Source organism: Microbacterium sp. CIAB417 (assembly GCF_022788845.1).
Genome location: NZ_JAHZUT010000003.1, coordinates 115146 through 227543, shown reverse-complemented (window position 1 = coordinate 227543; position 112398 = coordinate 115146). Strand labels below are relative to the sequence as shown.

Here is a 112398-nt window from a genome sequence, read left to right as displayed (position 1 = left end):
CGCTCCATGCCCTCGCCCGCGCCCTGCGCTCACCGCACCGCGAGACTGCGTCCTCATCACGAGATCACGGGTAAACCCAGTGATCTCGTGCGGGAGATGCAGTCTCGCGGTTCAAGAGGAGGGTGTGGGGCGGCGGGTCAGGCGAAGGCCTCCGGGGGCGGGCAGGCGCACACGAGGTTGCGATCGCCATAGGCGTTGTCGATACGACGCACGGGCGGCCAGTACTTTGTGCGCACGAGAGCCGGAACAGGATAGACCGCCTCCTCGCGCGAGTACGGATGCGTCCACTCGCCGCCGATGACCGACTGCGCGGTGTGCGGTGCATTGACGAGCGGGTTGTCCGCCGCCGGCCAGTGCCCGGCGCCGACCTGCTCCGCTTCGGCGGCGATCCGGATCATCGCCTCGATGAAGCGCTCGATCTCGCCGAGGTCCTCGGACTCCGTGGGCTCCACCATGAGGGTGCCCGCAACGGGGAACGACATCGTCGGGGCGTGGAAGCCGTAGTCGATCAGCCGCTTGGCGACGTCGTCGACCGTGATCCCGGTCCGCTCGCGCAGGGGACGCAGATCCAGGATGCACTCGTGCGCCACCAGCCCCGCCTCGCCGGTGTACAGCACCGGGAAGTGCGCCTTCAGGCGGTGGGCGATGTAGTTCGCCGAGAGCACGGCTGCTCCGGTCGCCTCGCCCAGGCCCGCCGCGCCCATCATCCGCACGTAGGCCCACGAGATGGGAAGGATGGACGCCGAGCCGTACGGCGCGGCCGAGACCGGACCGCCCTCGAACACGAAGCCGCCCGCGTGGTCGGCGCGCTGCGCCAGCGGGTGCGACGGGAGGTAGGGCGCGAGGTGCGCCTTGGCGGCGACGGGGCCCACGCCCGGGCCTCCCCCGCCGTGCGGGATGGCGAACGTCTTGTGCAGGTTGAGGTGCGAGACATCGCCACCGAGGTCGCCGAAGCGGGCGAAACCGAGGAGCGCGTTGAGGTTCGCGCCGTCGATGTACACCTGCCCGCCGGCGTCGTGCACCGCCTGCGTGATGGCGAGCACCTCGTGCTCGTACACGCCGTGCGTGGACGGGTAGGTGATCATGAGAGCGCCCAGCTCGTCCGCGTGCTGGGCGATCTTGGCGTGCAGGTCGTCGAGATCAACGTTTCCCGCCTCGTCGCACGCGACCACCACCACCCGCATCCCGGCGAGCACAGCGGATGCGGCGTTCGTGCCGTGCGCGGACGACGGGATGAGGCACACGGTGCGCTGTGCGTCGTCGTTCGCGAGGTGGTAGCCCCGGATCGCGAGCAGCCCCGCCAGCTCCCCCTGTGAGCCGGCGTTGGGCTGCAGCGAGACCGCGTCGTAGCCGGTGACCTCGGCGAGCCAGGTCTCCAGCTGCTCGATGAGCGCGAGGGTCCCTCGCACATCCGCCTCCGGCGCGAAGGGGTGCACACGCGAGAACTCGGGCCACGAGACCGCGGCCATCTCTGTGGCAGCGTTCAACTTCATGGTGCACGAGCCGAGAGGGATCATCCCGCGATCGAGCGCGTAGTCGCGGTCGGCCAGGGTCTTCAGGTAGCGCATCATCGCCGTCTCCGAGCGGTGCGCGTGGAAGACCGGATGCGTGAGGAACTCGTCGCGGCGGTGGAGATCGGCCGCGACGCCGGCCAGGGGCGCTGTGCCCTCGACGTCGATCGTCGTCTCGTCGGGCAGTCCGAAGGCGGCCGCCACCGCGGCGAGGTCAGCGGGCGTGGTCGTCTCGTCGACCGAGATCCCCACCGTCGCCTCATCCGCGAAGAAGAGCTGGTAGCCCCGGCGCCGTGCGCGCTCGATCACGCGCTCGGCGGTGCCGGGAACGACCACGCGCACCGTGTCGAAGAACGCGTCGTGCACGACGTCGAGCCCGCCGGCGCGCAGCGTCTCGGCGAGCGCCTGTGCCTTGCGGGCCACAGCCGTCGCGATCGCGCGCAGGCCTTCGGGACCGTGGTAGACCGCGTACATCGCCGCCATGACAGCCAGCAGCACCTGGGCGGTGCAGATGTTGGATGTGGCCTTCTCTCGGCGGATGTGCTGCTCGCGCGTCTGCAGCGCGAGGCGGTAGGCGGGGTGTCCCGCCGCATCCTGGGAGACTCCGACGAGGCGTCCGGGAAGCTGACGCTCGAGTCCCGCACGCACGGCGAGGTACCCGGCGTGAGGTCCGCCGAAGCCGAGCGGGACGCCGAAGCGCTGCGTGGTCCCGGCGGCGATGTCGGCACCGAATGAGCCGGGCGAGCGCAGGAGGGTGAGCGCGAGCAGGTCGGCGGCGACCACCACGAGCCCGCCCTGCGCCTGGACGGCCGCGACGAGCTCGGTGGGATCCCACACGCGGCCACTCGCCGCCGGGTACTGCACGAACGCTCCGAACACGGCGTCGGACGCGGTGCCCGGCTCCCAGGTGCGGGTGTCGATCTCGCGGATCCGAATGCCGACCGCGGCGGCGCGGTGGTGCAGCAGCGCCTTGGTCTGCGGGAGGGCGTCCGCGTCGACCAGGAAGACGTCGGACGCGGACTTCGAGGCGCGGCGGGCGACCAGCATCCCTTCGACGACGGCCGTCGCCTCGTCCAGCATCGAGGCGCCCGCGGTCGCCAGGCCCGTGAGGTCGGTCACCATCGTCTGGAAGTTGATGAGCGCCTCGAGTCGGCCCTGCGAGATCTCGGGCTGGTAGGGCGTGTAGGCGGTGTACCAGGACGGGTTCTCGAAGACGTTGCGGGCGATCACGGCGGGCGTGAACGTGTCGTAGTACCCCAGGCCGATCATCGGCCGTGCCGGACGGTTCGCGTCGGCGAGCGCGCGCAGCTCCGCCAGCGCCTCCGCCTCGGTGGCGGCGTCCGGGATGCTGCTCGTGGCCCGCGTGGCCGCATGGATGGATGCGGGGACCGCGGTGCGCACGAGCTCGTCGACGCTCGCGTACCCCAGCGTGTCGAGCATGTGCCGCTGCGCGGCCGCATCCGTGCCGATGTGACGCTCGGTGAACGGAACGCTCACGCGGCGCCCTCGATGAGCGCCTCGTACCCGGCGCGGTCGAGCAGGGGCGCGCTCTCGCCGTCGAGCTCGATGCGCACGAGCCACGCGCCGTACGGGTCGGCGTTCACGAGCGAGGGGTCGGCGTCGACCTCCCCGTTGACCTGGATGACGCGTCCGCTGAGCGGGGCGTAGAGCTCGCCCACCGACTTCGTCGACTCGATCTCGCCGCACACCTGCCCGGCGACGACCGGGGCGTCGATTGCGGGAAGGTCGACGAACACGACGTCGCCGAGCTGTTCGGCGGCGTAGTCCGTGATGCCGAAGGTGGCGACGCCGCCCTCGATGAGCACCCACTCGTGCTCGGCGGTGTAGGACAGCGTGGTCGGATCGACGGTCATTTCTTCCTCCGGTAGAAGGGCGGTTCGGTCACGGTCGCGGGGATTCGCGAGCCGCGTACATCGATGAACAGGTCTGTGCCGATCGGGCTTCGGTCACCGTCGACGTAGGCGAGCGCGATCGGATGTCCGAGGGTGGGGCTGAGCGCACCGCTCGTGATCTCGCCGACCACGGTGCCCTCGGCGTCGAGGACGGCATAGCCCGCACGCCCTGCACGCTTGCCCTCCGAGACAAGGGCGACCAGAACGCGCGCATCGGACGCGGGCTCGGTCGCCCCCTTGCCGATGAAGGCGTCCTTGTCGTCGGCGACCACGCGTGCGAGCCCGGCCTGCGCGGGCCGCACGTCGCGGTTCAGCTCGTGCCCGTACAGCGGCATGCCCGCCTCGAGGCGCAGGGTGTCGCGCGCCGCGAGGCCCGCGGGGACGAGGCCGAAAGGCTCCCCCACCGCCAGGAGGGCGTCCCACAGCTCAGCTGCCGCATCCGGTCGCACGAGAATCTCGACGCCATCCTCCCCCGTGTACCCGGTGCGCAGGATCAGCACCGACTGCCCGGCGAAGTCCGCGGCGCGCACACTGTAGTAGCCGAGGTCGTCGAAGCTCCACGGCGTCGGGGCATCGCCCTGACGACGCGCGGGTTCTGCGAGTTCCAGACCGGGCAACGCCTCGAGCACCGCGATCGCCGCCGGGCCCTGCAGGGCCAGCAGCGCCGAGTCGTCGGACACATCCTCGACCGTGACGTGGACCCCGGCGATGAATCCGAACGATCCGTCCGCGCTCACGGCGGGAGCGGGCGGCGTGAACGATGCGCGCGCGTCGGCGAGCGCCTCCGCCACCGCATCGTGGTTGCCCGCGTTGGCGATGACGATGAACCAGTCGTCGGCCAGGCGGTAGACGATGACGTCGTCGACGATGCCGCCGTCGGGGGCGAGCACGAGAGAGTACTTCGCTTTGCCGAGCCGCATGCCCGAGTGGCGGGCGGCGAGCGCGTAGTCGAGGAAGGCTCCCGCGTGCGCGCCCGTCACGAGGAACTCCGCCATGTGCGAGATGTCGAAGAGCCCTGCGGCCTCGCGCACGGCACGGTGCTCGGCGAGATCGGACCCGTAGCGCACGGGCATGAGCCATCCGCCGAAGTCGGTGAAGGCGGCTCCGGCCGCCTCGTGGCGGTCTCGGAGCGGGGTGGAGCGTGGATCGGTCATGAGTTCTCCCGGGTGGATGCGGGTAGGCGAGGGCCTGAGAACTCCCCCTCTGTCATGGGCCTGAGAGTTTCGAACACGCGGGGCGCGATCTTTCACCGTCGGCGGATCCGCGAGGATCGCTTTTCAGAGTCGCCCGACCGGGGCGGTACGCGTACCTGAGAGATTGGCGGGGAGGCTTGCTCCTTCGGTGCTCGGACAAGATCTCCGAGACTCTCCCGCACCGGTCGTGGGGCCGATATTCACGTTGTCGGGCCAGCATAGCCCGCCGCACCCGCGCGGGCGATCAGGGCACGCAGGCGCCGGAGCCGACGGCATCCGTCAGGGTGGGCGCTGCCTCAACGACCGGGGCGAGCTCGGTCGCGGTCGACGCGTACCCGATCTCGGAGCCGTCGTCGGCGCGCGCGAACACGATGCCCACGGCCTCCCCTGCGGCGTTCAGCACCGGGCCACCCGAGTTACCGGGGCGGACCGTGGCCGCCAGCGCGTAGACGTCGCGCTGATCGCGTCCCTGGTCATAGATGTCGGGCACCGAGACCACCCCGACGGTCTGCACCGTGGCGCTGCCCATCGTGAACGGTCCGCCGTAGGGGTAGCCCTGCACGACGGCGGCGGCGCCGGGGCCGAGATCGGCACCGATCGGCAACGCGGCCGCATCCAGATCGTCCACCGCGATCAGGGCGAGATCCGCCGTGGCATCGACGTACACGACGCGTCCCTCGCGCGCGGCGCGCCCCGGCAGTTCCACCATCGGACGCTCGACGCCCGCGATCACGTGGGCGTTGGTCACGACGCGATCGGGAGCCACCACGAAGCCGCTCCCGGTGAGGTTGCGTCCGCAGGAGTACGCCGTTCCGGCGATGCGCGCCACCGACTGTGCCGCGGTGCTGAGGGCGGAATCGTCGAGGTCCACGGGCGGCGCCACGTCGGTGGGTGCGGTCAGTTCTCCGAACAGCGCACCCAGCTGCGGCAGCCCGTCGTCGAGAACGGCCGAGCGCACCTGCACCAACGCCTCGTCGACGGGCCGCGGCGTGACCGTGTCGATCGTGCGCAGGACGGCGGAGGATGCGAGGGCGGAGGACACGAAGGGGATGCCGAGGGCGGCGACGCTCTGCCCGACCAGCGAGAGCACGAGGGCCGCGACGACCGTCATGGCCCCGGCTCCCAGCACCCGATCGATTCCTCGCAGGCGGATGCGCGTCGCTCCCCGGCGCAGCGCCCGACCGAGGGCTCCGCCGAGCGAGGCACCCAGCACGAGCAGCCCCACCGCAACGGCCAGCGCCGCCCAGCCGCGCCAGGCGGGATCGGGGACCCAGCGGGACACCACCGGCACGAGCCACCACGCGGCGACCGCCCCGACCACGAGTCCGGCGATCGTCCCGACGCTCGCCAGCAGGCCCCGCCGCCATCCCTGGATCAGCACGATCACCAGCACCACGACCAGCAGGATGTCGATCACGATCGGCGGCATGCGGTCAGCGTAGGCGGCCGCGCTGACAGGGCGCCGCGAGACGCCTGAGCCGGCGACGGATTTTGCTTCTGGTCGCGATGACACTAAGATCGTCTCGAGTTAAGGTCACCATGACACGAACTAACCCCTCTCCTGACACCGCCGACGCCGAGTCCACCGAGACGCGCGTGGCGGTCTCGACTGTGATCTTCAGCCTGCGGCGTGACGGCGACGAGGATCCGCGGCTCGTCCTCCCCCTCGTCAAACGCACCCGCGATCCGTACGAGGGGCTGTGGGCCTTGCCCGGCGGCTGGCTGGACGCCTCGGAGAACCTCGATGAGGCGGCCTCGCGCACGCTCGCCGAGACGACCGGTCTCAGCGCGAGCTACCTCGAGCAGCTCTACGCGTTCGGCGACATCGGCCGCTCGCCCAGCCGCGTCGTCTCGATCGTGTACTGGGCGCTGCTGCGCTCCGACGAGGTCGATGCGCAGAGCGCCGCGCACGCCGCGGCGGGAGACGCGCCCGAGAACGTCGACTGGTTCACGGCGACCGATCTTCCGGGCCTCGCCTTCGACCACAACGCGATCGTCGATTACGCCCTGTGGCGACTGCGCAACAAGGTCGGCTACAGCCGCATCGCCCATGGCCTGCTTCCGGACGCCTTCACGCTCGCGGACCTGCGAGAGGTCAACGAGGCGATCCTGGACCGCAAGCTCGACCCGGCCAACTTCCGCCGGCAGGTCGAGAACAGCAACACCCTGATCCCCACCGAGTCGTTCCGCACCGGGAGTCACCGGCCGGCACGGCTGTACCGCTACAACCAGGACGTCGAGCTGGCCGATCGCGGCCCCCTCGGCCGCCCGCGAAGTCACGAATCGAGCACGACATGAGCACGACGCTGACCATCCAGCCGCGTCCCATCGATCCGTCCGTCGATCACGAGATCCAGGCGATCGTCTCGGGCGCCGGGTCGGGGTCCACCTGCAACACCGACCTCGCGGCGGGCCCGTGGGACTTCGATACGCGTCCCGGATACGGGCCGGGCGCCTCGATGGGCGATGTGATCCCCACCGGTTCCCCGCGCCAGGGCATGCTCCCTCAGGCCTACCGCGACGCGAGCGACGACGAGCTCGACGCCCGCATCCGCCGCGCGAAGGAGACCCTGGGCGACCGCGTGGTCGTGCTCGGGCACTTCTACCAGCGCGAGGAGGTCGTGCGTCACGCCGACTACGTGGGCGACTCGTTCCAGCTCGCCAACGCCGCGCTCGAGCACCCGGATGCCGAGGCGATCGTCTTCTGCGGCGTGCACTTCATGGCCGAGACCGCCGACCTCCTCTCGCAGCCCGATCAGGCCGTCATCCTGCCGAACCTCGCCGCCGGATGTTCCATGGCCGACATGGCCGACATCGACCAGGTCGAGGAATGCTGGGAGCAGCTGGAGGAGCTCTACGGCGACATGGACACCCCCGACGCCGATGGCCTCGTGCCGGTCGTGCCGGTGACCTACATGAACTCGTCCGCGGCGATCAAGGGCTTCGTCGGACGCCACGGCGGCATCGTCTGCACTTCCTCGAACGCGCGCACGGTGCTCGAGTGGGCGTTCGCGCGGGGCCGTCGGGTGCTGTTCTTCCCCGACCAGCACCTCGGGCGCAACACCGCGAAGGCCATGGGCGTGCCGCTCGAGCAGATGCCGATGTGGAACCCGACGAAGCCGCTCGGCGGCAGCGACGAGCAGACGCTCGCCGACGCCCGCGTTATCCTCTGGCACGGCTTCTGCTCGGTGCACCGCCGGTTCACGGTCGACCAGATCGACAAGGCGCGCGCCGAGCACCCCGGTGTCCGGGTGATCGTGCACCCGGAGTGCCCGATGGTCGTCGTGGACGCCGCCGACGAGGCGGGCTCCACCGACTACATCCGCAAGGCGATCGCCGCGGCCACCGAGCCCACGACCTTCGCGATCGGCACCGAGATCAACCTGGTGCAGCGCCTCGCCGCGCAGTACCCGCAGCACGAGATCTTCTGCCTCGACCCCGTGGTCTGCCCGTGCTCGACGATGTACCGCATCCACCCCGGCTACCTCGCCTGGGTGCTGGAGGGCCTCGTCGCGGGTGAGACGCTCAACCGCATCACCGTGCCCGCCTCCGTCGCCGACCCGGCGCGTGTCGCCCTCGAGCGGATGCTGGCGGCCAAGCCCTCGGGCAGCGCGGCATGAGAGCGGTCGTCGTCGGCAGCGGCATCGCCGGGCTCACGGCGGCGCTCGCGGCGGCCGAGGGCGGGGCCGAGGTCACGCTCGTGACGAAGGCGGCGGCGGATGCGGGCAGCACCGCGCACGCGCAGGGAGGGATCGCCGCCGTCACCGCAACCAGCGACTCCCCCGACGCCCACTTCGACGACACCCTGACCGCCGGCGCGGGTCTCAACGACCCCGCGGCGGTGCGGGTGCTCGTCGATGCCGGTGGCGAGACGATCCGCGCACTGGTGGCGGCGGGCGTCCCGTTCGACCGCGACGACGCGGGTGAGCTGCGCCGAGGGCTGGAGGCCGCGCACTCGGCTCCCCGCGTGCTGCACGCGGGCGGCGATGCGACGGGCGCGGCCATCGAAGCCGCACTGCTCGCCCGCCTCGCCGACAGTGACGTGATCGTCCGTGAGCACACGTTCCTCGCCGATCTCGTCGCGCGGGAGGGACGGGTGACGGGCGTCGACGTCGTCGACGCGTCGGGGCGCCGCGAGCGGATCGACGCGGACGCCGTCGTCCTGGCTACCGGCGGCGCGGGCCAGCTCTACGCCCACACCACGAACCCCTCGGTCGCGACCGGCGACGGCATCGCCGCCGCGATCCGTGCGGGCGCCGCGGTCGCCGACCTGGAGTTCGTGCAGTTCCACCCCACGGCGTTCGACGGCGAGGACCCGTTCCTCGTCTCCGAGGCCGTCCGGGGCGAGGGCGCAGTGCTGCGGGACGCGTCCGGGAGACGCTTCGCCTTCGACGCGCACCCCGACGGCGAGCTCGCTCCCCGCGACGTCGTGGCGCGCGCGATCGCCCGGCAGTCCGCCGTCCAGCCCGGCATCCCCGTCGTGCTGGATGCGACGGGCCTCGGCGGCGCCGAGGCTCTCGCCGCCCGCTTCCCCACGATCGACCGTGCGCTGCGTGCGCGCGGCATCGACTGGTCGACCGCCCCCGTGCCGGTCACCCCCGCCGCCCACTACCTGATGGGCGGGGTCCTCACCGATCTCGACGGACGCACCAGCGTCCCCGGCCTGTTCGCGGTCGGCGAGACGGCGCGCACCGGCGTGCACGGTGCGAACCGCCTGGCCTCCAACTCCCTGCTGGAGGGAGCCGTCTTCGGGGCGCGCGCGGCGGCGGCGCTGCTCTCCGAACCGGCGCGAGCGGCCACGTTCCCGGTCTCCGTGCGTTCCACGCCTGCCGCACCCGCGAGCGATGCACCCGCGTTCAGCCGGACGCGACTGCAGCAGTTGCTCTGGGATCACGCGGGGCTGGAGCGCGACGAGGCGGGCCTGGCGCACGCCGCATCCGTCATCGCGGCCTGGCGCCGCGCCGCGCCCGTCGCGCAGAGCGTGCCCGAGCAGAGCATCGCCGCGCAGGAGGACGCCAACCTGCTACTGGTCGCCGAGCATCTCGTGGCTGCCGCCCGGCGGCGCACGGTCTCGGTCGGTGCCCACTTCCGTCGCGACGGCGCACCGGTCGCCGCCGCCATCGCCCAGGAGGCCGAGGCATGCTGACATCCGCCACCATCGACCGGGTCGTCGCCGCGGCCCTCGAGGAGGACGCCCCCTGGGGCGATGTGACGAGCGAGACGCTGATCCCCGCGGATGCGGTCGCCACCGCATCCCTCGCCGCCCGCGAAGCCGGCGTGTTCTCGGGCGGCGCGGTGTTCGCCGCCGCCTTCCGGCTGGTCGATCCCAGAACGCGGGTCGAGCTGCTCCTCGCCGACGGTGAGGAGTTCGAGGCCGGCGCGGCGCTGGCCACTGTCACGGGCCCGGCGCGTTCCGTGCTAACAGCGGAACGCGTGGGGCTCAACTTCGTCCAGCGGATGTCGGGCATCGCGACGCTCACGGCGGCGTACGTCGCCGAGGTCGCACACACCGGTGCGCGGATCGCCGACACGCGCAAGACCACGCCGGGGCTTCGCGCGTTCGAACGCCACGCGGTCGTCAGCGGCGGCGGCCACAACCACCGCTTCAGCCTGTCGGACGCGGTCATGGCCAAGGACAACCACCTCGCCGTGCTGGCCGCCTCCGGCGTCCCCGTCACGCAGGCGCTGCAGGAGGCACTGGCACGCCTCCCGCACACGACACACGTCGAGGTCGAGGTCGACCGTCTGGACCAGATCGACGACGTCCTCGCCGCGGGCGTGGGCACCATCATGCTCGACAACTTCTCGATCGACGACCTCCGGCGAGGTGTCGAGCACATCGCCGGTCGCGCGATCGTGGACGCCTCCGGCGGCGTCACGCTCACCACCGTGCGCCAGATCGCGGAGACGGGCGTCGACGTGATCTCCGTCGGTGCGCTGACGCACGCGGCCCGCGGGCTCGACCTCGGCCTCGACATCGACCTGCGTCTGGCCGACCCGGTGTGAGCGGCCCGATGTACCTCGACAACGCCGCGACGACGCCCGTGCGTCCCGAGGTGCTCGAGGCGATGATGCCGTTCTGGCGCGGCACGTTCGGCAACCCGTCCAGCCACCACGAGGTCGGCGAGCAGGCGGCGTCCGCCCTCGCCGACGCGCGGGCGCGCGTGGCAGCGGTGCTGGGCGTGCGCACGGGCGACGTGGTCTTCACCTCCGGCGGCACGGAGGGCAACAACCTCGCCGTCAAGGGGATCGCTCTGGGCGCCATGCTCGCCCGAGGCCGTCGCCACGTCGTGACGACGGCTGTCGAGCACGAGTCGATCCTCGAATCGGTCGCCGCCCTCGAACGCCTCCACGGTTTCGAGGCGACGGTCCTGGAGGTCGACGACGCCGGCCGGGTGTCTCCGGATGCGGTCGCCGCAGCGCTCCGGGGGGAGACCGCGCTCGTCACCCTCGGCTACGCGAACAACGAGACCGGCACCGTGCAGGATGTGAAGGCCATCGCCGCCGTCACGACCGCGGCCCGGGTGCCGTTGCACCTCGATGCGGTGCAGGCGGCGGGCTGGCTGGCGCTCTCCGGCACGGGGGCCGACGCGATCACCGTCGCCGGCCACAAGCTCGGCGCCCCGAAGGGCATCGGTGCCGCGGCGATCCGCGGCCGCATCCCGGTCGAGCCGATCCTCCACGGCGGCGGACAGGAACGCGGCAGACGCAGCGGCACCGAGGACGTCGCCGGCGCGGTGGGGCTGGCGAGAGCGCTCGAGCTCGCCGAGGCGGAACGCGCCGCATCCGCCGCCCGCGTCGGTGCCGCACGCGACGCGTTCGTCGCGCGCGTGCTCGCCGCGGTTCCGTCGGCTGCGCTGACGGGACACCCCACCGAGCGCCTCCCCGCGACGGCGAGCTTCACGTTCGCGGGCACCAGCGGCGAAGCGGTGCTGCTGGAGCTCGAACGGCGCGGCATCGTCTCCTCCAGCGGATCGGCGTGCGCCGCCGGCAGCGATGAGCCCTCGCACGTGCTCGTGGCGATGGGCATCACGCCGGAGGTGGCGCAGACCGCCGTGCGCTTCACCTTCCCCCACGATCTGACGGTCGATCTCGGCCCCGTCGCCGAGGCGGTCGCCGCATCGGTGGCGGCGGTACGATCGGCGACGTGAGTCAGCGCCCCCTCGTCACGGTCGTCGTCCCCGGCTACCAGGTCGAGCCGTGGGCGCAGGCGGCCCTCGATTCTCTGCGCGCGCAGACGCTTCCCGACTGGACGGCGGTGCTCGTCGACGACGCGTCCTCCGATCGCACCGGCGATCTGTTCGAGGCGGCCGCCGCATCCGATCCGCGCTTCCGCGTGCGCCGCCTGTCGCAGCGCGGCGGCCTCGGCGCGGCGCGCAACATCGCGCTGCACGAGGTCGACACTCCGTACCTCGGATTCCTCGACGCTGACGACGTCATGCTGCCCGCCACTCTCGAGCGCTTCGTCACCACCCTGGATCAGAGCGGGAGCGATTTCGCAGTGGGCGCGTATGTGCGCCTGCGTCCGGACGGGTCGGGCGGCTACGCGGCCGGCGACGTGCAGCCGTGGGTGAGCCGCGCGACGGCACCCGCGCGGACGGCGACGACCCTCGAGGAGCACCCCGAGGTGACGGCGAACGTCGTCGCGTGGTCGAAGCTGAGCCGCACCGAGTTCTGGCAGCGCACCGGCCTGCGATTCCCCGAGGGACGGCTGTACGAGGACCAAGTCGTCGCCCAGCAGATGTATGCGAGGGCGCGCCGGTTCGACGTGTTGCCGGAGGTGGTCGTGCACTGGCGGGAGCGCGCCGACGGCTCCTCCATCACGCAGCACGAGGAACGGCTGGATGTGCTGCGCGACTGTCTCGACGCGATGAGCGAGGGGATGCGGGTGCTCGATGGCACCGGGCACACGGCCGCGGCACGGGCCCGCGCGGGGCAGCTGCTGCGCATGGACATCCCGCGGCTCGCACGTGTGGCGGCGGCGCACCCCGACGACGAGTACCGCCGGCTGGTCGGCGCGTTCGCCCGATCGGTCGCCGAGCGACAGGATGCGGCGGCCGTCGCCCTCCCGGAGGATGCGCAGCCGCTGATCTCCGCCGCCCTGCTCTGGTGAGCCCCGCTCAGACGGTGAGCTGCTCGGCGGCGAGCGTGGCGTAGAGCCCCTGCGCCGCCACGAGCTCGGCGTGCGTGCCGCGCTCGACGATGCGGCCGTCGTCGACGACGAGGATCACGTCGGCGGCGACCACGGTCGACAGCCGGTGCGCCACGGTGATCGTGGTGCGGCCACGGGCCGCCGTGTCCAGCGCCTGCTGTACGACGCGCTCGCTGCGCGTATCGAGCGCCGAGGTGGCCTCGTCGAGGAGGAGCACGGGCGGGTCCTTCAACAGCACGCGCGCGATCGCGATGCGCTGCTTCTCCCCGCCGGAGAGCCGGTAGCCGCGCTCGCCCACGACGGTGTCGTAGCCCTTCTCGAAGCCGGTGATGACGTGGTGCACGTTGGCGGCCTCGCAGGCGGCGGCGAGCTCCTCGTCGGTCGCGTCGGGCTTCGCGTACCGCAGGTTCTCGGCGATCGTCGCGTGGAACAGGTACGTCTCCTGCGAGACGATCCCGATGCGGTCGATGATGGATGCGGCAGTCAGCGAGCGCACATCGGCGCCCGCGAACAGCACCGCGCCCCCGTCCACGTCGTAGAAGCGCGGGATGAGCGAGAGCACGGTGGACTTCCCCGCGCCGCTCGGCCCGACCAGCGCGACGTGCTGCCCGGGTTCGGCGACGAAGGACACCTCGTCCAACAGCGGGCGTGAGGAAGCGGCCGACTCCGGGTATCGGAAGGTGACGTCGCGCAGTTCGACGCGCCCGACCGGGCCCGGCGCATCGGACACGTCGATCGCATCGGGTGCGTCACGGACGGCGGGTCGCAGGTCGAGGTACTCGAAGATGCGGGCGAACACGGCAGCGGAGGTCTGCACGTCGAGGGCCACGCGCATCAGGCCCATGAGCGGCTGCAGCAGGCGCGCCTGCACGGTCGTGAACGCCACGATCGTGCCGGCCGAGATCCCGGCGTCCGCGCCGCCCGACATGAACAGGCCCGCCACCAGATAGATCACGGCAGGAACGCTCGCCATGATGACGCCCACGAGCGCGAAGAAGCCCTGGCCGCTCATGGCCTGACGCACCTGCAGCCGGATCTGGATGCGGTTCTGCGCGCCGTAGCGCTCCGACTCGCTGCCCTGCCGGTTGAACGACTTCGCCAGCAGGATGCCCGACACGCTCAGGCTCTCCTGCGTGATGGCCGACAGCTCGGAGAGGGACTCCTGCGTCTGTCCCGCGATGCGGGCGCGCACCTGTCCGACGCGACGCTGGATCAGTGCCAGGATCGGCATCAGGAAGACGGCGATGAGGGTCAGCCGCACATCGATCAGCACCATGGCGACGAGCGAGGCGACGACGGTGACCGTGTTGCCCAGCACGCTCGTCACGGTGTTGGTCAGAACGCCCGACACGGCGCCCACGTCGTTCTGCAGCCGCGACTGGATCACCCCGGTCTTGGTGCGCGTGAAGAAGCCGAGTTCCATGGACTGCAGGTGATCGAACAGGCGCACGCGCAGATCGCCCGTGACGTTGTTGCCGACCGTCGAGGTGAACCAGGTCTGCGCGACCTGAAGGCCCCCCGAGGCGAGGAAGAGCGCCACCATGATCGCCACCAGGCGCACGAGAAGCCCCATGTCCACCCCCGACCCGTCGGCGGGGAAGAGCGCGTCGTCGAAGACCCGCTCGACGATGAGCGCCGGCACGACCGCGACGGCGGCACCGGCGACGACGAGCAGGGCCGTGATGGTCAGGCGCGCACGGTACGGGCGAAACAGCGCGGCGATCCGGCGTCCGAGGTGAGGGATGCGGGGAGCCTCGGCGTTGCGCAGGCGCTGGGCGGCCGCATCCACTCCGCGAAACCCCGGCGGATGCGACGGGCCGGCCATACTCATGCGCTCAGCCTAGATCTCCCCCGCGTGCCCGGATCCGACCCGGTAGTCTTGTCCGACGCGCATCGGTGCCGGTCTCGGGCGACGACCAGGCCCGACCGGATTCCGCCGTCTCGGGAATGCGCCACCCGCTCGCCGCGTTGTCTGATTCGCTCGCCACTTCCGGCGGCCGTCCCCATCCCTTTTCGATTCCGAGGAGACGACCATGCACGCCGAATCCGTCCAGACCGGTTCCGTGGCCACCACCACCGACTCCGCCCCCGCAGTCCGCTCCGGCGAGAACCGCATCATCTGGCTGCTGCTCGTGGCGGCCTTCGTCGCGATCCTCAACGAGACGACGATGGGTGTGGCGATCAAGCACCTCATCACCGATCTCGACATCACCGCCGTGCTCGCGCAGTGGCTGACGACCGCCTTCATGCTGACCATGGCCGTCGTGATCCCGATCACCGGCTTCCTGCTGCAGCGGCTGACGACCCGCGCGGTCTTCCTGCTGGCGATGTCGCTGTTCTCGTTCGGAACGCTCATCGCCATGCTCGCCCCGGGGTTCGAGGTGCTGCTCGTCGCGCGCGTCGTGCAGGCGTCCGGTACGGCCATCATGATGCCGCTGCTCATGACGACCCTCATGACCGTGGTCGCGCCCGCCGCGCGCGGGCGGATGATGGGCCGCGTCAGCATCGTGATGGCACTCGCCCCCGCGATCGGCCCGACGATGTCGGGCTTCGTGCTGCAGTACTTCGGCTGGCGATGGATCTTCGCGATCGTGCTCCCGATCGCCCTCGTGTCCCTCGCCATCGGCGCGCGATGGATCACCAACGTCGGCACGCAGACGCACTCCCGCATCGACGTGCTCTCGGTCGTGCTGTCGGCGTTCGGGTTCGGCGGCGTCGTGTTCGGCCTCAGCCAGATCGGCGGCGGCTCGCATGACGGCACGACGGATGCGGCGGCCACCGCGTCGTCGATGACGCTCATCGTCTCGCTGGTCGTCGGCGTCGTGGCGCTCTCGTTGTTCGTGTGGCGACAGTTCATCCTGCAGCGCGAGGATCGCGCGCTCCTGGACCTGCGCGTCTTCCGGTTCACGAACTTCACGATCTCGGTCGTGCACTTCGCGGTGCTCTCTCTCGCCTTCTTCGGCACCATCACGGTTCTGCCGCTGTTCGCGCAGAGCGCGCTGAATCTCGACCCGCTCACGACCGGCCTGATCGTGCTGCCCGGCTCTCTCGCGATGGGCCTCGCCGGTCCCTTCATCGGCCGCATCTACGACCGCTGGGGCACGCGCGTGCTCCTCATCCCCGGCTCGATCCTCACGGTGTCGCTGCTGTGGGTGTTCACGACGCTGTCGGAGACGACGCCCGTCTGGGAGCTGGTCGTGACGCAGACGCTGCTCTCGATCGGCCTGGCGATGTCGTTCACGCCGCTGTTCACCGCGTCGCTCGGCTCGCTCGCACCCCGCTTCTACTCCTACGGCAGCGCGATCGTGAGCACCGTCCAGCAGGTGGCGGGAGCTGCCGGCGTGGCCGTCATGATCACGATCATGAACGCGGGCTTCGTCGCCAACCAGGCGTCGGGCGATGCGGCCGCCTGGGCGGCGGGTGCGCGCAACGCCTTCCTGTTCGCCGCGATCGTGGCGATCCCGACCGTCGTCGGGGCACTCCTCATCCGCAAGCCCGCCGATTCGATCGGCGCTGTGCCCGCGGGTCACTGACGCCGAAGCGCCCGGGAGGGGTCAGTCGATGCTGCAGGAGCCTCCGCCGCAGCAGCCGAAGGACTCCTCCGGGCTCGGCTGGGCGTTCTCGTCCTCGACGGGACGGACGTTCAGCAGCTGGATCGGCGAGGGCTTCGTGGACATGACGACCATGCTACGTCCGCTCAGCACGCCTGTCGCCCCCGTGATGCCGTGAACACCGCGCTCGCATCGTGGTGCCTCAGCCGCCACCGGGGCGCCGTCTGCACGAGACCCCGAGGCCACGCCGGTCTGCACAATCGGTCCGGCACGTCGCGGATGTGGTCGGATCGGGAAGCGGACGCACCGTTGTGTCCCGGCTCGGGGGCGCCCGCCACACCCGCACCGCGGCTGGCCGACGACGGGTTTCCGCACGGAGCGGCGCTCTGCGAGATCTGTTGGGGCTTCGTCCCGCTCGACGACGGCCTGCTCGCGCCGCACGACGCCTTCCGCGGCGCCGCGGATGCGGCCGAGGCCCACCGGCGCAGCGCGTGGTTCAACGCCCACGGCTGGTGACCGGCTCTCGACTCGGCGGCCATAGGCTCGAGCGTATGAGCGAGACGGGTCGGATGCGGATCGTCGTCATGGGCGTCTCGGGCGCGGGAAAGTCGACGGTCGCGCTCGCGCTCGCCGCGCGCCTCGGCGGCGTCTATCTCGACGCCGACGACCTTCACGACGATGCGGCACGGGCCAAGATGGCCGCCGGCGTGCCGCTGACCGACGAGGATCGCGCGCCGTGGCTCGGTCGCGTCGGGCTCGCCTTCACGACGGCGGGCGAGGCGGGCCCCGTCGTCATCGCCTGCTCGGCGCTGCGCCGCCGGTATCGCGATCTCATCCGCGCCGAGGCCACAGAGCCGATCTTCTTCGCGGCGCTCGAACTCGACGAGGCCACCCTCGCAAGGCGGATGGCGGCACGCACCGACCACTTCATGCCGGTGGCTCTGCTCGCCTCGCAGCTCGACACGCTCGAGCCGCTCGAGGCCGACGAGTGGGGTGTGACGGTCTCGACGCGCGACAGCGTGACCGAGGTGGTCGCGCGGATCGTCGAGGCGCTGCCCGCTCAGGGAACGATCGAGTCCACGTAACCGCCGTCGACGCGGACCGCCGCCCCCGTCGTCGCCGACGCGAGGGGCGAGGCGAGGTAGACGACCATGTTGGCGATCTCGTTCGGCTCGATGAGGCGCCCCAGCAGCGACTGCGGCCTAGCCGTGCGCATGAACTCACGCTGCGCCTCGTCCCACGGCAGATCTCGACCGACGACCTGCGCCACGAACTGCTCCACGCCGGGGGTGTGCGTGGGCCCGGCGATCACGGAGTTCACCGTGACGCCCGTCCCCGCGGCAGCCTTCGCGAACCCGCGCGAGGCTCCGAGCACCGCGGTCTTCGAGGTGCCGTAGTGGATCATCTCGGCGGGGATGACGACGGCCGAATCGCTCGCGATGTTCAGCACGCGACCCCAGCCCCGCTGGATCATCTGCGGCAGCAGCTCGCGCGTGAGACGCACGCCGGAGAGCACATTCGTCTCGAAGAAGCGCCGCCAGGCGGCGTCGTCGATCTCCAGAGCCTCGGCGGCCTCGAAGATCCCCAGGTTGTTCACGAGCACGTCGACGCGTCCCGTCTCCGCCACCAGCGTCGCCGCCCCGGCTTCATCGGCCGCGTCGGCCACGATGCCGCGCGCCGCGTCTTCGACCTGCGCGTTGATCTCGGCGACGGCGCGCGCGACGGACTCTTCGCTGCGACCGTTCACGATGACCTCGGCTCCCGCCTCCGCCAGGCGCAGCGCGATCGCGAAGCCGATGCCCGCCGACGACGCCGTCACCAGGGCCGTCTTACCCGTCAGGTCGATGGACACCATTCCGGTTCGTTCGAGTCGCATGCTCTCTCCCTCGTTTCGGCCGTCGTTCGGCGTCGGATGCGTGCGACGCTACCGGCCGCATCCGACGCCTGTCCCCCGACAGGAGTCGAGGGCTCGTCAGACGGCCGACGGGGTGGAGACCGATCCTCCGGCGGCGCGCACTTCGATGCGGCCGTCACGGCGGAGGATCGTCGCGAACGTGCGCGTGCAGCCGCGACAGCGCACGATGGCTGCCGCCGCATCCATCTCCACGGACCACTCGGCGAGGGCGGCACTGCGGCCGCAGTGACCGCACGTGAGCAGGAGAAGGGCCGGGTCGAGGCCTGCGAAGGCGTCCAGCATGCCGGCGAGCGCATTGCCGTCGACGCGTTGGGCGACGCGGCGCGGGTCGGGTCGGACGTGCGGCGTGCTGTCCATCAGGCTCCTCCGAACCTCTCGGTCTTCACGCGAGCGGGATCGTGTCCCGCCGCGACCATCGCATCGGCGGCGGCCTCGACGAAGCTCGTCGGGCCGCAGATGAAGGTCAGCGGATGCTGCGCCGGCATCCACGTGGCCTGCGCGATGTGCTCGGCATCGAGCCGTCCCACGCGTCCGGGCCATCCGGTGGGCGCCTGGCGGGTGTAGGCCCAGGTCACATCCAGCCCGGCTGCTCCCAGCCGTTCGACCTCGTCCCGGTACAGCGCATCGGCCGCCGTGCGCACCGAGTACAGCAGCCGGAACGGCGCGCCGGTGCCCGCCGCGGCACGTGCGCGCGCCATCGCGAGCAGCGGCACGATGCCGGAGCCGCCCGCGATCAGCTGCACGGGCGACGGGTCGGCGGCGTCCCAGACGAAGTAGGCGCCGAGCGGGCCCTTGACCTCGAGCGCGTCGCCCGGCTCCGCGACGCGGACCAGGTAGGGCGACACCTCCCCCTCGGGAATCTCGTCGACGGCGATCTCGACGCTCTCCCCTGGGCCGGACGAGGCGATGGAGTACGACCGTTCGGCCTGGTAACCGTCGGGTGCCGTGAGGCGGATGTCGAGATGCTGTCCGGGAGCGTTGCCCGGCCATCCGGGTACGGCGAGGGTCAGCACGCGACCGTGGGCGGTGTCGGGGACGGCGGCGGCGACGCGCGCGGCGAGCCAGTCGCTGGTTCTCACCAGTAGCGTTCCTCTGTCCACGGGTCGCCGTGCAGGTTGTAGCCGTTCTGCTCCCAGAATCCCGGGTCGTCGTGCTTCTGCATGCTCAGCCCGCGCACCCATTTGGCGCTCTTCCAGAAGTACAGGTGCGGCACGAGCAGACGCGCCGGGCCGCCGTGCTCGGGATCGAGAGGCTTTCCGTCGAACGCGTAGGCGATCCACGCCTTCCCTCCGCGCAGGTCCGCCATGGGCACGTTGGTCGTGTAGCCGCCGTACGAGTGCGCCATGGCGTACTCGTACGAGGTGTCGATGCCGGCGAACAGCGTGTCGACGGAGACGCCGCGCCACGTGGTGTCGAGCTTGGACCAGCGCGTCACGCAGTGGATGTCGGTGTGGACGTCCTCGGAGGGAAGGGCGAGGAACTCGGACCAGCTCCACGAGGTGACCTGGCCCGACTCGGCGCGGATCGAGAACGACCACTCGCTCTCCGGGATGCGCGGGGTGGGTCCGGCCGACAGGACGGGAAAGTCCGCTGTGAGGTATTGACCGGGTGGGAGTCTCGGGTCGGACTCCCGTCGCCGCCCGCCGAATCCGCGTGTGAACTCCGCCATGACCGTCTCCGTCTCGTCGTTGGCTCAGGGTAGCGCCGCCGCCGGCGGCGCAGAACCCTCTGCTCCCATCGAAGTCTGCCGCGTTGCGCCGAGGGCGCACGGCACCCGTGTCGAGGCGATGCTCGACACGAGTCGCACCCCGCGCCCGCGCCCGGCTCTAGCCTGTGAGGGATGTGGCCGTGCAGACGGACGGCCGGGGAGGCGGAGCATGTCGCAGGTGCGCAGCAGCAGTCGTAAGGTGTCCCACGGGGCGGGATTCTGGGTCGTCGCGATCGCTTTCCTGCTGGTGATGGCGTACTCGACGGTGCCGACCCCGCTGTATCCGCTGTACCAGGAGCTCGATCACTTCCCCGTGTCGATCGTGACGGTGATCTTCGCGGCGTATGCGGTGGGTGTCGTCTTCAGCCTGTTCTTCCTCGGTCACATCAGCGACTGGACCGGGCGGCGACGGATGCTCGTGATCGCCGTGCTCGTATCCGCCGTCTCCGCGGTCATGTTCCTCGCCGTGATGAGCGTGCCTGGGCTGATCGCCGCGCGGCTGGTCAACGGCGTGAGCGTCGGGATCCTGACCGCTACGGCGACGGCGCACCTCGGTGAGCTTCGTCAGGCGGCGCGGCCCGACGAGAACGCGATCGTGGCGGCATCCGTCGCGGGAGCGGCGAACATCGGGGGCCTCGCTCTGGGTCCGCTCATCGGCGGGTTGTTCGCCGAGTTCCTGCCCGATCCGCTCGTGCTCCCCCACGCGGTCTTCCTCGTCGTGCTGCTGCTCGCGGCGGTCGCACTGCTGGCCGTCCCCGAGACCGTGGCGACGCCGGAGCCGCGCCCCGCGTATCGTCCGCAGCGCCTGGCGGCGCCGCCCGCATCCCGCCGGATCTTCATCGCCGCGGGCTTCGGCGCCTTCGCCGGCTTCGCTCTGTTCGGCCTGTTCACCTCTCTCGCCCCGACCTTCCTCGCCGGCACCTTCGACCAGCACGATCATCTCGTGGCCGGCGCGACGACGTTCTCCGTCTTCGGCGCGGCGGCCGCGGCGCAGGTGCTGCTCGCACGGGTGCCCGTGCGCGTGCAGCTGGGCATCGCCCGACTCGCGTGCGCCGTAGGACTCGTTCTCGTCGCCGCGGGCGCCGTTCTGCCGAACCTCGCACTCTTCCTCGTCGGCGGCGTGGTGTCGGGCGTGGGCGTCGGGCTGCTGTTCAAGGCCTCGATCGCGACGGCGTCGGCCCTGGCGGACCCGGCGCGGCGCGGCGAGACGCTCGCGCTCATCTTCCTGATCGCCTACTGCGGGCTGGCGCTCCCGGTTCTCGCCGTCGGCGTCTTCTTGACCTTCGTCGACCAGACGGTGGTCCTTCTGATCTTCGCAGCGCTGGTGTTCATCGCTACGGTGGTGGCCGCCACGATGATGCGAGCGAGAAAGGCACAGGCATGAACGATTCGGCTCAGATCAGAACGGATGTGCCGCCCAGCGGCACCGGATGCGTCGAGTGCGAGCAGACCGGCAGCTGGTGGCTGCATCTGCGCCGCTGTGCCGCCTGCGGCCATGTCGGGTGCTGCGACGATTCGCTCGGCAAACACGCGACAGCCCACTGGCGCACCACCGGGCATCGCATCATGCAGAGCTTCGAGCCCGGCGAGGACTGGTTCTGGGACTACGAGTCCGAGACGATGGCCTCGGGTCCCGAGCTGGCACCGGCCCACTCTCACCCCGTGTCGCAGCCCGCGCCCGGTCCCGCCGATCGGGTCCCCGCCGACTGGCAGTCTCTGCTGCGGGACTGACAGGCCCGCGCGCTGCGTTCAGGCGAGGGTCGCTGCCACACGCACGATGAGCGCCGCGACCTCGGCCGGGTGGGTGTGCATCAGCAGGTGCGGACCGTCCAGTTCGAGGATCTGGCGGGCTCCGGCGCGCTCGTAAGCCCACCGCAGGGCATCGGGATTCACGACGCGGTCGGCGAGGCCGATCACACCCCACGCGGGTGTCGTCCGCCACGCCGCCGCCTGAGCCGGCTCGCTGAGGACCGCGGCATCGAGCGGGCGCTGGGTCACGGCGAGCACGTCGGCTTCGTCGTCGGGCAGGCCGGCGGCGGCGAGGAAGGCGAACTCCCGCTCGTCCACCGAGATGTCACGGCGCGTGCCGTCGCCGAGTTCCGGGTAGGCGACCTCTCGGAAGAACTCGACCGCGGGCGCCGCGGCAAACCGCGCGTGGATCTCCGCCGCGCTCTCGCCCTCGTCCAGCACGTACCCGCTCACGAAGACCACGGCGGCGACGTTTTCACGGCGACCGGCGACTCCGACCACGGTTGCACCGTAGGAGTGGCCGACGAGGACGACGGGACCAGGGATGCGGGAGACGAACGCGCTGACGTAGTCGGCGTCGGCGGCGAGGCTCCGGTTGGAGATGGCGGGCACCCTCACCTCGAAACCGGCGCCCTGGAGCCGCAACGCGACGGGCGACCAGCTCGCCCCGTCCGCGAATGCACCGTGCACCAGCACGATCGTCGGCATCTCGGCCACCACGATCACCTCGTCTCGCATCTGATCGCTTCGACGCTAGACGTGTGCGGGCCGCGGAAGCTGCGACCGGGTGTCCCCTCTTGTCTCGACGCCTGTCGAAGCGTCGCGCGCCACACCGCACAGGAATGCGTCCACGAGAGCGTTGAAGGCGTCCGTCGCCTCGAGGAACGGGAAGTGCGACGACGCCGCATCCCGCCCGAACACGTGCACGAGGGCGCCCGGGATGCGCGCGGCCAGCTCGCGTTGCGAACGGACGTCGACATGGCTTCCCTCGCAGCCGATGACGAGCACCGGGACATCGATACGTCCGAGCACGTCGGTCCAGTCCTGCGCGGCGTGATCGACCAGCAGCGGGAGGGCGGCGTGCACGGGCGTGTGCCGGATCTGCTCCGACACCACGCGCCAGACACCCTCATCGACCGGTTCGCTGAACATGGACCTGACGAAGCGCTGCACGACGTCACCGTTCTCATCCACGGCGATGGATGCGGCGAGCCGGGTCAGCCCGTCGATCGGCAGGATCGCTCCGGTCTCGGCCGAGCGCTCCGCCGTGGTCCACGGCCACGCGATGACCGCGGCGGGCTGGTCGACCAGGACGAGCGAGCGCACGCGGGCGGAGCCGAACAGCTCGAGGTACGACCAGATGACGGAGGCGCCCATGGACCACCCGAGAAGGTCCGTGCGCTCGATCCGGAGCGCGTCCAGCACGTCGCGGAGGTCGGCAGCGAGTCGCGCGATCCGGTAGCCGTGATCCGGCTTGTCGGAGAGGCCGTGACCGCGCATGTCGTACGCGATCACCCTGCGTGAGTTGGCGAGCCCGCCCAGCTGGCCCTCGAAGAGCGCCGCTGTCTGGCCCCAGCCGTGCAGCATGACGAGAGGTACGCCGCCCCCGCCGGTGTCCGACACTCGCAGCCGCACGCCGTCGGAGGTCGTGACCACGCTGCCGGCCATCAGATCCTCCCCGAGTGCTCCCAGTAGGCGGCGAGTTTCAGCGCGAGATGTAGCGTGCTGCGCGACAAGCCGTCATCGAGCGCCTCGCGCACCGGCTCCGGCATGTTCTCGAGTCGGTAGTAGAGCGTGGTGCGGTGGATGTGCAGCACATCGCAGACCTCGCGCACGCGGCCCGCGCCGTCCAGGAACGCTTCGATCGTGTGCCGGCGCAACGGATCGGTGTCGTTCAGCAGCACGTGCGCCGCGGGCGAGAACCGGGCGAGCCGGCTCGGGTCGGCGATGATGTCGGAGATCAGCAACCAGGGTCCGATCTCTTCCGCGGCGGCCCGACCGCCCAGCGAGGGAAGCACCTCGGCGACAGCCGCGGCCGCGATGGCCCGATCGGCGACCTCGCGCAGGTCGTTGTCCTCACGCGTGAGGCTGGCGGAGCCGATGGCGCGAAGAAGCACATCCGCCGCTGCCGTCTCGGCAGCGATCGCCGCATCCGTCGCATCGGTGTCGGACGCCTGCCCGAGAAAGAGCAACGAGGCCCCGTCCTCCCCCAGGAACGTGAGGCGCACCCCGGGCAGGCTCTCCAGCGCCCGCCCGAGCGCCGCCCGCTGCACCACGCCCGTGTCGTAACCGACCGCCACCGCGCGCACGACGCTGCCGGGTCCGCGTTCCACGCCGTACGAACGCACCGCGGCCGTGAGGGCATCCCGCCGGGCGAGCACGTCCGCGGCGAGCAGGTCTCGCATGACGGCGGTGCGCACCGACACCGTGGCCGTGCGCGAGTGGGTAATCAACAGGTCGCGCGAGACAGCGACGGCCGCGTCGATCGCGCGGTAGTCGCGCTCGGTGAGGGCGGGCATCCCGCCGGTGATCAGCCACAGAACGCCCACCGGCTCGTCGTCCGTCCAGATCGGGATGGCCAGTCGCTCACGGGCGTTGACGCGGGTCAGGTCGATCGTGAGCGGGCGCCGCGACTGCAGCAGCCGCAGGCTCTCCAGGTACGCCCGCTCGTTCGGAGCGGTCTGCCGACGAAGCAGGGCGCGCGCCCGGACCTCGTCGATCTCGTCGCCCTGCGCGGACGCCGCGACGGGACGGTAGGCGAGGTCGTTGATGACGACCGAACGGCCGAGGGTCTCGGCCAGCTCGTCGACGACGTCTTGCAGGTTCATTGCGGAAGACCCGCTCCGACGGGGGAAGACGTGGGGGGAAACGTCATGGGTGCTCCTTCGTGAGGATCGACACCCGGAACGCTACCCAGGGTGTCCAGAGGGCTGGGAGGCCCGCGTAGTACCACTTTCCGTCGCCGTCAACCGCTCGACGAGCCGTGAGAAGACAGCGGCCGCCAGCGACTGCGGCGGTGCTGCCATGACGGTCATGATGTAGCCCGGGAGGGAGCGCACGCCGAAGTTCTGGATCTCGACCTCGAGCGTTCCGAGCCCCTCCACGATGATCGAGATCTGCGCGTCTTCCGGCCCCGAGACGTCGTGCCGTTCCCAGATACGCACGAAGTCCTCGTCGTGCGAGAGCTCCTGGATGATCTCCTTCAGCCGCGGCGAGTCCGGATCCGCGTCACGCCGGAGGGTCGCGACGGCGGCCCTGGTCATGGACTCCCACGGGTCGAGCGTGCGTTTCATGCGGTCGTTGAAGAGGTTGATCACGACATTCTGGCCCGCAGCCAATCCCCCGAAGCCGAAGGCTGCGGCCAGCGGATTGGCCACGACGACGTCACGGTGCCGGTCCGACATGTAGGCGGGTGTGTGGGTCCACTGCGCCAGCACGCGCGCGATCTGGTCGGCGACCGCCGCATCCTCGGGGGCCGGCAGCGCGGGGGTGCTGGCGGCGAGGCGTCCGAGGTAGGCGCGGGACTCCGCATCCAGACCGAGAACGCCCGCGAGTGCGCGCAGCACCTGGTCGGAGGGTCGCGCACCGCGCCCCTGCTCGAGACGAAGGTAGTACTCCGCACTGATGCCGGCCAGCTGCGCGACCTCGTCGCGCCGCAAGCCCGGAACGCGCCGGCCCGGTGCGCGCTCGAGGCCCACCTCTTCGGGCTGGCGGACATTGCGTCGGGCACGCAGATAGTCGCCCAGCGCGACGCGTTCTCGTTCCATGGCTCTCCTCCCCGCAGAGACGAATGTACGTGATGGAGCGGGCGCTCCACATCCCCTGCGCATTCCGTCCGCATCCCCGGATGCCGGCCGAGCCCTCACCAGGTGTCGGGCGGAGGTTCGTCGGGTGTCGAAGCGCTCCCACGCCAGGTCGCGTCATACTTACGAGGACGGTGCTCCCGCGGCCGTCGGAAGGGAAACCGATGGCCGAGAGCGTTCGCCGCGCCGACCCCTCCTCATTCGTGCCGGGAGCCGTGCAGCAGTTCGGCTCGCCGCTGTCGACGCACGCCGTGTTCCTGGTCCTGCGGGTGGCTGCCGGAGTGGATGCGCTGTCCCGTGTGCGCGGCGTCCTGGCGGATCTGTCGGGCACCATCAAGGCCGTCGCGTTCCGCGATCCCTCGGCGACACTCACCTGCACCGTCGGGATCGGAAGTGAGATCTGGCCGCGCCTGGTGGGCACGCCGCGCCCCGCCCAGCTCCGGCCGTTCGCCCCCATCGTCGGCGAAGCGCACACCGCACCCGCGACGGCGGGCGACCTGCTGTTCCACATCCGCGCCGACCGCGCCGACATCTGCTTCGAGTTCGAGCGGCAGCTCATGGACGCGCTCGGCGACGCTGTCATCACAGAAGACGAGACGGCCTGCTTCCGCTACTTCGACCGACGAGACGTGCTCGGATTCGTCGACGGGACCGCCAACCCGGTCGGCGACGACATCGCCGACACCGTGCTCGTCGGCGACGAGGACCCCGACCACGCGGGCGGCACGTACATCGTGACGCAGAAGTACCTGCATCCCCTCTCCGCCTGGCGCGCGCTGCCGACCGAGGCGCAGGAGGCGATCATGGGCAGGTCGAAGGCCGACAACATCGAGCTCGACGATGCGACGAGCGGGCAGAAGGCCCATAAGACCCTGGCGACGATCGTCGACGACGAGGGTGTCGAGCACGACATCCTCCGAGACAACATGCCGTTCGGCCGCCCCGGCGCCGCCGAGTTCGGCACGTACTTCATCGGGTGCTGCCGGGACCTCTGGGTGATCCAGCGGATGCTCGAGCGGATGTTCATCGGCGACCCGCCCGGGCTCCACGATCGACTGCTCGACTTCTCATCCGCCGTGACGGGCAGCGTGTTCTTCGCGCCGCGCCCCGACGTGCTGGACGGGCTCGACGACGCAGCCCCGAAGACCCCCGCCGCGACGACGCCTCCCCCGCGGGCCGCGGACTCCTCGCTCGGCATCGGCGGGCGCTCCTGACGATCGGAAGGACTCACATGGATCACCTCTATCGCGACCTCGCGCCCATCACCGACGCGACCTGGGACACCCTGGACGACGAGGCACGCACGCGGCTGCAGCCGGCGCTCGGTGCCCGGCACCTGGTCGACTTCGTCGGCCCGCTCGGCTGGCAGCACTCGGCGACGACGCTCGGACGCGTCGGAACGAGCTGCTCGACACCGTTCCCGGGCGTCACGGGTCGTGCGCGCCAGGTGCTGCCGCTCGCCGAGCTGCGCGCGGACTTCGCACTGTCGCGCAGCGAGCTCGACGACGACGCCCGCGGTGCCGTCGACACTGACCTGACACCACTGGACGAAGCGGCCGTCGCGCTCGCGAGTGCGGAGAATGCCGCGGTCTTCCACGGCTGGGATGCTGCGGGGTTCGTCGGCATCGTCCCGTCGTCACCGCATGCGCCGCTCAGCGGGGCCGGAGACCCGGGTCAGCTCGCTCCCCTGGTGGCCGAGGCGATCGCGACACTGTCGGGCGCCGGCGTCGGCGGACCCTACGGTCTCGCCGTCGATACGGCGACGTGGACGGAGATCTCCGGCGGAAGCGACGCGGGAGGAGCCGTGCTGCAGCGGCACCTGGAGCGCGTTCTCGGCGGTCCGGTGGTGTGGACGCCCGGCATCACGGGTGCCGTCGTCGTGAGCCTTCGCGGCGGCGACTTCATCCTGGAGTCCGGCCAGGACATCTCGCTCGGGTACACGGCGCACAGCCGCGATGCGGTCGAGCTGTACCTCATCGAGAGCCTGAGCTTCCGCGTCGCGACGCCCGAGGCGGCGATCGCGATCCGCTGATCCGATCAGACGGCGAGCACTCCCGACGCAGCGAGGGCGACCTGCTCGCTCATGCGGGCGAGTTCTGCCTCATCGCGGCCGATTCGCCAGAGCTGGATGAGCGACTGCGACAGAGCGACGACGTTGGCCGCCGCGGCGACCACCGCCTCATCGGATCGGTCGCGACCGGCCGCCTCGGCCAGAGCATGGGCCATGCGCCGCTCCATCTGCGTCAGCGTGCCGGCGACGATGCGTGCGACCTCGTCGTCGGAGCCGAGTTCGGCGATCGTGTTCAGCATGAGGCAACCGCGACGGTCCGGGTGCGCCGCGCAATCGGCGCGCACGGCGGCGAGGTAGGCGCGGACAGTGTCGGCCACGTCCCGCCCGGGAGCGAGGGCGGCGTCGACGAAGTCGACGCGACCGGCACAGTAGCGCCGGAAGATCAGGAGGAACAGCGCCCACTTGCTGCCGTACGCCTGATAAAGGCTCCCGTTGGCCACACCGGTCGCGGCTGAGAGATCGGTCAGCGCTGAGCCCCGATACCCACGGGTCCAGAACTGTTCGGTGACCGCGTCGAGGAAGAGCTCTTCGTCGAAGGATCGGGCGCGAGGCATGGCCCCACCGTAGCGTGCGCGTGACGATGGCCGCGTCAGCGCCTGCCGAACCATCCGGTCAGCACGACGTGTCCGAGCGGCAGGAGCGACAGCAGCATGAGGACAGATCCGAAAACCTCGTCGGAGGGTCGCAGCAGAACGCCCGCGATGAGCGTGCCGGAGAAGATGACCCCGCTCATGGCACGCGCCGCCAGCTTCTCCGTGCGCGCGAAGCGTCGCTCGAGACGCGAGAAGTCCACCGTGAGGCGTCCCTCTTCGAGGCGCGTGATGAGGGCGTCCGCGCGCCGCGGCAGGCGCGCGGTGATCGCGGCGACCGACGCCACCTCACCGAGCATGTCGCGCATCAGGTTGCCGCTCTCCGCCCGCAACAGCTCGGATGCGTACGGTTCGACCGCGTCCCACACGTTGAACGCGGGGTCGAGCGTGCTGCACACTCCCGAGGTGATCGACATCGAACGGATGATGAGCAGGAAGTTCTCGGGCAACTGGAACGGCATCTCACGGGTGACGTCGCCGAACTGCTCGGCGAACTCGCGGAACTCCCTCGGGTCGACGTCGCGCAGCTCGGCGAATCCCATGCCGCCGAACCGCGCGAACAGTGTGGTCATCGCGCGTTCGAGTTCGACCGTGTCCGCGTCGGGCAGGAGTACGCCGACCTTGCCGATCCCTTCGACCAGGCGCTTGCTGTCGCGGGCAGCGACGGCGATCAGGAGGCCGCGGAGGCCGTCGCGCAGAGTGTCGGGCACCTCTCCCATCATCCCGAAGTCGATGAACGTCAGGCGGAACCCGCCCTCCACGGCGGCATCCGGCGTGACGAAGACGTTCCCGGGGTGGGGATCCGCGTGGAAGAACCCGCGGCGGAACAGCTGATCGAACATGACCCGGGCGAAGAGCTTCGCCACCTGCGCCGGATCGATGCCCGCCGCCCGGAGGGCGTCCGCATCCGAGATCTTGATGGCCGTGACGTCCGCCAGGGTGAGGACGCGGCGTGTGACGCGCTCCCACACCACGACGGGGGCGTCGACGCGCGGCTCCTCAGCGACGTCGGCGGCGAAACGCTCCGCCCAGGTCGCCTCGTGGAGGTAGTCGGTCTCGGCGAGGCTCGTGGCGGCGAACTCCTCGACCAGCGCCGGCGCGTCGACGCGTTCGGACACCACGCGGATGCGCCGCAGCCAGCCGCCCACGCGACGGAGCGCGGCGAGGTCGACCTCGACGATGTCGTCGATGCCGGGGCGCTGCACCTTCACGACGACCTCGGCGAAGCCGACGTCTTGCGCGAGGGTCTCGTGCAGGCGGGCGCGATGGGCTTGCCCGAGGGAGGCCGCGGCGACCGGCGCCTCGTCGAAGCTCGCGTAGGCGCGTTCGAGCGGCATGCCCAGCTCCGCTTCGGCAGCGGCGCGGATCGCCGCGAACGGGAGGGGCGGCACTTCGTCCTGCAGCCCCTCGAGCTCCTTCGTGATCTCGGGCGGCAGCACGTCCAGTCGAGACGACAGGAACTGCCCGACCTTGATCATGAGACCGCCGAGCTCGAGAGCGAGCGCGTGGAAGCGGCGGGCCAGCCGCGTCATCCGCTGCGGCTGGCGCCGCATCGCGAGGCGCGTCAGCCCCAGGCGCGGCAGGACGAGCTCGAACCACCAGACCTGAACGAGGGCGCGTGCGGCGAAGCGGATGATCCGGTTGTAGCGTGCCCGAGTATCGGTCACGACGGGGTCCGCTCCGCCGTCACCTGCCGGCGGCACCGGGTTCAGTCCTCGGCGAGGATCGCGTACAGGCGCCGGCGCGTCTCGCCGAGCGCGTCGACCGCGGCCTGGACCTGCTCGGGCGAACCGGTGCGGGCCACCTGGGCGACGACCTGGGCGAGTTCCATGCCGGCCTTCGGCAGCGCCGTCATGCGCCCGCTGTCACGCATCCCAGGCGCCTCCCAGGGCGCGTCGGACTCGGCGGCCTCCTCCGCCTCGGCTGCCCCCGCGTCGGTGAGCGAGTAGGTCTTGCGCCCGCCCGCCTCCTCGGCGACGATCAGTCCCTCGTCGGCCAGCAGCTGCAGCGTCGGATAGACGGAACCGGCGCTGGGCTTCCACGCCCCGCCGCTGCGCTCGGCGATCTCACTGATGATCTGGTAGCCGTGCATGGGCTGCTCGGCGAGCAGAAGCAGGACGGCGGCGCGGACGTCGCCGCGGCCGACCCGGAAGCCGACACGCTTGTCGACCGAGGACCGCATCTGCTCCATGGCGTCCCAGAGACTTCCCGGCAGCCCGCCACCGAATCCTGCACCCGCGAATGGATTGCTCATCGTGACCTCCTCAGATCGTGAACGATACTTCACGATATATCGTTCACGCCGGCAGTGACAGGTGCCTCAGAAGACTCCCAGCAGGCAGCACGAGGCTGCCCGGACCGATATGAGTCTGTGACTTTTCTATGCGCGCGTGTCGATCGATCGGTGTCGTACCGTCGCAGTCATGAAGCGGACACTCCTGTTCTCCACCGGCGCCCTGGCGATCGTCGCGCTCTCCGGCTGCGCCGCGACGCCGGCGGCGCCCGTGCCGACCGGCATCGCGGGTACCGCGACAGATGCGACCCCCACGCCCGAGCCGGAACCGGCTCGACTGGTGATCGGCATCCAGGCGATCGGGTACGAGCACGACGGACAGACTCAGGTCGTCTCCTACACCGAACTGGTCGACCTCCAGATCCTCCTCCGCTCGATCAGCGAGGAAGATCCCGTCCAGACCCCGATCGACGACCTGCCCGGGTACAACTTCCAGATGCAACGATTCGACTACGACGGGATCGTCGTCGTCTCGGGTCCCGACGGCCCCGCACACGTCGCGGTGACGACCGCTATGTTCCACGGGGTTCCGGTGGCGACGCAGGAAGGCATCTCCGTCGGCTCGACGCGAGCGGAAGCGATGGATGCGGGAGCCCGCGACGGCTACGACCAGAACGGCGACGGCATCGCGGACTGGCTGGATCTCGGTTCGGTGGAGATCTCCGGCACCCAGTCGCTGGTGAACCCCGGCTCCGTCGGCATCCAGTTCGTGATGCTCGGCCTCGACGGCGACACGGTGCGCGAACTGCAGGCGCCCGCCAACGACTTCTCGGATCTCTGACCCGCACGATCGGGACCGCTCAGAAGGGCGGCCCGCCGTCTTCGGGCGCCCCGGACGCCCTCCCCGCGGATGCGGGGACGAAGCGGGGTGTTCGTCGCTCCGGTTCGACGCGGTAGCGACGACCCGCGGGTGATGTCCAGACGATCACGCCATCGGGGTGCTGTCGGGTCTGCCATCCGCCGTGATGCTTGACGGTGTGGTGGCCCTTGCACAGCGGGGTGAGATTGTCGGCGCGCGTTTCGCCGCCGTGCTCCCATGCCACCGTGTGGTCGATCTCGCAACGATCGGCAGCCATCCGACACCCGGGGGCGGTGCAGTGCGCGGCCCGCCAACGCACGAGGCGCTGCAGGTCGGCGGGCGGACGGTACCGCGTGCGCCCCACCGAGAGCACGACGCCTGTCTCGGGGTGGGTGAGCACCCGCATCCATCCGTCCGCGGAGCCGCAGAGCGTGCGAGCGGTGCGGATCGGGATCGGCCCGACGCCGTCGAGTTCGGCAGGCGCGCTCACCGCGGCGTCATCGTCGAGCAAAGAGAGCACCGGCACGGTGACGGTGACGGTCGCGCGCACGCCCCGCACCGTCTCGGGATGATCGCTCACCTCGCCGTCGACGAGCAGATCGCCGAGCAGGTCGGCGCGCACCTGATCGAGCGTTCGCGACGCGAGGGTTGCATCGACCTCGTCGCCGACGCTGGTCTCGGCGAGGTCGCCGATGGCGACGTCGTCCCTTTCCGCCGCCAGGAGGGCAGAGCCCATCGCCGTCAGCCGGTGGAAGATCGCCCGAGCCTCGACCGCAGGCAGGTACGCGGACAGCCACGCCATGCCGTCGCTGTCGGCCTCGACCGAGACGCGCCGCATCCGCACCGCGTCGTCGTGGCGCTGCTCGAGCGAGACAGCCCTGGCGCGTTCGACGAGGGCGCGGACCGCGGCGCGGAACTGACCGACCGGCATCCGCTCGGCGAGTTCGAGCGAAAGCGACGCGAGTTCAGCGCGCAGCGGCGGCTCGGCCGTGTCGACCGCGTCGACGAGGATGCGGGCGTGCTGCTCGGTGATCGCACCGCGCCCCAACGCGTCGAGCACGCCGTCGTACCGCTCGGTGAGTGCGACCGCCTGCGACACCAGGCGCTCGGCCGTCGACTCGGTCACGCGCAGAGCCTGCGAGATCTCGAGTCGGAACGAACGCTCGGCGATGCCGCGGTCTCCCCCGCGCGCGGCCGACTCGACGAGCGCAGCGGCACGCGCCTCCGCGATCGCGACCGCCCGCTGGGCGGCGAACGACGACACGAGCGATGCCATGCCCACGACCTGATCGATCAGATCGGGCTCATCGGACCCGGACGGCGGCGCCTCCCACGACCGCGCGATGCGGCGGTCGTCGTCGAAGGTGTCGTCCTCGTCCATACCTTCACGCTAGGCGGGACCTCAGACATCGACCCCCGACTCAGACCCTCGCGCCGATGACCGTCAGAAGCCGCAGCTTCTCGGCGCTCTCCGAGCCCGGTGCCGCCGTGTACACGAGGAGCGAGTGCGACTGCGCCGGGTTCAGCAGAGTCTGGCATTCCAACTCCAGCGCCCCCAGCTCCTGATGCACGAAGCGCTTGGTCGCCCGCGGGCGCAGGCCCACCTCGCCCCGCGACCTGCTGATCAACAACGCCGGCCTGATGTCGCCGCCGTCACGGCAGCTCACGGCGGACGGCTTCGAGTCGCAGTGGGGAACGAATCACCTCGGTCACGTCGCCCTGGTCGCGCAGCTGCTCCCGCTCCCGCGCGAGGGAAACGCACGCATCGTCTCGCAGATCAGCGTGGCCGCGGCGAGCGGCCGCATCCGCTGGGACGATCTGAACGCGGAGCGCAGCTACGACGCGATGACCTCGTACCGACAGTCGACGATCGCGCTGGGACTGTTCGCCCGTGAACTCCAGCGACAGAGCGTCGCCCACGGATGGGTCGTGACGAGTGTGCTCTCGCACCCCGGCGTCGCGCCGACGAGTCTGCTGGCGGCTCGTCCCGAACTGGAACGCGCCACGGACACGCGTGGCGTGCGCCTGATCCGGTGGATGTCCGCACGCGGGCTCTTCGTCGGGACACCGGACTCGGCAGCACTTCCCGCCCTGTTGGCGGCCACCTCGGCGGACGCGGTCGGAGGCCATCTGTACGGCCCGTCGGGCCCGGGAAGGGTCGGCGGCGCTCCAGCCGAACAACGGCTCTACCGGCCGCTGCGTGACGACGCGGCAGCCCGCCGCATCTGGACCGCGTCGCAGGAGCTCACGGGAGCGGCGTTCCCGACCGACTAATCCTCGTGGCGGGGCGGATTGTGCATGAACTCGATGCGGATGCCGTTGGCGTCTTCGAGGAACGACGCGTAGTACCGCTCGGTGAAACGCGGATACTCCTTCGGATCACGCACGGGGACCCACCCCGCCGCGACAGCGATCAGGTGCAGGCGCTCGACCTCGTCGCGTGAGTCGACCGCGAAGGCCAGGTGTTGCCATCCGACGCGGCCGTGCACGTGGGGCCCGGAACCGCTCTCGCGCGCAGGCATGAGGATGAGTTCGGTCTCGCCATCGCGCCACCAGGAAACCGAGGTCTCGGCATCAGCCCGCGTGTACCCGAGCGCGGCCATGATCGGGTCGAACTGCACGATCGCGCTCGGAACGTCGTCGACGGTGATTCCCAGGTGATCGAAGATCGGCATGCGTCGATCCTCGCAGCATCCGCCGACACGGCCCACGAGGGCCTGCTGCGACAATGGATCGTCGGCGATCGGAAGGCCCCTATGAAGCTCGAGCATTTGGTGAGGTTCGTCGCTCTCGCCGAGCACCTGCACTTCCCGCGCGCAGCACAGTCGCTGGGCATCGCCCTGCCCGCGCTCTACAGCGCCGTCGACAAGCTCGAGGAGGAGGTCGGGCAGCCGCTCGTCATCCGCGAGGCACCCACCCGCCTTACCCCCGCCGGCGTACTGCTGCTCGACGAGGCTCGCGCGCGCATCGCGGACGCGCCCGCGGCGGTGCGCCCGAAGAGCCCCGGCGGCGGCAAGGCCAAGGCGTCGAAGGGCAAGGGCCGCGCGCCCATCGTGAAGGGGCAGCCGAAGCCCTACAAGAAGCGCCAGGGACGCTAGCCGCGAACGTCCGAGCGTCCTAGCCTGACGCCATGGGCCTGCTTCGCTACTCGATCAACGTCACGCTCGACGGGTGCGTCGATCATCGTTCCGCGATTCCGGATGAGGAGCTGCACCGGCGCGCGGCGGAGTACATCGCGCGGGCGGACGTGCTGCTGTTCGGTCGCGTCACGTACGAGATGATGCAGGATGCGTGGCGACCGCCCGCATCCGACGCTCTCCCTGAGTGGATGCAGCCGTTCGGCCGCACGATCGACGCCGCCCGTAAGTACGTGGTGTCGCGCACATTGCCCGACGTCGACTGGAACGCCGAGCTCGTGCGCGGTGATCTGGCCACCGCGGTGCGCGCACTGAAGCGGGATGCGGACATCGCGACCGGCGGCGTGATGCTCCCCACGGCTCTCGCCGAGCTGGGCCTCATCGACGAGTACGAGTTCGTCGTCCATCCGCGCGTCACCGGTCACGGCCCGAGACTCTTCGACGGACTGAGCGAACCGCTCGATCTGGAGCTGACCGAACGGATCGAGTACGGCTCGGGAGCCGTCGCGTCGCGATACGTGCCCCGCGCTACAGCTCGGTGAGCCGCCCGGCCTCGACGCGCCAGTTGCGGTCGGTGTCGACGGCGGCGAGCATTCGGCGGTCGTGCGTCACGAGCAGGAGCGTTCCCTCGTAGGACTCGAGCGCCTGCTCCAGCTGCTCGATCGCGGGCAGATCGAGATGGTTCGTCGGCTCATCGAGCACCAGCAGGTTCACGCCCCGCGCCTGCAGCAGCGCCATCGCGGCGCGCGTGCGCTCGCCCGGCGAGAGCTCGTCGACCGCCCGCGTGACGTGGTCGGCCTTCAACCCGAACTTCGCGAGCAGTGTGCGCACCTCGGCGGCGGCCATCTCGGGCACGAGATCGCCGAATGCCTCGGCGAGCGGTCGGGCGCCGGACAGAAGCGCCCGGGCCTGATCGATCTCCCCGATCTGCACGTTCGCACCGAGGGCGGCGCGCCCCATATCCGGCTGCTGACGCCCCAGCAGGCCCCGCAGGAGAGTCGACTTGCCCGCGCCGTTGGGCCCGGTGATGCCGATGCGCTCACCCGCATTGACCTGGAGCGAGATCGGTCCGAGAACGAAGCCGCCCTGGTGGAACTCCGCGTCCGACAGGGTCGCGACGACCGTGCTGGAGCGCGGTGCCGAACCGATCGTGAACTCGAGCTGCCACTCCTTGCGCGGCTCTTCGACCTCCTCCAACCGGGCGATGCGGCTCTCCATCTGGCGCACCTTCTGCGCCTGCTTCTCGCTCGATTCCATCGACGCTTTGCGCTTGATCTTGTCGTTGTCGGGCGACTTCTTCATCGCATTGCGCACGCCCTGGCTCGACCACTCCCGCTGCGTGCGGGCGCGGGCGACGAGGTCCGCCTTCTTGTCGGCGAACTCGTCGTACTTCTCGCGTGCGTGCCGACGCACCGTGGCGCGCTCCTCCAGGTACGCGTCGTAGCCGCCGCCGTAGAGCCGGTTCGTGTGCTGCGCGAGATCGAGCTCGAGCACGCGCGTGACGCAGCGGGCGAGGAACTCGCGATCATGACTGACGAGCACGACGCCGCCGCGGAGACCCCGCACGAAGCTCTCGAGCCGCTCGAGGCCGTCCAGGTCGAGGTCGTTGGTCGGCTCGTCCAGCAGCACGATGTCGAAGCGGCTCAGCAGGAGGGCCGCGAGGCCGACGCGCGCGGCCTGTCCGCCCGAGAGCGAGGTCATCTGCGCGTCGGCGTCGAGGTGGAGTCCGAGGTCGGCGAGCACCGCCGGCACACGCTCCTCCAGATCGGCGGCGCCGCTCGCGAGCCACCGCTCCAGCGCGGTGGCGTACGCGTCGTCCGCTCCGACGGCGTCGGGGTCGGCGAGAGCGGCGGCGGCCGCATCCATCTGCACAGTCGCCTGAGCGCAGCCCGTGCGGCGCGCGACGTACGCCGACACGGTTTCACCGACCACGCGCTCGTGTTCCTGCGGCAGCCACCCGACGAAGGCATCCGCGGGTGCGAGCGAGACGCTGCCGCCCTGCGGCTGGTCGACGCCCGCCAGCAGGCGCAAGAGCGTCGACTTGCCGGCGCCGTTGGCACCGACCACGCCGACGACATCGCCGGGGGCGACGGTCAGCTCGACGCCCTCGAACAGTGTGCGATGGCCGTAGCCGCCGGCGAGCTGATGGGCGACGAGCGTTGCGGTCATCCTTCGATTCTCCCAGGCGGAGGCGTCACTCCGGCACCGCGTCGCGGGCGCGCTGCGCGTGGTTCGCGGCTGCCTTCGCGGCGGATACGGCCTCTCGCAGCCGTTGCTCGCGACGGGCGAGCTCGGCATCCGCTGCGTCCGCATCCGACTGGAGCCGCTCGAGCTGCGCGCGGAGCTCCGCGATCCGCTCGTGCACCAGATCGGCCTGCTCGCGCGCTGTCCGCTCGGCGGCCTCGGCAGCCGACCGCTCCCGTTCCGCAGCCGTGGCGGCGCGCTCTGCGTCCCGCGCCGCGCGTTCCGCGGCCTTGCGCGCACGACGCACAGCGAGTTCGTCCGGATCGGCTGCGGGGCGCTCGACCGTACCGCCGGGAGGCGAGCCCGCCACGACATCCGCCGCGTCGACGTCGTCGAGCGCGCCGGCATCCAGCGGCTTGCGCAGGCGGCCCGTGAGCACGGCCGCGGCGGCGCGCGCATCCATGACGGCCGCGTTGATCGTCTGGGCGACGGCCTCGCGGGCGGATGCGGCGAGCGGATGCCCGGCCTCCGCAGCGAGCGCGGCAGCGCGCTTCGCGAGAGAGGCCACGAGCTGCCGGCGCTGGGTGCCGAGCCGGCGGAGCTCGGCCGCATCCAGATCGTCCTGCGCCTCGCGCAGCGCTGCGGCGAGCTCGACGGCCTCGGCCAGTTGCCCGTCGGCCACGAGGAGATTCACCGCCCACGCAGCGACGACCGGCTTGCGCAGTGCCTTGATGCGTGCGGCGTCGACCGCATCCGCCGTCGCCGCCTTCTCGTCTCGGGCGGCGGTGAACGCGTCGGGCGGCAGCCGGTACAGCGCGACGGCGACCTCGTCGACGGAGCTCCCGGATGCGGCGGCCATGGGCTCATTCTGCCGCGGGTCACCGCGGCAGGCCGCCCCGTCGACCGGCGCGGATCACCCCCGGAGCTCATCCCAACTCCTGCAGAACCCGATGCATCGGCCTCCATGAGGCCCTCTGCGAGCGGATTGCAGGAGTTCGGGCGCGGATGGATCCGCGGATGCGCGGCAGATCGCGGCCGCGCGACACAATCCAGCCAGAGCCGGGGTGCACGGCACCGCACGGTACCGAAAGGGACGGCACCGACTGAGTTGTGCGCGCCTCTGCCTTCCGTCTCGCTCCGGATTACCGACGCGCGGACGCACGGCCGAACTCCTGCAGAATGCAGCGCGCGACCCCCGGCAGCCGGCCGAACCCCGATCTGCAGGAGTTCGGGCACGCGTGCCCTGCCCTCCAGCGATGGGGGGCAGGAGGCACAACGAAGGGCCGGGCGTCCGCAGACGCGCCGGCCCTCAGCGAGGCATCCGGTCAGTCCCAGTCGAGGTAGTCCTCGATCGCCCACGACACGGCGCCCGTGTGCGTCGCCGGGAAGAGGTGCTTGCCGCCGTCGACGTTCACGACGCTCACCAGCTCGGGCGAGGAGGCGCGCAGATCTTCCCCGTTCGATGGCGGCGTGATGCGGTCGTCTGCGCCCTGCACCACGAGCACGGGCACACCGGCGGCCAGCGCGGGAAGCTCGCCCAGCGCCTCGCGAGCTGCGCGCTGCAGGCCGTCGACCTCCGCGTCGCGAAGCTCTTCCGGGGCGTCGGAGAGGTCGAGCTCGTCGGAGCCGGCCGCACCCTCGACACCGAGCAGCAGGACGCCGTTCACGCGGTCATGGTGGTCGATCGCGACCAGGCGCGCGACGGTGCCACCGAAGGCATGTCCGCCGATCCACGCGTGGTCGATGCCGAGGTGATCGAGCACGTCGACGACGTCTTGCGCGAGATCGTGCAGTGAGACGCCCACATCCGAGGGGCGACGCGTGCCGATGCGCACGACGCGGAAGTCCTCCTGCGCGACGGAGTGCCCGAGCGCCTCGAGGTAGCCGATGTTCAGGCCCTGCGCCGGCAGCAGGACGAGTCCGGGGCCGTCACCCTCGACCGCGAACGGGATGGCGCGGTGGTCGGGCTCGAAGATCTGGGTATCCGTCATGCGGGAGTCCTCTCGCGGAAGGCGGGATCGAGACGGCGATCGGGAACCCGGGCACCGAGTGCCGCAGCGGTGATCGCCTCGGAGAATTTACCAGCCGCGGATGCTGTCGCCTCAGCGTCCGGCGCGCCGCAGCTGCCCGCCGACCACCACGAGCAGCGCGCCCATACCCGCGGCGAAGGCTGCGACGCCGTAGGCGAGCACCGACGTGAACAGCGAGGTGCGCAGGGCGGATGCGGTGGAGAGGGCGGCGCTCTGCTTGCGCAGGTCCGTCTCCTCCTGGCTCCCCTTCTCGACCTTCTGCAGCGCCGCGCTGATGTCGGCGTAGGTGCGACCACCGGCACCGCGCTCGGCGTTGCCCTTGATGACCTGCGCCTCGATGTAGGCGGAGACCGGCCCCTGGACGGGGGCTCCAGCGAGCGCGGGCGCGTTGGGCGGCACGGTGATCTTCTCGGCACGCAGCTGGCTCGTGACCGTGGTCCAGGCCGCGGCACCGACAGCGGCGAACAGCGTGCCGGCGGCGATCGCGTACCCGCCGGCGCGGTGCACGGAGGAGAGGTCGGAGCGCGTTCTCATGCGGGTCCTTTCGACGGAAACGGTCGTATGCATCCTCGCAGGCCGACGGATGCGGCGCGCGAGCCGCGGCCGTGTGATTCGGCGGGTCGGGTTCTTTACGGTTCGTCGACCGCTCGGCGATCACCGCGCGTCGAGGGTGCGCTCACCACCAGGAAACGAACATCCACGGGTCCGGGGTTGGCGAAGCGATGCGGGACGCCGGCCGGAACCTCGACGCCCTCGCCAGCCGAGAACTCGACCACCCCGTCCGCTGTGTGCAGGGACGCGCGCCCTTCGAGGACGTAGAAGAACTGCCGCGCGGTGTCGTGGACGTGCCACTGCTCCCCCGCACCCGCGGGTACCCGCTCCTCGATGACCGAGAGCCCGGGATCGTCGACCAGACGCCATCCCTCGGACACCTCGCCCCAGACGTAGTGCGGGGCGGTTTCCCGGCTGGTCGGCGTGACTTCCGCCCCGGTCATGAGGCACCGATGACCATGAGTCGGTCGGGGTCGGGAAACGGTTCGAAGCCCACGCGGGCGTAGAGCTCGTGCGCGTCGAGGGTCGAGAGCATGAGGCGTTTCAGACCGAGCGGGCGCGTCGCATCCACCACGGCGGATGCCAGCGCCTTGCCCAGTCCGCGACCGCGCTCGTCGGGCGCCACGTACACGTCGCACAGCCATCCGAAGGTCACGCCGTCGGTGACGAGCCGGGCATAACCGACCTGCGCACCCGTCGGGTCGTACACGCCGAAGTTGACGGATGCAGCCGCCGCACGCTGCACCACGTCGAAGGAGCGCCCGATCGCCCAGAACGCGTCGGTCGACAGCCACTCGTGAACCCGCTCGAGATCGAGGCTGTCATGATCGGTGTCGATCTCGTAGCCGTCAGCCAGCGGGACGCGGGCGCGAGGAATGAGAGAGTCCGTCATTGCTCAGCTCCGCGCTCGACGCGGTTGCAGCGGGATGCTGTCCGTTCCGCCCTCTGGCGAAGCGACCTCCCAGCGGATCCCTTCGGGCTCGGCGGGGATGACGGGGGCGAGCCACTCGGCCGCCAGTTCGACGAGCACCGTCTCGAGGTCGTCGAACGTCCACTCATCGGGACGCTCGGGCACATTCGGCTCCCAGCCCGTCTCGCCCCAGATGACGTCGAACACGCCGCGCTCGTCGTCGAAGCGCCGGTCGAGGGCGAAGTCGTCCGGCCCGTCGAAGCGGGCGATGATCGTGAAGGGACCCTCCGCATCCTGCTCGAGGAACACCTCGATCACGATGTCGTGTCGCCCCTCGCTCGCATCGGCCATCCGCTGCAGCACATCGGCCGCTCGCTCGGAAGCCGCCTCGAGCAGGGGACGCAGACGGGAACGGTAGTCGTCACTCACACAGCCAGCGTAGGACGCTCGTCCGGCGCGATGCGCTCGGGCCGGAAGCCGTAGCCGACCAGGCGCGGCAGCAGACGGCGCGCGATCGGAATCGCGATGCGCAGCACGATGCGTTCCCGGCGCGTCGGCGGATTGTGCAGGATGCGGGGCCGCGGGCGCCCGATCGCGCGGTGCACGACCTGCTGAAGCCGCTGCATCGCGCGGGTGGGCAGGGCTCTGCGGCGTTGTAGCGCGGCGCACGCGCGGTCGATCGCGCCCGCGCCGTCGTCGAGCGCGGGGACGAGGAAGCGGGCTGCGGCGACCGCATCCTGGATCGCGTAGTTGATGCCGACACCGAACGCGGGCGACATGGCGTGTGCCGCATCGCCGATGAACAGCAGGCCGGGCCGCCACCACCGCCGCAGGTGGTTGATCTCGACCGACAGCAGCTTCACGTCGTCGAAGGAGGCGACGGCATCCAGTTCGGACGCGATCGGTGGCGCAGTGCGCGCCACCCGCATCCGGAACGCGTCGATGCCCTCCTCGCGGATCGCACCGAACGAGCCTTTGCCCACCACGAGTCCGCACTGGAAGTATCCCGGCCGAGGGATCGTGATGAGCATGCCGCTGCCGGCGAGCCAGGCGAGCGTGTCGGGCATGGGCGTCACGGGCTCGGGGAGGCGGAACCACAGGACGTCGATGCCGACACCGGTCGCCACGGGCGCCACACCGACGGCGTCGCGCAGAGTCGAGCCGCGCCCGTCGGCGGCGACCACGAGCGCCGCATCGACGCGGAGGGGGCCGGCATCCGTCGTGGCGTGCACGCCGCTCACTCGCGCGTGTGCGCGAACGACACCCGTCACGTCCGCGCCCATCAACAGCGTGAAGCTGGGCTCACGGCGGGCGGCGTCGGCGAGGAGGTCGAGCAGATCCCACTGCGGCATGAGCGTCAGGATGCGGTTCGCACCCCGGAGGGTGCGGAAGTCGATCGCATGCAGCCGCACGCCGTTGACCACCGCGTCGAGCGTGTCGAGCGGCCGGTGCTCGATGGCATCGAAGCCCTGACGCAGCCCGAGCGCGTCGATGATGTCGAGGGTCGACGGATGGACGGTGTCGCCGCGGAAGTCGCGGAAGAAGTCTGCGTGCTTCTCGAGCACGACGACCTCGACCCCGGCACGGGCGAGGAGCAGCCCGAGCATGATGCCGGCCGGGCCTCCCCCGGCGATGCAGACCTGGGTGCGGAGGGTGCGCATGCGCTCAGTGTCGCGGATGCGGGCGCCTGCGGCCAGGGTCAGGTGAGGCGTTCGAACACCATCGTCGCCTGGATGCGATCGCCGCCGCCAATTCCCTTGCTGCCCGAGGACGCGGTGGTGATCGTATGCAGGCGATACCCCAGCGCCGCTTGCTTGTTGATCGCCTTCTCGAGTTCTGTGAGGTTTCCGGAGCCCGTGCCCCACAGCTTCTCCTTCAGGATGACCTGCAGGACCACGTAATTCATGCCGGTGGGCGCCGGGCGAGGCTGGCCCCCCGAGACGGCGTCCGCCTGGATGCGGTCGATCATGCCGGCGACTCCCGGCGCGGGCGGCGGTGGCGGCTGCACCGTGTCGGTCCACGCCGACCCGTCCCACCACCGCTTCGTGCCCGTGCCGTCGTCGTACCATCCAGCTTGGGTATCTGCCATGCTCTCCCCCGTCGTCATCGACCTTCATCGCCGATCATGGCGCGAGGGAGCGTACCGACGCCGGTCCGGCGCGCCGTTGAAATGGGCTGCGAGCGAGTCCGCGGCTCAGGCCTGAGCGAGCAGGTGCGCGGTGGGCCGATAGTCGATCTTCCAGTCGACGTAGACGCCGGCGACGCTGTCGGCGGTGCAGCGCAGACCGACGGAGACCCACCTCACCTCGCCGTCCGGATCGAGAGCGAAGCCGACGGCCACGCGGAACTCGCCGTTGCCGCAGGAGCATTCGGCCTGCTGCACCTCCTCGACCTCGTCGAAGTGGTCATCCGAGTCGGCGAGGGCGGCCTCCTCTTCACAGACGGCGCAGATCGTCGCTGCGACTCCGACCTCGTCTTCCAGCACGACGGCGAACGTCTCGTTGCCGCAGGTGCACACGGAGAACGCGACGCTGTCGACCGCGTACCCGCCCGCAGCGAACTCCTCGATGGATCGCCGCAGTTCTTCGCGCTCTCGCGGTCCCGTGCTCATGTGGCGACCCTACCGGCGTGCCGTGATTCGGATGCCGAGACGGCCCCGCGTGCGAGACCGTCGGCATGCGATGATGGAATCATGCCCGTCCGCCGCCGTGCCGACGTCACCTCCCTCGAACTGATCGGCGGGCCGGAACCGGTGACAGTCGGCATCCACAACTACGACCCGAGCTGGCCCGCTGCGTTCGCGAAGCACCGCGACCGCATCCGCCGGGCGCTCGCGGACCGGCAGGTGGAGATCGCGCATATCGGGTCGACGTCTGTGCCGGGTCTGGCCGCGAAACCCATCGTCGACATCGTCGTCGCCGTCGCGGACATCACCGCGGAAGAGGACTACCTCGACGCGCTTCTCGCCGCCGGATACGAGCTGCGCGTCCGCGAGCCCGGCCACCGCATGGTGCGCACCCCCGAGCGAGACGTCCACGTGCACGTCTACGAGCGGGGCGCACGCGCCGTGGACGAGTACCTTCTGCTGCGCGATCGGCTGCGAACGGATGCGGCGGATCGCGCGCTTTACGAGCGGACCAAACGCGAACTCATGCAACGCGGCTGGGACGACATGAACGCCTATGCGGATGCGAAGACCGCCGTCATCGACGCGATCAAGGAGCGGGCCCGGGCGGCGCGGGCACGGAGGTGAGACAGGATGCGGCCCCGCTCCTCGATGTCCAGTTCAGCTTCCATGGACTCGCGGCGAGGCCGATCAGCCGGTGACCGCAGCGGACGTGACGTACTGCTCGATGTAGCGGTCCACCGGGACGGATGAACGGCGCTTGATCTCGTAGGCCTCCACACTGAAGACAGACCCGATGCCGTGGTCGAGCACCTCCGGACCGATCGCGACCCGACCACCGAAGCTCTCGGCGGCGACCCTGATCTCCTCGGTGTACGCCTCGACGCTTCCCGGCATAGCCGTCATCTCAGCGAAGACGACGCGTTCGTAGAATCTGTCGTCGACCTGCACGATCGCGCGTCCCGTCCACCACCTACGCCGACGCGCAGGATGGATGTCGTTATCCCGCTGGTATCGCGCGACATCCTCGTCGCTCCGTCGGCGGATTTCGTCGGCCTTCGACGTGAAGACATCGCGGAATCTCGTGAAGACGTCCGGCTTCTGCTGCAGCCGGTCGTAGGCGAAGGCCCCAAGGCTGAGCACCGAGCTCGAGTGGTCGCTCACTCGCACAGCCGAGAGATCGCCCTCGGCCGTCAGCGTGGCTTGGTACTCCGCTCGCCCCTGCGTGATCACGGCGCCGATGTAGCCCAACACGAGGTTCGCGGGCACCCCGGCACGATCGATCAGGGGCGCGAGTTCGAGTGCCTTCTGAGCGGCGGTGTTGGCCCAGCGGAGAGCGAAGCGCTCACCGTTCGAGGCGATCGCCGCCACCGCGCGCGGGAGGGTGTTCTCCCATGCGCGCCGCTCGAGCAGGTCGATTACCGGCCAGAATTCATCTTCGACCAGCAACTCCTCGTGCGATACGTCGACGTCGACCACGACGGTTTCCCGGGCTACGGACAGATTCCCTTCGAAGAACGACAACGCGTCGTCGAGCGATGCTGCCGGCGCGAGGGTGCCCTCCCACAGCAGCCACGACCCGTGGCGCGGACCACACACGGCGAAGGTGCCCAGGACCAGTCCCCCTGATCTCCCCGCGTGGACGGCACCGTGACCAGGAGGATCGTCGACACGGAGGAAGAACTCCTCCGTCCGGGTTCGCGGGGTGGCGAACAGCGTGCGCGTCACCACCCCGGCGCCAAGTTCGTACGACTCTGGAGGCAGGGAGGGGTGCACGCCCCGCACTGTACCGACCCGAGCCGCACGCACTGTGTCGGGGGCGTTACCGCACAAGCTCCCCTCACGGCGTGCTTCTCTGTCCACACCGATGACGTGCCGTTGACCGCTTCGTCTGCCCGTCGGGTTACGATCACGGCAACGGCGCGGTTTTGCAGGTCCGCGCCCATGCAGAACGCGAGGACCCCCGGTGCCCTTCAGAAGCAAAGCGACGCTCGAGACCTGGCTCGAAGAGTTCCACCGCTCCCGCGAGGCGGGAGAGCTCATCCGGGTCGCCGTGCAAGACGGTTCCGAGGGCGGCGACACCGGCCTCGTCCTCGTGCCGCTGCGCACAGCGCACATCTCGATCTACATGGAGCCGATCGAGATCGGCGATGCGCGTTGGCGGGTGACGCTCGAGCCGCAGACCGAGATGACGGTGCTCACGAGCTTCGAGCTGCAGCATCTCGCCGCCGAGCTCTCGGTCGCCGCCGAGCTCTGCGCGTTTCTGGAGGCCAAGTCCGTGGGGCACGAGGAGACCTGACGCTCCCGACGGAGACCGCACCGCGGGCCGATGCCCTCACGGAAGTCCGCCGCCTACTCCTCGGTCGACGCGACGTAGACGTTGTGCGAGATTGCGACGAACCCTTCGGGGGCGGGTTGCCCATCGGGAAGGACGACGAACCTCTGCGGCCCGCGGCCCGACACGCTGAGCTGCCCGCCCGCACCCCCGCATCCCGTCGCCCACCCGGCATCGCTCGGAGGGAAGAGGATGCAGATTTCGTCGGGTCCACTCCCCTTCGCCAGCCGCCGAGTGGTGCGGCATACCCGGCGTCATCGTCACCAGCGGCTGCGGGACTGAGCCCGCGACCTTCGCAGCCGCAGCGCTCATGGCCGGAAGACTCATCCCCCAACGTCATAACGCGCAGCCGACGCACGGAGGCATGCACGACGAGAAGGAACCGCCCCGCCAACAGCGCGTGTGTGGTGTAAGCCCAACATTCAGACGCACCAATGGCGCTTGCAAAGGCCCGAAGCCTCACTGGCGATCGGTGGAGGCCACTGATGTCGGCTGCGGTCGCGTGAACTCCATCACGGTCGACAGCCTGCACCGTCACGACCTCGGAGACCTCGTGCCGCTGGTCGAGTCGATTCGCCGCGACGGGCTCTTGCGGCCCCTCACGATCACCCTTGACTGGCACCTGATCTGCGGTGCCCGCCGTCTCGCCGCGATTCAGCTGCTCGGCTGGAAGACCGTCAACGTGTGAGTGCGCGCCGGGGTCTCCGACCGCTCGGCGGTCTCCTCGCGGAGCAGGACGACAACCTTCTGCACAAGCCGTAGCCCATGCTCGAAGCCGCGGGGCTCTACCGGGAGCTGAAGACCGTGCTGGCCGGGGACGCCCCCACCGTCAGGAGGCGACTCGCTTCCACGCCGCCGATAGGGCCGGAGAAGACGGTGCGGCCAACTTGGCGGCACCGTTGGACACGACCCCGGGCGATGCGGGAGCAATGCGCGGGGTTCGAGCAGAGCGTCACCTGGACGCTCGCGTTCACCGACGCCACACGAGCAGCCCGCCGCGGCCGCGCGGTCACGATCGCGTGCGTCCGGCCACGTCATAGGTGTTGGTGAGCTCACTCATATGGCGCTCCTCATGTTCGTCCGAAACTCCGGCTGCCCGTGTCACGCGGCGTCGGCCGATTCGGTCGCTGAGCGCAGCGGCGCCAGTGCGCGCGCCCAGGTCTCGACCCCGTCGAGCACGTCGGTCAGCGCCGTGGCCTGGCCATCGCTGGGGTGCACGGCACCGTCGGCGAAGTCGGCAGCGAGACTGAGAGCAACCGTCGCGGGGACGGTCGCGAGGTTCAGCCGCAGCTGTTCCACCGCGCGCACCCCGCCCGCGACACCGTAACTGACGAACCCGGCGGCCTTGTTGCCCCACTCGGCGTAGACGAAGTCGATGGCGTCCTTCAATGCCCCAGGGATGCCGTGGTTGTACTCGGGGGTGACGAACACGAACCCATCGAACTCGTCCACGCGCCTCGCCCACCGAATGGTGTGCGGGTGCGCGTACCGGCCATAGGCGGCGGGCAGCTCCTCGTCCAGGTGAGGGAGGGCGAAGTTCTCAAGGTCCACGGTCTCGTACTCCGCTGACTCTCGGCCCTGGGCGATACCGTCCACCCATTCGGCGACGGACGCGGACTTGCGGCCCGGACGGGTGCTACCGACAACGATCCCGACCCGGAGTTTCCCAGCGGCGTTCATACTGTCAGTGCCTCGATGACAGCTTCCGCGACCGCCTCGCTGGACTGTGGGTTCTGCCCGCTGATCAAGTTGCCATCGCGGACAACGTGCGAGCTCCAAGCGCCGCCGTCCTCGACGATCGCGCCGCGCTCGCGCAGCGTGCTCGCAACCAGCCACGGGGTGTTTTTCCCGAGCCCACCGGTCAGCTCCTCCTCGTCGCTAAACACCGTGAGATGGCGCCCAGCGAACACGAACTCTCCGGACGCGTCAACGGCGCTGAGCAGCCCCGCAGGACCGTGGCAGAACGGGGCAATCAGCGTGCTGGCCGAGTTCGCCTCAGTGAGGATCGCGCCGAGGTTCGGATCGAACGCGAGGTCCGCCATCGGCCCGTGACCTCCGGGGAGTACGACCGCGTCATACCCGGCGACGTCCACCGAATCCAGGGCGAGCGGGTGACTGAGTGCCCCCTCGATCGAGGCAAGGTAGGCGCGGAAGTCGTCCACCTTCGCCTGATCACCGACGATCTCGACCGTCAGCGAACCGGGATCAACGGTCGGTACCCGGCCGCCCGGCGTCGCGATCGTGATCGTGTGACCGGCTGCGGCGAGGTCGCGGTGCGCGACCACGAGCTCTTCGGCCCAGAACCCGGTGGGGTGCGCGGAGCCGTCAGCGAGGGTAAGAGAGTTGGCCGCGGTCACGACCATGAGAATGTTCGACATTGGGAGTCCTTTCGACACCCACGATCGTCCACGCCGACGCCACCACGTGCTCATCGGGCATCCGATGCGTGCCATCGGAAAACCAACCATGCCCGGGTGCGAGTCAGCGGATCATCCGACGCAGCTGGGCGGCGACCCCGCCGACGACAGCGTTGCTCTCGGCCTCACGTCCCCGGGTCGCGAGATACAGCGTGTTCAACGGCGGTACCTCGGGGTCTGCCAACGTCACGAGCGTTCCTTCGGAAAGATCGTCGGCGACGAGATACGCGGGCAGGACCGACATTCCCATGCCTGCCAGCAGCCCCTCGCGAACACCGCGGAGATCCGGGATCACTGCACCCAGCTGCAGTCCCGTCGGGGCCTTCTCGAACACGCTGCGCCAATACCGGCGGATGATCGGCAGGTCCTCCGCATACGCAACGACCGGGATCGCCTCCAGATCGGCGCCCTGCCAGTCGGGGGCTGCGACCAGCACGAACTCCTCGTCGAAGAACGGAACTGCGGCGATCCCACGACGACGTGGTGGCACGGCACTCACCACCACATCCACCTCGCCCGCAAGAAGACCGTCCAGCAGATCGTCGGCGAGCCCGAACACCAACCGGATCGGCACGTTGACCGCGTCGATCAGCTCTTTCAGGTGCGGCACCACCATGACCGAGAGAATCTCCGCCGCACCCCCGACGTACGCCATCCGCGGCGCGGTCGCCGCGTGGCCGGCCAGGATCGCCGCATCCTCCAACGCATCGACGTGCCCGGTGACCTCCCGGGAGAGCTCGATCCCTTTAGCTGTGGGTGAGACGCCCGTCCGACTTCGGTCGAACAGGGCGAACCCGAGCGACGCCTCCAACGCCTGCACGTGCGAGGACACCGTCGCCTGCGACACCCCCAAAAGTTGGGCAGCCCGGGTCAGCGAACCAGTCCGGAACACTGTCACGAACGTCCTCAGATGATCAAGACTTCCGCGCACCGACACCACCTTCCTCGCGCATCGGCGCCGGCCCGTATCTTAGGCCGACGCAACAGGGGTGCCGTGGAGCGCGCGGACAACGGGCGCCAGTTCCGGCGTCTGTTCCGCGTCAGTCAGGACTCGCTCGAGGGTGTCGTCGTGGATCGGCCGCGCCCGCCCGTACAGCTGCTGACCGGCCGGCGTCAACTCGGTGTAGATACCGCGGCGATCGTCGACGCAGAGCACCCTGGTCAACAAGCCCCGATCCTCGAGCCGGTTCACCAGCCGCGTCGTCGCGCTAGGACTGAGCGCCGCGGCCCGCGCCAACTGCTGCATCCGCATATGCCAGCCGTCCTGACGATCCAACGCATCCAACACCGTGTACTCCACCACCGACAAGCCCACCACCGTCAGCGCTCGCTCCAGCTCCGCCTCAATCAACCCGTGCAGCGCCGCCAGCGTCCGCCACCCGCGCGCACGGATCTCCACGGCATCATCAGCGATACCCATCGATCGAACCTCCCAAAAAGTTACTTGCTTGCGCGTTGTACTTGCGCGTGCAATGATTTATCTCATCGCCGCAAAATCCAGCGTGCGCAACTACTTGCTCAGTGTATCAGGAGACCTCTCATGCCCCTAGGACTTATCGCCCTCGCACTCGGCGCGTTCGGCATCGGATTGACCGAGTTCGTCATCATGGGCCTGCTGCCCGAGGTGGCTGCCGACTTCGGCGTGTCGGAGGCGGCAGCCGGATGGCTGATCTCGGGGTATGCGCTCAGCGTCGTCGTCGGCGCCCTCGTCCTGACCGCCGCCACGACACAGCTGCCCCGCAAGCCCGTGCTGCTCAGCCTCGTGGTGCTGTTCATCATCGGCAACGTCATCACCGCTCTCGCCGACGACTACGGCGTCGCGATGATCGGGCGCATCGTCGCCGCACTCAGCCACGGTGCATTCTTCGGCATCGGTTCCGTCGTCGCCGCGAGCCTCGTCGCCCCCGAGAAGAAGGCCGGCGCGATCGCCATCATGTTCACCGGCCTCACGGCCGCGAACGTGTTCGGGGTGCCGTTCGGCACGTTCCTGGGTCAGAGCTTCGGATGGCGCTCGACCTTCTGGGTCATCTCGGCGATCGGCGTGCTCGCCTTTGTCGGCATCGCGGCGCTCGTCCCGAAGCTGCACAGCCCCGAGGAGAAGGTCAGCATCCGCGGCGAACTGGCCGCGTTCCGCTCCGGCCAGGTGTGGCTCTCGCTCATCGTTACCGTGCTCGGCTTCGGCGGCATGTTTGGCGCATTCACCTACATCGCCTACACCCTCACCGAGGTCAGCGGCTTCGCCGCCGGCGCCGTCCCGTGGCTGCTCGTGCTCTTCGGCGCAGGACTCGTCATCGGCAACTGGCTGGGCGGCCGATTCGCCGACCGTTCCATCGACGGCACGCTGCTGGTCTTCATCGGCGCGCTCGTCGTGATCCTGGCGCTGTTCGCCCTCTTCGCCACATCGGGCATCGCGACCATCATCGGCCTGTTCCTCATGGGCGGATTCGGCTTCGGCACCGTTCCCGGCCTGCAGGCGCGCACAATGAACTACGCCGGCGACGCCCCCACCCTCGCCTCCGGCGCGAACATCGGCGCGTTCAACGTCGGAAACGCCCTCGGTGCGTGGGCAGGCGGTCTCGGCATCGCCGCGGGCCTCGGCTACACCTCCCCGATCTGGATCGGCGCGATCATCACCGCAGCCGCTCTCCTCGTGATGGCCATTGCCGCCGCCAGCGCGCGTCGCGAGACGGCCACCCAGCCGCTCGCGGACACCGTCGCCGCGAACTAGCCCCAGACCCCAGCATCCGTCCCCCTCCCCCCTCCCCTCCCTGACGAAAGGCACACCCATGTCGACCACTTCGACCATCCCCACGATCACGCTGAACAACGGCGTCACCATCCCGCAGCTGGGCTTCGGGGTCTTCCAGGTCCCCGACGACGAGACCAGCGCCGCGGTCACCGCAGCCCTTCGGGCCGGCTACCGCAGCATTGACACCGCCGCCATCTACGGCAACGAGGCAGGCGTCGGCCACGCGATCGCCGAGTCGGGCCTTGCCCGCGACGAGCTGTTCATCACCTCCAAGGTTTGGAACAGCGACCACGGCTACGACGCCACCCTCCGCGCGTACGACACCACTCTCGCCAAGCTCGGCCTCGACCAGCTCGACCTGTACCTGGTGCACTGGCCCACGCCCGACCGCGACCTGTACGTCGACACCTGGCGTGCGCTGGAGAAGCTCTACGCGGACGGGCGGGTGCGCGCCATCGGCGTGTCGAACTTCGAACCCGCCCACCTCGAACGGCTCATCGAGGCCGGCTCCGTCGTTCCGGCCGTCAACCAGGTCGAGCTGCACCCCGCCCTGCAGAACCGCGACGTGATCGCCGCGAACAGCCGTCACGGCGTCGCGACCGAGGCGTGGAGCCCGCTCGCGCAGGGTGCCGTGCTCGGCGAGCCGGCCGTCACCGCGATCGCCGCGGCGCACGAAAAGACCCCCGCGCAGGTCGTGCTGCGCTGGCACCTGCAGCAGGGCCGCATCGTGATCCCCAAGTCGGTGACCCCGGCACGCATCGCCGAGAACCTCGACGTGTTCGACTTCGAACTCGCCGCCGACGAGCTGGCCGCGATCGACGCGCTCGATCGCGACGGCCGCACCGGCCCGCACCCGGCGGAGTTCCACGGCTAACGGAAACGTTCCTCCTCCTCGGCACAGCTGAAACTCCCGACGCGACACGTCTCCCCGCTCATGCTGTCCGGCTCCGAGCCCGGCGCGTCGGCGGGGAGACCTGCGTACACGGCGCACCGGTATCGGAATTTCGAGCAACCCGCTCGACCCACAACAACCCGCGATCAAGCGGCGGCGCCACCTGACGACCACAAAGAACCGTCCACAAACCTGACCACACTCCATGAAGCTCACGGTCGACAAAGTGCGCGTTCCGCGAGGTGGAGCTCCGCAGCATCCGCCGGTCTCACGTTGGGGCGTGGGGGAAGCAGATGCAAGCCGGTGGGTATGCGCCCGGGACGATAAGGACTCGCGTCAACAACGTTCGAGCGGTGCTCCGGGCTGCGGTGCGTGACCGGTTGATCGCCACGGATCCGTCACTCGGAGTCACGCTCCCCCGCAGGCGGAAGGCCGACATTGCCATGCGGATCTCCACGCCGGATGAGGTCGCGGCGATCATGAACGCCGCCGAGGAGTGGTTCCGGGCCTTCATCGCCTTCTGCGCTTTCGCGGGTCTGCGCCTCGACGAAGCCGCGGCGATGCGGCTGCCCGATATCGACGTCCTGCACCGCCAGGTCCGCGCGCGGCGGCAGGTGCAATGCAAGCCCGGCGGGCTCGTTGATCTGCGCCCACCAAGGTACGGCTCCGCGCGCGACATCCCGGCGCCCGATGAACTCCTGAGTCTAATGAGCGACCCCATCGCCACATGGAAGACCTTCGGCGCGGACCGGTCGTCCACTACTCGTGGAAGACGACGCTTCAGCGTCGAGGAGGGTGCGGTTACACGATCTACGGCACGCCTCGGGATTGATCGCCGCCGGGTGCGATGTCATCAACGTGCAGCGCGCTCTGGGGCACGCCAGAGCGACCACAACGCTCAACACGTGCAGCCGCGGCAAAACGGCCCGTTCAGTTGTTGAAGCGGATCGAATACGGCACATTTCGTCGAACTGTTTGAGATTTCGTAAACGCACTTTGACCAGGTATTTATGACTGTTTTCACCCCCTTCGACCTTTCGTGAATTAACTACCTTGCGCGACGGTTTGCGGACTTTTTGCGGATTGGCAGCCCCCTCCGACGCCCTCCGATCACGGAGTAGGCCCGCCACTCGACGCTCGGCGAGTGGTACCATTTCTGGTACAACTCCGGGAGGACTCATGGCCATCACCACGAGCGAGGCACGCCGCGACCTTTTCGGCCTCATCGAGCGCGTCAACCTCGACCACACGGAGATCGAGATCACGTCGAAGCGCGGCTCCGCAGTGCTCATGTCGAAGGACGAGTACGACTCGCTCGTCGAGACGAGCTACCTGCTCCGCTCCCCCGAGAACGCCCGTCGCCTCCTGAGCGCCCTCGAAAGCGCTCGCGACGGCGAGATCGAAGAACACGACCTCCTCGAGCCGTGAGCGAACGCAAGCTCGCCTGGACGGCTGAGGGGTGGGACGACTACCTCTATTGGCAGACGCGGGATCGCAAGACCCTGCGCCGGATCAACCAGCTGATCGCCGACATTCTCCGCGACGATCCATTCGAGGGGATCGGCAAACCCGAGGCTCTCAAGCACGCGCTCGCCGGTGCCTGGTCACGTCGTATAGACGAAGCGAATCGCCTCGTCTACGTCGCCAGTGACACCCACATCACGATCCTGCAAGCGCGCTACCACTACTGACGCGGCTACAGGCGCTTCATGAGCGCTTGTCTGCTCAGCTTGGTCCGCATGCTCAGCGTGGACCAGCTCACCTCTGCGACGCGCATCACTCGCACGAGTTCATCCCGCTCGCGCAGCAACGCCGCCTCCTGCCGATGCAGTCGTTCGAGCTCTGACGAAACCGCGCTCAGACGGTCGTGCGCTCCCCGCTCACTCCCCCACTTCGACGCCAATCGGTCGACAGCATCGGCACGCGCAGTCTCTCGCGCGCGCTGCGCCGCAGCCTTCGATGCGGCGGCGTCACGCTTGGCATTTCGGCGCCCACGGACCATGTAACGAGGTTGTCACGCGATGACAGCTGGGGCAACGGTCGCGAGCATGCTCACGGAAAGTGCCTGCGTGCATTGCGCTCTTATCGCTGAGAACCACGGCTACCGCGAATTCGGTGCGCGCGAGCTCCGCTGGCGTCGTCCTCGGGTGGTCGCTGCAGCGTCCTCGAGGATGCACGCAAGCAAGACCTTCACCGCGCATGTCGGCGAGCCAACTATCCGGGCACGGCCTCGCCCTGCGCGCGTTGGCTCTCAGCGTCGGCTGCTCAACGCGGCTCATCTCGCCCGTAGCAGGACCGCTCTCCGTGCGGTCGGAACGCCGGCCGACGTCGCGCAGAATGAGAGCATGCCGTCAACCTTCGTGGTCGTCACCGACGCCGATGTGCGTGCCGCGAAGCTGTTCGACATCTCTCTCGACATCGATGCGCACGTGTCGTCGATGCAGCAATCCGGCGAGCGCGCGATCGCCGGGACAACGTCCGGCGCGATCGGTCCGGGTGAGACCGTGACCTGGCGTGCCCGCCACTTCGGGATCTGGTTCACAATGACGTAGAAGATCACAGAATTCGACACACCCGCTCGATTCGTCGACCCGAAGGTGCGCAGGCCATTCAAGACCTTCGTGCACGAGCATCGATTGGAGGCCGTGGGCAACGGATACCGGATGACGGATGACGGATGACGGATGACGGATGGCGACACCATCACCGTCGCCCATCTTCGGTTGGCTCACTGAACGCGCGCTGCTGGTGCCCTACCTTCGACACCTAATCATCAAGCGCAACAGCCACCTGCTCGCAGAACTCGCCTGAACCGCACGCGGGCGGACCGTCAGGGGGCTGAACTTGTTTGTGATGAGCGGGGCGACGCGTTTAACGCCCAGGGCGGCGTTATGAAGGCGTCGCCGGGTCGCCGTCCAGTGACCGAGGCGCCCGTTATGATCGGCGGTATGGCGGGCAGGCAGATAAAGGATGTCGTGCGTGCGTTCCAGGCGCGCGACGAGCTGGCATTCCGCCGGGCGGTAAACGAGATCATCGAGGAAGAAGAGGCTCGACACCACTTCGCGATCGCCCGAGATCTCCGCGCTCTCCTCGCTGTCGGGGGCGGTGCGCGCCAACCGGACTCGCTCTTCACGCTTCCCCCGGCGCCGAAGTCGCGGGACAACGAGTGGGATCTCATCGATGTGCGGATCCCAGAATTGGATCTGAGCGACCTCGTGCTAGAGCCATCCGTCGCTAGCACCTTGGATGAAGTTGCTGGAGAGGTCGCCCACTGGGAAGAACTCACGAGTGCGGGAGTTCCCAAGCGGCAGAAGCTGCTTTTTACCGGACCGGCGGGCACGGGCAAGACGAGTGCCGCTGAGGGACTGGCGACAATGCTTGGCTGGCCACTGGGCCTGGTCAGCGTGGACACCGTCGTCTCGTCATACCTGGGCGAAACGGCAACGAACCTGCGACGCGTTTTCGAGTTCGCCCGAGACCACCGACTTGTCCTCGTCTTTGACGAGTTCGATGCCTTGGGGCGGATGCGTGACGACTCGTCTGAGCATGGGGAGATGAAACGGGTCGTATCGTCCTTCCTACAATTCCTCGACCACTACTCCGGCCCCAGCATCTTGATCGCCATCACCAACTACCCCGGTCTCCTCGACTTTGCTCTTTGGCGAAGATTCGACGAGGTAGCCGAGTTCAAGCGTCCCAGCGTTCATGCCATCCGCCGACTGCTTCGCCTACGCGCCCGTGCCATGCGCGTCAAACCCTTCGCTACCGACGAAGTTGCGTCGGCCTTGAGGGGTCTCCCACACGCTGCCGTCGAACGATTCGTATACGACGTCCGCCGCGAGCAAATCCTCCGAGGGGAAGTGAGCTCGGGTCGTGTCAGCGAGCTTCTGCGCGGCATCCGGCAGCGCGCGTGGTAAGCATGCGGAGTGGTAAGTCATCCGTTCCTGCCTCCCCGAAGAACCTTGACATCGCGACGGGTGTCGCCCGGCTTCGGAGTTACACCTTCACGTAATCCCCGGCGACACGGTCAGGCGTTAAGTGCGCAACTTGCAATGATGCCTGTCGCATCCGCTCGTTCGGCAATGGATGGGGTGGACGCGCGATTCGTCTTCAAGATCAAGTCTGAAGCCGGGTTCGCTGACGACCACATACTCAGCCTTCGCGAGTTGGAAGTACTCGGCACCGATGACTCCGCCACCTACTTCGTACTCGCTGAGGATGGCGGACGAGCGTTTGCCGCCGCCCTTGAGCGTTATGGTCAAGGCGAAGATGTCGAGGGCGGCGCGGGCGCTCTCAAATCCCTCTACAACAAGATCGATTCCATCGCCATATACGGCCCCGACGACCGGAGGGGACCGGGCGTCGAGGATCTTCCTGAGGTCGGCCTAGTGACCCTGGATGTCACCGTGTGGCCGTCGCACGACATGAGCGAAGCTTTACACCGGCTGGCACTTCTCGAGCTTAGGGTGAATGAACTCGGTGGCCAGATCGTCGCGCAGTCCTCGATTCCTCGATTCACTGCCGCACGCATCAAGATCGATGTGGCGGCATTGACCCCGCTCCTAGCCCTATACATCATCGAGAGCGTGCGTACGCCCCCAGTTCCTTTTATCGATCCGAGCGACTGGCGCGGCATCGAGGCCGAGACTCTCTCCGTTGAGTGGAGCGACTCGGCGCCCGTCGGTGTCCTAGATGACTTGCCCTCATCGTCGCACCCACTGCTCGAGGGGCACATCCGCGTCCACGCGTCGCCCATTGCTCTCGGTCGGTCCTGGAGAGCCCCAGGACCGCACGGAACCATGGTGGCTGGCATCGCGCTGGCACCAGATATCGCGGGAGATCTGCGCGCCGGGCCAATCGTTCGGGTGATGGGCTCCGTCGACGCAATTCGGGTCCTCGAACCGGTCGACGGCAACCCCGAGGCAACACAGTTCCCGCCCGAAGTCTTGCCCGCAAGCCTGGTAGTGGATTCCATTCGTCGACTCCACGCGCAGGGCAACGTGAGAGTGTTCAACCTCAGCTTCGGGTTCGATCGTGACTATGGCGCGTCGCACGTTGGCGAGTTTTCGGAGATGCTCGATGAGTTGGCACGCGAACTGAACATCGTCATCGTGGTGGCAGCAGGCAACATTTCTGTTCCCTTTGATGGAGTTCTCGCTAGCGGACATCATGTCGCCGACGACTACCCAAGCCACCTCCATCTCCGCGAACACCAACTTGCGCAGCCAGCCAATGCTGCGATCGCGGTCACGGTTGGGGGAATCGCGCATAGTGATGCGCCCGCGGAGCGGAATCCCCCGCGGCTCGGCGACCGCGCGATAGCTCACGTCGGGCACGTTTCGCCTTTCAGCCGGACGGGCCCTGGACACGGTCAACTCGCGAACCGTATGAACAAGCCTGACTTTGTTGCCGCGGCGGGAAACGTCATCATCGACGACACCGGCTTCGCCAACATCCGAGATCAAGGCACCGGTGTCCTTGGGCCGGCGTCCCGAGCGTCCGGGCCCCTGTTCCGAATGGGGCACGGCACGAGCTTCGCAACTCCGGCGGTATCTCGAGCCGCGGCCGCGGTGCTGCATGAGTATCCGGACGCATCTGCCAATCTCGTTCGCGCGCTGCTCGCGTCCGCAGCTGAGCTCCCAGCAGGTGCGAACGATCTCGACGAGAAAACTCGGCATGCCCGATACGGGTTCGGCGTCGTTCGACTCTCGGAGGCTGTGGCAAGCCGACCTCAGCGGGTGACGATGACTTACGAGGGCGAGATGGCGGTAGATACTTCTGTCATCCACCCGATACCCATCCCGCGGGGCTTCTCGTTGCCGCGGAGCTCTTCTCGTACAATTCGGATCGCCTTGGCGTTCGACCCACCCGTGCGACGGACACGCCGGGAGTACACAGCCGCGACGATGGTGACCGACGCCTACCGCAACGTCGATGTGGATTCGCTCATGGAACGCCTGAGTCAGCAGGATCCGGACAACCCGCAGCCGTTGTTCGGCGATCGCCGTCGCCTGCAGAACTTTAGGCCGCCGCACACCGCGCATCGAGAGTCGACCCTACAGGTCAAAGACTGGCGACCGACCGTGCTTGAAGCAGATGATGGCGACGCGTATTTCGTGGTGCTAACTCACAGGACGCGAACGTGGTTCCGCGACCGTGAGGACTATCGGTCCCAGCCGTATGCGCTCACTGTCACCCTTCTCGACGAAGCGCGGACTGAGCTCGACTTGGCGATGGCGGTCACTCAGACCGTTACGGTTCGAGCACGCAATCGCGCCCGCGTCTAGGACACGGGCCCGCGAGATGGAAGATGGCGGGTGGACAGCAACACGAGTCGAACGCTTGGGACTTCGCGACGCGTGCTCCTGGGCGAAACGACTCCGAGATTGCGAGGCGTTCGGCCCGACTCCCGCATGAGCACGGGCTAGTGATCGTCGACGCTCGATCAGGCTCCTTTGTCGGGCGCCGCCGGAAGGGGATCAGGGACGTGCTGAGCGTGGACCTACGCTGCTGTACCCCGGCGTTCCAGCATCTCGATCCCGTCCTCTAGGTAGTTGACGGCGCCCTCGAAGTGATCAGTCATCTCCATGATGTCGGCGGACTTCACGGCCTGGAATCCTGTGCGGTCCGAACCTTGCAGTCGAGCATTGCTCACCTGCCAGACCGCGTAGCGGCGACCGTGCGCCAACCCGCTCCCGCGCTGCCAGTAGACGACGAGAGCCTGCTGGTGGGCGGCGCGACGCTTCACTTACGCCTCCGCTTCCTCTAAGCGCTCGGTGATCGACGCTCAACCCGATGTTCGCGGGCCACTCATCGCGCTCAGCCTCCAGCCTCAGCAGGACCGGATCAGTGGCGGCCAGGCGTTGGTGTTTCTGGCCTGCGCGGGTCGCCTCCAGATTGCGGTGATCATTCAGCGACTCCCGCTAAAGCTGAAGGGCATGAAGCACTCGGGTGTCGCGAGTCGGCGGGCCCATCAGCCAAAGCGTAACTCCGGCGCGCTCGATGGCGTTTCGCGTCAGGGAGCAACCCGCGAACGCAGGTATCACTTTCGCCTTCACAACCACAGATCGCAGCGCGTGCGCGTTGTCTGCGGCAACGGACAGAAGCGCACTGGCCTGATGGCTGATGGCACCGGTCCGCGTTGCCTCATCATCGCCCGCGAACGCACTTCCCGGCTGAACCTTGAACCCGTTCAGTCGCGAGATCACCGGCCGCAGCTGTGTGTCCACGTCGAGGAAGTAGTCTGCCGCGGCTTTATTCCGGGGGTCGTCTTCGAACGCATCGTCCGAGATGAGAGGCGGCACGAAGCAACCGTAGCGGTCGATCCGCCCTGCAATGCTGACGACCTCCTCGCCATCTGCCCGAGCACCAGACGGTGCCCGTCGGCGGGGGCGCTCTGCTTCCTCGAAGCCGACTGGCCACTGATCGGCGGCTCATTCACCGCGAACGGCATCCACGTCCATTGCCGCGAATGGTCGTCCCGCGAATGCCCGAGGCGCCGCCCAGCCCCCCCCGACATTGAGACTTGCGCGAGTGTCTCACTGCATGGCTGACAGACGCAGCGACGAGCTGTGCCCTCGGACCAGTGAAGCCGCTTCAGAGCGGACGCCCCAGGACCGCGTTGTCACCGCCGGCTTAGGATCGGAACGGGATGGTGCTTCGAGAAACGATGACGTCTGGGTAGCCATTAACTTCTAGAAATTCACGCGTCGCACCAATTACCTCATCACCGAGCGGCGTAGGTCCAATCATCACGGAGCGGATGGGAAGTCGGCCAGCCTTCGTGAGGTGCCTATCGTTCGCGTGCCGCTGATTCTCACCATCGAGGGCGGAGAGCTCGATGAATGGTGTGACCCCGAATCGGCCTTCGTAGTGGTGGACAAACTTCCAACGAGGAGCCACTTCGAGGATCATCCTCGCTTCCCGCTCGTCTCTGAAGGCAGGGTGTTTCAGCTCGAGCATCTTGATATCAGCGAGTTCGTGCCATGACAGGAGCATGTCGGTGAGCGCGTGCTTGGGCTTCTCTGCCAGCTTGGCGATCCTGTCCACCCGCTCGTCCACACCGGCCGTGTCGTAACGAACTCTCCGCCACGGGACAGGTTCGATGTGCAGCTGGTCAGGGTCCTGAACGATGTAGCCATCCTCGTCTCGCTCGATCTCGTGTCCGACTGCAGGGTGCGGGTGGCTCTTCTCTTTGCTTCGCTGAACGGGGAGAAGATCAACGGTCGCGTCCAGCTCAATGGCATATGAGACCTTGCCGCCGTAGCCTCGCCAGACAGTCAGCAGATCCGGCTTTCGGGCCGCGCAGAGAAGGAAGAGGTCAAGTCCACGCCGCTCGGCGTGCTCCATGAGCTCATCGAACCGCGCCTGATGCGGGGAAGGAACGGAGTCGCGGCGCTTCTCGGCCGCGGCTTTCAGCAGACCGGTCGCATAGTCAGCTTCTCGGGAGTCGTTGAGATGCCGAAACGAGCTTGCTCGGAGCGTGTTATGCGTGACGATACCCTCCAGTCCGCGGCCGTCCGTGTAGTGCCAGATCGAGTTCAATGTCATCGCATACCCCAGGTTCAGCAGCGCGGTGGTGGACTTACGCAGCGCTTTCAGCGCAATCCTAGAAAGCCCTCAGCCCAGCAGGCTCGGCGTCCGTCGGCCTGTCTGAATGCCGAGGGTCTGATCAGTCGCGATCCGGGCGCTGCCGTCCTTCAAATCGCACGATGCCCACCAGCTTCCGCGCACTGCCCGCAAGGGGATCTCATTGCGGGCAGTGTCCGCTGATGAGTGGATTTAGGCGTGGCGTGGTGGGAGTCGACGTCGCCAGACAACCCCGAGCCGAAGCAAGGGATAGTCGCCGCTCGCCGTCGGACACCACCGATTGCTGCTAGGCGCGAATTGGGTCTCGAGACTGCGGTCGAGATAGCAACAATCGTCGTCAGCCCAGAGCGAGGAGCACCAATGAGCAGGCAGGCAGCGTCCGCCAGGTGCTACATCGAGGAGTACACAAACGACCAGGGCAGCCAAAGCGTTCGGCTTCGCGAGAAGGGCACCAGCCGCAAAGTCGGCCTCGGGCTTGCCGACGACGCTGCGCGACGCCACTTCCTGTAGTTTCTTAGCTCCGCCAAACAGAATCAAAGCGCGATGCCCGACGTATTCACACTGACCTGCGACACCGATTGTGTGATGGTGAGCGGCGACTTCGACTTCGACGGCCGACGAGATCCGCTACGTCTTCAACGAAAGGCCTTCAAAATGGTCTCCGTCCGCACCCTGCGCGAAAGGGTTGCCTGCTGGCTCTGAATCAGCGCTCGCCTTTGGCGACCAGATGAAGGCATACATTCAGCGAACTCGGCTGCCCGACGACTCCCCTCAGCGTCAGCGGTTCACGCTACGGTTGGCGCCGAAACGGAGGCACACCACAATGGCCGGATTCCCGGACCTCGAAGGCTATCGCGCCAACGGGCGGATCCTTCCACGCACCACCCGGCGCTCACATCCCTTCTGGGATAGTGAAGAGGGCGAACGGTACAGAGACTTCCGTCGACCTCTCGATGCACTTCATCTCGCAGTCGACATCGAAGCGCCGTCCAAGAACGTCCGAGGAGGACGGACGCCAGCGTACCGCGCCGCACTTGCCGCCGATGGCGCTCGATCTTCGGTTGCCCGGCGGGCAACTCGATTTTCGCGGTGGCCGAAGCCGCGCGCACCGCTGACTCTCGATCTGCACTTCTCCTTCGCCAGTCGACAGCCGCCTCGCGTTGATGTGGCGTCAAAGGCGCTGCTGGACCTGCTCGGCAAGCAGAGCGGTCCGCCCATCGCTTACGCGGACGACCGCCAGATCAAGCTGCTCTTCGCCCATGGACACAGTCACCTCAACGGCCGCGCACACACCCGGGTGCAGGCTCGGTCATTGGGCGACGTCACCCGAGCGATCCGACGAGCGTCCGAGATCGAGCCGCGATGGGACCCGTTCAGACGCACAGACCTCTTGATGGAGGAATGGGGAATCGACGCCGACTGGGATTGGGATCCGGAATGGCGCCTCCGGGGGGACGTCGATACTCTCTCGAAGCGACAGAGCCTCTTCCTCAGCATCGCGGACCGCGCATCGTGGCGGGTAACTCAATCACTGGCCGACGAGCTCACCCGACGGCGCGTCGTGGCATGGACCACCGATGCCGCGCTCACGGATCTCGCGAAGTCCAGACTCGCCGTCGACCTCGGCAGGCTTCCGCGGCAAGGAGAAAGTGCCGCGTTCCGAGAACGGCTGCAGTTCAGACTCGCTGACATGGCGAGGAGCTCGATCGGAGTCTTCCCTCTTCTCCCGGCGGTCGGAGTCACCGTGTTCTATGTCGAGTCGGAGCAGCCGCGGGACCTCGACAATATTCACCGCACGATTCTGAAAGACGTCCTGACGATTCTGCGACCGCCAGAAGAGTCCGTCAGCACGTGGTCGAGCATGGACACGCTTCGCGAATGGGACGAAGCCCGACGAGGCGAACGACCCTGGGCGCGAACGGGCGTGACGTTCATCGAGGCTGCGGCCATCCCCGCCAAGCTCGCCCCCAATTTCGAACCCGGCACTGCAGTGCTCGCGCTGTCACAAGGTAGTCGGTACCGAAGCTGGTGGGACGACGCGTACGCTCATATCGCGCGAGTAGCCGAGGCCGACTACAACGAAGAAGAAGACCTGGAGTGGGATTAGCCAGCCTCACCTCAACTAGCACGCGGGTGCTGCCCGCTCAGGGATCAGAAGCGGGCGAGGGTTCGCTTCTCGTCCGGTTACGGAACGTCGCGCCGGCCCCGTGGGGAAGTTTCACCATTCCGCCTCGAACGAGCGGTGAGACTCGACAGGGCCGTGCACGCAACGCGCCTTGACACTCAAGGGGATCGGCGCACTGGATCTCCAACGCGGCAGTGAAGCGGAGTCCGCTCTGGCAGGTCACGGAGCACTGAGCGACAATGGTGGCCTCGGAGGTGAGCGATGGCGAGCATCAAGCAACGTCCCAACGGCACCTGGCGAGCGCGATACCGCGACGAGATGCGCCGCGAGCACTCACGCCACTTCCGCACGAAGCGCGACGCGCAGCGATGGCTCGACGAGGTCACCTCGCAAGTGGTCACCGGCATGTACGTCGATCCGAAGGCCGGCGCGATCTCGCTTGCCTCGTACTTCGCCGATTGGTCGCAACGGCAGGTGTGGGCGCCGACGACTGTCGTCGCGATGAAACTCACGGTCGAGAAGTGCGCGTTCCGCGAGGTGGAGCTGCGCAGCATCCGCCGATCTCACGTTGAGGCGTGGGTGAAGCAGATGCACGCCGGCGGGTATGCGCCCGGGACGATCAAGACTCGCGTCAACAACGTGCGAGCGGTACTCCGCGCTGCGGTGCGCGACCGGTTGATCGCCACCGATCCGTCACTCGGGGTGACGCTCCCCCGCATGCGGAAAGCCGACATGGCCATGCGTATCCCCACGCCGGAGGAGGTCGCGGCGATCATGAACGCCGCCGAGGAGTGGTTCCGACCCTTCATCGCGTTCTGCGCGTTCGCGGGGCTGCGCTTGGGCGAGGCAGCTGCGATGCAGCTTCCCGACGTCGACTTCCTGCACCGCCAGATCCGTGTACGGCGGCAGGTGCAACGCAAGCCCGGCGGACTCGTCGACCTGCGTCCACCCAAGTACGGCTCCGAGCGCGACATCCCCGCACCCGACGAGCTGTTGAATCTGCTCAGCGACCACATCGCGAAGTGGAAGACCTTCGGCGCCGACCGGTGGATCTTCTACGGCAAGAACAACGAGCCGCCGCATCAGAACACCGTCCACTACTGGTGGAAAACGACGCTTCAGCGGGCCGGTGTCGAAGGCGTGCGGCTACACGATCTCCGGCACTTCTACGCCTCGGGATTGATCGCCGCGGGCTGCGATGTCGTCACCGTGCAGCGCGCTCTCGGGCACGCGAAAGCGACCACAACGCTCAACACGTACAGCCACTTGTGGCCCACCGCCGACGACCGCACACGGGCCGCGACGAGCACTCTCGTCGAAAGCGTTCTGCGGACTTTTGCGGACTCTGTGCGGACTGATTCGCCAACTTCCGCGTAATTCCGCGGCAAAACAGCCCGTTCAGTTGTTGAAGCGGAACTCCACGACGTCGCCGTCCTGCATGACGTAGTCCTTGCCTTCGAGGCGGGCCTTGCCCTTCGCGCGGGCCTCGACGACCGAGCCCGTCGCGACGAGGTCGTCGAACGAGATGACCTCGGCCTTGATGAAGCCCTTCTCGAAGTCGGTGTGAATGACACCGGCCGCCTGCGGCGCCTTCCAGCCCTTGCCGATCGTCCAAGCGCGCGCTTCCTTCGGACCCGCGGTCAGGTAGGTCTGCAGGCCCAGCGTGTCGAACCCGATACGTGCGAGCTGGTCGAGGCCCGACTCGTCCTGACCGGTCGAGGCGAGCAGTTCAGCAGCCTCCTCCGGGTCGAGGTCGATCAGCTCGGACTCGATCTTCGCGTCGAGGAACACCGCCTGCGCGGGAGCGACCAGAGCCGCCAGCTCGGCCTTGCGGTCCGCATCCGTGAGCACGTCCTCATCCACGTTGAAGACGAAGATGAACGGCTTCGCGGTGAGCAGGCCGAGCTCCTTGATGGGAGCCAGGTCGATGCCGGATGCCGACAGCAGCTGTCCGCGCTCGAGCGCATCCTTCGCGGCCTGCGCCGTCTCGAGCACGATCGGCTCCAGCTTCTTGCCGCGCACTTCCTTCTCGTACCGCGTGATCGCGCGCTCGAGAGTGTCGAGGTCGGCGAGCTGCAGCTCGGCGTTGATGGTCTCCATGTCGTTCTTCGGGTCGACGTTGCCGTCGACGTGCACGACGTCGGAGTCGGCGAATCCGCGCACGACCTGCGCGATCGCGTCGGCCTCACGGATGTTGGCGAGGAACTTGTTGCCGAGCCCCTCCCCCTCGCTCGCGCCGCGCACGATGCCCGCGATGTCGACGAACGACACGGCCGCCGGCAGGATGCGCTCGCTGCCGAAGATCTCGGCGAGCTTGTCGAGGCGCGCATCGGGCAGGTTGACGACACCCACGTTCGGCTCGATCGTCGCGAACGGGTAGTTCGCCGCGAGCACCTGATTCTTGGTCAGGGCGTTGAACAGGGTGGACTTGCCGACATTCGGCAGCCCGACGATTCCGATGGTAAGAGCCACGGGCATCAAGTCTAGGCTCCCCACGGCTCAGCGCCCGCCGGAGCCTGCACCTCTGGCCGGCTCGCACGGGCGGGCTCGCCGCATCCGCCGGTCGGAGAATCGCGCGAATGTCGGAGGATGCGGCGCGAAACCTCCGACGGGAGGCCGAATCTCCGACGAACGCGCGCACGCCACCCACGACCCTGAGGCCCGCCCGCGCGCCGAATCCATACCGCCCCGGATGCGGCAGCCCGGACGCGGACACCCCGGCGCGCCTCACCGCGCACCGCGCGCATCCGGGTGAGGGTGAGGGCGTGTCACTGGATTTCACCGCGATCGACTTCGAGACGGCGAACTCCTCCAGCGCTTCGGCGTGCGCGGTGGGTCTGGCCCGCGTCCGCGACGGGCGCATCGTCGCGACCGCCGGTTGGCTGATCCGCCCACCCGAAGGGCACGACCGCTTCTTCGAGCTGAACATCGGCATCCACGGCATCCGCCCCGAGCACGTCGTCGACGCGAAGGGCTGGAGCGAGCAGCTCGACGACATCGCCGCCTTCGCCGGCGCGGATGTGCTCGTCGCGCACAACGCAGGATTCGACATGGCCGTGCTGCGGCGCGCGTGCGCCGCGACGGGCGACATCTGCCCGCCCTACCGCTACGCCTGCAGCCTGCAGCTCGCGCGCCGCACGTACGACCTGCCGAGCTACCGGCTGCCGATCGTGGCGGCCGAGGCGGGCTTCGCCGAGTTTCGTCACCATGACGCGACAGCGGATGCGGCCGCCTCCGCCGCCATCATGATCGATGCCGCGCGGCGCTGGAACGCCCCCGACATCGACGCCCTCGCCGCGGCCTCCCGCATCCGGATCTGCGAGATCGACACGGCGGTCGCCGCGGCCGCCTGACCGGCGCATGTCGGGGGCCGGGGGCATGCTGTGCTCATGGACCCCGTGATCCTCCTCGTCGCCGCGCTGTGCCTCGCCGCCGGCATCGCCCTCGGCTGGTTCGCTGCGCACTCGCGCGCCTCCGCGCAGCAGGGCGCGCTGTCTGCCCGAGCCGCCGCTGCGGAGTCCGCCGCCGCGGCCGCGCGTGCCGAGCTCGAACGGCAGGGCGGGCTGTATCGGGAGTTCGTGGAGCGCCAGCGCGCCGAGCAGCGAGAGCGCGACGACCGCGATCGGCGCGAGAACGCGGTGGTGGCGGCCCTCGCGCCGGTGCGCGACACCCTCGCCCAGGTGCGGACCAAGGTCGACGACCTCGAGCGCGAGCGCCACGCCCAGTACGGTGCTTTGGCCGAGCAGCTGCGCCGCGCGCAGGAGACCGACGACCTGCTGCGCGACACGACCGCGTCGCTCTCCTCGGCCCTGCGCTCGACGAGCACCCGCGGCGTGTGGGGCGAAGTGCAGTTGCGCCGCGTCGTCGAAGCAGCCGGGCTCACCCGCCACGTCGACTTCGATGTGCAGTCGTCGATCAGCTCGGATGCGGGCTCCGGCCGCCCCGACATGATCGTGCGCCTGCCCGGCGGCAAGGCGATCGCCGTGGACGCCAAGGTGCCGCTCGACGCGTTCATCGAATCGCAGGCGATCCCCGACACCGCGCAGGGCGAGGATGCGGTGCGCCGCCGCGCGCTCCGCGACAAGCATGTGAAGGCTCTCCGCGCCCACATCGACGCGCTCGCGAAGAAGCAGTACTGGGCCGGGATCGAGTCCAGTCCCGAGTTCGTCATCTGCTTCGTGCCGAACGAGGCGCTGCTGGCGACCGCCCTCGACGAAGACCCCGCGCTCCTCGACTACGCGTTCCGCCAGCGTGTCGCGCTCGCCTCCCCCGTGAATCTCTGGGCGGTGCTGCGCACCGTCGCCTACACATGGACGCAGGAGGCCGTCTCCGACGACGCGCGCGAGCTGTTCACGCTCGGTACTCAGCTCTACGAGCGCCTCGGCGGACTCACCAAGCACATCGACGACCTGCGGCGCGGCATCGAGCGCACGGTCGACGGCTACAACCGATTTGTCGGATCGCTCGAGAGCCGCGTCCTGGTGACCGCGCGGCGCTTCCCCGGAATCGATGAGACCAAGCTGGATGCGGTCGCCGCACCCGCCGCGCTCGAGTCCACGCCGCGCCGGCTCAGCGCACCCGAGTTCACCGCCGCCCTCGACGAGGTGCGACGCGCCGCATCCGATTCTGCGGATGAGACCGCATCCGCCGACGAGGCGCAGCTTCCCGCCTCCCCTGCCTGACACGAATGTTCGCCCGTCGCGGATACGCCTGTGCCGGCGCGCATTCCCGACGACGATGAGCCTATGAAGCTCCTCGTTCTCGGCGGCACGGCATGGCTCGGGCGCACGACGGCCGCATCCGCGATCGCCGCCGGCCATGACGTGACCTGCGCCGCCCGAGGCACGGACGTTCCGCGCGGGGCGCAGCACGTTCGCGTCGACCGCGACATCGCCGACGGCCTCGCGTCCTTGATCGACACCCGTTGGGATGCGGTGATCGACGTCTCGCGCCAGCCGGGCCAGGTGCGCCGCGCCGCGCGGCAGTTGCGCACCGAGCGGTACGTCTTCGTCTCGACCTGCAACGTGTACGCGAGCCAGGCAGAGATCGGCGCGGACGAGTCGGCGCCGCTGCTCCAACCCCTCGACGCCGACGTGATGACCGACCCCGAGGACTACGGGCGCGCCAAGGTCGCCTGCGAGAACGCGGTGCGCGAGGTCTTCGGCGCCGATCGCTCCGCCATCGTGCGCTCCGGCCTCATCGGCGGCCCGGGCGACCCGACGGGACGCAGCACCTACTGGCTGCGCCGCTTCGCCGCGCCGTCGAACCCCGACGGTGTCGTGCTGGCACCGGACGCTCCCCGCCTGCCGACCTCGCTGATCGACGTGCGCGATCTGGCCGAGTGGCTCGTCCGGCTCGCCGAGGGAGCGGGGTCGGGCGTGTTCAACGCGCAGGGCGAGCCGCATCCGTTCCCCGCGCACCTGGATGCGGCGAGGGCCGCCGCGGGGCATCGCCGCACGGTGGCGGCGATGGCAGAGGGCTGGCTGGTCGAGCGCGATGTCAACGAATGGGCGGGGCCGCGGTCCCTACCGCTCTGGCTGCGGGATACGGAGTGGTACGGAATGAACGCGCGGTCAACGGAGCGGGCGGTGGCGGCGGGGCTCGAACGCCGTTCGCTGGAATCGACTCTCGCCGATGTGCTCGACGGCCCGGTGGTGTCGGGAGCAGGGCTCACCGACGAGGAAGAACGCGCGCTGCTCGCGCAGCTGACGGCGTAGGTCAGGCGCCGCCGGGAACGAAGCTCAGCAGCAGGAGCACGACGGCGGAGACGCCGACGAACGCGCCGATCGCCCACCACGGGCTCGGCTGGTGACCTTCTTCGCGGCGGACGCGGAAGAGGACATCGGGGCGGCGCGCGGGGTCGGGGTTGTTGACCGCCACGGCGTCGGCGACGACGGCGAGCGCTCCGGTGTGCGGATGCGCGTTCTCCTGGGCTGCGGACATCGTTCGTCCCTTCGTCTCGGTGCAGAGATCGACATCGACGGTGATACGACGTCGTTCATTCTGCCACCTGCCGACGTGGCCACCCCGGAGGCTTGCGCTCCTCCCCCGCATCCGTGTCTCACTTCTGCACGCGCAACGCCCTCAAACCGTGAACAACTGAGACACAGACCCCACCCACGGGCCCCGCCCCGCATCCGTGTCTCACTTGTGCACGCCAGACGCCCTCAAACCGTGAACAACTGAGACACAAACCCCACCCACGGGCCCCGCCCCGCATCCGTGTCTCACTTGTGCACGCCAGACGCCCCCGAACCGTGAACAACTAAGACACGAACCCGGAGCAACCGCGACCGAGGGGGTGCTGCGCAGGCCTGCGCCCGGCATGCCCCACTTCCTGCAGTTATCGCCCCCCTGATGCACCGCGGCGGAGATCAGTCGGGCCGGAGGGCCTGCTCCGCGCGGCGCACCGCCTCGGCACCTCCCGCATCGAGAGCGTCGCGGTGTTCCGGATGCTGCCGATAGAACTCCACGAGCGAAGCCACGAGGTTCGGGTCGGAACCCAGGCTGAGGGAGGGCGCCGTGATCAGGGGCGCGCCGCCCACGCGCAGCAGCGAGAGCTTGGCTGCGGGGGCCGCAACGACCGCCACCCGCGCCAGCTCGTCCCATGACCAGTCCAGCGCGCCGCATCCGCGGATGCCCGTCACGCCACGCGACGTGAGCGTCAGCCCTGCAGGGACGCGCAGCCGCACGATCCGCATCACGAGTATCGCGATCCCGATCACGCCGAGGATGTAGGGCCCGCTGCGTGTCAGGCGCGGCCCCCAGGGCATCGGCAGTCCGTTCAGGTCGATGAAGAGCTGCGCGCCGGCCGGAAGCAGCAGCGACACGGCGATGAAGAGTGTCGGGATGGATCCGACCCGAAGGGGGACGAAGCGCAGAGAACCCGGTCGATCGTCGATGGTCAGCGCACGCGACACGACGCCCCGGAACGTGACGAGCAGCGCGATCCCGATCACCATCAGCATGACCGCCAAGGCGCCGAAGAGGATGCGCCGGCTCAGCTCGTCACTGACCGCGGCGATGAGACCGACGACGACGGAGGTCACCATCACGCCCCACGCGAGCGGACGCGGGTTGCGCCCACGCGGAAACACGGGCACCTCCTGGCCGTTGAGAACCGGGAGCCGAGGGCTCATCCGCCGAACGGTCATCGATCCATCATCTCGTCAGCAGCCAGCATGTCCCAGTTTCTGCAGTATTCGGACCCAAAACCTGCAGCAAATGGGACATGCCCTGCGGCAAGTGGGACATGCCCCGCAGCAAGTGGGACACGCCCTGCGGCAAGTGGGACACGCCCTGCGGCAAGTGGGACACGCCCTGCGGCAAGTGGGACATGCCCTGCGGCAAGTGGGACATGTCCTGCAGGAAGTGGGACATGCCGAGCCGGCTCACCAGCCGAAAGACTCAACCCGCAGGCTCAGCCCGCGAGGATCACAGCCACTTCGAGCCCGCGAGGATCACAACCACTTCGAGGTGAGGTGCTCGCTCGAGATACGGCGAAGGGTGCCGGAGGCGCCACGCAGCACGACGCTCTCGGTGTAGATGTGCTCGCCCTCGCGGCGCACGCCGGCGACCAGCTGACCGTCGGTCACGCCCGTGGCGACGAAGATCGTGTTCTTGCCCTTGACGAGATCCTCGGCCTCGTAGACAGTGCCGTCGACCTTGAGCCCCGCGTCGATGCCGCGCTGCTTCTCCTCGTCGTTGCGCGGCGCGAGACGGCCCTGGATGTGGCCGCCGAGCGCCTTGATGGCGCAGGCGGTGACGATGCCCTCGGGGCTCCCGCCGATCCCGACGCACATGTCGGTGCGGGCGTTGTGGCGGGCGGCGTTGATGCCGCCGGCGACGTCGCCGTCGCTCATGAGGCGGGTGCCGGCACCGGCCTCGCGGATCTCCTCGATGAGCTGGTCGTGGCGAGGACGGTGGAGCACCGAGACCACGATCTCGTCGACGGGCTTGCCGAGCGCCTTCGCGAGCAGGCGGATGTTCTCGCCGATGGGCAGCCGGATGTCGACGACGCCGACGCCGGCGGGGCCGGTGACGAGCTTGTCCATGTAGAAGACGCTGGACGCGTCGAGCATGGCGCCCTGGTCGGCGACCGCGATGACCGACAGCGCGTTGTTGCGCCCGGCGGCCGTCAGCGAGGTGCCGTCGATCGGGTCGACCGCGATGTCGCACTGCGGGCCGCGCCCGGTGCCGACGTGCTCGCCGTTGAAGAGCATCGGCGCGTTGTCCTTCTCGCCCTCGCCGATCACGATCACGCCGTCGAAGTTGACGGTGGTGAGGAAGGCGCGCATGGCGTCGACCGCCGCGCCGTCGGCCATCTCCTTCTGACCGCGCCCGATGAAGGGAACGGAGCGGATGGCTGCCGCCTCCGTCGCGCGCACGAGCTCGAGAGCGAGGTTCCGGTCGGGATGCAGCGGGCTCATGTCCGCGGTAAGACTCACCATGCGGCCCAGCCTAAGCAGGATCCCGCAGAGCGGACGCGACTTTCGTCTCTGAAGACGCGAAGAATTCGACGTTCTTTCATCATGAGGAAATCCACCGCCCCCGCGGCGATATTCCTGGCGCCCGGGGCACCCAGCCGCCCGCACCCCCTTCGATAGAGTGACGGGTAACCACTGCACACAGCAAGGAGCGGACATGCCCGTCGCAACACCCGATCAGTATGCCGAGATGCTCGACCGCGCGAAGGCGGGCGGCTTCGCGTACCCGGCCATCAACGCGGCGAGCTCGCAGTCGATCAACGCGATCCTGCAGGGCCTCACCGAAGCCGGTTCCGACGGCATCATCCAGGTCACCACCGGTGGCGCCGACTACTTCGCCGGCCACACCGTCAAGGGCCGGGCGACCGGCGCGATCGCCTTCGCGAAGTTCGCCACCGAGGTCGCCAAGAACTACCCGATCACGGTCGCCCTCCACACCGACCACTGCCCCAAGCCCGCCCTCGAGGACTTCGTGCTGCCGCTGATCGCCGCATCCGAAGAAGAGGTCAAGGCCGGCCGTAACCCGCTCTTCCAGTCGCACATGTGGGACGGCTCGGCCGTTCCCCTCGACGAGAACATCGCGATCGCCAAGGAGCTGCTGCCCCGCATCAAGGCGATCAACGCGATCCTCGAGGTCGAGATCGGCGTCGTCGGCGGCGAAGAGGACGGCGTGAAGCACGAGGGCTCGAACGAGGCGCTCTACACGACCACGGCGGATGTGGCCAAGGCCGTCGAGGCACTCGGCCTCGGCGACGCCGGCCGCTGGATCGCGGCGCTGACCTTCGGCAACGTGCACGGCGTCTACAAGCCCGGCAACGTGAAGCTGCGTCCGGAGCTGCTCGGTGAGATCCAGGAGGGCATCGCCGCACAGTTCGGCACCGGCCCCAAGCCCCTCGACCTCGTGTTCCACGGCGGCAGCGGCTCGACCCCCGAAGAGATCGCCCTCGCGGTCGCGAACGGCGTCGTGAAGATGAACATCGACACCGACACCCAGTACGCGTTCACGCGCTCGGTCGCCGGCTTCATGTTCTCGAACTACGACGGCGTGCTGAAGGTTGACGGCGAAGTGGGCAACAAGAAGGCCTACGACCCGCGCGCCTGGGGCAAGGTCGCCGAGACCGCCATGGCCGCCCGTGTCGTCGAGGCGACGCAGCAGCTCGGCTCTGCCGGCAAGTCGCTCGGCGCCTGATCCGACGCAGTCATCGCGAATGCCCCGGCTCCGGCCGGGGCATTCCGCGTTTCAGGATGCGGCGCGCTCCATCGCGGCGGCCGCCTCACGTTCGGCGAGCCGCCGCACTGCGTCGCGCCGATCGCCGAAACGGTCGGCGGTGAACATCTCGGCCAGCTGCGGGAAGACCGCCCATCCGTCGGTGAGCGTGACCACGGTCAGCAGCAACTGCCCCGCATCCGCCTTCGAGACGCCGGGAAGCGCCCGCTGGACCGCGGCGACCTTGGACCTGCAGTGCTCCTCGCGGACGGCGCGATCCGGCACGTCTCCCCCGCGGACGAGACCCTCCCACGCCATGAGCCTGCCGAGCTCGGGCTTTCGCACGATGCGCTCGAACAGTCTTGCGGCGTAGTCGCCGATGGCACGCGGGCCTTCGCCCTCGAGCGGAACCTCTTCGAACACCTCAGAGAGCTCGTGGACGATCACCGCTTCGAAGAGGGCGTCCTTACTCCCGAAGTACGAGTAAATCCGCTCCTTGTTGACGCCGGCCGCCTCGGCGAGCGCCGCCCCTCGCCCCCCGATGCCCAACGCCCACGTCCGCGGCGCACTGACGTGGATCGCGATCTTCCCGCTCGTCACGATCGGGATGCTGGCGCTGGCGCCGTTCACGGAGAGCTGGCACCCCGTCCTGCGCTCGCTGGTGCTCACCCTGATCGTCGTACCGCTGGCCAGCTACCTCGTCATGCCGTGGCTGCTGCGCACCCACGGGCGGATCGCCATGGTGCGGGAGACGCGGCGCGCTCAGACGCCGTCGAGCAGCCCGGGCGCACCCGCCGGGCGCGACAGCACGACGATCTCGTCCCCGGCGGAGATCGCGCCGGACTTCACGACCCGGAAGTAGGGGCCGAGCCGTCGCTCGTCGGCGAAGCGCTTGACCCAGCCCCGCGCCTCAGGACCGCCGAGACGCCGGGCGAAGGTCTGGCAGGGATTGCGGTGTCGGGTGACCTCGAGCTCGAGCGTGTCGCCGATGCGCCACCGTTCCCCGATCACGACCGCGTTGACGTCGATGCCCTCGGTGCGCAGGTTCTCACCGAACCAGCCGGGTGCCAGCTCGCGGCCCAGCTCGCTCTCCCAGAACTCGGCGTCCTCCTGCGCGTAGGCGTAGACGGCCTGCTCGAGCCCGCCATGGTGCTTGCGATTGGCCTGCACGTCGCCGCGCACCCCGTAGGGGCCGACGCGCACGGCGCCGTCGAGCGGGCGCTTGTCGATCGCGGTCACGCCGATCGTGCCCGCATCCGGGATCAGCGCATGCACCGCGCAGACGGCGACGATGCGCGCCGTCATGTCGCGCTCGGAGTGGGAAGGGGCGTAATGCCGCCGATCTGCTGCATCAGGCCGGGGTCAGACATCAGCGGAACGACCAGGAGCACGCTCGCCAGCAGCGTGAAGACCACGCCGCCCACGAGCGGGATCCAGAAGCTCAGGCGTCCGGCGCGCAGATTCCACACCGACACGGCCGCGGTCGCGAACCACCCGACCGCGAGCAGGATGGCGGCGGCCGCCCCCCAGGCGCGAGCGCCGGCCGCATCCGATAGTCCCCCGTCGACGCCGAACTGCGTCAGCAGCTGGGTGAGCAGCTCGTTGGGATCGACGAAGCCGGGGATCGAACGCAGCACTTCGAACAGCCCGAGCGCCAGCAGCGCGATCGTGGCGACGCGGTCCATGGCCCGAGGGTTGCGCGCCACGGGGCCTGCGGCAGGGTTCGGGGCGGGTGCGGGCGGCGCCGCATCCGGCGCCTTGCCCGCGTCGAGATCGAACGTCGCGTCGGGCTGACGGATGCGGGCACGCTGCTCTTCGGGCGTCGCGTACTCACCGTACTGGGGGCGAGGGCGCTCGTCGCTCATGCGCGCCCCCGTCCGCCGCGGGCGCGGGCGTCGGTGGCGCCGGATGCGTCGCGGCGCAGCTCCTTCGGAAGCGAGAAGATGAGGTCCTCCTCGGCCGTGCGCACCTCGGCGACGTCGGCGTAGCCGGCGCCGGCCAGCACGTCGAGCACCTCCTGCACGAGCACCTCGGGCACCGAGGCGCCGCTGGTCACACCGACCGTGGCGACACCGTCGAGCCACTCCTGGCGCACCTCTTCCGCGTAGTCGACCCGGTAGGCGGCCTTGGCGCCGTGCTCCAGAGCGACCTCGACGAGGCGCACGCTGTTGGACGAGTTGGCCGAGCCGACCACGATCACCAGATCCGCGTCGCGCGCGACCTTCTTGATCGCGACCTGACGGTTCTGCGTGGCGTAGCAGATGTCGTCGGAGGGCGGGTCCTGCAGGTTGGGGAACCGCTCGCGCAAGCGCCGTACCGTCTCCATGGTCTCGTCGACCGAGAGCGTGGTCTGCGAGAGCCACACGACCTTGTCGGGGTCGCGCACCTCGACCGTGTCGGCGTCGGCGGGCGAGTTCACGATCGTGACGTGTTCGGGCGCCTCACCGGCGGTGCCCTCGACCTCCTCGTGCCCGAGGTGGCCGATGAGCAGGATCTCGAAGTCGTCGCGGGCGAAGCGGACGGCCTCGCGATGCACCTTGGTCACCAGCGGACAGGTCGCATCGATCGCCTGCAGGCCGCGGTCGGCGGCGGCCGAGACGACGGCGGGCGAGACGCCGTGGGCGCTGAAGACGACGTGCGCGCCGGCGGGCACCTCGTCGACCTCCTCGACGAAGATCGCCCCCTTGGCCTCGAGCTCGGTCACGACGTGCACGTTGTGCACGATCTGCTTGCGCACGTAGACGGGTGCGCCATAGCGCTCGAGCGCCTTCTCGACGGCGATGACCGCACGGTCGACGCCGGCGCAGTAGCCGCGGGGGGCTGCCAGTAGCACCCTCTTGCGTCCGACGACCGGGATATCCTGAAGCCGGCCGCTGCGCGCCGGCATCCGGGGGGTGGGAAGGTGCACGGCGGGTGAGCTCACGCCCGTGATTCTACGGGCGCGTGCTGGGCAGAGGCCGAGCGACGGAGGATGCATGACGAGGTTCGCACCGGATGCGGCGGAGGCCCCGCACGGTGATGACGTCCATCCCCGCGACGCCACGCGCGAAGCGCCCACATCCGTCGCCCGGTTCAACGAGACGATCCGGGCGTTCATCTCCTCCTGGGGCTCGGTCTGGGTCGAGGGCGAGATCACATCGTGGAACGTGCGCGGCGGCAATGTCTACGGCCGGCTGAAAGACCTCACGGGCGACGCGAGCGTGTCGTTCCGTATCTGGTCGTCGACGCTGCAGCGCCTGCCCGACGACCTGAAGGTCGGCGATCGGGTCGTCGCGAGCGTTAAGTCCGACTACTTCGTGCGCACGGGCGACTTCAGCGTGCTGGTCTCCGCGATGCGCCACACCGGCATCGGCGACCAGCTCGCCGCGATCGAGCAGCTGCGCACCAAGCTCCGCGCCGAGGGGCTCTTCTCTCCCGAGCGCAAGCGCCCGCTCCCCTTCCTCCCGCACCTCGTGGGGCTCATCACGGGAGAGCGATCGGATGCGGAGAAGGACGTCCACCGCAACGCCGAGCTGCGCTGGCCGCAGGTGAGCTTTCGCACCGAGTACGCGGCGGTGCAGGGCGATCGGTGCGTGCCCGAGACGATCGCCGCACTGCAGAAGCTGGATGCCGACCCCGACGTCGATGTCATCATCATCGCCCGCGGCGGCGGCGACCCGCAGCACCTGCTGGGCTTCAGCGACGAACGGCTGCTGCGCGCGGTCGCTGCGGCCACGACGCCCGTCGTCTCGGCGATCGGTCACGAGAACGACCACCCCCTGCTCGACGACGTCGCCGACCTCCGCGCCTCGACCCCGACCGACGCCGCCAAGCGCGTCGTGCCGGATGTGGGCGAGCAGCGCACCCTCGTGCGCCAGCTGCGCGCACGGCAGGGCTCGCGGCTCAGCATGCGCGTCTCGCACGACATCGCACAGCTCGAGCAGTTGCGCTCACGCCCGGTGCTCCGAGACCCCGACGCGCTCCTCGAGCGGCGCGCCCACGAGATCGAGCTGCTCGCGGCCCGCGGACGCGACACGATCGACCGCGCGCACACCCATGCGGCACGCCAGACGGCCGAGCTGCGCGCGTCGCTGCGCGCGCTTTCGCCCGGCGCCACGCTCGCTCGCGGCTACGCGATCGCCCACATCGACGGGGGTGTGATCGTGCGGGATGCGGCGCAGGCTCCGGAGGGCACCGAGCTGACCGTCACCGTGGCGCGCGGTTCCTTCGCCGCCACCTCCGGCGGCGAGGTGCCCGAGACGTCTGCGACGACGACGGACGCCTAGGATGGAAGCCATGTCCGCGCCCGAGGAGACCGCTCCCGAGATCGCGTCGCTGTCGTTCGAGCAGGCGCGCGACGAGCTCGTGCGCGTGGTCGCCGAGCTCGAGCAGGGCTCCCCCACGCTCGAGCAGTCGCTCTCGCTGTGGGAGCGCGGCGAGGCGCTCGCGGCCCGGTGCGAGGAGTGGCTGCTGGGCGCGAAGCGTCGGCTGGATGCGGCGCGCTCCGGCGCCGAGGGCGAACTCTGATGGCCCGAGGTCCCCGCGTCGTCGCCGAGCTCGGCCGCCCCGAGACTCCCGACGAGACCGCCGCCCGCAAGGCGGAGTCCTCACGCATCTACCGCTCGAGTCAGACGTTCCGAAACCTCATCGCGGCGCTGCTCGCGACCCTCGGCGTCGTGATCGTCATCGTCTTCGCCGTTCCGCGCGGCAACCCGGCGCCCGCGCCCGCCGTGGACGTCGCCGAGATCGCGGACGGCTTCGCGGACGCCTACGGGCGCCCCGTCATCTCCCCCGATGTGCCGGAGAACTGGCGCGTCAACCAGGCGCAGCTCGAGGGCAACAGCGTTCCCGCCTTCACGATCGTCTACGTGCCCGACGCCGAGAGCTACATCAACATCGCTCAGGCCTTCGACGCGGATGCGGGGTGGGTCGCCCGCACCCTCAACGGCGCCGCCCCGACCGGCACCGAGACGATCGACGGCATCGAGTGGCAGCGCTACGAGATCTCCGACGCCCGCTCCGCCGGCGGCGTCTCCTACGCCCTCGCCACCCCCGCCGGCCCCGACCAGATCCTCGTGTACGGCACGGCCAAGCCCGACACCGCGGCGCAGCTGGCCACGACCGTCACCGATACCATCCTTCAGCTGCGTGAGGAGACACCGTGACCGAGACCCACCCCACCCCCGCCCAGGTCTGGACCGAGATGCTCGAGGGCAACGCCCGTTTCGTCGCCGGAACGCCGCGTCACCCGCGGCAGGACGTCGAGCGTCGTCACGAGCTCGCCGGCGGCCAGCGCCCGCGCGCTGCCCTGTTCGGCTGCTCCGACTCGCGTCTGGCCGCCGAGATCATCTTCGACGAGGGCCTGGGCGACCTGTTCGTCGTGCGCAACGCCGGTCAGGTCATCTCCGACTCGGTCGTCGGCAGCCTCGAGTACGCGGTCGAGGTGCTCGGCACGCCGCTCATCGTCGTGCTCGGCCATGACGAATGCGGTGCCGTCCGCGCCGCCATCGACAGCACCTCGCCCGACGCGCCCGCTCTCCCGCCGCGCATCTGGCGTCAGGTCGCACCCATCGTGCCGGCGGTGCGCCGTGTGCAGGTCGCCGAGGGCACGAACGCCGCCACGGTCGATGCGGAGCACGTGGGCCGCGAGCACCTGCGCGATACCGTGACCGAGCTGCTGCACTCGTCTGAGCTCATCAGCGCCGCCGTGGCCGACGGCTCGCTCGCGATCGTCGGCGTGAACTACCGCCTCGCGAAGGGCGTCGCCGAGCCCGACTTCATCGTCGGTGCGGCGACCGAATCCGCCGCCTGACCACCTTCCGCCCGCACACCGTCAGAGGAGACACCCGTGGCTGAGACCGAATACCGCATCGAACACGACACGATGGGCGAGGTCCGTGTTCCCGCATCCGCTCTCTACAGCGCGCAGACCCAGCGCGCGGTCGAGAACTTCCCGATCTCGGGCGACGCACTGGCGCCGGCTCAGATCGTGGCGCTCGCGCGGATCAAGAAGGCCGCCGCCCTCGCGAACAAGCAGCTCGGCACCCTCGACGCGCAGATCGCCGAAGCGATCGCCCGTGCCGCCGATCAGATCATCGCCGGCCAGCACGCCGACCAGTTCCCGATCGACGTCTACCAGACCGGCAGCGGCACGTCGTCGAACATGAACATGAACGAGGTGCTCGCCACCCTCGCGACGCGCGACCTCGGCTCGACGGTTCACCCGAACGACCACGTCAACGCCTCGCAGTCCTCGAACGACGTGTTCCCCACCTCGGTGCACATCGCGGTGACGCAGGAGATCATCGACGCGCTGATCCCCGCCCTCGACCACCTCGCGGTGTCGCTGGAGGAGAAGGCGGAGGCCTGGAGCGACGTGGTCAAGTCGGGCCGCACGCACCTCATGGATGCGACTCCCGTCACGCTCGGCCAGGAGTTCGGCGGCTACGCCCGCCAGATCCGCCTCGGCATCGAGCGCGTGCAGGCCACGATCCCCCGCGTCGCCGAGGTTCCCCTCGGCGGCACCGCGGTCGGCACCGGCATCAACACCCCGGTCGGTTTCCCGCAGAAGGTCATCGAGCTGATCGTCGCCGAGACCGAACTGCCCATCACCGAGGCCAAGGACCACTTCGAGGCGCAGGCGAACCGCGACGGCCTCGTGGAGGCATCCGGAGCCCTCCGCACGATCGCCGTGTCGCTCACCAAGATCAACAACGACTTGCGCTGGATGGGCTCCGGCCCGAACACGGGTCTCGGCGAGCTGCACATCCCCGACCTGCAGCCCGGATCCTCGATCATGCCCGGCAAGGTCAACCCGGTCGTTCCCGAGGCCACGCTCATGGTGTGCGCCCGGGTCATCGGCAACGACGCCACGATCGCGTGGGCGGGCGCATCCGGCTCGTTCGAGCTCAACGTCGCGATCCCCGTGATGGGCACGGCGCTGCTCGAGTCGATCCGCCTGCTCGCCAACTCGGTGCGCGTGCTGGCCGACAAGACGATCCGCGGCCTCGAGGTCAACCGCGAGCGCGCGGCGGCCTACGCCGGCATGTCACCCTCGATCGTCACGCCGCTGAACAAGCTCATCGGCTACGAGGCCGCGGCCAAGATCGCCAAGCACGCGGTCGCCGAGGGCATCACGGTGCGCGAGGCGGTCATCGCCCTCGGGTACGTGGAGCGGGGCGAGCTCACCGAGGCGCAGCTCGACGAGAAGCTCGATCTGCTCTCGATGACGCACCCCGGCTGAGCTACACGCGAAACCGCCCGACGAGACATAATCGGAAGGTGAAGCAGACGCCGAGAATGCTCTCGGCGCGCGTGAAGACTCTGGGGGCGATCCTCCTTGTGGCGTGCGTCGGGTTGATCGTCGCGGGTGGGGTCTCCTTCTGGATCCAGCGGGCGCGTCTCGTCGACGACGTGGACGACCGTCTGATTGAGAAGGTGCAGGCCCTGCGGCCCGTGGGCGATGCACCGTCCCCCGGCATCTACCTCACGCGCACCGTGACCGGCTTCCTGCCCTCGCAGACCGAAGGCGTCGTCGGGGTCGTCGACGGCGAGATCGTCGTCTCCCCCTCGGCCGGCAACCTCTTCCACGCGATCGAGGACCCGGCGGTGGTCGCCGCGGCCACGAAGGCGGTCACCGGCAGCGACATCGTGCTGGGCACGGTCTCGACCGACCAGGGCGAGGTGCGCTACGTGGCGCTGCCGGTGCAGATCGGCGGCGAGACGGGCATCTACCTGCGCGGCGTCGACATGGAAGCCGAGATGGCGCCGTTCCAGGCGTCGATCACGACGTACGTGATCGCCGCCGTGGTCGTCATGGCCGCGCTCGGCTTCGCGAGCTGGTTCTTCACCGGCCGGCTGCTCTCGCCTCTTCGGCAGTTGCGCGAGGCGGCGGATGCGGTGACGCTGGACGACCTCGGCACTCGTGTGCCCGAGGAGGGCGACCACGAGATCGCCGACCTGTCACGCACGATGAACTCGATGCTCGACCGCCTCGAGGCATCCGTCAGCAGCCAGCGACAGCTGCTCGACGACATCCGACACGAGCTGAAGACACCCATCACGATCGTGCGCGGGCACCTCGAGATGATGAACGTCGACGACCGCGAGGATGTCATCAGCATCCGCGACATGGGGATCTCCGAGCTCGACCGGATGACGCGCCTCGTCGACGACATCGACCTGCTGTCGTCGGCGCAGGGCGATCAGTTCGAGATGCGCCCCGTCGACCTCGGGATGCTGACCGAACGCGTCGGCGAGCTCGTCTCCGCCATCTCCGGCCACCCTTTCTCCCTCGCCCGGAGCGCCCGTGGCGTGGTGGTGGCAGACGCCGACCGGCTCACCCAGGCCTGGCTGCAGCTCGCCGACAATGCCGCGAAGTACACGCCGGCTGACAGCCCCATCGAGGTCGGCAGCGACGTCGTGGACGGCGAGGCACGGCTGTGGGTCCGAGACCACGGCGCCGGCATTCCGCCCGCGGCCAGGCGCCGCATTTTCCAGCGGTTCGCGCGGGTCGACGCGAACCGCTCCGTCGAGGGCTCGGGCCTGGGGCTTGCCATCGTCGAGGCGATCGCGCAGGCCCACGGCGGCTCCGTCGACGTCACCGACACCCCCGGCGGCGGCGCCACCTTCACGGTGCGTGTGCCGACCAGCGGCCATCCGTCCACTCTGGTCCCGACGCCCGTGCGCGCCGGCGACGTCGTTCTGCAGCGAGAGGCAACCACATGACCTTGATCCTGATCGCGGAGGATGAATCCCGCATCTCGGCTTTCGTGAAGCGCGGACTGGAGTCGGCAGGATTCGCCACCGAGGTGGTCGAGGACGGCAACGACGCGCTAGAGCGCGCGCTCTCCGGCGAGGTCGACCTTCTCCTGCTGGATGTGGGCCTGCCGGGCATGGACGGCTTCGAGGTTCTCCGGCACGTGCGCGGTCAGGGCTCGCACCTGCCGGTCATCATGCTGACCGCCCGCAGCAGCACCCGCGACACGGTCGACGGCCTCAACGCCGGCGCGAACGACTACGTGCCGAAGCCCTTCAAGTTCGACGAGCTCCTGGCGCGCGTGCGCTCGCGCCTGCGGGAGAACGTCGCCACCGGCAGCATCGCGATCGTCCACGGCGATGTCATCCTCGACGTGCTCTCACGGCGCGCGAGCGTCGAGGGCCGCGAGATCGATCTGTCGGCGCGGGAGTTCGCCCTGGCCGAGCAGTTCCTGCGCCACCCCGGTCAGGTGCTCAGCCGCGAGCAGCTGCTGAGCCGGGTCTGGGGGCTCGACTTCGACCCGGGCTCCAACGTGGTCGACGTCTACGTGCGCTACCTGCGCGCCAAGTTCGGCCACGAGCGCATCGTCACGGTGCGCGGCGCCGGCTACCGCTGGGAGTAGGCGCTCCGCATCGACACCTGCCCGACGGCCGGTGATTTGGCGCGCCCGAACACAGAGAAGGCCCCCGGCGCTGGGGGACGCCGGGGGCCACAGAGAGACCACGGGACCCGAACCCGTGATGCCCGCCACCTCACCGGGGGGAATCGGTGACGGATTGCTTCTCCAGTTTTTCTTCGCCGTCAGAGTCTGGGGGAACTCATTCCAGCGGTGAATGACAGTGTCGCGTCATCCGTGTTCTCCATCATCCGCGCCTGCCGTGAGAGCACAAGGAGGATCGGGTGAGAAAGCTCTCATACGACCTCATGAAAGCTCCCCCGCCTCCAGCAGGTCGGTCACCAGGGCCGCGATCGCGGAGCGCTCCGACCGCGTGAGGGTGACGTGCCCGAACAGCGAGTGCCCCTTGAGGGTCTCGATGACCGAGGCGATGCCGTCGTGGCGTCCGACCCGCAGGTTGTCGCGCTGGGCCACGTCGTGGGTCAGTACCACGCGGGAGTTCTGCCCGATACGGCTGAGCACGGTCAGCAGCACGTTGCGCTCGAGCGACTGCGCCTCGTCCACGATCACGAACGCGTCGTGCAGCGAACGCCCCCGGATGTGGGTCAGCGGCAGCACCTCGAGGATGCCGCGCGCGACGACCTCTTCGAGCACGTTCGAGCTGACGACAGAGCCGAGCGTGTCGAACACCGCCTGGCCCCAGGGGTTCATCTTCTCCTGCGCGTCACCGGGCAGGTAGCCGAGCTCCTGACCGCCGACGGCGAACAACGGACGGAAGACGATGATCTTCCGCTGCTGCTGGCGCTCCAGCACCGCCTCCAGCGCCGCGCACAGGGCGAGCGCTGACTTGCCGGTGCCCGCGCGACCGCCGAGCGAGACGATGCCCACATCCGGGTCCGAGAGCAGGTCGATCGCGATGCGCTGCTCGGCCGAGCGACCGTGCAGCCCGAACACGTCCCGGTCGCCTCGGACGAGTCGGAACTCGCCGTCGCCCGTGACCCGTCCGAGGGCGGAACCGCGCTCGGAGTGCACGATGAGGCCCGTGTTGACGGGGAGGCCCCGCACGTCGTCGCTGACGGCGACGTCGCTCTCGTACAGGTCGCTCATCTCGTCACCCGAGACGTCGATGTCGGCGATGCCGGTCCAGCCCGAGTCCGCGGCCTGCTCGGCGAGGTACTCCTCCGCGAGGATGCCGAGAGAGGCGGCCTTGACGCGCATCGGGAGGTCTTTGGAGACCACCGTGACGTCGTGGCCCTCCTGCTGGAGGTGCATGGCGACGGCGAGGATGCGGGTGTCGTTGTCGCCGAGCCGCATCCCGCTCGGGAGCACCGAGGGGTCGGTGTTGGTCAGTTCGACGCGGAGCGATCCGCCGGCGCCGACGGGGACGGGGAAGTCGAGGCGGCCGTGCTCGACACGAAGCTCATCGAGGTGCCGCAACGCCTGGCGCGCGAAGTAACCCAGCTCCGGATCATGTCTCTTTGCCTCCAGTTCGGTGATGACGACGACGGGGATCACGACCGAGTGCTCCGCGAAGCGGAAGAACGCTCGGGGATCGCTCAGCAGCACCGAGGTGTCCAAAACATAAGAGCGCAGGTCAGTTTCCTGATCTGCGCTCTGCTGGACGGTCGCCCGCTGCTGCTGGTGTGGTGCTCGTGTGGTCACAACCCACTCCCCTTCCGGGCCCGTGGCCCGGGGTCTCTCGAGTCGACCGGTGGGTAGCGAGTCGCTTCCTGGGGCCGACTCGAACGGGCGCCGTGCCCGTTGTGATGACCGTACGACTTCCGCGGGATCCGTGGGGCCGAAATCCGCGCGTGTCGCGTTAAGAGTTCGTGAACGCCGCCGGGGCGCTCACTTGCCGAAGCGGCGGTCGCGGCGCGCGTAGTCACGGATGGCGCGCAGCAGGTCGACCTCGCGGAGGTCGGGACCGAGGGCCTCCACGAAGTAGAACTCGCTGTGGGCCGACTGCCAGAGCAGGAAGTCGCTCAGGCGCTGCTCGCCCGAGGTGCGGATGACGAGGTCGGGGTCGGGCTGACCGCCCGTGTAGAGGTGTTCGCCGATCTGCTCCGGCGTGAGGCTCTCGGCCAGATCTTCGAGCGAGCCGCCCGTCTGGTCGTACTGCGTGATGATGCTGCGCACCGCATCCACGATCTCGCCGCGGCCGCCGTAGCCCACGGCGAGGTTGACGTGCATGCCGGTGTTGCCCGCCGTGCGCTGCTGCACGTCGGCCAGCACGCGCGCGAGCTCCTGGGGCAACGGGGCCGCGCGGCCGACGTGCTGCACGCGCCAGTCGCGCTCGTGCGACAGCTCATCGGCGAGCTCGGCGATGATCTCGATGAGATCGGCCAGCTCTTTCGAGTCGCGCTTGGTGAGGTTGTCGATCGAGAGCAGGTAGAGCGAGACGACCTTGACGCCCAGCTCGTCGCACCAGCGCAGGAACTCGCGCATCTTCGCGGCTCCCGCACGGTGCCCGTGCGCGGCGGAGTCGTAGCCCAGCTGACGCGCCCACCGCCGGTTGCCGTCGATCATCATCGCGACGTGGCGGGGGACGGATGCGGGCGGGATCTGCCGGCGCAGACGATTGCTGTAGAGACGGTAGAGGGGCCCCCGCCCCTCACTCTCCCGACCGCTGGTCACTCCCCTACGCTACCGCTCGCAGAGCGACGAACACGCGCATTCAGCGAACGCTATGCCTACGTGCGGTCACGGGCATATCCACCCGATTAGCCTGGTTGCCATGACCTCCGGCGTTCCCGACGTGCCCTCGCTGCCGCTGATCGACGCCGCCGAGAAGGACGCGAACACGGAGATCCGCCCCACCTGGCGGGGCTGGATCCACGCGGGCACCCTCCCGGTCGCGATCGCCGCCGGCATCGTGCTGATCGTTCTCGCTCACGGCACCGCGGCCAAGTGGTCGGCGGCCGTGTTCATGACCACCTCGTTGCTGCTGTTCGGCAACTCGGCGCTGTACCACCGCTTCGACTGGAAGCCGCGCACGAAGGTCGTGCTGAAGCGGATCGACCACGCCAACATCCTGCTGCTCATCGCCGGCACCTACACGCCGCTGGCGGTGCTGGCGCTTCCTCCCGAGAAGTCGGTGCTGCTGCTCAGCCTCGTGTGGGGCGGCGCGATCCTCGGCATCCTCTTCCGGGTCTTCTGGATCCACGCACCGCGCTGGCTGTACGTCGCGCTGTACATCCTGCTCGGCTGGGCCGCCGTCATGTACATCGTCGACCTGCTCAACGCGAACGTCGCCATGATGGTGCTCGTCATCGTCGGCGGTCTGCTCTACACCGGCGGCGCCGTTGTCTACGCGCTCAAGCGGCCCAACCCGTGGCCGGGGAAGTTCGGGTTCCACGAGATCTTCCACGTCTGCACCGTGCTGGCATTCCTCTGCCACTGGGCGGCGTGCCTGCTCATCTGCCTCGCCCCGGCCTACAACGGCTGAGCGTCAGCGCTGCGCGGGGTCGATGTCCTCGTCGTCGGTCTCCGAGTCGCGCTCGGCGGCGTCGCCCTGCTTGGCGGCCAGCTCTTCCGCATCCAGCTGCTCGCGGATCTCGGACCGGTAGCGACCACGGCGGATGCGGCGCAGCATGTCCCACACGAGCACGATCACCGCGACACCCACCAGCGCGATGGCGGCGAAGCCCCAGGGGCCGGGGGTCACGAGCAGCGGGTCAACATCGGTCGGCGTCGGGGTCGGGGTCACCTCGGCGAGCCACACGGCCAGGTGCATGGATGTCTCCGTTCCGCGCGCGAGCGCTTAGCCTGGACTCAAGCCTAATTCCCGATCCGAGGGTCCATGACGACGCAAGAACTGCTCGACGAGCGTTACGGCCGCACTCGCGGTGCCCGTTCCGGACGTTTCTGGGCCGTGTTCGCATCCGTCGGTATCGCGGCCGCTGTGATCATCGCCGGCTGGTACGCGTTCTCGGCCAGTTCCTCGTCGGTGGATGCGGTCACGACCGGCTACCAGCTGGTCGATGAGCACACCACGAGCGTCTCGTTCCAGGTCACCGTGCCGCCGAACACGGCGGTCGCCTGCGTGCTCGAGGCGCAGGACGAGGAGCACGGCGTCGTGGGCTGGCGGGTGGTCGAATACCCGCCCTCCTCCGAGCACACGCGAGCTTTCGTCGAGCAGATTCCGATCACCGCTGAGGCCACCACGGGATTGGTCAACGGATGCTGGGTGCCGTAGGCTGACGGAAACTGATCGACGACGCCCTGGCAACCGCCAGGGCGTCTTGGCATAGTTGCGGCGCCTTGCGCTGCGACTCACGACGAAGGAGAGACCGTGTCTTCTGACGCAACGGTGAGCTTCCTCACTCAGGACGCCTACGACCGGCTGGTCGCCGAGCTCGAGCACCTGTCCACGACCGGCCGCGAGGAGATCGCGAAGCGGATCGAGGCGGCTCGTGAAGAGGGCGATCTCAAGGAGAACGGCGGCTACCACGCCGCGAAGGACGAGCAGGGCAAGCAGGAGGCGCGCATCCGCACGCTGCAGGCGATGCTGAAGAACGCCAAGGTGGGCGAGGCTCCCGAGTCGACCGGTGTGGTCGAGTCCGGCACTGTGGTGACCGCGATCGTCGCCGGCGGCGAAGAGGTGTTCCTGCTCGGCAACCGCGAGATCGCGGCGGGCAGCGAGCTCGATGTGTACAGCGAGGCGTCGCCGCTGGGCGCCGCCATCCTGGGCCTGAGCGAGGGAGAAAAGACCTCGTACACCGCCCCCAACGGCCGCGAGATCGCGGTCGAGGTCGTGAAGGTCGAGACCTACACGGGCCAGTAAGCGCGGACGCGCCGGTCAGTCGGCGACGACGACCGGCGCGAACCCCGCAGCCTCCAGTGCTGCGATCACTTCGGCGCGGTGCTCGACGCCCCGCGTTTCCACGCTCACCTGCAGGATGACCTGGCTGATCTGCAGGCCCTGGCCGTGGCGGGTGTGCAGCACTTCGGTGACGTTCGCACCGACGCGCGCGATGACCTCGGAGACCTGCACGAGCTGACCGGGACGATCGGGCAGCGGGATGCGCATCGTCATGTAGCGCCCCGCGGCGCTCAGTCCGTTCGAGATCACGCGCTGCAGCAGCAGCGGGTCGATGTTTCCGCCCGAGAGCACCGAGACGACGGGACCCGACGCCGAGATCTTGCCGGTCATGAGGGCGGCGACGCCGACGGCGCCCGCGGGCTCCACGACGAGCTTCGCGCGCTCCAGCAGCATGAGGATCGCGCGGGCGATGTCGTTCTCGTCGACCGTGACGACCTCGTCGACCAGCTGTCGGATGATCTCGAACGGCACGTCGCCGGGCCGGGCGACGGCGATGCCGTCGGCGATCGTGGGCGTCGTGGCCACCTCCAGCGGCACGCCCGCCGCGAGGGATGCGGGGTAGGCGGCCGAGTTGGCGGCCTGCACGCCGACGATGCGCACGGTGCGGCCCTCGGCGGCGGCGCGGGCCTTGATGGCGGCCGCCACGCCGGCGGTGAGACCGCCGCCGCCGATGCCGAGCACGACGGTGTCGACGGCGGGCAGGTCGTCGTACACCTCGAGGCCGAGCGTGCCCTGCCCGATGATGATGTCGCGGTGGTCGAAGGGGTGGATGAGTACGGCGCCGGTGCGCTCGGCGAACTCCGCCGCGAGCCGCAGCGGCGTCTCGACGGTGTCGCCCTCGAGGATCACCTCGGCGCCGTAGCCGCGGGTGGCGAGAAGCTTCGGCACGGGGACACCCAGGGGCATGAAGATGGTCGCCGGGATGCCGAGGCGCTGCGCCGCGAGGGCGACGCCCTGTGCGTGGTTGCCGGCGGATGCGGCGACCACACCGCGGGCGCGCTCCTCCTCCGTGAGGCGGGAGAGCCGATAGATCGCGCCGCGAATCTTGAACGAGCCGGTGCGCTGGAGGTTCTCCATCTTGAGGATCACCGGGGCGCCCACGATCTCGCTGAGCACCTGCGACTCGTCCATGGGCGTGCGGGTGATCAGGCCGGTGAGGGTGCGGGCTGCATCCTCGAAGTCGGCCAGTGTGGGAAGACTCACCGCGTCGTTCTCCTTCGTTCGCGGGGCACAGTGCTCCAGATGAGTTCGTCCGGTTCGGGTGGCCTACCGGTCTCCCACGCGCGGCGGGAGAGGTAGAGGACGAAGACGTTGACGAAGGCGGCCAGCGGCACGGCGAACAGAGCGCCCGGGATGCCGGCGATCATGGCGCCGCCGGCGACCACGAGCACGACGGCGAGCGGGTGCACCTTGACGGCCGTGCCCATGAGGATGGGCTGCAGGATGTGGCCTTCGATCTGCTGCACGCCGAGCACGACCACCAGCATCCACAGCGCGATCCACGGCCCGTTGTAGACGAGGGCGAGGAACACCGCGAGGGCGCCGGTGACGACGGCTCCGACGAACGGGATGAAGGCGCCGAGGAACACGAGCACGCCGACCGGGATCGCGAGGGGCACACCCAGGAGGAACGCGCCGAGGCCGATGCCGATGGCGTCGATGGTGGCCACGAGCAGCTGAGTACGGGCGTAGGTGACGACCGTCAGCCAGCCGGACTTGCCGGCGCCGTCGACGGCGGGACGGGCGGCCTTCGGGAACAGGCGGATGACCCACTTCCAGATGCCGCCGCCGTCGGCGAGCACGCAGAGCAGGATGAAGATGGTCAGCAGCAGGCCGGTGGCGACGTGGCCGACGGTGGAGCCGATCGCGAGCGCGCCCGACCACAGGAGCGAGGCCTGCTGTTCGAGCATGCCGAGACCCTGGCGCAGCATCCCGTCGATCTGGTCGGCGGTGAGGTGCAGTGGGCCGTCGATGAGGTACGTGCGGAGATCCTCGATCGCGCCGACGGTGCGGTCGCGCACCGATCCCCATTCGCGGGTGATCTGCCAGATCGCGAGCCAGAACAGGCCCGAGACGATGGCGACGGTGCCGAGCACCGAGGCGACAATAGCGAGCCAGCGCGGCCACCGGTGGCGCAGCATCCACGTGAAGGCCGGCCACACGAGGGCGGCGATGAGGATGGCGATGAGCAGTGGGATCACCAGCAGCTTGAGCTGGATGATGATCCAGATCGCCACGCCCACGGCCGCGGCGATCAGCAGGAATCGCCACGAGTAGGCGGCGGCGATGCGGACGCCGCGCGGCACGCTGTGCGTGGTGTCGGAGCTGACGGTGCGCTGACGGAGGGCGTCGAAGAACGATCCGCGAGACTTCTCGTCGGGCTCGGTCATCACGCCAGTCTAGTTGTCGGAGGCTGACGCTACGCTGACCCGGTGCGTGCCAGATTGAGCCGATCCGAAGCCCGACGTATCGCCCTGCGCGCGCAGGGTCTGGGCGCTCCCCGGCCCGCCGAGGTGACGGGCGTGCATCTGCGACGCGAGATCCGGCGGATGTCGGTGCTGCAGATCGACTCGGTCAACGTGTTCGCCCGCTCGCACTACATGCCGCTGTTCTCGCGGCTCGGCCCCTACGACCCGGCGCGGCTCGACAAGCTGCTGTTCCAGCGTCGCGCGCCGTTCGTGGAGTACTGGGCGCACCAGGCATCTTTCATCGACGCGGCGGACTGGCCGTTGTTCGCGTTCCGGATGCAGCACTATCGCGCTCGGCACGAGGCGAAGGGCTGGCGCGGCATCGATACCGCCACGCTCGACTGGGTGCGCGGCGAGCTGGCCGCGCGGGGGCCGCTGCGGCCGGCGCAGATCGAAGACGACGCGTCGCGGGCGCCGCGCGGTCCGTGGTGGGACTGGAGTGTCGTGAAGAGCGCCCTCGAGCTGTTGTGGTTCACGGGCGAGGTGGCGATCGCCGGGCGCCGCGGATTCGAGCGCGTGTACGGGCTGGCGGAGCAGGTGCTGCCAGCATCCGTCGCCGGCGTCGAGACACCGAAAGACGACGCGGTGCGCGAGCTGGTGCGCCGTGCGGCGCGGGCATACGGGGTTGCCACGGCGCGTGACCTCGACGACTATTGGCGGCTGGGCGATCAGCGCGCGACGATGCAGGCGATCAGCGAGCTGGTGGATGCAGGTGAGCTGCAGCCGGTTCAGGTCGAGGGGTGGACGCGGGCGGGGCGGCCGGCGCCGGCGTGGGTGCATCGCGAGGCGACGCTCCCTCGCACGATGGATGCGGCGGCGCTGCTGACGCCGTTCGATCCCGTGGTGTGGTTCCGGGATCGCGCGGAGCGGCTGTTCGACTTCTCGTACCGGATCGAGATCTACACGCCCGCGCCGCAGCGGCGGTTCGGCTATTACTCGCTGCCGGTGGTGATCGGCGACCGGGTGGGGGCGCGCATCGACCTGAAGGCGGATCGTGCCGCATCCGTGCTGCGGGTGCAGTCGGCGTGGTGGGAGCCGTCGCGGCTGCCGGGCGATGTGGAGCGGGTCGCCGAGCTGCTGCGGGACGCGGCGGCGTGGCAGCAGCTGGAGGCGATCAGCGTGTCGCGGTGGGGTGATGCGACGGACGAGATCGCGTGGGTGTTGGGTGCCGAGAGGCACGAGTCGCGGCCCGAGCCCGTCGCCCTGGAGGGCGACGAACCGGGCTGAGCCTCAGAACTGGATGCGGGGAGGTTCGGCGATGGCGGCGCCGTCGACGACCTCGAAGAACTCGCGCTCGTGGAAGCCGAGGTTGCGGGCGAAGAGGTTGTTGGGGAACACCTTGATCTTGGTGTTGAGCTCGCGCACTCCCCCGTTGTAGAAGCGGCGCGAGGCCTGGATCTTGTCTTCGGTGTCGACGATCGACTGCTGCAGGTGCAGGAAGTTCTGGCTGGCCTGGAGCTGCGGGTATGCCTCGGCGACGGCGAAGAGCGACTTGAGCGCTTGCTGCAGGTGGCCTTCGGCGATGCCGGCTTCGGCGGGGCCCTGCGCGTTGATGGTTTCGGCGCGCGCCTGCGTCACGTTCTCGAAGACCGCCTTCTCGTGGGCGGCGTATCCCTTGACGGTCTCGATGAGGCTCGGGAGCAGGTCGGCGCGGCGCTTGAGTTGCACCGTGATGTCGCTCCAGGCTTCGTCGACGCGGACGTTGAGCTGGACGAGCGAGTTGTACGTCGCCCACAGATAGATTCCGACGACCAGGACGATCAGTACGACGACCGCGACAGGGATCAGCCATTCCCACATATGACGAGCGCTCCGTTCTCTCCGGGTCATCCTACTGCCGCGGCCTCGGCTGATGACGGCGGGGTTGCGGACTCTCAGCCCATGCCCACCCCTGGCATCAGTGAGGCTGGGTGCGAGCGGTCCGAGAGGCGTCGACCTCGAGGAGCACGACGACGCCGATCATGACGGCCGCAGCGGCGATGAACTCGCCGACCGGCAGGAATCCGGATGCGGCGACGAGGGCGATGCCGACGAGGATGACCCACCAGATCGTGCGCCGCACGGTTCCGCGCAGCAGCACGGCCCAGGTGGCGAGCAGGAAGAGCGCGAGGGGCAGGGTGAGGGCGAGGCCCGCCGCGGCGTCTGAGATCTCGGTGGCGCCGGTGACGTGGTCGATCTCGACCTCGACGCCGGAGGACACGGCCCCGACGGCGGCGAAGAGGAAGTAATGCAGGTAGCCGAAGACGAAGCCGTCGGAGGTGGTGCGCAGGCGGGCGGCCTGTTCGCGGGCGAAGTAGATCCACCAGATGGATGCGGTGATGACGACGCCGGCCGCGGCGAGACCGATGAGCTGGCCGGTGTGCTCGCCCGTGCTGAGGGCGTCGATCATCGCGTTGGCGCTCGCGAGCAGGCTCTCACCGAGGAGGATGAGGGTGAAGAGGCCGTAGCGTTCGGCGATGTGGTGCGGGTGCCACTGGGTGCGGCGCCGATGCTCCGCCCATACCGGCACGGCGAGCTCGACGGCCACGAGTGCCCAGAATCCGATGAGTTGGGGCGCGCCGTCGGGCAGGGCGAGTCGGGCGACCCAGAGCACCTGGACGCCGGCGACCCCGATGGCGAAGCGGAGCGCGGTGGGGCGGGATGCCGCATCCGAGATCGCGGCGCGCAGCCACTGCGCGACCATCGACAGACGCATGATGACGTAGCCGATGGTGACGATGAGGAAGTCCCCGTGCACCATCGCCTGCTGCACGCCCGCGGCGAGCACCAGCACGCCGCCCATCTGGGCGATGGTCATGACGCGGTAGAGCCAGTCGTCGGTGTCGAACGCGGAGGCGAACCACGTGAAGTTCATCCACGCCCACCACACGGCGAAGAACACCATCGCGTAGGAGAGGAGCCCGTGGGCGCCCTCCCCCTCGCTGATCAGGTGGTGCAGCGTGCTGGATGCCTGCGACACCGCCACCACGAAAACGAGGTCGAACAGCAGCTCGAGCGGACTCGCCACCCGGTGAGGCGAACGCGGATCGAGCGCCCGCATCCGGCGCAGTCCCGCCCGGCTGGTTGCGATCATGAGTCGATTGTGGCTGATGTGCCAGGTTCGGTGGATCTCAGGCGTACCCGCTCGCCCTCTGCCTGATCGGATTCCACGGTCAGTGAGCCGGTGCGGCGATCGCGTGTGCCAGTAGTGTCAGCAGAAAGCGTGGGGACGCGTGTACAAACTGGGGGTGAGCGTGGGCTTCTACGTGCGCACGAGTGTCAAAGCCGGACCGTTCCGATTCAACATGAGTCGGAGTGGGGTGGGCGTTTCAGTTGGAGTTCCTGGATTCCGAGTGGGAACGGGCCCGCGTGGGAACTACATACGCACCGGCCAGCACGGCGTTTTCTACGGGTCGACCCCAAGATCGTCGTCTGTGCGCGTGACACCGACCTATCCCCTCGCACAACCGTCGAGCGACGTGGTGATGGAGGACGTCACTGGTGCGACGTTGTCGGAGATCATTCCGTCGGGTCGCGACGATGTTGTCGAGCAACTCAACGCCGCGGGCAGTGCGTTCCGCTGGGGTTGGCTCACCTTGATCGTGGCCCTCATTCTGGGTGCAGCAACGCTTCCTTGGGGTCTGATCGTCGGGCTGGTGGCCGCGCGTCTTTGTGTGCGTTTGCGGCTGCGTGACAGCTCGCCAGACAAGCCGAACATCAAAGTGTCAGTGGTGGCCTGATGTGGATCACCGGCGAAGTCGAACTTCCTGACGACATCCTTGACGCCCATGAGCGCGGTGAGCTCGTGTTCTTCGTAGGTGCGGGAGCTTCGCTGGGCAAACCCTCGAACCTCCCCCTATTTGGCAGCCTGGCGAAGAAGCTTGCTCGATTGGCGTCACACCCGTTCTCGAAGCGCGGCGGACTGGACTTCTTCATTGGGCAGCTGGAGTCGTTGCCCCAGGGATTTGACGCGCATGCCCATGCACACGCCCTCATCTCCAATCCGAAGTCGAGATTCAATCCGCTCCACAGTGCGATTGTCGACCTCGCGGGAATCCGAGGCGCATTCCGCGTAGTCACCACCAACTACGACGACCACCTTGCCTCTGCTGCCGACCACCGGTTGATCGCGGTCCCCGACACCTGGTACGCCCCGGCGTTGCCACTCGGGCATGACTTCGCTGGGCTCGTCCACCTGCATGGCTCAGTACGGCGCCCGAAGGAGGAGATGATCCTCACCGACCGGGACTTCGGCCACGCGTACATTACCGATGCATGGGCAGCACGGTTCCTGCTGCCCATGTTCGATCGGTTTACGGTGGTTTTCGTCGGTTACAGTCACGACGATGTGATCATGCGATACCTCGCCCTTGGACTGCCGTCGAGCGGCAAGGGCACGGCCTCCAAACGATTCGCGATTACCAGCGACCCGACGAACAGCAAGTGGGGATACCTCGGCATTCAGCCGATCGGCTACCCGGTGGTCGGGCGCGACCACCAAGCGCTACTGGCGGCCCTTACCTCGTGGGCCGAGCGCTCCAGAATGGGGCAGACCGACCACCGCTCGCGCGTGCAAGCGATCATCGGCGGCGGGGCCACACTGCCGCTGGCCGACCGGGACTACCTCCATGCCCGCCTCCGAACTGCAGACGGCGCCCGTGACTTCGCGATGGCGACCAAATCGCTGTCCGACGAAACCAAACTCGAATGGCTGACTTGGCTGGAGGATCTTCCCGAGTTCAGAGCCCTTTTCTCGCCGCCGGACGTGCCGGACGCGACAGCGATCCTAGGCAGCTGGTTCGCTCGGACGTTCATCGATTCGACGACGCTGAACGGCGCAGCCCTCCAGACCGTGCAACGACTTGGGCAGTCGGCGACGCCCTCTCTCTACCGGACCGCCACCTGGGTCGCCACCGACCTGAGCAAGCAGGATGCGGCTGCGGGAGAAAGGTGGCAAGCGGTCCTCGCTACCTCGATCTATGGACAGTCAGCTCCTTCAGGAACGGACTTCCTTATGCCGTTCGTTCCCGATCCGGCGACGCCCAGCATCCCCGTGCTTCGGGCAGCGCTACGGCCGTTCCTCAAGCTGGAGCGGCGATGGTTCGTCGATGATGCCACGATACGTACGGCCGGTCCCGATGCGAAGGTCACCTGGAACTCTGAGGAGTACGCGCTGACACAGAATGTGCTGCTCGTCGTGCAGGACTCCGACGCCGGAGATCGGTCTCTCGGCGGCGCCTTGGAGGATGCCATCGCTGCGGCGTACGACCTGCTCGATGCGTATCACGGTGAGCGAGCCTGGGACCCGCTCACCTATCACAGATCTGCGATCGAACCGCATGCCCAGGACGAACTGCGGGATCCGCTCGATGCCGTCATCGACGGCCTCCGAGAGTACGGGATCAAGGCGCTGCCCACTCGGCCGGATCTGCCGGATCGATGGTGGAACACAAGCCGAGCACTCATGCAACGGCTGGCACTGCATCTGGTGACCGTCGATCCAGCGCGGGATGCGGACAACAAGCTCTCGTGGCTCCTCGATCGCACTGGGCTCTACGCGGGCGAGCTGAAGCACGAGTCCTATCAGTTACTCGCCGTCGCGCTCGGCAATGCGGCGCCACCGCTCAAGCAGCGGGTCTTGGACGCCGCGTGCGCCGGACCCGACTACCCCGACGAGATCCCCGATCGCGACCGCCACTCCGCGTACGCGAGGTACAACTTGCTGGCATGGTTAACGCAAGCAGATCCCGACTGGGCAGAGGCTCAATCGGCTTTCGAAGCCGCCCAGTCTGAGAACCCCGGCTTCGAGGTGCGAGATCACCCAGACTTCGACGGTTGGATGACGAGTGGAACCTGGGGCGGGAACCCGCCAATGGACATCGACGAGTTCGTCCAGGCGCTCGATCAGAACGTGAGCGCTGCACTTGATGACCTGATGTCCCACGATTACTCCGAACGCCACTTCGATCAGCCCGACTGGCGGGATGCACTCGGGCTCGTGCAGCAGGCCGCTGAGCGACGCCCGGACCTAGGCGTGCTGCTCTGGGACACCGTGTTCGGTCGTGACAACTTTCGCGAGAAGCAGGTCGACCTGTTACGTGCGGTTGCCGAAGGCTGGGGCAAATCCCGCCTAGGGGACTCGGGACTCGGGGCTGTCCAACGACTCACCGCACTACTGCCGGACAAAGACTCCGCGTATGCGATCGGGCGCTTCCTGCTTGATCAGATTCGACAGGAGATCGATGCAGACGAATCGCCTGTGATCGCATCCATGCGCGAGCTGGCGCGATCACTCTGGCGAGAGCATGCCGCAGGATTTACGCACCGAGAGGACTCGACCCCGTTGTCGCTCGCGCCGCTTTACCTGAACTCGTGGCCAGGGTTCCTGGCCCAGTACTGGAACAGTGAGGTCGATCGTCGCTGGCGCCACTCGCGCGAAGAATGGCTTGGCCTCAGCGCCCAAGAATCGTTGGCACTCGTCGAGCTGCTGAACGGCAACAAGGATGCGCTAGATGCTACTCAGCCCGCAATTGCCGGGGAGCTGTTCTTCTACTTCGCCGCGGACGCCACCTTCGCGGCGGCGCACCTGCTTCCGCTCTTCAACGACCCACAGCGACACGCGTTTGCGTGGAACCCGTTCCTGCACCATCCGAGGTGGAATGACCGAATCCTCGCGGCTGGCCTGTTCGACAGCATCGTCTCCGAGCTCGGCCGTCTTGACCAACTGCCAGAACAGACCCTGCATCACGTCTTCCACGGGTTTGTGACATCCGTGGTGTCGTACGCGGGCGTCACGAGCACCGATCGGAGGCGCCTACTTGACCAGATAGTGCTCGCCTCAAACGGCTCACATGCCGTCGGCTTCGCTGATGCAGTAGCCCGATTCCTCCGTGAAGACGGCATCGACGGCGCTGAGGTGTGGCGCCGGTGGCTCGGCAAACATCTGGAACGTCGCCTCCGAGGGCAGCCGCGACTCGCATCCGACGAGGAGCTTGCGCGATGGGCAGATGTCGTCCCTGCCGTCGGTGAGTTCATCCCCTCCGCCGCGATGCTCTTCGACGGTCAGAGGATCGGTCTGGGACCCCGGTTTCTTAATCAAGAGCTTCCAGAGGGCGTGTTCGTGACCTATGGTGATGCACTCGTTACGTTCTTCGCAGCCCGTGTACGCAGCACGACCAACTCTGATCTCATGGTGAAGTATCGGGTGCAGAAACTGGTTCAGACAGTACAAGCAGCGGCCGGAGAGAGCGTTGCAAAACCCCTCGTCGAGGCGGCGATCGAGATGGGATTTCTTGACGATGTTGATTAAGACGTACGGGGAGCGCGGAACACAGTGCGCTGCCTATGCACACTCGTCCCGACGAAGGACGAGGTCATACCCGCCATCAGGCACCTCGATGTCACAGTGCCCCCACTGGGACTCGAACCCAGACTGAAGCGATTTTAAGTCGCCTGCCTCTGCCATTGGGCTATGGGGGCCCGCCTCCACGCTAGCGCGCCAGCGGGTGCGCACCGCGCATGACGATGCCCCCGTCACCGAAGCGACGAGGGCATCATCCAGGCGAGAGAGGGTCAGCCCTTGGCGGCGACCTTCTTGTCCTTCTCGGCGGGGGCCACAGCCGCGGCACCCTCATCCTTCGCGACGCTCTTCGGGTCGATCGCGGGGGTGGCGGGCTTCTCGGCCGAAGCCTCGGCAGCCGCCGGACGCGGACGCGCGGCGAAGGCCTCGAACGTCTCGCGTGGCTTCTGCACCGTGATGAGCGTGACGTTGTCGCGGCCTAGGAAGAAGTTGTGCAGCCAGTCGCCGATCACACGCCACTTGCGCTCCCACGACGGCATCGCCAGGCCGTGGTAGCCGCGGTGCGCGAGCCAGGCGAAGAAGCCCTTCATCGCGAACTTGCCTGACTGGAACACACCGTTGTACAGACCCAGACCCGCGACGGCGCCGAGGTTCTTGTGCACGTACTCGCGCGGCAGCTCGCCACGGATCACGGCGGTGATGTTCTTGGCCATGAGCTTGGCCTGACGCACGGCGTGCTGCGCGTTCGGCACGCAGTAGCCGCCCACGCCGCCACCCGACAGGTCGGGAACGGCCGCGACGTCACCGGCGGCCCAGGCGCCCTCGACGACATCCTCGGGCGTACCCACACGGAGGTCGGCGCGCGCACGGATGCGGCCGCGCTCCTCGACGGGCAGGTCTCCCCCGCGCACGACGGTCGGGTTGGCCATGACACCGGCGGTCCACACGATCAGGTCGGTGGGGATGACCTCACCGGTCGAGAGCTCGACGTTGCCGTCGACGGCACCCTTCACCTGCGTGTCGAGGTGCACGAATGCACCGCGCTCGGCGAGGCTCTTCAGCACCCACTCGCTCGTCTTCTGCGACACCTCGGGCATGATGCGCCCCATCGCCTCGATGAGGTGGAAGTGCGTGTCGTCGAACGTCAGCGTCGGGTAGTCCTTCACGAGCGAAGACGCCAGGGCGCGAAGCTCGGCGAACACCTCGATACCCGCGAAGCCACCACCGACGACGACGACGCTCAGCAGGCGGTCGCGCTCGGGGCCGGCCGGCAGGTTCGACGCCAGCTCGAAGTTCTTGATCAGGCGGTCGCGGATCGCGACGGCCTCCTCGATCGTCTTCAGACCGATCGCGTTCTCAGCGATGCCCGGAATCGGGAACGTGCGCGAGACGGCACCGGCGGTCACGACGATCTGGTCGTACTCCTCCTGCCACGGCTCACCCATCTCAGGCGTGATCGTGGCGACCTTGTTCGCGTGGTCGATGCCAGTCACCTTGGCGGCCACGACACGCGTGCGCTTGAGGTGACGACGGTGACCCACCACGGCGTGCCGCGGCTCGATCTCACCCGCGGCGACCTCGGGCAGGAACGGCTGGTAGGTCATGTAGGGAAGCGGGTCGACCATGGTGACCTCGGCTTCGCCCTTGCGCAGATGCTTCTCAAGCTTCCAGGCGGTGTAGAAGCCGGCGTAGCCACCGCCGACAATGAGGATCCTGGGCACGGTGCTGGTCACGGTGGAACGAACTCCTAGACGATTCAACGGCTGCGCGCGCGTTCGACACGCGCCAATCGGATGCGACGGACAGCAGCACTGACGCCGAGCGCTATCAGTATAGCGGCCACCGAGAACACCAATAACGGTATCGATCCGTACAAGAGCGTGTCCATGCTCGGCAGCAGCGGAGACGTGGGCCGCGACGCCGCCTCGGCGGGCGGCAGCGGGGGCACCGACACCTCCCCCACCGTCGGCAACGGTGCCGGAGACTCCTGCGCCCGACGGTGCACGCGGATCCACTCCGACAGATCCCCCATCGGATTCGCCGACACCTCGGGAACGGATGCGGACACCGCCGCGGCCGCATCCACCAGCCCGTATCCGTACTGGTCGTCCGGCAGCGACCCCACTCCGGCCGGCGCCTTCGCGGTCGCGATGAGCCGCTCGATCACGTTCGCCGCATCCAGCTCCGGATGCGCCGCCCGCACGAGCGCCGCGATCCCCGCCACGATCGGCGCCGCCCCACTCGTACCCTTCCACACGACCACCTGGCCGTCGGCCGAGACACCGAGCAGCTGCTCGCTGGGCGCCGAGACACCGAGCGTGATGCCCTGCGTCGACGCTTCCACGCTCGCCTTGCCCTGCGGATCCACGCCCGCGACCGGCAGCACACCGGGGATCGTCGCCGGCGCGCCCACGCGCGCCGTGCCCGAACCGCGGTTGCCCGCCGCCACGATCACCACGACGTCGTGCTCGAACGCGTACTGGAACGCGTCATCCCAGCTCGGGTCCCAGTCGAGCGTGTTCGTCGTGAACGACAGGTTGATGACCTTCGCGCCGTTGTCGACCGACCACCGCATCGCGTTCGCGATCTGCTCCGAGAACGGCACCGGCGAGCTCGTGCCGAACCCCACCGACACCGACAGCAGCGACGCCTCCGGCGCCACCCCGATCATGCCCGTCTCATTCGGCAGCCCACGGGATGCGGCGAGAGACGCCACCCAGCTGCCGTGGTTCGCATCGACCGCCCCCACCGGCGTGCGCCCGTCGGCCGTGCCGAGACCCGACACATCCGTACCGCCCACGACCGCGCCGTCGAACTCGGACGCCTTGCCGATGCCCGTGTCGATGATCGCGATCTTCACGCCCTTGCCGCGCGTGGTCTCCCACGCCTTGCGGATGCCGTACGCGTCGAGCCAGTACTCCTGCGCCCGCATCGGGTCGACGCCCGGGCTCTCCTGCGGAGCCGGCGCGGGCGTCGTCTGCGCGTACGCGGCAGGAGCGATCCCCGCCGTCAGCGCGACGAGAACCGCGACGGCAGCGACCCGCAGGGCGAGCTTTCTCACCCCGGGGTGCCCTCCGCGAGCGCCGCACCGGGGTCGGCGCACACGCAACGAGACGGCGACCAGGTGCTGCGCTCGAGCGCGGCATCGCCGATCGGGTTGACGCCGGGGCCCGCGGCCAGCGCGTGACCGGCGAGCGCGTGCAGGCACTTCACGCGGGTAGGCATACCCCCGGCGGAGATGCCGGCGATCTCAGGCACCTCGCCGAAGCTCTCGCGGTCGGCCAGGTATGCCTCGTGCGCCGCCTGATACGCAGCGGCGGTGTCTTCGTCCTCCAGCATCGCCGCGAATTCGGGCATCACATGCTCGGCCTCAAGGGTCGACATCGCCGCGGTCGCGGCGGGATGCGTGAGGTAGTAGAAGGTGGGAAACGGCGTGCCGTCGGCCAGCCGCGGCGCGGTGGCGACCACGGTCGGGTTGCCGCACACGCAGCGCGCGGCGATCCCGACGACATCACGCGCCGGGCGCCCCAACTGGGAGCGGAGCACCGCGAGCTCGGCGTCGGTGACCGGGGGGAAAGGCGCGGAACTCACCCTCCCAGGCTACCGTGAGCCGCCTGGGAGCCCGGGTTCAGGGCGCGGGAGTGGCGGGCGTGCTGCCGTCCGTGGGAGCAGTGGGGTCGGCGACGGCGGTCTTCGCGGCACCGGCGGTGACGACGGAGCCCACCAGCTGCGCCATCCAGTCCGTGCGCGTCTGCTGCACCTCGTCGCTGACCGCATCCTGCTCGCGCGGCTGCTGCGCTTCCGTCAGATCGTTGTCGACGATGTAGGCGATCTCGCCCGGGTTCATGTAGTACAGCCGCTCACGCGCCTGCGTCGTGATGTACGCCGGGTCGTCCCAGCGCTCGCTCTGCGCCTGCAGGTCGGCGATCTGCGACTCGGTGAGCTGCACCGAGTTCTTGAGCGCCGTGATCCGCTGCTGCTGGTCGAGGTAGGTGCCCACGGTCGGCACCAGCACGAGCACGCCGAGCACGACCAGGCCCAGCATGATGATCATGAAGCCGGAGAGGCGGATGCCGCCGAGCCAGTCGCGCACGTCGACGCGGCGGCTTCGCGCATCCGACGAACGCCGGGAACGAGAAGGAGGAGCCGTTCGTGCTGCCACGGCTCCTCCTCTCGTTCAGTGACGGTGTGTCGTCACTCAGCCCTTGAAGCGCGGGAATGCGGCACGGCCGGCGAACACAGCCGCCTCGCCCAGTTCCTCTTCGATGCGCAGAAGCTGATTGTACTTCGCGACGCGCTCGCTCCGAGCGGGCGCACCGGTCTTGATCTGACCCGCGTTGGTTGCAACGGCGAGGTCGGCGATCGTGGTGTCCTCGGTCTCACCCGAGCGGTGCGACCACATCGAGCGGTAGCCGTTGCTGGTGGCCAGAGCCACCGCATCCAGCGTCTCGGTGAGCGAGCCGATCTGGTTGAACTTCACCAGAAGCGCGTTGGCGACACCGAGGTCGATGCCCTGCTGGAGGCGCTTCGGGTTGGTGACGAACAGGTCGTCGCCGACGAGCTGCACCTTGTTGCCGATGGCGTCGGTGAGAGCCTTCCAGTTCTCCCAGTCGTCCTCGGCGAGGGCGTCCTCGATCGTGACGATCGGGTAGTTGGCGACCAGGTCGGCGAAGTAGTCGACGAGCTGACCGGGCGTCCACGGCTTGCCCTCGACCGTGTACACGCCGTCCTTGAAGAACTCGGTCGCGGCCACATCCAGGCCCACGGCGATGTCGGAGCCGGGAGTGAAGCCCGCCTTCTCGATGGCCTTGAGCAGGAAGTCGAGGCCCTCGCGGTTGCTGGGGAGGTCGGGGGCGAAGCCGCCCTCGTCGCCCAGGCCCGTGTTGTAGCCGGCGGCCTTCAGCTCGCCCTTGAGGACGTGGTAGACCTCGGTGCCCCAGCGCAGCGACTCGGCGTACGTCTCGGCGCCGATGGGCGCGAGGAAGAACTCCTGGAAGTCGATGCCGTTGTCGGCGTGCTCGCCGCCGTTGATGACGTTGAACAGCGGAACGGGCAGCAGGTGCGCGTTCGGGCCGCCGAGGTAGCGGAACAGGGGCAGGTCGGCCGAGTCGGCCGCGGCCTTGGCGACCGCCAGGCTCACGCCGAGGATCGCGTTCGCGCCGGTGCGCGACTTGTTCTCGGTGCCGTCGGTCTCGATGAGGATCTGGTCGATGACGCGCTGCTCGCTCGCCTCGACACCCTCGATCGCTGGGCCGAGCTCGTCGATGACGGCGGCGACGGCCTTCAGCACGCCCTTGCCGCCGTAACGGCTCTTGTCGCCGTCGCGCAGCTCGTACGCCTCGAACGCGCCGGTGGATGCGCCGGAGGGCACTGCCGCACGCTGCACGACACCGTCATCGAGGAGCACCTCCACTTCGACGGTCGGGTTACCGCGCGAGTCGAGGATTTCGCGCGCGCCTACAGCCTCGATAAGTGCCACAGGGGACTCCTTGAGTTTGGGGGTGTGATCTCGGAGCGACATCGGTCCGCATCCGAGTCTAGTGACGCCGGGCGCCGGCCCCACCGGAAGAATCCCCCGGATGCGTGATGAGTGCCACCGCGAAGCCGTCCCAGCCCTTCGCATCGAGGGTCTGCACGGCCGTCGCGTCGAACCGGTCGTCGTCCGCGAGCATCTTCAGCGAGCGCCGCACGCCCTCGACCTGGCTCTCGTGGTTCGCCGCATCCACGATGCGTCCGGCGCGCACGACGTTGTCGACGACCACGACGGTTCCGGTTCGCCCGAGGCGGGCGGCCCAGTCGAGGTAGATCGTGTTCGACTCCTTGTCGGCGTCGATGAAGACGAGGTCGAAGGGTCCCTCCAGCTGCGGGAGGATCTCCGCCGCTCTCCCCTGCCGGATCTCGACGCGTCCGCCCACGCCCGCGCGGTCGATGCTCTTCCGCGCCACCGCGGCGTTGCGCGGCTCCGCCTCGATCGTCGTCACCCTCCCCTGATCCCCGACGGCGCGTGCGAGCCAGATCGTGGAGTATCCGCCGAGCGTGCCGATCTCCAGCACCCGGCGGGCGCCGATCATCCGCACCAGCAGATGCAGCAGCTTGCCGGTCAGTGGCACGATCTCGATGGCCGGCAGACCTGCCGCATCCTGAGCCGCGCGGGCGTGCTCCAGCGCGGGGTCGGCCGCGACGAGGGCGTCGGTCAGGTACGCGTCGACGGCCCGCCAGCCGTCCGGCGTCGGTGCCGGATTCGTGTCGCTCATGCGGCCAGCCAATCGGGGCCCGCGCGACGAGGTCAACCCCTGCCGGCGAGAGCCTCGCGCGTGTCAGGAGCCTGGTGTCCGGTCGGCAGCCGGATGTCGTCGCCGAGGGCCGCGAGCACCGACGGCAGCAGCGCGTCGGCGGTGCGGCGGTAGCCGACCGCGCTCGGGTGGAATCGGTCGAGGCTGAACATCTCGTCGGGATTGGAGATGAAGAACGGCCCCACGACGTGCCGCAACGAGACGGCCCACGCGCCGGCGCCGGTGGCGGCGCGCGCCTGCGCCTGGGCGAGCTGCCGCGACAGCCGTGACCCGAGCGAGCGCAGCGGTTGCGGCACCGGACGCAGCGCGCCGAGATCCGGGCAGGTGCCCACCACCACCTCGGTGCCGTCCTGTCTCAGCCGCTCGATCGCCTCCTCCAGCGATGCCACAGAGCGCGAGATCGGGATGCGGTGCGTCACGTCGTTGCCGCCGACCACGATCACGGCCACGTCCGCGCGGTAGTCATCGGGCAGCGCGTCGAGCTGGGCGGCGAGCGCGGCCGACTCGGAGCCCACCACGGCCGCGGTGCGCAGGCGCACGGGGCGCTGCCTGCGCCGGGCGAGCGCGCGGGCGAGCCGTGCGCCGAGGGTGTCCTTGCGCCGCTCGGCGCCGAGACCCGCCGCGATCGAGTCCCCCAGTACGAGGAGCTCGATGGGCGTGCCGTCGTAGCCGGGACGCCACACCCGGTCGGCCGACGGCGCCTGCTCCCCCAGCGGCTTGCCGATCTGCCGACGGGCGTGCGCGGCCTGGCGTCGCAGCACCTCACGGGCGGCGGCGAGCGCGAACGCGACCACTCCGGCAGTCGCGGCGACCGTGCGCGCGGGGAATCGGATGCGGGCCACGCGCCCATCCGACCCCGTCGCGGTGAACGGGTCGTGACGGCTGGGTGACCGATCGGCTCCCGGCGGTTCACACCGCTGCAGTAGGGTGCCCGACGTGACCGGTCCCACCCTGCAGCGACGCCTCGGACTCGGCGATGCCATCGCGATCGGCCTGGGCTCGATGATCGGCGCCGGGGTGTTCGCCGTCTTCGCCCCCGCCGCGCAGGCCGCCGGCGCGGGACTCCTCGTCGGACTCGCGATCGCGGCGGTCGTCGCCTTCGCGAACGCGACCTCCACGGCGCAGCTCGCCGCTGCCCATCCCGTCGCCGGCGGCGCCTGGGCGTACGGTCGCGCCGAGCTCGGCCCCTGGGCGGGATTCGTCGCGGGTTGGGGGTTCGTGATCGGCAAGCTCGCGAGCTGCGCCGCCATGGCGATGACCTTCGCCGCCTATGCCGCACCCGCCGGCTTCGAGCGGCCCGTGGCCGTCGCGGCGGTCGCGGCGCTGACCATCGTGAACCTGCTCGGCGTCACCCGCACGGCCCGGCTCACCCGCATCCTGGTGACGATCGTGCTGCTGTGCCTCGCCGTCGTCGTGGCCGCGGGCGCCGTGTCGCTGCCCACCGGCGCCGGCTGGACGAGTGGCGAGGTCAGCCCGTACGGGGTGCTGCAGTCGGCGGGGCTCATCTTCTTCGCCTTCGCCGGGTACGCCCGCATCGCCACGATGGGCGAGGAGGTGCGCGACCCCGCCCGCACGATCCCCCGCGCGATCCTCGGCGCCTTCGCGGGCGCGCTCACCGTGTACGCGATCCTCGCCGTGCTGTGCCTGCTGGTTCTCGGCCCCGAACGGCTGGCGGCCGCATCCGCTCCGCTGGCCGAACTCGTGTCGGCCGCGGGCTGGGAGTGGGCGCAGCCGGTCGTGCGCGTGGGGGCCGCCGCCGCATCCCTCGGGGCGCTCCTCGCCCTCATCGCGGGAATCGGGCGCACCTCGTTCGCGATGTCGCGCGGCGGCGACCTGCCCGGCTTCTTCGCCGCTGTGCACCCGTCACGGCACACGCCCTACCGCGCCGAGATCGCCGTCGGGGCGATCGTCATGGTCGCGGTCGCCCTCGTCGATCTGCGCGGCGCGATCGGGTTCTCATCACTCGGCGTGCTCGTGTACTACCTCGTCGCCAACCTCGCGGCGCTACGACAGGATGCGGCGCACCGCCGCTTCCCTCGCGCGCTCGCCGCCCTCGGCGCCGCCGGCTGTGCGGTGCTCGCGGTGACGCTGCCGTGGCAGGCCGCCCTCGCGGGGGCGGGAGTGCTCGCCGTCGGCGTCATGCTGCGGCTCGTGTTCGGCCGCCGCGGCGCTACGCGAGCGGCTTGAGCTCGAGCTCCGACGGGTCGGCACCCGCAGCGACCGTCGCGAACGCCGTGTATCCGTCGGCGGCCGCACGCTCGAGCAGAGCCTTCAGATTCTTCGTGCGCTGCTCGAGCCGCACGCGCGAGCCCGCGGTCACGAGCGCGGACTTGACGCGCACGAGCTCGGCGACCGGCACGTCGCGGTCGTGCACGAGCACGACGGCGTCGAGTCCCGCATCCTCCCCCGCCGAGACGAGGTCGACGATGCGCTCGAAGCCGATCGAGAAGCCGACCGCCGGCACGTCCTGGCCGAGGAACCGGCCGATCATGCCGTCGTAGCGTCCACCGCCGCCCAGCGAGTAGGGCACGGACCGGTGAGCCAGCTCGAAGATCGTGCCCGTGTAGTAGCCCATGCCGCGCACGAGGAACGGATCGAACACGAGCGGCACCTCGTCGAGCCCCACCGCGGTGCTGACCGCCTCACCGATGCCCACGAGGTGAGCGACGACCTCGTCGGCGATGCTGTCGGGCAGCTGCGCACGGATGTGCGCCTCGCCGAAGGTCGTGTCCTCCGCCGCGGGACGGGCGAGGAAGGCCGCGAACGCGTCGACGGCGGATGCGGTCGCCCCGCGCTCGCGCAGCTCCGCCTCCACGCCCGCGGGTCCGATCTTGTCGAGCTTGTCGATCGTGATCAGCACGCCCGCACGCTCGGACGCCTCGAAGCCGAAGACCTCCAGCATCCCGTCGAGGGCGCGACGGTCGTTGATGCGCACGCTCGCGCCGACGAGGCCGAGCGCGTCGAGCGTGTCGAGGGTCGCAACGATGAGCTCCGCCTCGGCACGCGCCCCGGCGTCGCCGATGATGTCGATGTCGCACTGCACGAACTGGCGGTAGCGCCCCTTCTGCGGGCGCTCCGCGCGCCACACGGGGGCGATCTGCACGGAGCGGAAGACGCCCGGCAGCTCGGCCCGATGCGAGGCGTAGAACCGCGCCAGCGGCACGGTGAGATCGAACCGGAGCCCGAGGTCGCTGAGCGCCGCCGGGTCATCGGCTGCGGCGGCGATCGCCTCGGGAGAGAGCGCGCGCTTGAGCACGTTGAACGCGAGCTTCTCGTTGTCGCCGCCCATGCCGGCGTGCAGACGGTCGTAGTCCTCCATGACCGGCGTCTCGATCTCGTCGAAGCCGTGCGCGCGGTAGCGGTCGCGGATGACGGCGAGCACGCGCTCGCGGCGGGCCTTGTCGGCGGGGAGGAAGTCGCGCATGCCGCGCGGGGGGTTCACTGCTGGCACCAGACCATCATCCCAAACCGGCCTCGGCCCGACGCACACCCTCCTCCAACGCGTGCGTACGCGTGCGCAGCGCCCGTTCCGCATCCCACCCCTCGGCCTTCGCCCGTGCCACGAGCGCGAGCAGGGCGTCGCCCAGCTGCTCCTCCGAGGTGATCTCGAGCGGACGCGCCGGGATGGCGGCGCCCGGGGCCCGGCCGACGACCTTCTGCGCGCGGGCGAGCGCCGGCATCGCGGCGGGGATCCCGTCGAGCACGCTGCGTCGCTCGCGCTTCTCCGCCGCCTTCGCCGCGTTCCAGTGCACGAGTACCTCCTCGGGCGTCGTCGCTGTCTCGCCCGCGAACACGTGCGGATGCCGGCGCACCATCTTGTCGGCGAGGTCGCCCGCGACGTCGTCGATGTCAAACGGGTCGTCCGGATCCCGCGACGCGATTTCGGCGTGGAAGAGCACCTGCCACAGGAGATCGCCGAGCTCCTCGCGTAGCTCCGCGCGGTCGCCGTTCTCGACCGCGTCGATCACCTCGGCGCTCTCCTCGACGAGGTAGGGCACGAGGGCGGCGTGGTCGATCTGCTGCGACCAGACGCATCTCTCGCGCACCTCGTGCATCACCTCGGCCGCGCGCCGGAGTCCGTCGGAGGCCGCATCCGCGTCGTTCATACCCTGCGCTCCTCGCGTCGGTAGTGCCGTGCCCGCCATGCTACGAGCACCGCGGCGACCACGAGCGAGACCAACGACCCACCGAGCACGCCGAGGGTCGCCTCGTCGCGCAGCAGGCCGTCGCCCGCGAAGGCGAGCTCCGAGAGCAGCAGCGAGACGGTGAACCCGATGCCGCCGAGCGCGCCCGCCGCGAGGAGGTCGGCGAACCGCAACCGACCGTCGGGCTCCTCGAGCCGCTGCGCGAGCCAGCCGAAGGCGGTGATGCCGAGGATCTTGCCCACCGGAAGCGCGATCAGCACGCCCCAGAACACCGGCTGCAGCTCGTCGAGTCCGACCGACGGGATCGCGACGGATGCGGCCGACAGCGCGAACAGCGGCAGCACCAGCCCGTTCACCCACGGATCGAGGGCGTGACGCACACGTGCCGCGGGGCGCGGAGCCATCGCGAGTCCCAGGGCGACGCCCGCGATCGTGGCGTGGACGCCCGAGAGGTAGACGAGCACCCAGACGAGGATGCCGAGCAGCACCAGCAGGATGCCGAGCGGCACGCGATTGCGCTCGGTGAGCCGTCGACTCAGCAGCGCGAACAGCACGACGCCCACGAGGGCGGCGAGCAGAAGGAACACGTCGACGCCGTCGGTGAAGAGCACGGCGATGAACACGATGCCGACGATGTCGTCGAGGATCGCCAGCGCGAGCAGGAACGCCCGCACGCCGGTCGGCAGGCCGCGGCCGAAGACGGCGAGCACGCCGAGGGCGAAGGCGATGTCGGTGGCGGTGGGGATCGGCCAGCCCGCAGCGGAAGAGGTGCCCAGCGAGAACGCGAGGAAGATCGCTATCGGCACCAGCACACCGCCCGCCGCGGCGATCGCCGGCTGCACCGCACGCCGCGGCGAGCTGAGCTGCCCGGCTGTCAGCTCGTGCCACAGCTCGATGGCCGCGACGAAGAAGAAGATCGCGAGCAGGCCGTCCTGGATCCAGTGACCGACCGAGAGTGAGAACACCCCGGGGATGCCGATGTACGCCTCTTTGACGGCGGCGACGCCCGCAGCCAGCGGTGAGTTGGCCAGCACGAGGCCGAGAGCGGCCGCGATCAGCAGCACGACGGCGGGGAAACGTTCGGAACGAAGCAGGCGCATACGCCCTCCAGGGTGGGGGAAACGGTGTCCGTCGCCAGGCGACGAGGCGACCAGACTTCCCGCCACTCCGGTATCCATCGTAACGGGAGGCCGCGCGTGTCATTTGTGGTCTCCGGCTCCCAGTACCGTTGTTCCCATGCTCGAACCCACCCCCACCGAGGCCATTCGCGTCGTCGGACGCCACGAGGCGGGGCAGGAGATCCCGGATCAGATGCGCGCGGACGTGCGCGTACTGGGCTCACTGCTCGGACAGGTGCTGCAGGAGAGCGGCTCGACGGGTCTGTACGAAGACGTCGAACGCCTCCGCGTCGCGACCATCCAGGCCTACACCGACCCGAGCGACGAAGCCTTCGAGCGCGCCGCCGAGATCGCCGACTCGTTCACGATCGAGCGTGCCGACGAGGTCGCCCGCGCCTTCACCGTCTACTTCCACCTCGTGAACCTCGCCGAGGAGCACCAGCGCGTGCGGGTGCTGCGCGAGCGCGACGGCCAGCCCGAACCCGAGGGTCGCACCGACTCGATCCGCTCGGCCCTGCGCCAGCTCGCGTCCGAGGTCGGCGACGACGTGGCGCTCGAGCGCCTGCAGTCGCTGCGGTTCCACCCGGTGTTCACCGCCCACCCGACCGAGGCGCGCCGCCGTGCGATCTCGACCGGCATCCGCCGTCTGTCCGAGCTGCTCGACGAGTACGACTCCCTCACCGAGGGCGGCGTCGACCAGCGTCGCGCACGCCGGCGGATGCTGGAGGAGATCGACACGCTCTGGCGCACGGCCCCGCTGCGCGCCGAGAAGCCGTCGCCCACCGACGAGGTGCGCGCCATCATGGCCGTCTTCGACGACACCCTCTTCACGAGCGTTCCGCGCGTCTACCGCCGCGTCGACGACGCACTCGGCGAGGGCGCCGGCAGCCGCGCGCCGCTCGTGCGCCCCTTCGTGCGGGTGGGCACCTGGGTCGGCGGCGACCGCGACGGCAACCCGTTCGTCACCGCGAAGGTCACGCGCAAGGCCGCCGGCATCGCGAGCGAGCATGTGCTGCTCGGGCTCGAGCGCGCCGCGCTGCGGATCGGCCGCTCGCTGACCCTCGACGCCGCATCCACCCCTCCGAGCGATGCACTGATCGCCCTCTGGAATCGCCTCCGCAGCGCCGACGAGGAGGCCGCGGCCGAGATCGCCAAGCGCTCCCCGAACGAGCCGCACCGCCGCATCCTGCTGATGGTCGCGCGCCGGATCGCCGCGACCCGCACCCGCAACGCCGACCTCGCGTACCGCGACCCCGAGCACCTGCTCGCGGACCTGCGCACCGTGCAGCAGTCGCTCGCGGATGCGGGGGCCGCACGCCAGGCCTACGGCGCGCTGCAGCATCTGGTCTGGCAGGTCGAGACCTACGGCTTCCACCTCGCCGAGCTCGAGGTGCGTCAGCACTCCGCCGTGCACAAGAAGGTGCTCGCGGAGCTGGAGGCCGGCGGCGAGCGCAGCGAGCTGACCGAGGAAGTGCTCGAGGTGTTCCGCGCGATCGCCTACATCCAGGAGCGCTTCGGGCCGCGCGCGGCCGGCCGCTACATCGTCTCGTTCACGCAGTCCGCCGAAGACCTCGCCAACGTGCACCGCCTCGCGCGGTACGCCGTGGGCGCGGACGGCACGGCGCCCGTGCTCGACGTGATCCCCCTGTTCGAGACGTTCGCCGACCTGCAGGCGGCTCCCGGCATCCTGGCCGAGATCGCCGAGCACCCGGAGTTCGCCGCGCGTCTGGAGGCCACGGGCCGGCGCCTGGAGGTCATGCTCGGCTACTCCGACTCCTCGAAGGACGTCGGACCGGTCGCCGCGAACCTCGCCCTCTACGAAGCGCAGGCGGAGATCGCCGCATGGGCGCAGGCCAACAACATCGAGCTGACCCTCTTCCACGGCCGCGGCGGCGCCCTCGGCCGCGGCGGCGGGCCCGCCAACAGCGCGATCCTCGCGCAGCCGCCGCACTCGGTCGACGGCCGCTTCAAGCTCACCGAGCAGGGCGAGGTCATCTTCGCCCGCTACGGCGACCCGCAGATCGCGATGCGCCACATCGATCAGGTGGCCGCCGCCATCCTCATGGCATCGGCTCCGTCGAACGAGGCGCGCAACCGCCGCGGCGCCGAGATGTTCGCCGAGGTCGCCCAGGTGCTCGAGGACTCCTCGCGCGAGCGGTTCTACTCGCTCGTGAAGGCTCCCGGCTTCGCGCCGTGGTTCGCCACCGTCACCCCCATGGAGGAGGTGGGACTCCTCGCCCTCGGCTCGCGTCCCGCCCGCCGCGGCCTGTCTGTCGAGTCGCTCGAAGACCTCCGCGCCATCCCGTGGGTGTTCGCGTGGTCGCAGGCGCGGATCAACCTCGCCGGCTGGTTCGGGCTCGGCACCGCGCTCGACACCGTCGGCGACGAGCAGCTGCTGCGCACCGCCTACGCGGAGTGGCCGCTGTTCCGCGCGATGATCGACAACGTCGCCATGAGCCTCGCGAAGGCCGACGACCGCATCGCCCGCGAGTACCTCAGCCTCGGCGACCGCGACGACCTCGCGCAGCTCGTCATGGAGGAGATGTCGCTCACGCGCGATTGGGTCGTACGCATCGTGGGCGGCGACGCCCCGCTCGCCAACAAGGCCGTGCTGCAGCGCGCCGTGAAGCTGCGCAGCCCCTACGTCGACGCCCTGTCGCTCCTGCAGCTGCGGGCGCTCCGGGCCCTCCGCGACGCCCCGGCCGACGCCCCCGCCGACACCGCCAACCAGCGTCTGCTGCTGCTGTCGGTCTCGGGCGTCGCGGCCGGCCTGCAGAACACCGGCTGACCCGCATCCGGCTCCGCTCGGCGCCACCCCTGTGCAGGAGATGTCCCGCCGTCAGGACGATCCACCCGGAATCCGTCCTGACGGCGGGATTCTTCCTGTTGAGGGGACGCGCCCGGATGCAGCCGCGCCTCAGTCGAGGAGGCGGTCGTCGTCGTGGCGCGCGAGGCTGCGGCCGTAGCGCTCCGTGAGCTGCACCATGAGGTCGGGGGTGTCGCGGTCGAGACCGAACACGTAGCCCGGGAAGTCCAGCTCCTGCTGGCTCGCCCAGATCTCGTCGTGCTTGTCGGGCGAGACGACGATTGCGGGATCCCCCACGGCGACCCAGCCGATCGGCACAACCGAGCCCTCGCTGAGATGAGTACGCAGGTGCACCGTCGCGCCGATGCGCACCTCGCTGCGACGGTCGATGCGCGCGCCGTTGAACACCCGCGCGCCCGTCGCGATGAAGACCTCCTCCGCGATCGTCGCCCCGGCGATGCTCGCGGTGGGACCGATCAGCGTGTGGTCGCCGATGTGCACCGGGTTCGCGGCCGTCGCACGCACGAGCGCGTTCTCCATGACGATGACGTGCTCGCCGAGGGTCAGCGGGCCGCCCTCCGAGGTGAGGATCGCGCCGTGCAGGATGCGGCATCCCGCCCCGACGGTGACATCGCCGCTCAGCACGGCCGTGGGTGCGACGCTCGCCGACGGATGGACCGACGGCGCCGCGCCGAGGTGCTCGTAGCGCATGCCGTCACCCTAGGGCAGGGCGCGTCAGAGCGACAGGTGCGACGCCGCTAGGGTGGGAGCGTCCGCATCCATCTGGGACATCGCGCCGCGCGCGATACCCGGCCAGAGAGAACCACGTTGACCGAGACCTTCGCCGCGCTGCCCGAAGCCGTGCGCTCCACCTTCGCTACCGTCCTCGCCCGCAACCCCCACGAGCCCGAGTTCCAGCAGGCCGTGCACGAGGTGCTCGACTCGGTGGCCCCCGTCATCGAACGCCACCCCGCGTTCGCCGAGCTCGGCATCCTCGAGCGCATCGTCGAACCCGAGCGGCAGATCATGTTCCGCGTGCCGTGGGTCGACGACGCCGGCACCGTTCGGGTGAACCGCGGCTTCCGCATCCAGTTCTCCTCCGTGCTCGGCCCGTACAAGGGCGGGCTGCGCTTCCACCCGACCGTGAACGCGTCGATCGTGAAGTTCCTCGGGTTCGAGCAGATCTTCAAGAACGCCCTCACGGGGCAGGGCATCGGCGGAGCCAAGGGCGGCAGCGACTTCGACCCGCACGGACGCTCGGATGCCGAGATCATGCGCTTCTGCCAGTCGTTCATGAACGAGCTCTACCGGCACCTCGGCGAGCACACCGACGTGCCCGCCGGCGACATCGGCGTGGGCGCCCGCGAGATCGGCTACCTCTTCGGCCAGTACCGCCGCATCACCAACCGCCACGAGTCGGGCATGTTCACCGGCAAGGGCGTGCAGTGGGGCGGCGCCGAGGTGCGCACCGAGGCCACCGGCTACGGCGCCGTGTTCTTCGCCGAGGCGATGCTCGGCGTCGCGGGCGAGAGCCTCGAGGGGCGCCGCGTGAGCGTGTCGGGATCGGGCAATGTCGCCGTGTACGCCATCGCGAAGGCGCAGCAGCTCGGCGCGGTACCGGTGACCGCATCCGACTCCAGCGGCTACGTCGTCGACGACGCCGGCATCGACCTGGGCCTGCTGCGACAGGTGAAGGAGACCGAGCGCGCGCGTATCGCCGAGTACGCCGCCCGCCGACCGAGCGCCCGCTTCGTACCGGACGCCCGACCGTGGGAGGTGCCCGTCGACGTCGCGTTCCCCTGCGCCACGCAGAACGAACTCGACGAGACGGATGCCGGCACCCTCATCGCGAACGGCGTGCGTGCCGTGGTCGAGGGGGCGAACATGCCCTCCACCCCCGGTGCCATCGCCGCGTTCCGCGGCGCCGGTGTGCTCTTCGCGCCCGGAAAGGCGGCCAACGCGGGCGGCGTCGCCACCTCGGCACTGGAGATGAGCCAGAACGCTTCCCGCCAGCGCTGGACCTTCGCGGACAGCGAGGCGAAGCTGCGCCAGATCATGCGCGACGTGCACGACGCCGCGTTCGACGCCGCGGAGCGCTACGGGCGCCCCGGCGACTACGTCGTCGGCGCCAACAGCGCCGGCTTCGAGCGCGTCGCCCACGCCATGGCGGCGCAGGGCGTCATCTGACGTCAGGCGTCGGGTGCCCGCGTGGCCGCTGCCGCACGGCTGCCGACGGCCGCGCCATAGACCACGAAGCCCAGCATCGCGGCGCATCCGGCCAGCACGATCGCCGCGAGTCCGGCGGACGGCACCGGCAGCAGCGCGCCCAGGCCCGCGACGACCCCCGCGATCCCACCCCAGATCGTCGCCTGCTTCGCCCGGCTGTGGGCGGCGAGCCACGCCTCGTCGCTCGCCATGGTGACGGAGGTGCGGATACCCGCGATGGCGTTGCGCTTCAGACGACCGGATGCGGCGGCCAGCGCCATCCAGATCATGAGGCAGCCCGCCCCGACCATCACGACGGCGAGCAGGATGCGGATGAACAGGTCGTCGTCCATGAGGTACCTCAGGCCGCGGGTGCCGGCTCGGGGACGGGGAACAGCGCGTCGAGCAGCTGGCTCGTCCAG

Annotated in this window: 116 protein-coding genes, 1 tRNA gene, 2 pseudogenes and 1 riboswitch (2 of these 120 running past the window's edge); of the genes and pseudogenes, 52 read left to right on the top strand and 67 right to left on the bottom strand. The window is 69.3% G+C overall.

Translation table 11 applies throughout. The features are described 5' to 3' along the window. Positions 1-74: the end of a hypothetical protein gene (locus tag KYX17_RS13385; RefSeq protein WP_243227485.1), read on the top strand. It extends 937 nt beyond the left edge of the window; 74 of the gene's 1011 nt are visible here — the last part of the coding sequence; its start codon lies off the left edge, out of view; it ends in the stop codon at positions 72-74. Between the two features lie 63 nt (positions 75-137). Here KYX17_RS13385 and gcvP read toward each other — a convergent pair whose 3' ends face one another. The 4 genes from gcvP to KYX17_RS13365 form a co-directional block, all read right to left on the bottom strand. Further along, a complete protein-coding gene (gene gcvP / locus KYX17_RS13380) occupies positions 138-2951 on the bottom strand; it encodes an aminomethyl-transferring glycine dehydrogenase (protein ID WP_243228186.1) in 2814 nt (937 codons plus the stop codon). Between the two features lie 53 nt (positions 2952-3004). Beyond that, complete coding sequence (gcvH, locus tag KYX17_RS13375; protein ID WP_243227484.1) at positions 3005-3385, bottom strand: glycine cleavage system protein GcvH; 381 nt, start codon at positions 3383-3385, stop codon at positions 3005-3007. After that, entirely contained in the window at positions 3382-4578 is a 1197-nt protein-coding gene (locus KYX17_RS13370) for a glycine cleavage system aminomethyltransferase GcvT (RefSeq protein ID WP_243227483.1), read from the bottom strand. The genes gcvH and KYX17_RS13370 overlap by 4 nt, the downstream gene beginning before the upstream one ends. Positions 4579-4711: 133 nt before the next feature. Continuing rightward, positions 4712-4806, bottom strand: a riboswitch (glycine riboswitch). Positions 4807-4861: 55 nt separating this feature from the next. After that, entirely contained in the window at positions 4862-6046 is a 1185-nt protein-coding gene (locus KYX17_RS13365) for a MarP family serine protease (protein WP_243227482.1), read from the bottom strand. Between the two features lie 110 nt (positions 6047-6156). Here KYX17_RS13365 and KYX17_RS13360 point away from each other — a divergent pair, with 110 nt between their 5' ends. The 6 genes from KYX17_RS13360 to KYX17_RS13335 are packed head-to-tail and all read left to right on the top strand — an operon-like array spanning position 6157 to position 12730. Next, positions 6157-6915 carry an NUDIX domain-containing protein gene (locus KYX17_RS13360; protein ID WP_243227481.1) on the top strand — a complete coding sequence of 253 codons (759 nt, stop codon included), beginning with the start codon at positions 6157-6159 and terminating at the stop codon, positions 6913-6915. Continuing rightward, a complete protein-coding gene (gene nadA / locus KYX17_RS13355; RefSeq protein ID WP_243227480.1) occupies positions 6912-8237 on the top strand; it encodes a quinolinate synthase NadA in 1326 nt (441 codons plus the stop codon). Before KYX17_RS13360 ends, nadA begins: the two co-directional genes overlap by 4 nt. After that, the gene (gene nadB / locus KYX17_RS13350; RefSeq protein ID WP_243227479.1) at positions 8234-9763 is read left to right on the top strand and encodes an L-aspartate oxidase; all 1530 of its coding nucleotides are present in this window, start codon (positions 8234-8236) and stop codon (positions 9761-9763) included. The genes nadA and nadB overlap by 4 nt, the downstream gene beginning before the upstream one ends. Next, a complete protein-coding gene (gene nadC, locus KYX17_RS13345; RefSeq protein WP_243227478.1) occupies positions 9757-10623 on the top strand; it encodes a carboxylating nicotinate-nucleotide diphosphorylase in 867 nt (288 codons plus the stop codon). Before nadB ends, nadC begins: the two co-directional genes overlap by 7 nt. Positions 10624-10631: 8 nt before the next feature. After that, a complete protein-coding gene (locus KYX17_RS13340; protein WP_243227477.1) occupies positions 10632-11768 on the top strand; it encodes a cysteine desulfurase family protein in 1137 nt (378 codons plus the stop codon). Then, positions 11765-12730, top strand: a complete 966-nt coding sequence (locus KYX17_RS13335) for a glycosyltransferase family 2 protein (RefSeq protein ID WP_243227476.1) — start codon at positions 11765-11767, stop codon at positions 12728-12730. The genes KYX17_RS13340 and KYX17_RS13335 overlap by 4 nt, the downstream gene beginning before the upstream one ends. A gap of 7 nt (positions 12731-12737) precedes the next feature. Here the strand turns inward: KYX17_RS13335 and KYX17_RS13330 are convergent, their stop codons facing one another. Then, complete coding sequence (locus tag KYX17_RS13330) at positions 12738-14600, bottom strand: ABC transporter ATP-binding protein (RefSeq protein WP_243227475.1); 1863 nt, start codon at positions 14598-14600, stop codon at positions 12738-12740. Positions 14601-14802: 202 nt separating this feature from the next. On the opposite strand from KYX17_RS13330, the gene KYX17_RS13325 reads away from it, so the two are divergent. Next, complete coding sequence (locus tag KYX17_RS13325; protein ID WP_243227474.1) at positions 14803-16302, top strand: DHA2 family efflux MFS transporter permease subunit; 1500 nt, start codon at positions 14803-14805, stop codon at positions 16300-16302. Between the two features lie 21 nt (positions 16303-16323). Here the strand turns inward: KYX17_RS13325 and KYX17_RS32050 are convergent, their stop codons facing one another. Beyond that, entirely contained in the window at positions 16324-16446 is a 123-nt protein-coding gene (locus tag KYX17_RS32050) for a hypothetical protein (protein ID WP_274285693.1), read from the bottom strand. 183 nt (positions 16447-16629) lie between these two features. Between KYX17_RS32050 and KYX17_RS13320 the strand changes: the two genes are divergently transcribed. Both KYX17_RS13320 and KYX17_RS13315 read left to right on the top strand, forming a co-directional pair. After that, positions 16630-16836, top strand: a complete 207-nt coding sequence (locus KYX17_RS13320) for a hypothetical protein (RefSeq protein WP_243227473.1) — start codon at positions 16630-16632, stop codon at positions 16834-16836. A 35-nt stretch (positions 16837-16871) separates the two neighbouring features. Next, positions 16872-17405, top strand: a complete 534-nt coding sequence (locus KYX17_RS13315; RefSeq protein WP_243227472.1) for a gluconokinase — start codon at positions 16872-16874, stop codon at positions 17403-17405. Here KYX17_RS13315 and KYX17_RS13310 read toward each other — a convergent pair. From KYX17_RS13310 to KYX17_RS13295, 4 genes are all read right to left on the bottom strand, one after another. Next, positions 17381-18172 carry an SDR family NAD(P)-dependent oxidoreductase gene (locus tag KYX17_RS13310; protein WP_243228185.1) on the bottom strand — a complete coding sequence of 264 codons (792 nt, stop codon included), beginning with the start codon at positions 18170-18172 and terminating at the stop codon, positions 17381-17383. The two genes, KYX17_RS13315 and KYX17_RS13310, sit on opposite strands and share 25 nt — an antisense overlap. Before the next feature lie 120 nt (positions 18173-18292). Then, entirely contained in the window at positions 18293-18592 is a 300-nt protein-coding gene (locus KYX17_RS13305) for a DUF6510 family protein (RefSeq protein WP_243227471.1), read from the bottom strand. After that, positions 18592-19314, bottom strand: a complete 723-nt coding sequence (locus KYX17_RS13300) for an FAD-binding oxidoreductase (RefSeq protein ID WP_243227470.1) — start codon at positions 19312-19314, stop codon at positions 18592-18594. The genes KYX17_RS13305 and KYX17_RS13300 overlap by 1 nt, the downstream gene beginning before the upstream one ends. Continuing rightward, positions 19311-19904 carry a sulfite oxidase-like oxidoreductase gene (locus KYX17_RS13295; protein WP_243227469.1) on the bottom strand — a complete coding sequence of 198 codons (594 nt, stop codon included), beginning with the start codon at positions 19902-19904 and terminating at the stop codon, positions 19311-19313. The genes KYX17_RS13300 and KYX17_RS13295 overlap by 4 nt, the downstream gene beginning before the upstream one ends. Before the next feature lie 208 nt (positions 19905-20112). Here KYX17_RS13295 and KYX17_RS13290 point away from each other — a divergent pair, with 208 nt between their 5' ends. Further along, a complete protein-coding gene (locus KYX17_RS13290) occupies positions 20113-21327 on the top strand; it encodes an MFS transporter (RefSeq protein ID WP_243227468.1) in 1215 nt (404 codons plus the stop codon). After that, entirely contained in the window at positions 21324-21674 is a 351-nt protein-coding gene (locus tag KYX17_RS13285) for a UBP-type zinc finger domain-containing protein (RefSeq protein WP_243227467.1), read from the top strand. Before KYX17_RS13290 ends, KYX17_RS13285 begins: the two co-directional genes overlap by 4 nt. 18 nt (positions 21675-21692) lie before the next feature. Here the strand turns inward: KYX17_RS13285 and KYX17_RS13280 are convergent, their stop codons facing one another. From KYX17_RS13280 to KYX17_RS13265, 4 genes are all read right to left on the bottom strand, one after another. Then, a complete protein-coding gene (locus KYX17_RS13280) occupies positions 21693-22430 on the bottom strand; it encodes an alpha/beta fold hydrolase (protein ID WP_243227466.1) in 738 nt (245 codons plus the stop codon). A gap of 15 nt (positions 22431-22445) precedes the next feature. Then, on the bottom strand, positions 22446-23360 hold the full coding sequence (locus tag KYX17_RS13275; protein WP_243227465.1) for an alpha/beta fold hydrolase: 915 nt from the start codon (positions 23358-23360) through the stop codon (positions 22446-22448). After that, complete coding sequence (locus KYX17_RS13270; RefSeq protein WP_243227464.1) at positions 23360-24520, bottom strand: helix-turn-helix domain-containing protein; 1161 nt, start codon at positions 24518-24520, stop codon at positions 23360-23362. The genes KYX17_RS13275 and KYX17_RS13270 overlap by 1 nt, the downstream gene beginning before the upstream one ends. An 81-nt stretch (positions 24521-24601) precedes the next feature. Then, positions 24602-25459, bottom strand: a complete 858-nt coding sequence (locus KYX17_RS13265; RefSeq protein ID WP_243227463.1) for a helix-turn-helix transcriptional regulator — start codon at positions 25457-25459, stop codon at positions 24602-24604. A 200-nt stretch (positions 25460-25659) separates the two neighbouring features. Between KYX17_RS13265 and KYX17_RS13260 the strand changes: the two genes are divergently transcribed. Together KYX17_RS13260 and KYX17_RS13255 are read left to right on the top strand one after the other, a co-directional pair. Then, the gene (locus tag KYX17_RS13260) at positions 25660-26709 is read left to right on the top strand and encodes a Dyp-type peroxidase (protein ID WP_243227462.1); all 1050 of its coding nucleotides are present in this window, start codon (positions 25660-25662) and stop codon (positions 26707-26709) included. A 17-nt stretch (positions 26710-26726) separates the two neighbouring features. Continuing rightward, on the top strand, positions 26727-27527 hold the full coding sequence (locus KYX17_RS13255) for a family 1 encapsulin nanocompartment shell protein (protein WP_243227461.1): 801 nt from the start codon (positions 26727-26729) through the stop codon (positions 27525-27527). A 5-nt stretch (positions 27528-27532) separates the two neighbouring features. On the opposite strand, the gene KYX17_RS13250 is transcribed toward KYX17_RS13255, so the two are convergent. The 3 genes from KYX17_RS13250 to KYX17_RS13240 are packed head-to-tail and all read right to left on the bottom strand — an operon-like array spanning position 27533 to position 30410. After that, a complete protein-coding gene (locus KYX17_RS13250; RefSeq protein WP_243227460.1) occupies positions 27533-28120 on the bottom strand; it encodes a TetR/AcrR family transcriptional regulator in 588 nt (195 codons plus the stop codon). 35 nt (positions 28121-28155) lie between these two features. After that, positions 28156-29823: an AarF/ABC1/UbiB kinase family protein gene (locus KYX17_RS13245; protein WP_243227459.1), complete on the bottom strand. Its 1668-nt coding sequence runs from the start codon at positions 29821-29823 to the stop codon at positions 28156-28158. Positions 29824-29864: 41 nt separating this feature from the next. Then, complete coding sequence (locus KYX17_RS13240) at positions 29865-30410, bottom strand: PadR family transcriptional regulator (RefSeq protein ID WP_243227458.1); 546 nt, start codon at positions 30408-30410, stop codon at positions 29865-29867. Between the two features lie 169 nt (positions 30411-30579). Here KYX17_RS13240 and KYX17_RS13235 point away from each other — a divergent pair, with 169 nt between their 5' ends. Beyond that, complete coding sequence (locus KYX17_RS13235) at positions 30580-31230, top strand: hypothetical protein (protein WP_243227457.1); 651 nt, start codon at positions 30580-30582, stop codon at positions 31228-31230. Positions 31231-31249: 19 nt separating this feature from the next. Here the strand turns inward: KYX17_RS13235 and KYX17_RS13230 are convergent, their stop codons facing one another. Next, a complete protein-coding gene (locus tag KYX17_RS13230) occupies positions 31250-32629 on the bottom strand; it encodes an HNH endonuclease signature motif containing protein (RefSeq protein ID WP_243227456.1) in 1380 nt (459 codons plus the stop codon). A gap of 40 nt (positions 32630-32669) precedes the next feature. Further along, positions 32670-32855, bottom strand: a pseudogene (locus tag KYX17_RS13225) (transcriptional regulator); the annotation flags it as partial. On the opposite strand from KYX17_RS13225, the gene KYX17_RS13220 reads away from it, so the two are divergent. Then, positions 32827-33522: an SDR family oxidoreductase gene (locus tag KYX17_RS13220; protein ID WP_308220886.1), complete on the top strand. Its 696-nt coding sequence runs from the start codon at positions 32827-32829 to the stop codon at positions 33520-33522. The pseudogene KYX17_RS13225 and the gene KYX17_RS13220 sit on opposite strands and share 29 nt — an antisense overlap. Here the strand turns inward: KYX17_RS13220 and KYX17_RS13215 are convergent. Further along, on the bottom strand, positions 33519-33923 hold the full coding sequence (locus KYX17_RS13215; protein WP_243227455.1) for a VOC family protein: 405 nt from the start codon (positions 33921-33923) through the stop codon (positions 33519-33521). The genes KYX17_RS13220 and KYX17_RS13215 overlap by 4 nt on opposite strands. On the opposite strand from KYX17_RS13215, the gene KYX17_RS13210 reads away from it, so the two are divergent. After that, positions 33906-34346 (top strand): LysR family transcriptional regulator, encoded by a 441-nt coding sequence (locus KYX17_RS13210; protein WP_243227454.1) that lies wholly within the window; start codon positions 33906-33908, stop codon positions 34344-34346. The genes KYX17_RS13215 and KYX17_RS13210 overlap by 18 nt on opposite strands. A 32-nt stretch (positions 34347-34378) precedes the next feature. Next, positions 34379-34927 carry a dihydrofolate reductase family protein gene (locus tag KYX17_RS13205; RefSeq protein ID WP_243227453.1) on the top strand — a complete coding sequence of 183 codons (549 nt, stop codon included), beginning with the start codon at positions 34379-34381 and terminating at the stop codon, positions 34925-34927. Here KYX17_RS13205 and abc-f read toward each other — a convergent pair. The 10 genes from abc-f to KYX17_RS13155 all read right to left on the bottom strand — a co-directional run bounded on the left by abc-f (position 34914) and on the right by KYX17_RS13155 (position 42672). Next, positions 34914-36554 (bottom strand): ribosomal protection-like ABC-F family protein, encoded by a 1641-nt coding sequence (gene abc-f / locus KYX17_RS13200; protein WP_243227452.1) that lies wholly within the window; start codon positions 36552-36554, stop codon positions 34914-34916. The genes KYX17_RS13205 and abc-f overlap by 14 nt on opposite strands. Positions 36555-36579: 25 nt before the next feature. Then, positions 36580-37428: a transposase gene (locus tag KYX17_RS13195; protein WP_243227451.1), complete on the bottom strand. Its 849-nt coding sequence runs from the start codon at positions 37426-37428 to the stop codon at positions 36580-36582. Positions 37429-37894: 466 nt separating this feature from the next. Beyond that, positions 37895-38560: an alpha/beta fold hydrolase gene (locus KYX17_RS13190; protein ID WP_243227450.1), complete on the bottom strand. Its 666-nt coding sequence runs from the start codon at positions 38558-38560 to the stop codon at positions 37895-37897. Between the two features lie 111 nt (positions 38561-38671). Continuing rightward, positions 38672-39133: an aromatic ring-opening dioxygenase LigA gene (locus tag KYX17_RS13185; RefSeq protein WP_243227449.1), complete on the bottom strand. Its 462-nt coding sequence runs from the start codon at positions 39131-39133 to the stop codon at positions 38672-38674. A gap of 95 nt (positions 39134-39228) precedes the next feature. Beyond that, on the bottom strand, positions 39229-39594 hold the full coding sequence (locus KYX17_RS13180; RefSeq protein WP_243227448.1) for a cupin domain-containing protein: 366 nt from the start codon (positions 39592-39594) through the stop codon (positions 39229-39231). Continuing rightward, entirely contained in the window at positions 39591-40043 is a 453-nt protein-coding gene (locus tag KYX17_RS13175; protein ID WP_243227447.1) for a GNAT family N-acetyltransferase, read from the bottom strand. The genes KYX17_RS13180 and KYX17_RS13175 overlap by 4 nt, the downstream gene beginning before the upstream one ends. A gap of 3 nt (positions 40044-40046) precedes the next feature. Further along, positions 40047-40490: a DUF6389 family protein gene (locus KYX17_RS13170; RefSeq protein ID WP_243227446.1), complete on the bottom strand. Its 444-nt coding sequence runs from the start codon at positions 40488-40490 to the stop codon at positions 40047-40049. Next, positions 40487-41722 (bottom strand): FAD-dependent oxidoreductase, encoded by a 1236-nt coding sequence (locus tag KYX17_RS13165; protein WP_243227445.1) that lies wholly within the window; start codon positions 41720-41722, stop codon positions 40487-40489. The genes KYX17_RS13170 and KYX17_RS13165 overlap by 4 nt, the downstream gene beginning before the upstream one ends. Positions 41723-41760: 38 nt before the next feature. Further along, positions 41761-42168, bottom strand: a complete 408-nt coding sequence (locus KYX17_RS13160) for a DUF2510 domain-containing protein (RefSeq protein ID WP_243227444.1) — start codon at positions 42166-42168, stop codon at positions 41761-41763. 87 nt (positions 42169-42255) lie between these two features. Further along, positions 42256-42672 carry a hypothetical protein gene (locus tag KYX17_RS13155; protein WP_243227443.1) on the bottom strand — a complete coding sequence of 139 codons (417 nt, stop codon included), beginning with the start codon at positions 42670-42672 and terminating at the stop codon, positions 42256-42258. A gap of 81 nt (positions 42673-42753) precedes the next feature. Here KYX17_RS13155 and KYX17_RS13150 point away from each other — a divergent pair, with 81 nt between their 5' ends. Next, positions 42754-43314, top strand: a complete 561-nt coding sequence (locus KYX17_RS13150) for a GrpB family protein (protein WP_243227442.1) — start codon at positions 42754-42756, stop codon at positions 43312-43314. Between the two features lie 63 nt (positions 43315-43377). Here the strand turns inward: KYX17_RS13150 and KYX17_RS13145 are convergent, their stop codons facing one another. Further along, entirely contained in the window at positions 43378-44463 is a 1086-nt protein-coding gene (locus KYX17_RS13145; protein WP_243227441.1) for a hypothetical protein, read from the bottom strand. 190 nt (positions 44464-44653) lie between these two features. Here KYX17_RS13145 and KYX17_RS13140 point away from each other — a divergent pair, with 190 nt between their 5' ends. Next, a complete protein-coding gene (locus KYX17_RS13140) occupies positions 44654-44986 on the top strand; it encodes a hypothetical protein (RefSeq protein ID WP_243227440.1) in 333 nt (110 codons plus the stop codon). A gap of 538 nt (positions 44987-45524) precedes the next feature. Then, positions 45525-45710, top strand: coding sequence for a ParB N-terminal domain-containing protein (locus tag KYX17_RS32440; RefSeq protein ID WP_374208947.1), 186 nt, complete (start codon positions 45525-45527; stop codon positions 45708-45710). Positions 45711-46123: 413 nt separating this feature from the next. Here the strand turns inward: KYX17_RS32440 and KYX17_RS13130 are convergent, their stop codons facing one another. The 4 genes from KYX17_RS13130 to KYX17_RS13115 form a co-directional block, all read right to left on the bottom strand. Then, a complete protein-coding gene (locus KYX17_RS13130) occupies positions 46124-46702 on the bottom strand; it encodes an NADPH-dependent FMN reductase (RefSeq protein ID WP_243227439.1) in 579 nt (192 codons plus the stop codon). Further along, positions 46699-47400 carry a type 1 glutamine amidotransferase domain-containing protein gene (locus tag KYX17_RS13125; RefSeq protein ID WP_243227438.1) on the bottom strand — a complete coding sequence of 234 codons (702 nt, stop codon included), beginning with the start codon at positions 47398-47400 and terminating at the stop codon, positions 46699-46701. Before KYX17_RS13125 ends, KYX17_RS13130 begins: the two co-directional genes overlap by 4 nt. Before the next feature lie 103 nt (positions 47401-47503). Then, positions 47504-48370 (bottom strand): LysR family transcriptional regulator, encoded by an 867-nt coding sequence (locus tag KYX17_RS13120; RefSeq protein ID WP_308220885.1) that lies wholly within the window; start codon positions 48368-48370, stop codon positions 47504-47506. 39 nt (positions 48371-48409) lie between these two features. Next, the gene (locus tag KYX17_RS13115) at positions 48410-48859 is read right to left on the bottom strand and encodes a MarR family winged helix-turn-helix transcriptional regulator (protein WP_243227437.1); all 450 of its coding nucleotides are present in this window, start codon (positions 48857-48859) and stop codon (positions 48410-48412) included. Positions 48860-48979: 120 nt separating this feature from the next. On the opposite strand from KYX17_RS13115, the gene KYX17_RS13110 reads away from it, so the two are divergent. The 8 genes from KYX17_RS13110 (at position 48980) to KYX17_RS13075 (ending at position 57367) form a co-directional block, all read left to right on the top strand. Further along, a complete protein-coding gene (locus tag KYX17_RS13110; RefSeq protein WP_243227436.1) occupies positions 48980-50167 on the top strand; it encodes an MFS transporter in 1188 nt (395 codons plus the stop codon). Between the two features lie 58 nt (positions 50168-50225). Then, positions 50226-51062, top strand: a complete 837-nt coding sequence (locus tag KYX17_RS13105; RefSeq protein WP_243227435.1) for an aldo/keto reductase — start codon at positions 50226-50228, stop codon at positions 51060-51062. A 461-nt stretch (positions 51063-51523) separates the two neighbouring features. After that, a complete protein-coding gene (locus KYX17_RS13100; protein ID WP_243227434.1) occupies positions 51524-52021 on the top strand; it encodes a tyrosine-type recombinase/integrase in 498 nt (165 codons plus the stop codon). 238 nt (positions 52022-52259) lie between these two features. Next, positions 52260-52508, top strand: coding sequence for a type II toxin-antitoxin system Phd/YefM family antitoxin (locus tag KYX17_RS13095; RefSeq protein WP_243227433.1), 249 nt, complete (start codon positions 52260-52262; stop codon positions 52506-52508). Next, on the top strand, positions 52505-52771 hold the full coding sequence (locus tag KYX17_RS13090; RefSeq protein ID WP_243227432.1) for a Txe/YoeB family addiction module toxin: 267 nt from the start codon (positions 52505-52507) through the stop codon (positions 52769-52771). Before KYX17_RS13095 ends, KYX17_RS13090 begins: the two co-directional genes overlap by 4 nt. Positions 52772-53425: 654 nt before the next feature. Continuing rightward, positions 53426-53632 carry a hypothetical protein gene (locus KYX17_RS13085; protein WP_243227431.1) on the top strand — a complete coding sequence of 69 codons (207 nt, stop codon included), beginning with the start codon at positions 53426-53428 and terminating at the stop codon, positions 53630-53632. Positions 53633-54028: 396 nt separating this feature from the next. Continuing rightward, a complete protein-coding gene (locus KYX17_RS13080) occupies positions 54029-54997 on the top strand; it encodes an AAA family ATPase (RefSeq protein ID WP_243227430.1) in 969 nt (322 codons plus the stop codon). Positions 54998-55135: 138 nt separating this feature from the next. Further along, positions 55136-57367: a S8 family peptidase gene (locus KYX17_RS13075; protein ID WP_243227429.1), complete on the top strand. Its 2232-nt coding sequence runs from the start codon at positions 55136-55138 to the stop codon at positions 57365-57367. 215 nt (positions 57368-57582) lie between these two features. On the opposite strand, the gene KYX17_RS13070 is transcribed toward KYX17_RS13075, so the two are convergent. The 3 genes from KYX17_RS13070 to KYX17_RS13060 all read right to left on the bottom strand — a co-directional run bounded on the left by KYX17_RS13070 (position 57583) and on the right by KYX17_RS13060 (position 59630). After that, the gene (locus KYX17_RS13070) at positions 57583-57828 is read right to left on the bottom strand and encodes a hypothetical protein (protein WP_243227428.1); all 246 of its coding nucleotides are present in this window, start codon (positions 57826-57828) and stop codon (positions 57583-57585) included. Between the two features lie 175 nt (positions 57829-58003). Further along, positions 58004-58384, bottom strand: a complete 381-nt coding sequence (locus KYX17_RS13065; RefSeq protein WP_243227427.1) for a hypothetical protein — start codon at positions 58382-58384, stop codon at positions 58004-58006. Between the two features lie 331 nt (positions 58385-58715). After that, positions 58716-59630 carry a hypothetical protein gene (locus KYX17_RS13060; protein WP_243227426.1) on the bottom strand — a complete coding sequence of 305 codons (915 nt, stop codon included), beginning with the start codon at positions 59628-59630 and terminating at the stop codon, positions 58716-58718. An 862-nt stretch (positions 59631-60492) separates the two neighbouring features. Here KYX17_RS13060 and KYX17_RS13055 point away from each other — a divergent pair. Both KYX17_RS13055 and KYX17_RS13050 read left to right on the top strand, forming a co-directional pair. Next, the gene (locus tag KYX17_RS13055) at positions 60493-61776 is read left to right on the top strand and encodes a hypothetical protein (RefSeq protein WP_243227425.1); all 1284 of its coding nucleotides are present in this window, start codon (positions 60493-60495) and stop codon (positions 61774-61776) included. 279 nt (positions 61777-62055) lie between these two features. Then, positions 62056-63171 carry a site-specific integrase gene (locus KYX17_RS13050; protein ID WP_243227424.1) on the top strand — a complete coding sequence of 372 codons (1116 nt, stop codon included), beginning with the start codon at positions 62056-62058 and terminating at the stop codon, positions 63169-63171. Between the two features lie 21 nt (positions 63172-63192). Here the strand turns inward: KYX17_RS13050 and ychF are convergent, their stop codons facing one another. Beyond that, a complete protein-coding gene (gene ychF / locus KYX17_RS13045) occupies positions 63193-64266 on the bottom strand; it encodes a redox-regulated ATPase YchF (RefSeq protein ID WP_234075039.1) in 1074 nt (357 codons plus the stop codon). A gap of 293 nt (positions 64267-64559) precedes the next feature. On the opposite strand from ychF, the gene KYX17_RS13040 reads away from it, so the two are divergent. The 3 genes from KYX17_RS13040 to KYX17_RS13030 all read left to right on the top strand — a co-directional run bounded on the left by KYX17_RS13040 (position 64560) and on the right by KYX17_RS13030 (position 67511). Further along, complete coding sequence (locus KYX17_RS13040; RefSeq protein ID WP_243227423.1) at positions 64560-65147, top strand: exonuclease domain-containing protein; 588 nt, start codon at positions 64560-64562, stop codon at positions 65145-65147. A gap of 36 nt (positions 65148-65183) precedes the next feature. Continuing rightward, a complete protein-coding gene (locus KYX17_RS13035; protein ID WP_243227422.1) occupies positions 65184-66476 on the top strand; it encodes a DNA recombination protein RmuC in 1293 nt (430 codons plus the stop codon). 63 nt (positions 66477-66539) lie between these two features. Then, positions 66540-67511, top strand: coding sequence for an NAD-dependent epimerase/dehydratase family protein (locus KYX17_RS13030; protein ID WP_243227421.1), 972 nt, complete (start codon positions 66540-66542; stop codon positions 67509-67511). 1 nt (position 67512) lies between these two features. Here KYX17_RS13030 and KYX17_RS13025 read toward each other — a convergent pair whose 3' ends face one another. The 3 genes from KYX17_RS13025 to glpX form a co-directional block, all read right to left on the bottom strand. Then, positions 67513-67737 carry a UDP-N-acetylmuramyl pentapeptide phosphotransferase gene (locus KYX17_RS13025; protein WP_137417479.1) on the bottom strand — a complete coding sequence of 75 codons (225 nt, stop codon included), beginning with the start codon at positions 67735-67737 and terminating at the stop codon, positions 67513-67515. Between the two features lie 431 nt (positions 67738-68168). Continuing rightward, a complete protein-coding gene (locus tag KYX17_RS13020; RefSeq protein WP_243227420.1) occupies positions 68169-68933 on the bottom strand; it encodes a hypothetical protein in 765 nt (254 codons plus the stop codon). 321 nt (positions 68934-69254) lie between these two features. After that, positions 69255-70244, bottom strand: a complete 990-nt coding sequence (glpX, locus tag KYX17_RS13015) for a class II fructose-bisphosphatase (RefSeq protein ID WP_243227419.1) — start codon at positions 70242-70244, stop codon at positions 69255-69257. 193 nt (positions 70245-70437) lie between these two features. Here glpX and fbaA point away from each other — a divergent pair, with 193 nt between their 5' ends. Further along, entirely contained in the window at positions 70438-71469 is a 1032-nt protein-coding gene (gene fbaA / locus KYX17_RS13010; protein ID WP_243227418.1) for a class II fructose-bisphosphate aldolase, read from the top strand. Positions 71470-71520: 51 nt separating this feature from the next. Here fbaA and KYX17_RS13005 read toward each other — a convergent pair whose 3' ends face one another. The 4 genes from KYX17_RS13005 to KYX17_RS12985 all read right to left on the bottom strand — a co-directional run bounded on the left by KYX17_RS13005 (position 71521) and on the right by KYX17_RS12985 (position 74374). Continuing rightward, on the bottom strand, positions 71521-72156 hold the full coding sequence (locus KYX17_RS13005; RefSeq protein WP_308220884.1) for a TetR family transcriptional regulator: 636 nt from the start codon (positions 72154-72156) through the stop codon (positions 71521-71523). Positions 72157-72249: 93 nt separating this feature from the next. Then, on the bottom strand, positions 72250-72792 hold the full coding sequence (locus tag KYX17_RS12995; RefSeq protein WP_243227417.1) for an MOSC domain-containing protein: 543 nt from the start codon (positions 72790-72792) through the stop codon (positions 72250-72252). After that, positions 72789-73352 (bottom strand): DUF6264 family protein, encoded by a 564-nt coding sequence (locus KYX17_RS12990; protein ID WP_243227416.1) that lies wholly within the window; start codon positions 73350-73352, stop codon positions 72789-72791. The genes KYX17_RS12995 and KYX17_RS12990 overlap by 4 nt, the downstream gene beginning before the upstream one ends. Next, the gene (locus KYX17_RS12985; protein ID WP_249223651.1) at positions 73349-74374 is read right to left on the bottom strand and encodes a 4-hydroxy-3-methylbut-2-enyl diphosphate reductase; all 1026 of its coding nucleotides are present in this window, start codon (positions 74372-74374) and stop codon (positions 73349-73351) included. The genes KYX17_RS12990 and KYX17_RS12985 overlap by 4 nt, the downstream gene beginning before the upstream one ends. Positions 74375-74462: 88 nt before the next feature. Here KYX17_RS12985 and xseA point away from each other — a divergent pair, with 88 nt between their 5' ends. The 7 genes from xseA to KYX17_RS12950 are packed head-to-tail and all read left to right on the top strand — an operon-like array spanning position 74463 to position 80846. Further along, positions 74463-75752 (top strand): exodeoxyribonuclease VII large subunit, encoded by a 1290-nt coding sequence (gene xseA / locus KYX17_RS12980; RefSeq protein ID WP_243227414.1) that lies wholly within the window; start codon positions 74463-74465, stop codon positions 75750-75752. A 10-nt stretch (positions 75753-75762) separates the two neighbouring features. Then, on the top strand, positions 75763-75993 hold the full coding sequence (locus KYX17_RS12975) for an exodeoxyribonuclease VII small subunit (protein ID WP_373459535.1): 231 nt from the start codon (positions 75763-75765) through the stop codon (positions 75991-75993). Then, the gene (locus KYX17_RS12970) at positions 75993-76631 is read left to right on the top strand and encodes a DUF4245 domain-containing protein (RefSeq protein WP_243227413.1); all 639 of its coding nucleotides are present in this window, start codon (positions 75993-75995) and stop codon (positions 76629-76631) included. The genes KYX17_RS12975 and KYX17_RS12970 overlap by 1 nt, the downstream gene beginning before the upstream one ends. A 38-nt stretch (positions 76632-76669) precedes the next feature. Next, positions 76670-77278 carry a carbonic anhydrase gene (locus KYX17_RS12965; RefSeq protein ID WP_243228182.1) on the top strand — a complete coding sequence of 203 codons (609 nt, stop codon included), beginning with the start codon at positions 76670-76672 and terminating at the stop codon, positions 77276-77278. Positions 77279-77314: 36 nt separating this feature from the next. Continuing rightward, positions 77315-78709, top strand: coding sequence for an aspartate ammonia-lyase (locus KYX17_RS12960; RefSeq protein ID WP_243227412.1), 1395 nt, complete (start codon positions 77315-77317; stop codon positions 78707-78709). A gap of 38 nt (positions 78710-78747) precedes the next feature. Further along, entirely contained in the window at positions 78748-80193 is a 1446-nt protein-coding gene (locus KYX17_RS12955; RefSeq protein ID WP_243227411.1) for a cell wall metabolism sensor histidine kinase WalK, read from the top strand. Continuing rightward, positions 80190-80846 (top strand): response regulator transcription factor, encoded by a 657-nt coding sequence (locus KYX17_RS12950; RefSeq protein WP_243227410.1) that lies wholly within the window; start codon positions 80190-80192, stop codon positions 80844-80846. The genes KYX17_RS12955 and KYX17_RS12950 overlap by 4 nt, the downstream gene beginning before the upstream one ends. 300 nt (positions 80847-81146) lie before the next feature. On the opposite strand, the gene KYX17_RS12945 is transcribed toward KYX17_RS12950, so the two are convergent. Both KYX17_RS12945 and KYX17_RS12940 read right to left on the bottom strand, forming a co-directional pair. Continuing rightward, complete coding sequence (locus KYX17_RS12945; protein WP_243227409.1) at positions 81147-82502, bottom strand: PhoH family protein; 1356 nt, start codon at positions 82500-82502, stop codon at positions 81147-81149. A 186-nt stretch (positions 82503-82688) separates the two neighbouring features. After that, complete coding sequence (locus KYX17_RS12940) at positions 82689-83474, bottom strand: isoprenyl transferase (protein WP_243227408.1); 786 nt, start codon at positions 83472-83474, stop codon at positions 82689-82691. A gap of 100 nt (positions 83475-83574) precedes the next feature. On the opposite strand from KYX17_RS12940, the gene KYX17_RS12935 reads away from it, so the two are divergent. Then, on the top strand, positions 83575-84285 hold the full coding sequence (locus KYX17_RS12935; RefSeq protein ID WP_243227407.1) for a hemolysin III family protein: 711 nt from the start codon (positions 83575-83577) through the stop codon (positions 84283-84285). A gap of 3 nt (positions 84286-84288) precedes the next feature. On the opposite strand, the gene KYX17_RS12930 is transcribed toward KYX17_RS12935, so the two are convergent. Further along, positions 84289-84573, bottom strand: coding sequence for a hypothetical protein (locus KYX17_RS12930; RefSeq protein ID WP_243227406.1), 285 nt, complete (start codon positions 84571-84573; stop codon positions 84289-84291). A 66-nt stretch (positions 84574-84639) separates the two neighbouring features. Here KYX17_RS12930 and KYX17_RS12925 point away from each other — a divergent pair, with 66 nt between their 5' ends. Together KYX17_RS12925 and greA are read left to right on the top strand one after the other, a co-directional pair. Beyond that, positions 84640-85035, top strand: a complete 396-nt coding sequence (locus tag KYX17_RS12925) for a DUF4307 domain-containing protein (protein ID WP_243227405.1) — start codon at positions 84640-84642, stop codon at positions 85033-85035. A gap of 96 nt (positions 85036-85131) precedes the next feature. Beyond that, entirely contained in the window at positions 85132-85623 is a 492-nt protein-coding gene (greA, locus tag KYX17_RS12920; protein ID WP_243227404.1) for a transcription elongation factor GreA, read from the top strand. A gap of 15 nt (positions 85624-85638) precedes the next feature. Here greA and ilvA read toward each other — a convergent pair whose 3' ends face one another. Together ilvA and KYX17_RS12910 are read right to left on the bottom strand one after the other, a co-directional pair. Beyond that, complete coding sequence (gene ilvA / locus KYX17_RS12915) at positions 85639-86865, bottom strand: threonine ammonia-lyase (RefSeq protein WP_243227403.1); 1227 nt, start codon at positions 86863-86865, stop codon at positions 85639-85641. Further along, the gene (locus KYX17_RS12910; RefSeq protein WP_243227402.1) at positions 86862-88052 is read right to left on the bottom strand and encodes an AI-2E family transporter; all 1191 of its coding nucleotides are present in this window, start codon (positions 88050-88052) and stop codon (positions 86862-86864) included. The genes ilvA and KYX17_RS12910 overlap by 4 nt, the downstream gene beginning before the upstream one ends. Before the next feature lie 42 nt (positions 88053-88094). Here KYX17_RS12910 and KYX17_RS12905 point away from each other — a divergent pair, with 42 nt between their 5' ends. Beyond that, positions 88095-89357: a winged helix-turn-helix domain-containing protein gene (locus KYX17_RS12905; protein ID WP_243227401.1), complete on the top strand. Its 1263-nt coding sequence runs from the start codon at positions 88095-88097 to the stop codon at positions 89355-89357. A gap of 3 nt (positions 89358-89360) precedes the next feature. Here the strand turns inward: KYX17_RS12905 and KYX17_RS12900 are convergent, their stop codons facing one another. Then, a complete protein-coding gene (locus KYX17_RS12900) occupies positions 89361-89930 on the bottom strand; it encodes a LemA family protein (protein ID WP_137417500.1) in 570 nt (189 codons plus the stop codon). 97 nt (positions 89931-90027) lie between these two features. Then, entirely contained in the window at positions 90028-91203 is a 1176-nt protein-coding gene (locus KYX17_RS12895; RefSeq protein ID WP_243227400.1) for a low temperature requirement protein A, read from the bottom strand. Positions 91204-91342: 139 nt separating this feature from the next. On the opposite strand from KYX17_RS12895, the pseudogene KYX17_RS32435 reads away from it, so the two are divergent. The 3 genes and pseudogenes from KYX17_RS32435 to KYX17_RS12885 all read left to right on the top strand — a co-directional run. Continuing rightward, a pseudogene (locus KYX17_RS32435) lies at positions 91343-91492 on the top strand (DUF4236 domain-containing protein); the annotation flags it as partial. A gap of 57 nt (positions 91493-91549) precedes the next feature. Further along, entirely contained in the window at positions 91550-91849 is a 300-nt protein-coding gene (locus tag KYX17_RS12890; protein WP_243227399.1) for a hypothetical protein, read from the top strand. Next, complete coding sequence (locus tag KYX17_RS12885) at positions 91849-95418, top strand: SIR2 family protein (RefSeq protein ID WP_243227398.1); 3570 nt, start codon at positions 91849-91851, stop codon at positions 95416-95418. The genes KYX17_RS12890 and KYX17_RS12885 overlap by 1 nt, the downstream gene beginning before the upstream one ends. A gap of 97 nt (positions 95419-95515) precedes the next feature. On the opposite strand, the gene KYX17_RS12880 is transcribed toward KYX17_RS12885, so the two are convergent. From KYX17_RS12880 to KYX17_RS12845, 8 genes are all read right to left on the bottom strand, one after another. After that, positions 95516-95588, bottom strand: a tRNA-Leu gene (locus KYX17_RS12880). Between the two features lie 93 nt (positions 95589-95681). Then, positions 95682-97130, bottom strand: coding sequence for an FAD-dependent oxidoreductase (locus tag KYX17_RS12875; protein WP_243228181.1), 1449 nt, complete (start codon positions 97128-97130; stop codon positions 95682-95684). A gap of 35 nt (positions 97131-97165) precedes the next feature. Beyond that, positions 97166-98470 carry a S8 family serine peptidase gene (locus tag KYX17_RS12870; protein ID WP_243227397.1) on the bottom strand — a complete coding sequence of 435 codons (1305 nt, stop codon included), beginning with the start codon at positions 98468-98470 and terminating at the stop codon, positions 97166-97168. Then, entirely contained in the window at positions 98467-99000 is a 534-nt protein-coding gene (locus tag KYX17_RS12865) for a DUF501 domain-containing protein (RefSeq protein ID WP_243227396.1), read from the bottom strand. Before KYX17_RS12865 ends, KYX17_RS12870 begins: the two co-directional genes overlap by 4 nt. Before the next feature lie 37 nt (positions 99001-99037). After that, the gene (locus KYX17_RS12860) at positions 99038-99571 is read right to left on the bottom strand and encodes a septum formation initiator family protein (protein ID WP_243227395.1); all 534 of its coding nucleotides are present in this window, start codon (positions 99569-99571) and stop codon (positions 99038-99040) included. A 36-nt stretch (positions 99572-99607) separates the two neighbouring features. Next, positions 99608-100888: a phosphopyruvate hydratase gene (gene eno / locus KYX17_RS12855; protein WP_243227394.1), complete on the bottom strand. Its 1281-nt coding sequence runs from the start codon at positions 100886-100888 to the stop codon at positions 99608-99610. Positions 100889-100946: 58 nt separating this feature from the next. Next, positions 100947-101663: an O-methyltransferase gene (locus KYX17_RS12850; protein ID WP_243227393.1), complete on the bottom strand. Its 717-nt coding sequence runs from the start codon at positions 101661-101663 to the stop codon at positions 100947-100949. A gap of 32 nt (positions 101664-101695) precedes the next feature. Beyond that, entirely contained in the window at positions 101696-102544 is an 849-nt protein-coding gene (locus KYX17_RS12845; RefSeq protein ID WP_308220883.1) for an SGNH/GDSL hydrolase family protein, read from the bottom strand. Positions 102545-102638: 94 nt separating this feature from the next. Between KYX17_RS12845 and KYX17_RS12840 the strand changes: the two genes are divergently transcribed. Further along, complete coding sequence (locus tag KYX17_RS12840) at positions 102639-103889, top strand: APC family permease (RefSeq protein ID WP_243227392.1); 1251 nt, start codon at positions 102639-102641, stop codon at positions 103887-103889. On the opposite strand, the gene hisS is transcribed toward KYX17_RS12840, so the two are convergent. From hisS to nhaA, 3 genes are read right to left on the bottom strand one after another with little or no spacing between them, the layout of a single operon-like run. Beyond that, a complete protein-coding gene (gene hisS, locus KYX17_RS12835; RefSeq protein WP_243228179.1) occupies positions 103873-105126 on the bottom strand; it encodes a histidine--tRNA ligase in 1254 nt (417 codons plus the stop codon). The two genes, KYX17_RS12840 and hisS, sit on opposite strands and share 17 nt — an antisense overlap. 34 nt (positions 105127-105160) lie before the next feature. After that, positions 105161-105808 carry a MazG family protein gene (locus KYX17_RS12830; RefSeq protein WP_243227391.1) on the bottom strand — a complete coding sequence of 216 codons (648 nt, stop codon included), beginning with the start codon at positions 105806-105808 and terminating at the stop codon, positions 105161-105163. Then, on the bottom strand, positions 105805-106947 hold the full coding sequence (gene nhaA, locus KYX17_RS12825) for a Na+/H+ antiporter NhaA (RefSeq protein WP_243227390.1): 1143 nt from the start codon (positions 106945-106947) through the stop codon (positions 105805-105807). The genes KYX17_RS12830 and nhaA overlap by 4 nt, the downstream gene beginning before the upstream one ends. A gap of 136 nt (positions 106948-107083) precedes the next feature. Between nhaA and KYX17_RS12820 the strand changes: the two genes are divergently transcribed. After that, on the top strand, positions 107084-109753 hold the full coding sequence (locus KYX17_RS12820) for a phosphoenolpyruvate carboxylase (protein ID WP_243227389.1): 2670 nt from the start codon (positions 107084-107086) through the stop codon (positions 109751-109753). Positions 109754-109882: 129 nt separating this feature from the next. Here the strand turns inward: KYX17_RS12820 and KYX17_RS12815 are convergent, their stop codons facing one another. Then, positions 109883-110482 (bottom strand): gamma carbonic anhydrase family protein, encoded by a 600-nt coding sequence (locus KYX17_RS12815; protein ID WP_243227388.1) that lies wholly within the window; start codon positions 110480-110482, stop codon positions 109883-109885. A 117-nt stretch (positions 110483-110599) separates the two neighbouring features. Here KYX17_RS12815 and gdhA point away from each other — a divergent pair, with 117 nt between their 5' ends. Then, the gene (gene gdhA / locus KYX17_RS12810) at positions 110600-111958 is read left to right on the top strand and encodes an NADP-specific glutamate dehydrogenase (RefSeq protein WP_243227387.1); all 1359 of its coding nucleotides are present in this window, start codon (positions 110600-110602) and stop codon (positions 111956-111958) included. A 2-nt stretch (positions 111959-111960) separates the two neighbouring features. Here the strand turns inward: gdhA and KYX17_RS12805 are convergent, their stop codons facing one another. Next, positions 111961-112329 carry an SdpI family protein gene (locus tag KYX17_RS12805; protein ID WP_243227386.1) on the bottom strand — a complete coding sequence of 123 codons (369 nt, stop codon included), beginning with the start codon at positions 112327-112329 and terminating at the stop codon, positions 111961-111963. Positions 112330-112337: 8 nt separating this feature from the next. After that, positions 112338-112398, bottom strand: partial view of a transcription-repair coupling factor gene (mfd, locus tag KYX17_RS12800; protein WP_243227385.1) — the 3' portion only. It continues 3524 nt past the right edge of the window; 61 of the gene's 3585 nt are visible here — the last part of the coding sequence; its start codon lies beyond the right edge, outside the window — the gene reads right to left on this strand; the stop codon is at positions 112338-112340.

Excerpts from the sequence above, each read along its gene's own strand:
- KYX17_RS13240 (WP_243227458.1), bottom strand. The coding sequence starts at position 30,410 with ATGAGCAATCCATTCGCGGGTGCAGGATTCGGTGGCGGGCTGCCGGGA.
- KYX17_RS12885 (WP_243227398.1), top strand. The coding sequence starts at position 91,849 with ATGTGGATCACCGGCGAAGTCGAACTTCCTGACGACATCCTTGACGCC.
- KYX17_RS13110 (WP_243227436.1), top strand. The coding sequence starts at position 48,980 with ATGCCCCTAGGACTTATCGCCCTCGCACTCGGCGCGTTCGGCATCGGA.
- KYX17_RS13085 (WP_243227431.1), top strand. The coding sequence starts at position 53,426 with ATGCCGTCAACCTTCGTGGTCGTCACCGACGCCGATGTGCGTGCCGCG.
- KYX17_RS12990 (WP_243227416.1), bottom strand. The coding sequence starts at position 73,352 with ATGAGCGACGAGCGCCCTCGCCCCCAGTACGGTGAGTACGCGACGCCC.
- nhaA (WP_243227390.1), bottom strand. The coding sequence starts at position 106,947 with ATGCGCCTGCTTCGTTCCGAACGTTTCCCCGCCGTCGTGCTGCTGATC.
- KYX17_RS13125 (WP_243227438.1), bottom strand. The coding sequence starts at position 47,400 with ATGTCGAACATTCTCATGGTCGTGACCGCGGCCAACTCTCTTACCCTC.
- KYX17_RS13020 (WP_243227420.1), bottom strand. The coding sequence starts at position 68,933 with ATGAGCCCTCGGCTCCCGGTTCTCAACGGCCAGGAGGTGCCCGTGTTT.
- KYX17_RS13150 (WP_243227442.1), top strand. The coding sequence starts at position 42,754 with ATGCCCGTCCGCCGCCGTGCCGACGTCACCTCCCTCGAACTGATCGGC.
- KYX17_RS13230 (WP_243227456.1), bottom strand. The coding sequence starts at position 32,629 with ATGGACGAGGACGACACCTTCGACGACGACCGCCGCATCGCGCGGTCG.
- KYX17_RS12950 (WP_243227410.1), top strand. The coding sequence starts at position 80,190 with ATGACCTTGATCCTGATCGCGGAGGATGAATCCCGCATCTCGGCTTTC.
- KYX17_RS12910 (WP_243227402.1), bottom strand. The coding sequence starts at position 88,052 with ATGACCGAGCCCGACGAGAAGTCTCGCGGATCGTTCTTCGACGCCCTC.
- KYX17_RS13370 (WP_243227483.1), bottom strand. The coding sequence starts at position 4,578 with ATGACCGATCCACGCTCCACCCCGCTCCGAGACCGCCACGAGGCGGCC.
- KYX17_RS13180 (WP_243227448.1), bottom strand. The coding sequence starts at position 39,594 with ATGACCGGGGCGGAAGTCACGCCGACCAGCCGGGAAACCGCCCCGCAC.
- KYX17_RS12805 (WP_243227386.1), bottom strand. The coding sequence starts at position 112,329 with ATGGACGACGACCTGTTCATCCGCATCCTGCTCGCCGTCGTGATGGTC.
- KYX17_RS13205 (WP_243227453.1), top strand. The coding sequence starts at position 34,379 with ATGGGCCTGCTTCGCTACTCGATCAACGTCACGCTCGACGGGTGCGTC.
- KYX17_RS13155 (WP_243227443.1), bottom strand. The coding sequence starts at position 42,672 with ATGAGCACGGGACCGCGAGAGCGCGAAGAACTGCGGCGATCCATCGAG.
- KYX17_RS13215 (WP_243227455.1), bottom strand. The coding sequence starts at position 33,923 with ATGCCGATCTTCGATCACCTGGGAATCACCGTCGACGACGTTCCGAGC.
- KYX17_RS12985 (WP_249223651.1), bottom strand. The coding sequence starts at position 74,374 with ATGCCGGCGCGCAGCGGCCGGCTTCAGGATATCCCGGTCGTCGGACGC.
- gcvH (WP_243227484.1), bottom strand. The coding sequence starts at position 3,385 with ATGACCGTCGATCCGACCACGCTGTCCTACACCGCCGAGCACGAGTGG.
- KYX17_RS12895 (WP_243227400.1), bottom strand. The coding sequence starts at position 91,203 with ATGATCGCAACCAGCCGGGCGGGACTGCGCCGGATGCGGGCGCTCGAT.
- KYX17_RS13185 (WP_243227449.1), bottom strand. The coding sequence starts at position 39,133 with ATGAGAACGCGCTCCGACCTCTCCTCCGTGCACCGCGCCGGCGGGTAC.
- KYX17_RS13165 (WP_243227445.1), bottom strand. The coding sequence starts at position 41,722 with ATGCGCACCCTCCGCACCCAGGTCTGCATCGCCGGGGGAGGCCCGGCC.
- KYX17_RS13100 (WP_243227434.1), top strand. The coding sequence starts at position 51,524 with ATGCGGATCTCCACGCCGGATGAGGTCGCGGCGATCATGAACGCCGCC.
- KYX17_RS13055 (WP_243227425.1), top strand. The coding sequence starts at position 60,493 with ATGGCCGGATTCCCGGACCTCGAAGGCTATCGCGCCAACGGGCGGATC.
- KYX17_RS12850 (WP_243227393.1), bottom strand. The coding sequence starts at position 101,663 with ATGAGCGACACGAATCCGGCACCGACGCCGGACGGCTGGCGGGCCGTC.
- hisS (WP_243228179.1), bottom strand. The coding sequence starts at position 105,126 with ATGCGCGACTTCCTCCCCGCCGACAAGGCCCGCCGCGAGCGCGTGCTC.
- KYX17_RS13195 (WP_243227451.1), bottom strand. The coding sequence starts at position 37,428 with ATGGCCGCCGCATCCGGGAGCTCCGTCGACGAGGTCGCCGTCGCGCTG.
- KYX17_RS13280 (WP_243227466.1), bottom strand. The coding sequence starts at position 22,430 with ATGCGAGACGAGGTGATCGTGGTGGCCGAGATGCCGACGATCGTGCTG.
- nadB (WP_243227479.1), top strand. The coding sequence starts at position 8,234 with ATGAGAGCGGTCGTCGTCGGCAGCGGCATCGCCGGGCTCACGGCGGCG.
- KYX17_RS13275 (WP_243227465.1), bottom strand. The coding sequence starts at position 23,360 with ATGGCCGGCAGCGTGGTCACGACCTCCGACGGCGTGCGGCTGCGAGTG.
- KYX17_RS32050 (WP_274285693.1), bottom strand. The coding sequence starts at position 16,446 with ATGTCCACGAAGCCCTCGCCGATCCAGCTGCTGAACGTCCGTCCCGTC.
- KYX17_RS13325 (WP_243227474.1), top strand. The coding sequence starts at position 14,803 with ATGCACGCCGAATCCGTCCAGACCGGTTCCGTGGCCACCACCACCGAC.
- KYX17_RS13290 (WP_243227468.1), top strand. The coding sequence starts at position 20,113 with ATGTCGCAGGTGCGCAGCAGCAGTCGTAAGGTGTCCCACGGGGCGGGA.
- KYX17_RS13235 (WP_243227457.1), top strand. The coding sequence starts at position 30,580 with ATGAAGCGGACACTCCTGTTCTCCACCGGCGCCCTGGCGATCGTCGCG.
- KYX17_RS12815 (WP_243227388.1), bottom strand. The coding sequence starts at position 110,482 with ATGCGCTACGAGCACCTCGGCGCGGCGCCGTCGGTCCATCCGTCGGCG.
- KYX17_RS13060 (WP_243227426.1), bottom strand. The coding sequence starts at position 59,630 with ATGACATTGAACTCGATCTGGCACTACACGGACGGCCGCGGACTGGAG.
- KYX17_RS13340 (WP_243227477.1), top strand. The coding sequence starts at position 10,632 with ATGTACCTCGACAACGCCGCGACGACGCCCGTGCGTCCCGAGGTGCTC.
- KYX17_RS13095 (WP_243227433.1), top strand. The coding sequence starts at position 52,260 with ATGGCCATCACCACGAGCGAGGCACGCCGCGACCTTTTCGGCCTCATC.
- KYX17_RS13105 (WP_243227435.1), top strand. The coding sequence starts at position 50,226 with ATGTCGACCACTTCGACCATCCCCACGATCACGCTGAACAACGGCGTC.
- KYX17_RS12930 (WP_243227406.1), bottom strand. The coding sequence starts at position 84,573 with ATGCACCTGGCCGTGTGGCTCGCCGAGGTGACCCCGACCCCGACGCCG.
- KYX17_RS13075 (WP_243227429.1), top strand. The coding sequence starts at position 55,136 with ATGCCTGTCGCATCCGCTCGTTCGGCAATGGATGGGGTGGACGCGCGA.
- KYX17_RS13365 (WP_243227482.1), bottom strand. The coding sequence starts at position 6,046 with ATGCCGCCGATCGTGATCGACATCCTGCTGGTCGTGGTGCTGGTGATC.
- KYX17_RS12925 (WP_243227405.1), top strand. The coding sequence starts at position 84,640 with ATGACGACGCAAGAACTGCTCGACGAGCGTTACGGCCGCACTCGCGGT.
- KYX17_RS13035 (WP_243227422.1), top strand. The coding sequence starts at position 65,184 with ATGGACCCCGTGATCCTCCTCGTCGCCGCGCTGTGCCTCGCCGCCGGC.
- fbaA (WP_243227418.1), top strand. The coding sequence starts at position 70,438 with ATGCCCGTCGCAACACCCGATCAGTATGCCGAGATGCTCGACCGCGCG.
- KYX17_RS13050 (WP_243227424.1), top strand. The coding sequence starts at position 62,056 with ATGGCGAGCATCAAGCAACGTCCCAACGGCACCTGGCGAGCGCGATAC.
- KYX17_RS13255 (WP_243227461.1), top strand. The coding sequence starts at position 26,727 with ATGGATCACCTCTATCGCGACCTCGCGCCCATCACCGACGCGACCTGG.
- KYX17_RS12975 (WP_373459535.1), top strand. The coding sequence starts at position 75,763 with ATGTCCGCGCCCGAGGAGACCGCTCCCGAGATCGCGTCGCTGTCGTTC.
- nadC (WP_243227478.1), top strand. The coding sequence starts at position 9,757 with ATGCTGACATCCGCCACCATCGACCGGGTCGTCGCCGCGGCCCTCGAG.
- KYX17_RS12900 (WP_137417500.1), bottom strand. The coding sequence starts at position 89,930 with ATGTGGGAATGGCTGATCCCTGTCGCGGTCGTCGTACTGATCGTCCTG.
- KYX17_RS13190 (WP_243227450.1), bottom strand. The coding sequence starts at position 38,560 with ATGACGGATACCCAGATCTTCGAGCCCGACCACCGCGCCATCCCGTTC.
- nadA (WP_243227480.1), top strand. The coding sequence starts at position 6,912 with ATGAGCACGACGCTGACCATCCAGCCGCGTCCCATCGATCCGTCCGTC.
- glpX (WP_243227419.1), bottom strand. The coding sequence starts at position 70,244 with ATGGTGAGTCTTACCGCGGACATGAGCCCGCTGCATCCCGACCGGAAC.
- KYX17_RS12995 (WP_243227417.1), bottom strand. The coding sequence starts at position 72,792 with ATGACGGCGCGCATCGTCGCCGTCTGCGCGGTGCATGCGCTGATCCCG.
- KYX17_RS12935 (WP_243227407.1), top strand. The coding sequence starts at position 83,575 with ATGACCTCCGGCGTTCCCGACGTGCCCTCGCTGCCGCTGATCGACGCC.
- xseA (WP_243227414.1), top strand. The coding sequence starts at position 74,463 with ATGACGAGGTTCGCACCGGATGCGGCGGAGGCCCCGCACGGTGATGAC.
- KYX17_RS13330 (WP_243227475.1), bottom strand. The coding sequence starts at position 14,600 with ATGAGTATGGCCGGCCCGTCGCATCCGCCGGGGTTTCGCGGAGTGGAT.
- KYX17_RS13160 (WP_243227444.1), bottom strand. The coding sequence starts at position 42,168 with ATGACGACGGGGGAGAGCATGGCAGATACCCAAGCTGGATGGTACGAC.
- KYX17_RS13130 (WP_243227439.1), bottom strand. The coding sequence starts at position 46,702 with ATGAACGCCGCTGGGAAACTCCGGGTCGGGATCGTTGTCGGTAGCACC.
- KYX17_RS13025 (WP_137417479.1), bottom strand. The coding sequence starts at position 67,737 with ATGTCCGCAGCCCAGGAGAACGCGCATCCGCACACCGGAGCGCTCGCC.
- KYX17_RS12820 (WP_243227389.1), top strand. The coding sequence starts at position 107,084 with ATGCTCGAACCCACCCCCACCGAGGCCATTCGCGTCGTCGGACGCCAC.
- KYX17_RS12965 (WP_243228182.1), top strand. The coding sequence starts at position 76,670 with ATGCTCGAGGGCAACGCCCGTTTCGTCGCCGGAACGCCGCGTCACCCG.
- KYX17_RS13265 (WP_243227463.1), bottom strand. The coding sequence starts at position 25,459 with ATGGAACGAGAACGCGTCGCGCTGGGCGACTATCTGCGTGCCCGACGC.
- KYX17_RS13270 (WP_243227464.1), bottom strand. The coding sequence starts at position 24,520 with ATGAACCTGCAAGACGTCGTCGACGAGCTGGCCGAGACCCTCGGCCGT.
- KYX17_RS12970 (WP_243227413.1), top strand. The coding sequence starts at position 75,993 with ATGGCCCGAGGTCCCCGCGTCGTCGCCGAGCTCGGCCGCCCCGAGACT.
- KYX17_RS13260 (WP_243227462.1), top strand. The coding sequence starts at position 25,660 with ATGGCCGAGAGCGTTCGCCGCGCCGACCCCTCCTCATTCGTGCCGGGA.
- KYX17_RS13295 (WP_243227469.1), bottom strand. The coding sequence starts at position 19,904 with ATGGCGGAGTTCACACGCGGATTCGGCGGGCGGCGACGGGAGTCCGAC.
- KYX17_RS13305 (WP_243227471.1), bottom strand. The coding sequence starts at position 18,592 with ATGGACAGCACGCCGCACGTCCGACCCGACCCGCGCCGCGTCGCCCAA.
- KYX17_RS13360 (WP_243227481.1), top strand. The coding sequence starts at position 6,157 with ATGACACGAACTAACCCCTCTCCTGACACCGCCGACGCCGAGTCCACC.
- KYX17_RS13285 (WP_243227467.1), top strand. The coding sequence starts at position 21,324 with ATGAACGATTCGGCTCAGATCAGAACGGATGTGCCGCCCAGCGGCACC.
- KYX17_RS13175 (WP_243227447.1), bottom strand. The coding sequence starts at position 40,043 with ATGACGGACTCTCTCATTCCTCGCGCCCGCGTCCCGCTGGCTGACGGC.
- KYX17_RS13250 (WP_243227460.1), bottom strand. The coding sequence starts at position 28,120 with ATGCCTCGCGCCCGATCCTTCGACGAAGAGCTCTTCCTCGACGCGGTC.
- KYX17_RS13115 (WP_243227437.1), bottom strand. The coding sequence starts at position 48,859 with ATGGGTATCGCTGATGATGCCGTGGAGATCCGTGCGCGCGGGTGGCGG.
- KYX17_RS13315 (WP_243227472.1), top strand. The coding sequence starts at position 16,872 with ATGAGCGAGACGGGTCGGATGCGGATCGTCGTCATGGGCGTCTCGGGC.
- KYX17_RS13030 (WP_243227421.1), top strand. The coding sequence starts at position 66,540 with ATGAAGCTCCTCGTTCTCGGCGGCACGGCATGGCTCGGGCGCACGACG.
- abc-f (WP_243227452.1), bottom strand. The coding sequence starts at position 36,554 with ATGACCGCAACGCTCGTCGCCCATCAGCTCGCCGGCGGCTACGGCCAT.
- gcvP (WP_243228186.1), bottom strand. The coding sequence starts at position 2,951 with ATGCTCGACACGCTGGGGTACGCGAGCGTCGACGAGCTCGTGCGCACC.
- KYX17_RS13080 (WP_243227430.1), top strand. The coding sequence starts at position 54,029 with ATGGCGGGCAGGCAGATAAAGGATGTCGTGCGTGCGTTCCAGGCGCGC.
- KYX17_RS12830 (WP_243227391.1), bottom strand. The coding sequence starts at position 105,808 with ATGAACGACGCGGATGCGGCCTCCGACGGACTCCGGCGCGCGGCCGAG.